We start from the raw sequence: 114980 nt of genomic DNA, 5'->3' as shown, positions 1-114980 counted from the left end.
TTATAAGGTCCGACAACGGTGCCGAATTTGTTGCTCTGAAGGTCCGCGACTGGATCGGCGCCGTCGGTGCCAAGACCGCCTACATCGAGCCTGGCTCACCTTGGGAGAACGGCTACTGCGAAAGCTTCAACGCTCGATTCCGCAACGAGCTGCTCGACGGAGAGGTTTTCTATTCGCTCCGTGAGGCCCAGATCCTCATCGAGCGGTGGCGTCGCCACTACAATACCGTCCGGCCCCACAGCGCCTTGGGCTACAGGCCTCCGGCGCCGGAGAGCATCATAGCCGTCGACCGGCGACCAGCGATGCACTAACAATCAACCTGGACCACTCGGTTGGGGCAGCTCAGATCGACGAGCGCATTGTTCTCGTCTTCATAGACAATGACGAATTCGCCATTGTTCAGCGCCGCGATATCGAAACTCCGTTCATTGTGGGCACTGTAATAATGGTTCAGCCGGGTTTCGCCGCCGATCGTGTTGCCGAACGGGTCGAAAAGCTGGCCGATGATGTCCGTGCCGGGTTCTGCGCCCTCGCCGGTGGCGTTGTCCGATGTCCAGGCGATCAACACATTCCCATCGCTGAGCTGGACGATCTGCGGTTCGTATTGCGAGTCGTCCGTGGTCGTGTTGGCGGTGAACGTGGTGAGCCACACGGCGGGAGTGCTGGGCATTGGAATGCTTCCTTGCAAATTTTCTGGTGGCATGGCGACTGTGAACAGCGCAGAGGCATGGCTGACAAAACCCAATCGTCACGCGCCATGCCGCTGATCATCACGGCCTTGCCACCGGTCCCCTGGCATCCGAATGCCGACCGGCATCAAGATCTATTGTTACAAATTTTTACCTGCACGGATCACGCGATCGCCCATCCCCCGGGTCGCTCGCCCCCTGTTCACCGCGCCGAAAATAATACCTTTGAGAAGTATGAAGCGGGCCCGGACGCCGATCAAGCTTCTTCGCCGCGCCGTCTCGCCATCACGCACCTGCCAAGGTTGCCCTGCCGCGTATTTCCGCGATCGAAGGGAAAGAAACGCGCCAATGTCCGCATTTCCCGCTTCCGTCCCGATCGGGGCCGCGTTCGATCCCCCGTCCGGCTACACGAAGAAATCGTAGTCGTAGGCCGCCATGACGCCCGCCTGGTCGAAGGCGAAATAGTCGACCGTCTCGGTGGTATGGCCGGTCTCGGTGTCCGCGCTGACCTCTTCCTCGACGGACACGTCGAAGCTCGCGTTCGTCCCGCCGGCCCCGCGCGCCCAGGCTGGGTCGGCACCGTTGAAGCTGGACAGGCTGGCAATGACCTTCGCGAGGCCTCCGTCCGTATCGATCGTCGAATTCGCGTCCGACACATCCTCCGCACTGCCCGCCAGCCAGCTGACATCTCTCGCCAGCCCGCGGCCCGCCTCGAGCGCGATCCAGCCGAGTTTTTCCTCGGCATGACCACCCCCGTTCAGCGCCTCTTCCTCCTGCATCGTCAGCTGGAAGCCGTCCGCGTCGGTCGCACGCTGCCGTGCCGTGACGAAATCGCGCCCGTTGAAGGTCTGAACGTGACTGAGCACGACCGGCGCGCTGTCAAACGCGGCATCGAAGGCGACAGTCTCGAAGCCGGCGCTGGACAGCAGGCCGCTTTCGAGCGTGCCCGCCTCCACCAGCGTTCCGTCCGGCAGGATCCACGTCCCCGCCTCCATGACCAGGTAGTTCACCGTTTCGCCGGCGTGAATATCATCCAGGTAATTCGGCTCCTGCAACTGGAGGGTCAGCTCGTTGCCGCTCACTTCGCTAATGCGAACGTTGACCGGTGCCCCCCCGTTCTCGGTCGCCACGAAAGCGACCGCGACAGGGTTGTCGTAGCTTCGTTGCAGCGTCACCGATCTTTCCGATGTCGTAAGAGACACGGTTCCTGTCTCGGCGATGTCCCGAACCGGGGCGGAAGAGATCAGCCCGGACTCGTTGAACGCGAAGTAGTCGACCGTTTCTTCGACATGGCTGGTCTCGGTATCCGCGCTGCGATCCTCCTCGACCGAGACATCGAAGCTCGTGAGCGTCCCGCCCGCACCACGCGCCCAGGCGGGATCTCCCCCATCGTAGCTGGACAAGCCGGCCAAGACGTTGGAAAGCACCGTGCCCAGGCTGACGGTTGACGTCGCATCGGTGACACCCGAGGTGCTTCCCGCCAGCCAGGTGACATCTCCCGCCAGCCCGCCGCCCGGTTCGAGCGCGATCCAGCCTAGTTTCTCCTCGGCGTGGCCGCTCCCGTTCAACGCGTCCTCTTCCTGCATCGTCAGCTTGAAGCCGTCCGCGTCGGCCGCCCTCTGCCGCGTCGTGACGAAATCGCGCCCGTTGAAGGTCTGGACGTGGCTGAGCACGACCGGTGTGCTATCGAATTCGGCATCGAAGGCGACATTTTCGAAGCCGGAGGTGGACAGCCGGTTGCTGTCCAGTGTTCCCGCCTCGACCAGCGTGCCGTCGGGCAGAAGCCACGTGCCCGCCTCCATCACCAGGAAGTTCACCGTCTCCTCGGCATGTTGCCCGTCGAGATAGTTCGGCTCTTGTAGCTGCAGCGTCAAATCGTTCCAGCTCACTTCGCTGATCCGCACGTTCACCGGGTCGCGGCCGTTCTCGGTCGCCACGAAGGCGATCGCCACGGGGTTCTCGTAACTCCGCTGAAGCGTCACCGTCTGCTGTGTCGAATCCCGCAGGGTCAGCGTACCCGTCTCCGCGATCGAAGGTCCGCCGTTCAGGGCGGGATCGTCGACAGTCTCGATCTGGATCGTCTCGCTGTCGCTCCAGGCCAGCCCGTCGAAGACGCGAAGCGAGATCGTGGTCTGACCCGGGCTGCTGTCGCCATCAATGAAGACGCGGTTGGGGTTGCCGGTCACGAAGGGCGTGTTCGGCTGGACCGGCCCGACGAACTCGACGAACCAGTTACGGTCGCCGGCCAGGTCGACCAGTTCGAACGACTCGATGGTGTCGCCATCGGCATCGAAGGCCGTCATCACATCCGTGAGCGCGATCCGCCCATCCACCCCCAAAGTCAGCGGCGGCACCGAAACCGTCGGAGCGGTGTTGACCGGCATTTCACCGTCGTTGAACCGCAGGATTTTCGCGCCGGTGACGCTCGTTTCCGCGCCGGACGCGAGATGTGTCACGACCGTCGGCGTGCCGGCCGCTCCGATCTGCGTGGTATAGTTCGCCAGATCCTCGGCGAACTGCACCACGTCGAGCCCGCCCCCCAAGTTGATCGAGGCATCGGCATAGGGCGCTACCACGGTTTCATCGTGGCCGTCCCCCGTCACCACGATCATCTCGCCCTGGCCGCCCCAGTCTTCGAACGTCCAGCGCGAAAGATCGAGCACCGTGCTCGCGCCCATTGCGATCTCGATCCGCTCGGTGGAGCCGGCCTCGTCGAACCCGGAGATCAGGCTGGATCGCGCAATCTCGTCCCCGCCGATCTGCGCGGCGAGCATCGTCAGCGTCCGGTCCAGACCCCCGCCGGTCCACGGGCCACCGAACCGCAATTCCTCGATGCTCCTGATTCGGTGCAGCGACAGATCGTGGCTTTCGCTGGAGGTTCCCCCGCTGAAGAGCAGCGTGTCGATACCCTCCTGCCCCCACAGCTCTTCCTGGTCCTCCCGGTCGAGATCGCCGGGCGCAATGAAGAACGTGTCATTGCCACCGCCACCGAAAGCACGGTCCACCCCCGTGCCGCCGGTGATCAGTTCGCCGACCGCGCTGCCGATGATCTCGTCGTCGAAAGCCGAGCCGTAGATCCGGAAGATGTCGGTCTGGTTCGGGCCGTTCCATCCCCGGTCAAACTGCCAGCCGGAGACATCGACGGGCGCGCCGGTATCGACGAAAAGCTCGATCACGGTTTCGGTCGGGGTGCCGTAGGCATTGCCGCCGCCCTCGATCACCAGATCCCGGCTCAGCAGCCCGTTGCCAACCTGCGAGCTGTTGAAACGGACAACGCGCAGCTCCGGAGCGAAGAGGCTGAAGTCGAATTCAAGTATCTCGATCGAACGGATCTCGGCCCCGCGGAAGTCATTGACGCCGCTGCCATCGAAGGTCAGGCGATCGTTGCCATCACCACCGTCGTAGACGTCGCCGCTGTCGGCCTCCTGATTGTCGAAGACAAGCCGGTCGGCGCCGCTATGGCCGAACACGGTCCGGTCCTCGGGCGCCACGTCGATGATGTCGTTGTGTACCGTCCCGGTGACGATGTCGGACGTGAAGGCATTCGGGCTGTTTTCGGCATCGCGCGGATCGAAGATCGCGGAAAAGATCTCCTGGGTATTCTGATCACCCGGCGCCCCGATGATCGCGGTCGACTGGTTCCAGGCCACGACGAAGCGGCCGTCCTCCATGGCCGAGACCCGTGGCTGGAAGCCGTCGAAGGCAAAGGCTTCGGGGTCGGTGACTTCGAATTCGGTGCCGAGCGTACTGCCATCGGACGCGAAGCGCTGTCCGACGATGCTGCCGGTGCCGGCATCGGCCCACACCACGACGAACGTGCCGTCGGACAATTCCGTGACATCGGGCGACAGCTGATCGTGAAAAGTCGTGCTATTGACCGTGAACGCGGAGGCGATGGTGAAAGGCACCGGTGTGCCATTCTCGCTGTAGATCCTCGCGCGGATATCCCGGGCATTGCCCGTCTCTTCGGACCAGACGACAACGAAGGCATCGCTCTGGCTCAGGCTGGCGACCCGCGCTTTGCCGTAGTCGCCGCCGCCGTCGATGGTGAAGGTCGCGTTGCCGGAGGTGGATCCGTTGGCGTTCAGAACCTTGCCCCAGACCTTCTGCCCGTCCGATGGCGTGTCCGCATGTCCGACGAGGGCGATCTTGCCGTTCGACAGGGTCACGCTGTCGTCGACCCAGATATCGGCATCCGCCCCTCGGCTGTCGAGCGCGCTGCCCCGCGCCGCCACGGTCAGACCGCCATCGCTTTGGGTCTGCGGGTCGTAGATCCGGTGCACGATCTCGGTATCGGGATCGCGGGACGTCTGATCGTCGTCGCGCTTGTAGGCGATCAGCAGCCTGCCGTCGTCCATGGTGGTGATCGTGGGCCCGGTGTACCAGAAATCATCGCCGCGCCCGTCCAACTCGACGGGTTCTTCGTGGACGAGGCTTCCGGCGGCGTCGAACTGCGCAAGCTCGATGTCGTACTTGAAGCTTCCGAAGCTGTTGGGGATCGCGGACTGGGTGAAGACAACCACGAAACCGCCATCGGGCAGCGCCACGATCTCCCAATCGGATTCGTTGCCGTCATTGGCGTTCTGGTTCAGCCGACGGACGCTTGTCAGGGGCTGTCCGAACGGGTCGAAGATCTGACCCGCGATGTCGCTGCCAACCGGAGAGCCGCCACCGCTATCCCCGTTGAAAAGCCACGAATAGAGAATGTTGCCATTCGCCAGAACGGTGACATCGACCTGCGTGCCTCCGGGCGGGCTGGTCCCCTCGAGCGCGCTGATCTCGTCCAGACGGCTCCAAACTTCCGGTGTAATCGGCATCTTGCCCCCCCCGCGCGGACGGCAACAGCCGACCGTGCGCGCCAATACTTCCATTCAATGGTATCCTGCGTAGCCAAGAACATCGTGGACCGCCAAGGGACCGATCCATAGGTTTGGGCCCGGAATGCGGGAATTGGTACGTGGGGATCGTGAAATGGTCGGGTCTGCCGAAGACATGCCGCGGATTTCTGGGCCGATGACCTTCTTGCAGGCCCTCAGGGTGGCGTTCCCGCCCTGGCCGATTCTGGCTGCCGTCATCGCCGCGTTGGGCTTTTCGGGTCCTTTCGGCACCTACGAAGACCTCTCGCTTCCGGCACGGCTCGTTTACTGGACACTGGCGATCTGCGGCGCGGGGGCCTTTCTGAACGGCGCCGTGCTGCTCGTGTTGCAGAACCACTGGCTGGAGCGGTGGCCCCGTCTCGCGCGGCTGACCGCGGCGTCCTTCGTCGGCGGGGTACCGGGCGCCCTGGCCGTGGCCGGGATCGAGGCGGTCTTTCGTGGCCTGTCACCGACCGCGGAGTTCCTGGGATGGCTATGGGTCTGCGTGGGCGTTTTCGGTGGCGTTGCCGTCATTGTGCAATACCGCACACCGCGGGCCTTCGAGGCGAAACTCGTCGCCGATGCCGCCGCGAGGGCGCCGTTTCTCGAACGTCTGCCGCCCGAGATCGGGAGGAATCTCGTCTCGATCTCCATGGACGATCACTACCTGGAAGTCACCACGACGGATGGAAGGGAGCGGCTGAAGATGCGGCTCTCGGATGCATTGGACGAGCTGCAGTCCTACCCCGGCGTCCACATTCACCGGTCCCACTGGATCGCCGAGTCCGCGCTCGTCAGGTTGGAGAAACGGGGCCGGAACCGCGTGGCCTGCCTGGTGGACGGGCGCGCCCTGCCCGTCGCGCGTGCGAAGGCCGACGAAATCGAGGCCCGCCTGGCCGACGACGCGCCTTGAACGCGCGCGCGGCTCCGGTCGGACGGATATCACCTGTGGCCCGCATTTCTCGGGACGACCGCTTGCCCGGGGATCACCCGGCCAGCGCAGTCGGGCACCGCATATCGGGCCGGAGCAAGCGCGGCTGTAGCGCCTCGAAGCTGAGCGCCCCGTTCTTCACGCCCCAGATCGGCCGCCCGATCTCGGCCACCGCATCGGCGCGGCTGGAGCATGGCAGGGCCACCAGGTCGGCGGGCGCCCCCTCGCGCAGCACCGGGTCGCGGCCCAATAGACGGAAGGGTTCGTCCGTCACCATGGCGAAGCAACCTGTCAGCGCCTCGCGGCTGCCCAGCTGGGCGACATTGGCGAACAGGTTCGCCATGCGCGGAAGCGAGCAGTCGCCGTAGGGCGTGAACGGGTTCAGGACGTTGTTGGTGGCGACGGTGCAGCAAAGACCGGCCTCGTGGAACCGGTGGGCCGGGGCCACGCCGCGCGGCACGCCGCAATCGTGATCGCGCCCGGTCATGAACAGGTCGGTGGCGGGCAGCACGGTCAGGGCGATACCGGCGTCCCGCATCAGGGCGATGGTGTCGGCCAGCTGCCCGTGCGGAAGCATCGAGAGCTTGGTGACGTGGCCGATCGCGACGCGGCCCTGCATGCCGTGGGCGATGGCCTCGCGCGCGACCCAGTCGAGGTGCCGCCAGCTCGTGTCGAGGTCGAAATCGAGGTGGAAGTCGAGATCGACGTCATACTCCCGCGCCATGGCGAAGAGGCGCTTGATCTGACCCTCGGGATCGGTGTCGGTGTAGGGACAGCCGCCCAGCAGATCAGCGCCCTGGTCCAGTGCCTCGCGCAGAAGCGCCTCGGTCCCCGGGTAATTCAGCAGCCCTTCCTGTGGAAACACGCAGATCTGAAGATCCACGCCCCACGCATAGTCCGCCTTGAGCCGGCGCACGGCCTCGAACCCGGCCAGCCCCACGCCCGGGTCGATCTCGACCTGCGTGCGGATGAGCGTCGTGCCCTGTCCGATGGCCTTGTCCAACACGCGCGCCCCGCGGGCGTAAACATCCGCGGCGGTGAAATCGCGCTTGGCGTTGCTGACCGCGTCAATGGCGCCCTTGAGCGTGCCCGAGGGGTTTGCGGCGCGGTCCATGAGACACGACTTGTCCAGGTGCAGGTGGCTGTCGGCGAACCCGGCGATGACCAGCCCGCCCTTCGCGTCCAGGGCCGGGGCGTCGGTGGCGACATGCGCCGCGATCGTCGCGATCCGTCCGTTCAGGATGCCGATGTCCCGGGGCGCACCGCCGTCTTCCAGGATCGCGTTGCGGATCACGAGATCCAGCGTCATGCCACGACCTCCTTCATCGGGATCTCGTCCGGCTCGGTCGTGCCGCCGCCGAGATAGGCCGCGATCAGCGCCTCGTCGCCCAGCAGCTCGTCCGCCGAGCCCTGGGCCACCACGCGCCCTTGCTCCAGCACGTAGGCGCGGTCGGCCACGGCCAGGGCCAGCGTCGCCATCTGGTCCACCAGCAGGATCGTGATGCCGTCATCGCGAAGCTCGGCCAGGATGGCGTAAAGTTCCTCGACCATGGCAGGTGCAAGGCCGAGCGACGGCTCGTCCAGTAGGAGCAGACGGGGCTTGGCCATGAGACCGCGGGCAATCGCCATCATCTGCTGCTCGCCGCCGGACAACAGCCCCGCCGGGCTGTCCATCCGCTCGCGCAGGCGGGGAAAGCGGGCCAGGATCGCCTCGAGCTCGGAGGCGTCGGGCTGGTCCTTGCGCTTGTAGGCGCCGAGCTCGATGTTCTGCGCCACGGTCAGGTCCGGAAAGACCTGGCGGCCCTCGGGCACCAGCACCAGGCCCCGCTCGACGATCTGGTGCGCGGGTCTGCCCTGGATGTTCTGGTCCTCGAGAATGATCTCGCCGGCGGTGGGCGCCATCAGGCCCGACAGCGTCTTGAGGAAGGTCGATTTACCCGCGCCATTGGCGCCGAGAAGGGCCACCAGCTCGCCCTGACCGACCCGCAGGTCGACCTCTTTCAGCACATCGGCCGACCCGTAGCCCGCGCACAGCTTGCGGGTGATGAGCCGGTCCATCGCACCTGGCACGTAGTCCAGCTCGCGCGGGGGGGCGTCGAGCGTGCCCTCGCCCAGGTAGGCGGCGATGACCTTCTCGTTCGTGCGCACGGCCTCGGGCGTGTCGAAGGCGATGGGCTGGCCCGCGTCCATGGCGAAGATCCGGTCCGAGATGCCCATGACCATCTCCATGTCGTGCTCGACCAGCACCACGGCGATCCCGCAATCGGCCAGTTTGCGCAGGATCTCGGACAGGGCGCGCTTGTCGGCCTGCATCAATCCGGCGGCGGGCTCGTCCAGCAGCAGGACGTGGGGGCGCAGGGCAAGCGCGCGGGCGACCTCGACCAGCCGGCGGTCCACGTGCGGCAGATCATCGGCCGGCGTGCCGGGATCGCCGGCGTACCCCACCAGCGCCAGAAGACCGCGCGCCAGCGCCCGGGTTTCGGTGGTCGCCAGCGCCGAGAACGGCGCCCCGGGGCGGCCACGCGGCAGGCCCGCGATCACGTTGTCCTCGGCGCTGAGCGCGCCGAACAGGCGCGTGGCCTGGTAGGTCCGCGCCACGCCCAGCCGGGCGGTGGCGTGCATCGACCAGCCGGCGACGTCCTGCCCGGCCGTCTCGATGCGGCCGGCGCCGGGCACGTAGAAGCCCGAGACCATGTTCAGCAGCGTGGTCTTGCCCGCCCCGTTGGGGCCGATGATGGCGGTGACCTCGCCCGGTTTCGCGTCGAAGGTGGCGCCGTGGACGGCCTTCAGCCCGCCGAACGTAATGCCCAGGCCCTCGACCTTCAGCCCGCCCGTGGTGTCGGGTCGGATGAAGTCGAGCACCGTGTCCCGCGGCGCGGGCGGCGTCTTGTCGGACGAGCGCGGCAGGAAGGCCGCCACCGTGCCCACCAGCCCCCGCGGCGCGATCAGCAGAACCGCCACCAGGAGCGCGCCGAAGAACAGCAGCCGGTACTCGGCAAGGCCGGACAGCATCTCGGGCAGGAAGACCACGATCGCGGCCCCCGCCAGCGGCCCCAGCACGGTGCCCGCCCCGCCCAGGATGACCGCGAAGAGGAACAGGATGGATTGCGACAGCATGAAGTTCGAAGGCGCGATGAATTGCATCAGCGTTGCGAACAGCCCGCCCGCCAGACCGGCCGCGCCGGCCGCGATGGCGAAGGCGGTGAGTTTCGTGACGAACGGGTCGAAGCCGAGCGAGCCTGCCGCGACTTCCTGGTCGCGCAGCGCGGCCATCGCCATGCCCCACCCGCTCGCGGCCAGCGCGCGATAGGCCAGGAGGGAAAGCCCGGCGAGACCGATGGCGAGGACTATCAGCTCGGTCTCGCCGAAGGTGAACCCGAAGATCCCGGGCATGTCGAAGCCCATGAGCCCGTTCTGTCCGCCGGTCAGGCTGCGCCACTCGATGGCGAGGTGCTCGACGATGAAGGCGAACGCGATGGTCACCATGGCCAGGAACGGCCCGGCCATCCGGACCGCCGGCACGGCGAGCAGCGCGCCCACGACCGCCGACAGGGCGGTCGCCAACGGCAGCGCCAGCCAGAAGCTCACCCCCGCCTGCATCAGGATCGCGTGGGCATAGGCGCCGATGGCGAAGAAGCCCACCTGCCCGAGCGACACGAGTCCCGTCAGCCCGAACAGCACGTTGAGGCCGACGCAGAGGATCGTCCAGATCGCGACGAGACCGATCACGAACTGCGTGTAGCCGCCGACCGCGCCCAGCGACAGGATCGCCGCCACCGTGAGGGCGAGGATTGTCAGGTCGAGGGTGCGGGTCCGGAGAAGCAATTTCATGGGATCAGACCTTCCGCAGGGCCGCCTGGCCGAAAAGCCCGTTGGGCTTCACGGCGAGCACCGCGATGAGCAGCGCGAAGGTCAGGATGTAGGTGTGGGACGAGCCGAGATAGGTCGTCACGAAGGCCTCGACCAGCCCGTAGATGAAGCCCGCGAGCATCACGCCCGAGGCCGACGTCATGCCGCCCAGGATCGCCACGGCGAAGGCCTTGATGCCGAACAGCGTGCCCATGTCCGAATGCACCGAGAAAAGCGGCGCGATCAGCAGGCCGGCAACCCCGGCCAGCATCGCCGACAGCGCGAAGGACCCCGAGATCATCACGGTCGTGTTGATCCCCATCAGGCGCGCGGCCTCGGGGTTCTGCACCACCGCCAGCAGCGCACGCCCCTGGCGGGTGCGGCGGAACAGAAGCTGGAGCGCCACGGCCAGCCCGATCGCCACCACCGGGATCAGCAGCTGTTGCGGATAGACCCCGGTGCCGAGAATCTGCCAGCTCGTCTCGACCAGCGGCGACGGCAGGCTGCGCGGCTCGTTGCCGAAGGTGAACAGAACCGTGTTGTCCAGAAGGATGCCGCCCGCGACCGTGGCCATCAGCCACGCCTCGGAGCCGCGCACCGCGAAGGGCCGGACGAGGCAGAATTCGACCACCATCCCCATGACCGCGCAGCCGAGCAGCGCCAGCGGATAGGCCACTATGACGGGAAGGCCCGCCCGCTCGGTCAGCACGAAGCCAAGGACGGCCCCGAGCATGACCATCGAGCCTCGCGCGAAATTCACGCGCGAACAGACGGAATAGGTGATCTGGAAGCCCAGCGCGATCAGGCCATACATCGCCCCGAGGCCGATTCCGGTCACGAGGGCGGTCACGAAAAGGGTCATCTGGCGCTCCGGGCTGTGGCCATCAGGGAAAGGGATCCCGGCGCCTAGGCCGGGAATATGTCAGCGGCGGCCCGGCGGGAAAGCCCGGGCCGCCGCGCGTGCGCTCAGTCTTCGAGCGGGACGATCTCGCCCTCGACGAAATTGGCGAAGATGTAATCCTGCGGCCCCAGGGCGTCCTGGTCGTCCGGCGTGAACGGCTTGTCGTAGGTCTTGATGACGCCCTCGACGCCCTCGATCTCGTACATGGCCTCGCGGATCGCCGGACCCTCGGTCGAGCCCGCCTTCTCGATGGCCGCGGCCAGCAGCAGCGTCGCGTCATAGGCGTTGGCGATGCCGGTGGCGGGCGTCACGTCGGCCAGGCTTTCGATCTCGGGAAACTTCTCCTGCAACTCGACGAAGAGCGGATGCTCGGGGTCGGTGAAGAGGAAGGTCTGGATGAAATGAACCTTTTCGCCCGAGGGGCCGGCCAGCTCGGTGAAGCGGCCGCCGGCGGGACCCCAGTGCGACGCGATCGGCACGTCCCAGCCCATGCGATCGAGCGACTTCACCACCTGCGCCGAGGGGGCGACGTTGGCCACGAGGAACAGGCCGTCCGCACCGTTTTCCCGCAGGCGCGTCAGTTGCGGCACCACGTCCACGTCGTTCGATTCGAACTTCTCGATGCCGGCATGTTCCATGCCGCGCTTTTCCAGCGCCTTGGTCAGCCCGGCCTCGTTGGACTCGCCCCAGGGGTTGTTGATAAGGATCATGCCCGGCTTTTCCGAGCCGTATTCCGTGACCAGGTACTCGGTGATCGCCTCGTCGACGAATTCATCCACGGCCGAGACGCGGAAGACGTAATTCTCCTCGGCGCCGTTCTTGGTGATGGGCGTGCCCGCGGCCCAGGGGCCAATGAAGGGCACCTGCGCGTCGTTCGCGAAGGGCACGATGGCCAGCGACACGGGCGTATCCAGACCGCCGATCATCGCGGCGACGCCTTCGCGCTGCACCAGTTGGCGCGCGGCGATCAGGCCCTTGCCCGGGTTGCTTTCGTCGTCGCGGCTGACCAGCTCGAGCTCGCGGCCCAGCACGCCGCCCTCGGCGTTGATCTTGTCCAGCGCCAGCGTGATGCCGCGCGTGATGGCCTCGCCCGACTTGGCGGATTGCCCCGAGAGGGCGGCGACCAGGCCGATCTTGATCGGATCCTCTTGCGCGAAGGCCGGAATGGCCGTGCTGAGCGACAGCGCGGCGGCCCCCGCGATCATCAGGCGGCGGGTGAGCGGGAAGCGGTTGGGCATCGTGTGTCTCCGTGAGCAGGACCAGGTGATGCAACCAGAGGCGCGAGACCGGGCGGCGCTGTCAAAAGAAGCGAAGCACGAAACGGGACCTTTTCCCGCGTGGCCCCCGGCTCTGCCCAAAGATCGGGCAAATTGCATGCAATTTTTGTATTTATTTATCGCATGCAGATTGCGCGGCGCCGGATTTGTGGCACGTCTCGAATCGCCGCAACGAAGGAGAAAGCCATGCCCGCCCCCCTTGTGACCGACTACGACGCCCTGCCCGACGAGGCCCGGATCGTGCACGATTACCTCGAAGCCTCGATGAAACCCGACCCCGAGCGCGCCGCGACATACATGGCCGAAGGTGTCGTCATCACCTTCACCGGTGGCCGGGTCTTTCATCATCCCTCCGGCCCCACGGGCTTCAATGCGATGCGCTATGCCTGGGTGAAGAAGGACATGCGCCAGTTCGACGTGGCGCAGGGGGCCGAGGGCACGGTGGTCTATTCCACGGGCTATCTTTACGGCGAATGGCCCGACGGAACGCCGTTCGAAGGCAACCGCTACGTGGACCGTTTCGTCGTCGAGAACGGCAAGATCGTGAAGATGGACGTCTGGAACGACAGCGCCGAACGGATCCTGACCGCCCGCGGCATCGAGGCCTAGCGCGCGGCGTCAGCCCTTTTCGCGCACCGTGCTGGCATAGGGTTCCAGCGCATCGAGATGCGAAAACCCGTTGATGTCGGCCCCGTTGAACTGCGCCCGCGCGGCGACCTGGTCGAGATGCAGCCGCGCGATGCGCTGGGCTTCGGCCACGTCGCCGGACTTCAGCGCGGCGACGATGTCGCGATGTTCCTGGATGCCGCAATGGGTCGAGTGGGGCCGGGAGAATTGCGACAGGGTGAAACCGCAGCGATAGCCGATCTCGTTCACGTAGCGGATCAGGACCGGGCTGCCGGTGAGCTCGGCCATCAGGATATGGAACTCGGTCGCGAGCCGGATCGAGATGGCCGATGGCCCGGCGCTCGCCTCGTCCTCGCGGGCGATGTGATCGTTGAGCGCGGCTTCCTGCTGGGCGGTCAGACCCTTGGCGAGCCGCGCGATGACGAGGTCCTCGACCTGGGCGCGCAGCTCGAACAGGTCCCGCGCCTCTTCCAGGCTGGGCTGGGCGACGGCCGCACCGCGATTGTGCCGCAGTTCCACCAGGCCCTCGACCGCGAGACGCTCCAGCGCCTGGCGGATGATCGTGCGGCTGGCGCCGAAACGCTCGCCCAGGGAATCCTCGGGCAGTTTCATCCCCGGCAAAAGGGCCCGCTCGAGGATCGCGGACCGCAGGGCCACGCAGATCAGGTCGGTCCGGTTCTTCTGTTTCGCGCTGGGTGACATGGGATCTCTTTCGGTCTCGGGGCACCGGATCGCGCCGGTCCCTACCGGAAAGAACGGAGGCTCGCGCCTGCCATGTCAACCGGGTATGCTCACCCGCCGCTGTCGGACGAACCGAGCCGCGCCCCGGACGTGTCGAACGCGATGGTTCGAGATGCCGTCTCTACCGCCGCGCGAAGCCAGGGCAGATTGGCAAAGTCGCGCCAGAAACGGGCGGGCCTGGGCCCGCCCGGTCCGCCTCAGAACGGGCTGTCGGGGTAGTAGAACTGCTCGGCGTTCTCCTGGGTGATCAGGACCGAGCCGATGGTGAACGTGCCCGACACCGGCGCGTTCGACGTCATGCCCACGGCCGTCATCTCGATCGCCGTGGCGATCATCGACGGCGGGTAGGTCACGTCGGCGGGGATCATATCGTCGCCCTCCATGACCCGCTGCACCATCTCCTTCATGCCGGCACCGCCGAGCACGAACTGGATGTCCTCGCGGCCCGCTGCGTCGATGGCGGCCAGCACGCCCACGGCCATGTCGTCGTCGGAGGCCCAGACCGCGTCGATCTGGTCATGCTTGGACAGGAAGTCCTGCATCACGTTGAAGCTGTCGTCGCGGTTCCAGTTGCCGTGCTCCATGTCGATGATCTCGATCCCCGACCCCTCGATCGCGGACTGGAAGCCCTCGACACGCTCGTTGTCGATGGTCGTGGGAATGCCGCGCAGCACCACGATATTCCCGCCGTCGGGCATCTGCGAGACCATGTATTCACCCGAGACGCGGCCGAAGCCGGGGTTGTCGCCGGCGACGTAAAGATCCTCGATCCCCTCGACCGACAGGCCACGGTCGACGACGGTGACCCAGGCGCCGCTTTCGGCCACGGCCTGGACCGGCGGGGTCAGCGGATCGGATTCGAAGGGCAGCACGACCAGCGCGTCGATGTTGCGCGTTGCGACCATGTCCTCGATATCGTTGACCTGCTTGCCCGGATCCGACGCGGTCGCGAGCACGAAGTCGAGGTTCGGATAGACCTCTTCCAGCCGCTCGACCGTTTCCTGCGCGTGGAAGTTCATGCCGCCGGCCCAGCCATGGGTCGCCGCCGGGATCGACACGCCGATCACCCGCGTCTCGCCGTCCTGCGCCATGGCGCCCGTGGCGAGGACGGTCAGGGCCGTGCACCCGGCCAGCATCGTCTTCATGTATGACATTTCAGTTCCTCCCTTTCTTGTTCGGCGGGGCGTCAGCCCTTCGCCTTTGCTTCCCGCTGCAAAATAACGGCGAGAATGATGATGACCCCCTGGATCGCGCCGTTCAGATACGGCGACACCAGGTCGGTCAAATTCAGTATGTTGTCGATCAGGCTGAGGATCAGGACCCCGATGACGGTGCCCCAGACGCGCCCGAACCCGCCCTTGAGGATCGTGCCGCCGATGATGACGGCGGCGATCGCCTCCAGTTCCCACAGCACGCCGGTCGAGGCCGACGCCGAGCCCAGCCGCGGCACGTACATGATCGTCGCGACCCCCACCAGAAGGCCAAGCATGGCGTAGGTCAGCAGGCGCGTGCGGTTCACGTTCACGTTCGAGTAATGCGCCACGTGCTCGTTCGACCCGGTGGCCGCGCAGTGGCGGCCGAAATGCGACCGGCTCATCACGATCTCGCCGACGATGACGGTCAGCGCGAAGACGATGATCGGCCAACTGATCCCGAGGATGCCGTCGAAATAGACCGGCCGGTAGAAGGTACGCAGCCCGAAATCCAGCGAAAGGGTACCGCCATCGGCCAGCCAGGTGACGAGGCTGCGATAGATGCCCATGGTGCCCAGCGTGACGATGAAGGCCTCGATCCCCAGCGTCGTGACCAGAAACCCGTTCAGAAGCCCCGCCAGGATACCCGCCACGATCGCCACGGCCATGCCCAGCAGGATGATCGGGATGCCGATCCCCATACTCGGCAGGGCTGCGTTCATGACGATGATCATCAGCCCCGCGATGAACGCGGCCATCGAGCCCACCGACAGGTCCAGCCCACCGGCGGTGATGACGAAGGTCATGCCGACGGCGATGATCCCGATGAAGGCCGAGCGCGCCAGCACGTTGGTGATGTTCGCGGCGCTGAGGAAGTTTGCGTTCAGCAGCGTGCCGATGACCAGCAGCACGACAAGCGCGACCACCGGGCCCAGCACGCTCATCGACGGCAGGGTGCGGCCCTTGCCCGGGTTGAGGGTCTCGGTCGTCATCATGCCACCCTTTCGGAGCTGTCCGCGCCGACGCCCATGGCGTGGCGCACGATTGTGTCTTCTGAGATCGCGTCGCCGTCCAGCGTCGCCGCAAGGCGGCCCGACCGCAGGACCAGCACGCGGTCGGCCAGGCCGATCACCTCCTGCATCTCGGACGAGATCACGATGATCCCGTGGCCGTCATCCGCCAGCTTGCGCAGGAAGGTATAGATCTGCTGCTTGGTGCCTATGTCGATGCCGCGCGTCGGCTCGTCCACGATCAGGATGCGCGGCTCGGATTGCATCACCTTGGCCAGCAGCAGTTTCTGCTGGTTGCCGCCGGACAGGTTGCCGACGCGCATGCTGCGCTGGCCGGCCCGGATATCGAAATCCGCGATGGCCTGGTCGAGCGCGCGTTCCTCGGCCCGGCGATCGATGAGATACCCGCCGAACTTGTGCAGCGCCTGCAGCGTCAGGTTTTCCCGCAATCCCTTGTCCAGCAGCAGGCCGCGCAACTTGCGATCCTCGGTCAGGTAGCACAGCCCGTGGTCGAGCGCGTCGCCCGGCTTCGAGATCGTGACGGGGTCGCCCCCGATCTCGACCCGCTCGGCGCGCGCCGGGCGCAGGCCGCACAGCCCCTCCATCGCCTCGGTCCGGCCCGATCCGATCAGCCCCGCGACGCCCAGGATCTCGCCGCGGTGCAGGTCGAACCCGATGCCCGCGGCGTGTCCGGGCACGTCGAGGCCCCGAACGCGCAGCATCACGTCGGATTGCACGTCGTCGGCGGGCTTTTCGGGATAGAGGTCCGACACGTCCCGCCCGACCATGGCCGTCGCCATCGCGTCCTCGGAAATCTCGACGGCCGGCCCGTCATGCACGACCGAGCCGTCGCGCAGCACCGTCACCCGGTCGGCGATCTCGCTGACCTCGCCCAGCTTGTGGCTGGTGAACAGGATGGCGGTCCCGCTGTTCTTCATGGCGCGCACCTGGTCGAACAGGATGCGCGTCTCGGCGCCCGTCAGCACCGCCGTGGGCTCGTCCATGATGAGAACGCGCGCGTTGCGGCTGAGCGCCTTGGCGATCTCGACCATCTGCTTGTCCGAGTTCGACAGCCTGGACACGAGAGTGTCGGGGTGAACCTTGCAGTTCACCCGGTCGAGATATTCGCGCGTCAGCCGCCGCATACGCGCCTTGTCGAGCAGCCAGCCCCGCCGCAATTCGCGGCCGAGGAAAATATTCTGCTCGACCGTCAGTTGCTCGGCCAGGTTGAACTCCTGGTGGATCATGACGATCCCGGCTTCCTCGCCCTCGTGCAGAGAGTCGAACGTGACTTCCTCGCCATCCAGCAGGATCTTGCCGGACGTCGCGGGTTGGTAGCCCGCCAGGATCTTCATCGTGGTCGACTTGCCCGCGCCGTTTTCGCCAATGAGGGCAAGGACCTCTCCCGCCCTCAGCTCCAGCGAGACGCCGTGCAGAACCTCGACCGGGCCGAAGCTCTTGGTGACGTCTCGCAAGGCCAGGACGGGAGAGCCGCTCATATCTTCGTCCAGGCGGCGTTGCCCTTCGACGATGCGACGCAGGCCCGGATGAAGGCCATACCTTCGAGCCCTGCCCTGATGCCCGGCAGCTTGCCCATCACCGCGTCGCGCGACTCGCCGCCCTGCACCGCGCGGATCGCCGCCGCGGCCTCGGTGTAGATGTTGGCGAAGCCTTCCAGGTATCCCTCGGGGTGTCCGGGCGGAATGCGGCTGACCGAGGTGGACGCCTCGGAGGCTTCGGGGCCGTTGCGGGTGATCCGGCGCGTGGACTCGCCCTGGGGGGTGAACCACAGGTAGTTCGGATCCTCCTGTCCCCATTCCAGGCCGCCCTTCTCGCCGTAGATGCGCAGGCGCAGCCCGTTCTCGCAGCCGGCCGCGACCTGGCTGCACCAAAGCATCCCGCGCGCGCCGCCTTCGAACCGCAGCATGATATGCGCGTTATCGTCCAGCACCCGACCCTTGCCGAAGCTGTGGAGGTCGGCCGCCAGTTCGGTGGCGGTCAGGCCCGTGACGAAACCGCCCAGGTTGAAGGCGTGGGTGCCGATGTCGCCGATGGCCCCGCCCGCGCCCGAGCGTTCGGGATCGGTGCGCCATTCGGCCTGCTTCACGCCGTCCTGCTCGGGCGATCCCATCATCCAGTCCTGCGGGTATTCCATCTGGACGATGCGGATCTGGCCCAGCGTCCCCGCCGCGACCATGTCGCGGGCCTGCCGGATCATCGGGTAGCCGGTGTAGTTGTGGGTCAGCACGAACAGGGCATCGCTGTCCGCCACGGCCTGTGCCATCGCGTCGGCGTGGTCGTCCGTCGCAGTCAGGGGCTTGTCGCAGATCACGTGGATGCCACGGCTCAGGAAGGCCCGTGCGGCGGGGTAATGCATGTGGTTGGGGGTGACGATGCTGACCGCCTCGATGCCATCGTCACGGGCGGCCTCGGCCTCGGCCATCTCGTCGAAGCTGCCATAGGTGCGCGCGGGATCCAGCCCTAGCGCAGCGCCGCTTTCCTTCGACCGTTCGGGGGTCGAGGACAGGGCCCCGGCCACCAGTTCGTAATGGTCGTCGATGCGGCTGGCGATGCGGTGCACCGCCCCGATGAACGCGTCGGACCCGCCACCGACCATGCCAAGTCTGATCCGGCTCATGTGTCGATCCCCAGCAGCTTGCGGTTTGTCGCGTCGTCGATATCGCCGCCTGCGAAATCGTCGAAGGCGTGGGGCGTGACGCGGATGATGTGATCCTTGACGAATTGAGCGCCCTCGCGCGCGCCGTCCTCGGGATGCTTCAGCGCGCATTCCCATTCGACCACCGCCCAGCCGTCGAAATCGTGCTGCGTCAGCTTGGAGAAGACCGCGCCGAAATCCACCTGGCCGTCGCCGGGGCTGCGGAACCGGCCCGCCCGGTCGACCCAGGGCTGGTAGCCGCCGTAGACCCCCTGCCGGCCGGTGGGCCGGAACTCGGCGTCCTTGACGTGGAACATCTTGATGCGCTCGGCATAGATGTCGATATTCTCAAGGTAATCAAGGCATTGCAGGACGTAGTGCGATGGATCGTACAGCATGTTGCAACGCGCGTGACCGTCCAGCCGCTCGAGTAACATCTCGAAGGTGATGCCGTCGTGCAGATCTTCCATCGGATGGATCTCGTAGCAGACATCGACACCGCATTCGTCGGCATGATCGAGGATGGGCCGCCAGCGGCGGGCCAGCTCGTCGAACCCCGTTTCGACCATGCCCTGGGGCCTTTGGGGGAAGGGATAGATGAAGGGCCACGAGAGCCCGCCCGAGAAGGTGACGTGCTGCGCGATACCCAGGTTCTTCGACGCCGTGAGCGCCTTCTTCACCTGCTCGATCGCCCATTCGGTGCGCGCCGCGGGCTTGCCCTGGACCTCGGGCGCGGCGAAGCCGTCGACCCAGGCGTCGTAGGCGGGATGCACCGCCACCAGCTGCCCCAGGATGTGGGTCGACAGGTCGGTCACCTCGATGCCGTTGTCACGCGCTTCGCCGACCCATTCCTCGCAGTAGCTCTGCGAGGTCGCGAGTTTATCGAGATCGACGAGACGCGCGTCCCAGACGGGAACCTGCACGCCCTTGTAGCCGCATTCGGCCGCCCACTTGGTGATGGCGCCCCATGAATTGAACGGCGCCTCGTCACCGGCGAATTGCGCCAGGAACAGCCCCGGCCCCTTGATGGTCTTCATCGCTCCCCTCCCCTCGGGTCTCAGACGTATCGATTTACGATATTTTCAAGCTTCTCCTGCTGTCCCGACCGTGGCTGCGGGTTCACGTTACCCTGCTCGACGGGCGCGGCAACGGTTTCCAGGTCGCTGGACAGCATCTTCTGCGCCGCGTCCGTTTCCCAGCCGGCGTAGCGCGCCCGGCGCGGCGCCTCGAGCGCGTCATCCTCCAGCATTTTGGCCGCCGCCTTCAGCCCGCGCGCGCAGACATCCATCGCGCCCGCATGGGCGGCGATAAGGTCGGACGGGTCCAGCGACTGGCGGCGCAGCTTGGCGTCGAAGTTCGTGCCCCCTTGCGTGAACCCGCCCGCCTTCAGCACCTCGTAGTAGGCCAGAGCCACCTCGGGCACGTTGTTGGGGAACTGGTCGGTATCCCAGCCGGACTGGTAGTCGTTGCGGTTCATGTCGATCGACCCGAGGATCCCCAGCTCGCGGGCCAGCGCCAGTTCGTGCTCGAAGCTGTGGCCGGCCAGGATCGCGTGGCCCTGCTCGATGTTCACCTTCACCTCCTTCTCGAGGCCGAAGCGCTGGAGGAAGCCGTAGACCGTCGCCACGTCGTAGTCGTACTGGTGCTTGGTGGGCTCCTGCGGCTTGGGTTCGATCAGGATCTGACCCTTGAAGCCGATCTTGTGCTTGTAATCGACCACCATCGACAGGAAGCGGCCCATGTGCTCGAGCTCCTGCCCCATATCGGTGTTCAGCAGCGTCTCGTAGCCCTCGCGCCCGCCCCACAGGACGTAGTTCTCGCCGTTCAGGCGATGGGTGGCGTCGAGGCAGTTCTTCACCGTCGCGGCCGACCACGCATAGACCTCGGGGTCCGGGTTGGTCGCGGCGCCCGACATGAAGCGGCGATGCGAGAACAGGTTGGCCGTGCCCCAGAGAAGCCGGGTCTTCGACTGCTCCATCTTCTGCTCGAAGATGTCGATGATCTCGTCGAAATTGCGCTTGCTTTCGGCGAAGGTGTCGCCCTCGGGGCGGATGTCATGGTCGTGCCAGCAGAAGAACGGCACGCCGAGAATGTCGAACATCTCGAACGCGATATCCGCCTTCAGGCGCGCGCCTTCCATGGTTTCGCCCCACCACGGGCGGTCGAAGGTCTGGCCGCCGAACGGATCGCCGCCGGGCCAGGCAAAGCTGTGCCAGTACGCGACGGCAAAGCGCAGGTGATCCTCCAACCGCTTTCCCATGACCTTCTCGTCGGGATCGTAGTGGCGAAAGGCGAGGCCGTCGGCATCGGGGTCGAAACGCAGCGGGGCCTGGCCCCGGAAAAAGTCGCTCATCTGGCGGGTCTCCTTAGGTTTTGTCTTTGCGGGCGGCCCAGACGAGGCCACGGCGCAGGATCTCGCGCGCGCTCGGGTGCGTGAGTTCGTGCGCCTGGTGTCCGAGCGCGGAATAGAAAACGCGGCCCTCGCCGAAGCTGCGGGTCCAGACCACGGGCATCACGGTCCCCGCCGTCTCGGGCGCATGTTCACCGGAAAAGGTGGTTGTCGCCAACACCTCGTTTCCGGGATCCACATGCATGAAATACTGCTCGGAGCGATAGTCGAAGCCCTCGATGCCCGCGGTGATGAAATGGTCGGGGCGCGTCACGTCGACATGGTAGTCGATGATGTCACCGGGATGCGCAACCCATTGGCCACCCACCATGAACTGGTAATCCGGCGATCCGCGGAACGCGTCGCCCATGCCGCCGTGAAAGCCGCCCAGCCCGACGCCGCCCGCCACGGCCTTGCGCAGGCGTTCGATGTCGTCCTTGTCGTCGGCCACCTGCGTGACCATGGGCACGATCAGGTCGAACTCGTCCAGCGGTTCGGTGCGCAGCGCTTCGGCGCCGGGGACCGACGTGACCTCGAACCCCTCCTCTCGCAGCATGTCGGACACGATCGCGGCGCAGGCCTCGGGCTCGTGCCCTTCCCATCCACCCCAGAAGATCAGTGCGCGGGGATTGGTCATGCGATTTCCCTTTCGATTGGGGCCGGCCGGTCGCAGCGGCTTTCGACCCGGATGCTGTTGCGCGCGGCCGCCGCGCGGTCGATGGCGTCGATGATCTCGAGAACGTGGAGCGCGAGCGCCGCGTCGGCGCGGAAGCCGCGCCCCTCGCGCAGCGCGGCGGCCATGTCGCACAGGCCCAGCCCGCGCCAGTTGTCGGCGCCGTAGGGCCGGTCCGCGGCCTCCAGCATTTCGCCGCCCAGCAGCTCGACCGCCCCGTCGAAGCGGTTGGGGTCCGGCACCCGCATCGAGCCTTCGGTGCCGTAGACCTCGATCGGGCTCTGCCAGTGGCCCTGCACGTCGAAGCTCATGGCCATCTGAACGATCGGGCCGGACTCGAACGCCAGAAGCCCGAGGATATGCGTGTCGAGCTCGACCGGAACCTTTTCGCCCGCCCGCGCGCCCGTCGCGATGGTGCGCTGGCTGCGCGGCCGCGAGGACAGGGCCGAGACCTCGGCCACCGGGCCAAGCAGGTTCACGAGGCCCGTCAGGTAGTAAGGCCCCATGTCCATCAGCGGCCCGCCACCGGGCGCGCTGTAGTAGAAATCGGGATTGGGGTGCCAACGCTCGTGTCCCGGCAGCATCAGTGTCGCCGTGCCGCCGATGGGCGTGCCGATCCGGCCCGCGTCGATCGCCGCGCGCGCCGCCTGGTGCCCGCCGCCCATGAAGGTGTCGGGCGCGCAGCCGATGCCTAGGTTGCTGTCGCGCGCGAGGTCCACCAGCGCCTGCGCCTCGCCCAGCGAGGCCGACAGCGGTTTCTCGAGGTAAAGGCTCTTGCCCGCGCCGAGGATCTGACGACCCACCGGCGCGTGCGCGGCCGGAACGGTCAGGTTCACGACGATGTCGATATCGTCGCGCGCCAGCAGCTCGTCCACCGACAGCGCGGGCACGCCGTGGTCCGTGGCGGCCTTCTCGGCCGCCTCGCGGCGCATGTCGGCCACGCCGCGCAGCGCGATCCCCGGCAGCCGGGCGATGTTCTGCAGGTAGATGCCGCTGATGACACCGCAGCCGATGATGCCGATGCCTGTCTCGCTCATGCCGTCTGTCCTTCCATGCGCCGCCCGTCCGCGTCGAAATGATGCTGCCGCGCGGGATCGGCGCGCAGCTTGAGCCTGTCGCCGTCGTTCAGCCGGATATGCCCGGGCAGCCGCACGGTCATCTCGCCGACGTCCTCCACGCGGACATGGGCGATGGTGTCGGATCCCAGCGTCTCGACCACGCGCGCCTTCGTCTCCCAGCCGTCGCCCTCGGTCACCTCGACATCCTCGGGGCGGATGCCGACGGTGGGAATGTCCGGCCGGCCGATGGCCTTGCCGGGCATCAGGTTCATCTTGGGACTGCCGATGAACCCGGCGACGAAGACCGACGCGGGCTTGTCGTAAAGGTCCATCGGCGTGCCGATCTGCTCGATCCGGCCCTTGTTCATCACGACGATCTGGTCGGCCAGCGTCATCGCCTCGACCTGGTCGTGGGTGACGTAGATCATGGTCGACGCGATGGACTGGTGCAGCTCGGCCAGTTCGACCCGCATCTGCGCGCGCAGTGCCGCGTCGAGGTTCGACAGCGGTTCGTCGAACAGGAACACCTTGGGGTTGCGCACGATGGACCGCCCGATCGCCACGCGCTGACGCTGGCCGCCCGACAGCTCGGCCGGCTTGCGGTCGAGGTAGTCCTCGAGCGCCAGGATGCGCGCGGCCTCGTTCAGCCGCCTCTCGCGCTCTTCCTTCGGCACGTTCGAGATCCGCAGGCCGAAATCGATGTTCCGCGCCACGCTCATGTGCGGATAGAGCGCGTAGGACTGGAAAACCATCGAGATCCCGCGCTTCGACGGCTCGGCCCGGGTCACGTCGTCACCGCCGATGCGGATGGCGCCGCTGGTGGGCTTTTCCAGCCCGGCGATCAGCCGCAGCAGCGTCGACTTCCCGCATCCCGATGGCCCGACCAGCACGGTGAAGGACTTGTCGGGCACCGTCAGCGACAGGTCCGGGATCACGGTCAGGTTGCCGAACGCCTTTGTCACGTTCTCGAGCCGGACTTCAGCCATCTTGACCCTCGTAGGTGAAGGAAAGGAAATCAGCCGGGCGCCCCTGCCCCGACGTGTCATGCGCGCAGATGCCGATGAAGGCGCCGGTGAAGTTGTTGCCGGGACCGTTGCCGGCCTCGTCGGAAATGGCGGACTGGTCCAGCGCCACGCCCATGTCGGTCCAGTCACCGCCCGCTTGCGCGTAGCGGAACCGCAGGACCGCGCCGTCGACATCGCAGCCGAGCTTCAGCGCCCCCTGCCCCGGCACCGGCACCTCCGCCACGGGGATGTCGATGCGCGCGTCTGGCCAGTCGGCCGCACAGCTGTAGACCGTGAGAACGCGCGCGCCGTCGTCACTGGCCGTCACGGCCAGGTAGTGGAACTTGTTGCGGCCGTACCAGGCGATCAGACCGGCGAAATGCTGGTAGTCGCCGGGCGCCATCTCGATCTCGGTCTCTGCGGCGAAGCGGTGATGCGTCTGCCGCCGGGCGACCAGCGCGTGCTCAAACTGCGACCCGGGGCTTTCCCGCCCAAACAGGCGCAGGGCGCCGGGCCGCGCTGTGAGCGAGAACAGGCGGTCGGGATGCGGCGTGCGCAGCCACTGGAACTCGGGCGGCAGCGCGCCGTCGAAAGACCGGCGTGCGGGCACCGGCGCGACCGGCGCCTTGGGCAGGTCCGGCCCGTCGATCACGGTGGCGGGCGCGCAGCCACCATGGGCGAGCCTGGGGAATTCTCCCGCGTCCCAAACCAGCCGCTGGATCGCGGTTTCGCGACCCAGGGGTGACCGGCGCACGTCGTCGGCGTGGATGCCCGCCCCCGTCACCGCCGCGCGGGTCTCGGGCAGCGGGCGCGAGCACAGGTGCACCATGAAGAGCTCACCCGCCTCGGTTTCCACGATATCCGCGTGGCCCGCGCGCTGGAGCAGATGGTCGGGATCGGTGTCCTTGGCGGTCAGCACGTGTTTCGCCGGGTCGGTCTCGTAGGGGCCGAACAGCTCGCGCGACCGTGCCATGGTCACCGCGTGGTCGTAGCCCGTCCCGCCCTCGGCCGTCAGCAGGTAGTAGAAGCCATCGCGCCGGAACAGGTGCGGCCCCTCGACCAGCTTGTGGTCGGTGCCGCGATAGATGTTGCGGACCGGGCCCACCAACCGCCGCTCGGCCACCGAGTATTCCTGGATGATGATCCCGCCGAACCGGTCGCCGCCCGTCTTGTTGTGGTTCCAGATCATGTTCAGGACCCATTTCCGCCCGTCCTCGTCGTGGAACATGGACGGGTCGAACCCCGAGGAATTCAGCCAGACCGGGTCGGACCAGGGCCCCTCGATCGCGGGCGCCGTCACCACGTAGTTGTGGCTGTCCTTCCAGGCGCCGTCGCGCCGTTTCATGTCGGTGTAGACCAGCCAGAACAGCCCGTCGGAATACGTCAGGCACGGCGCCCAGACACCGCCCGAGTCCGGGTCGCCGCGCATGTCCAGCTGCGCCGCACGGTTCAGCGGGCGCGTGACGAGCTGCCAGTTCTTCAGATCGCGCGAATGGTGGATCTGGACGCCGGGATACCACTCGAAGGTCGAGGTCGCGATGTAGAAATCCTCGCCCACCCGCACGATCGACGGGTCGGGGTTGAAGCCGGGCAGGATCGGGTTGGTGATACGCAAGGGTCAGCCTTTCACGGCACCGCCGGTCAGGCCGGCGACGATGTATTTCTGGGCGGCGAGGAAGAAGACGACGGCGGGCACCAGCGACAGGGTCACGAAGGCCAGCGTCTGGTTCCACTGGGTCACGAACTCGCCGCGGTACTGCATCATGCCCAGCGGCCAGGTGAACACCTCGCGGCTGTTCAGGACCACCAGCGGCAGAAGGAAGTTGTTCCAGCTCTGCACGAAGACGAAGACGCCCACCGTCGCCAGGATCGGCGTCGACAGCGGCAGCGTGAACATGATGAAGAACCGCACGTAGCCGCAGCCATCGATATAGGCGGCCTCGAACAGCTCTTTCGGGAGTTGGGCGAAGAAGGTGCGGAACAGCAGGATCGCCAGGCTCAGGCCGAACGCCGTCTGCGGCAGGATCACCGCCCAGTAGGTATCCAGCAGGCCGAGATCGCGCACCTTGATGAACAGCGGCAGGATCGCCGTGGCGAAGGGAAACATCAGCCCCAGCAGGAGATACGAGAACAGGAAGTTCGCGCCGAAGAACCGGATCTGGGCGAAGACGTAGGCCGCCGCCGAACCGACGATCAGGGTCAGCACGACCGCCGCCGACGAGATCAGCAGCGAGTTGCCCAGGTAGCGCCAGAAGGAGGGGTCCGAAAGGATGGCGCCGTAGAACTCGGTGTTCCAGGCATCCGGCAGGGCGAAGGCCGAGGTCCGGATCTCGGGGTTGGTCTTGAACCCGCCCATCACGGTGGCCCAGAGCGGTGCCAGGACGAAGCTGGCCACCACCAGCAGAAGCGCGATGCGCAGGACGTTGCGCCAGACATGGGGGGCGGTCATGGGTTGGCCCTCCGCATGAAGATCCTCTGGTAGAACACGGCCACCAGCACGGCGACGATGAACAGGACGACGCCCACCGCGCTGCCGAAGCCGATGCGCAGGCGCGTCAGACCGAACTCGTAGAGATAGGTCACGATGGTATGGGTCTGGTTCGACGGGCCGCCATTGGTCAGCGGGATGATGACGTCGAAGACCTGCAACGCGCCGATGATCGAGAAGAACACGCTGACCGCGATCGCCGGGCGGATATGCGGAATCTGCACGTGGCGCACGATCTGGCGGCGGCTGGCCCCCTCGATCTGCGCGGCCTCGACCTGGTCATCGGGCACGCCCTGCAAGGCAGCGATGTAGATCATCATGTGGAAGCCGAAATACTTCCACACGATCACGACCATGACGGCATAGAAGGCCAGTTCGCGGTCGGCCAGCACGAAGAACCGGTCGATGCCCAGCGAATTGGCGATCGAGGCGGTGACCCCGTAGTTCCCGTCGAAGACGAAGCTCCAGATCAGGCCCGCGGCGACCTCGGCCATGATGTAGGGCACGAAGAAGATCAGCCGGAACGCCGCATTGGTCGGTGTCTTCTTGTAGATCAGCAGCGCCAGCAGCAGAGCCAGCGGCAACTGAACCAGGAGCGAGACGATCACGATTTTGACGGTGTTCCCCGCGGCCACCGAGAAGACCGAGTGGCCGAACATCTGCTCGAAGTTGCGGAAGCCCACGAAATCCTCGGGCGCGCCGTAGCCGTTCCAGTCGTAGAAGGCATAGACCCCGGATTCGCCCAGGGGCAGCATGACGAACAGCGTGAACAGGATCAGCGCCGGCGGCAGCAGGATCAGCGTCGCGGTCAGCCGCCCGTTCTGCGCGGCACGGCGCAGCCGCTCGGACAAGCCCGGCGCGGCATTTGGCGAAGTCGAGACTTCGGACATGGGGGACTCTTTCGGGGAATGCGCAGTTGCGATGGCGGCGCGCGCCGGTCAGGGACGCGCGCCGATCCGGGTTTCGCTCAGCGGAAGTCCCAGGCTTCCTGCACGCGCGCGGCGGCCTCTTCGGGCGTCGTCGCACCGGCCACAAGATCGGCCGACACGTCGTTCACCGTCGCACCGACCGAGGCGCCCAGGTACTGGTCGAGGAACACCTGGTGGTAGTCCGACTGCGCGATGTCCTTGGCAACCTGCTGGAAGAACGGATTTTCCAGCGCTTCGCCGGCGCCCTTCACGATCGGGATGAAGATCCCGCGCTCGGCCACCTCCTGCTGGTTGTCGAAGTTCAGCAGGTAGGCCAGGAAATCAATCGCTTGATCCGACGCGCCGTTGGCGGCGGCCCAGCCGTTGATGCCGCCCAGCGTGGCATTCTCGCCGCCCGGGTTCACCGGATCGCTGAGGCTGGGGAAGCTGATGATGTCCAGCTGATCGTCCGACAGGCCTTCGCCGTCCGACGAGCGGCCGCGCATGGGCAGGTAATCCCAGTCGCCCATCAGGTGAAAGGCCCCCTCGCCGTCGGCGAACATGCCGGACGCGGTCTCGTAGGTCGTGGCGATGACGCCGGGCTGGAACGGCTCCATCTCGATGAGCTTCTGGAACTCCTCGCCCGCGGCGACGAATGCCTCGCTCTCGAAGGTGGTATCGCCCCCCTCCATGGCGTCGGTGACGATGTTGGGCCCGCCCTCACGCAGCGCCAGGTAGCTCCAGTAGAAGTGCACGGGCCACTTGTCCTGGCCGCCCGCGATGATCGGCGTGATGCCGGCGTCCTTCAGCGTCTGCACCGCGCCCAGGAAATCGTCCCACGTCTCGATGGATGCGTGATCGACACCCGCCTGCTCGGTCAGGTCGGTGTTCACCCAGAACACGACCTCGGTCGCGTAGAGCGGCAGGCCGTAAAGCTCGCCATCGACGGAGAACGCGTTCAGACCCGACTCGGGGAACGTGTCCAGGGCCTCTTGCGGGACAGCATCGCCGATGGGCCGCAGGAAGCCCGCCTCGGCCTGCTCGCGCAGGGTCTCTCCACCCCAGGAATAGAACAGGTCCGGCCGCGCGTCGGATTGCAGCAGCGTCGGCAGCTTCGACTTGTAAGCTTCGTTCGCGATGTACTCGAAAACCACGTCGACATCCGGGTTTTCGGCCTCGTAGGCTGCCTCGACATCGGCGTAGAACTGCTGCTCCTCGTCGCTGGGCTGCACGCGCAGGATGTTGACCTCGGTCTGCTGGGCATGGGCCGCACCGGCGGCCAGCACCACGGCACAGGCTGTGGTTGCGTAAAGTTTCATGTTTTCTCCTCCCTGACGCGCCCGCTTGAGCGGGTCGCTGTTTTGACGAACGTACATCATATTTCGTCACATGAAAGAGGGATTTCCCGGGCTCAACCCAGAATGGCGCCAAGTCGCCGGAATCAGGGAAGATTGTCTCTCAGGAAGATCTCGATCCCGACGCGATTCTCGTCACGGTGGAACGATTTGCCATTCGACATGGCGACCAGCGTGCGGATCGCGCTGCGGGCTTCGCGGGCCGGATCCTGCCGGATGACCGCGTCGATCTTGCCCGACAGCAGCCAACCGCGGGAATATTCGGTCAGCTCGTGCAGGACCGTCGGCGGGCTCCGCTCCAGCCGGTCGATGGCCGCGACCACGCCCCTGTTGCCCGCGCCAAGGCTGTAGATCCCGACGATGTCGTCGTGTTGCGCCAGGGTCTCGGACAACAGCCGCTCGGCCGTTTCGGCATCATCCAGCGCCTCGAGCGCGGGCAGCGCGACCAGGTGCGGGAAGTCGGCCGAAAGGACCTGCTGGAAGCCCAGGTAGCGCTCGGCGTGGTCCTGGAGAACCGTCGATCCGGCGACCACGGCGATGTGGCCCGCAGCGCGCCCGCAGAACCGCCCCAGAAGGCTCGCAGCGGTACGCCCCGCCCATATATTGTTGATTCCGACGAAATGCTCGCGCAGCTCGGACGGCAGGTCCGACACCAGCGTCACCACCGGCACGCCATGGGCGCGCAGGGATCGCACGGCGTCGCGCACGCCCGGCGTGTCGACGGCGACGAGGGCGACACCGCTGACGCTGCCGGGATCGATCTGCTTCAGCGCGGACTGAAGCGCCTCCGCATCGAAGGGCGGCAGGGTGCGGACCTCGATATCGACGCTGTCGGCCGCGAATTGCTGGCCGTAATCGCCGACCTCGGCCTCGAGCATCCGCATGAAGGTGTTCTGGCCGCCCGGCAATAGGAACAGGAACCGGAAATCGCGCTTGCGCGCCAGGTTCGCGGCGGCCGCGTTGCGCACGTAGTTCAAGGCGCGCATGGCGTCCTCGACCCGGTCGCGCGTTCCCGGCCGAACCGTTTCCCGGCCGTTCAGGACCCGGTCCACGGTGGAAAGACTTACGCCAGCGACCCGCGCCACGTCGTGAATTGTTGCCCGGCCCATCGCACGCCTCCTGACGAACCTGTGTCACCCGAACTGTCGCAAATCAAGAAAAACGCGGCAAAGAAAATGGCCGAGACAGGCCGTGTCGGCGATCTGGCGCGGCGTGTGGCCCGCCCCACCCCTGCGCGAATGGGATATATCACATGCCTCAGGGAGGCGGGACCGGAAACGCCGAATCTGCGCACTGCCCTGCCCGAAAAGATCGGATCAATTCGAATGATTTCCGGCGGCGAGACTTGCCTCCTGCGGGCAATTCTGGGCCCCGCCTGACGCGGCAACTGGCAGAAAAAAACTTGCCCTGCGGCAATCGGGCGGCAACCCTGAGTGAAAGGCCGTCGATTCGACGCGTGCCTTTTAAGTTATTCAAATCGGAGAATTTCTAGATGGCCGACGATTATTCCAACGACATTGCCACGACCGGCCAACTGACCGTGAATGAAGCGCTTACAGCTTCGGTCGACGCGACAGGCGATCAGGATTGATTTGCCGTCGAGCTTCAGGCCGGCGTGCAGTATCGTATCGACGCGACCGGGGCTTTGTCGTCCGACGGCACGGTGAACGACCCCCATCTCGGCGGGATCTTCGATGCCGCGGGATCCGAGGTCGTGGGTGCCAATTACAGCGGCGGACTGGGGCGCGAGGCACGGCTGTGGTTCACCCCTGAGACGAGCGGGACCTATTTCGTGTCGGCCGGCGTGGCAGAGGGCGTCTCACCGAGAGACGGCGAAAGCACCTACCAGATCCGTGTCGCGGACGCCGACGGCTGGGACGACGCGCCCAGCGACGCGACGAGCGCGGTGCGCCTCGACCCGACGGAGCCTGGAAGCGTTTTCCAGGGGGAAATCGACGAACGGAACGACATCGACTGGATCGGCGTGGATGCAACGCCCGGGGTCGTCTACCGCTTCACGATGGACGGCGGAGCGGGAATCCCGTCCGGGCGCCTCGATCCCCGGCTCGACGGCATTTTCGCCAGTGACGGCACAATGCTGGCCCCGGCGAGCTCGGGGACGACCGCCTCTGCCCAGGGCTACGCCTTCGTGACCAGTGCCCAGACCGTGTTTGCCGGCGCGGCCTCGGAAGGCGACGTGCGCGACGGCCTTTACACCATGAGCGTCGACACCGAGGGCTTCATCCGGCTTGGCGTCGGACGCGAAGGGTTCGGCACGATCAACCACACGGGCGATCTCGATTTCTTCCAGCTGCAACTGACCGCCGGCCAGGAATACCGCATCGACGCGGTCGGCGTGACGGCGCGTGACGCGCATATCGGTGGCATCTACGGCCCCGACGGGTCCTTGCTGCCCGGGACCGAGAACTATTCGGGCGGCCTTGGCCGCGATGCGCGTATCTGGTTCACGCCCGAGGCCGACGGGCTCTATACCGTTGCCGCCGGTGCGGCGCCCGGCGTCTCGGGCGATATCGGTGGCCGCTACCGTCTGACGGTGCGGGACGAATGGGACAGCGTGGGGACCACCCCCGGCACCGCCGGCACCGCGGAACTGGGCGCCCCCTACACCGGGTCGCTGGACGGCAGCCGCGACGTCGACTGGGTCGGCATCGCGATGAACGGCGGCAGCACCTATCGCGTCACCCTGGCCGGCGGGCAAAGCACGCGCGGCGATAACCTGGTCGATGTGCGCATCGACGGGATCTACGACGAGAACGGCACACGGCTTGCAGACACCATCAGCGGCAGCGGTGCCTCGGCCACGGCGCTGTTCGAGGCGCCCGGAACGGGCATTTACTACGTCGCCGCCGGATCGGAGGGCGAGACCCGCGATGGCCAGTTCGACCTGACCGTGTCGGAGGAGACGGTGAACCGTCTCGCGGTTGGCCAGAGCGCCGGTGGCACCATCGACGCCGCCGGCGATCAGGATCTCTTCACGCTGTCATTGACCGGCGGAACGGCCTACCGCATCGACGTGACGGGCATTTTCGACAGCCATATCGGCGGCATCTACGGGCCCGACGGCGCGCTGATCGCCGGCACGACGAACTTCTCGGGCGGCATCGGGCGCGACGCGCGGCTGTGGTTCGTGCCCGAAGAAGACGGTGAATATATCCTGTCGGTGGGCGTCGCGCCCGGCCTGGCCGCCGATGTCGGTCGCCGCTACGAGGTCAGCGTCGACGACAGTTGGGACGACAGCGCCGAGGACCCGGCCGGCGCCGCGGCGATCGAGCTGGGGTCGACCTACGACGGCGAGATCGACGATGACAACGATGTCGACTGGATCGGCGTGCTACTGGAGGCCGGAACGCTCTACGAGGCCACCGCCGAGGGCATCGACAGCACCCGGTCCGTCGGATCCCGCGTTCTGCCCCTGAATACGCAGATCGAGGGCATCTACGACGTGAACGGCGTCCGCGTGGCCGACGCGGCGTCGGGCGACGACAGCACGGCATCGCAGATCTACCTGCCGACGCAGACCGGCACCTACTATGTTGCCGTCGCGGCCGAAGGCGAGGCCGACAACGGCAACTACCGCCTGAGCGTGGCGCCCGCCGCCACGGCCACGCTCACGCTGGGCCAGCCCAATGCCACCTACATCTTCGAGCCCGGCGGTCAGCGCTGGTACGAGGCCGAGATGGAGGCCGGCACGCGGTATCGCATCGACTCGGTGGGCGGTGCCGACGCGCATATCGGCGGAATCATCGGACCCGACGGGGCGGTGGTACCGGGGACCGAGAATTTCTCGGGCGGGATCGGGCGCGACGCGCGCCTGTTCTTCACCCCCGAGACGGACGGCACATACTACGTGTCCGCGGGCGCGAACCCCAACCTCGAGAGTCTCGGGCGCAGATCCTACACGATCGAGGTCGATGACGATTACGACGATTTCGCGGACGATGCGACGACCACCGGCACACTTGCTCCCAATGGCGCCCTGCTCAACGGGGCTCTGGACGAGGCGGGCGATGTCGACTGGATCGCGGTGGACGTGACGGCAGGCGGCGCCTACCAGTTGCGGATCGCGGGTGGCAGCAGCACAGCTTCGGACGCCGACGGCAACATCCTGCCCGTGGACCCGGCCCTGGGGGGCGTCTTCGCGGGCGACGGCACGCAAGTGATGCCCGGCAGCTCGGGCGAAGGCACCATCGTCGACACCTCTTTCGTCGCGGCCGAGGACGGGACGCTTTACGTGGCGGTGCAGGGCGAAACCGGCCAGGTGTCCGGCAACTACACCGTTCAGCTCTGGCAGGACACAGTGCCCGGCGGGACCGACAGCACCGAGGACCTGGCCCCAGGCCCGACGCTGGGCCGGTTCGAGATCGCGGGTGATCAGGACTGGTATCGCATCACGCTGACCGAGGGCGAGAGCTATGGCTTCGCCGCCGAGTCCAGCGGTGACGCGCCAGCGCGAATCCTGGGCCTTTATGACGCCGACGGAACGCTCGTGCCGGGCACCGACACCGGCGGTCCCCTGCGCGGCGAGGCGCCGGCGGCGGGCGACTACTTCCTGGCTGTGGGGGCGGCCGACCCGGCCCTGACCGGCACCTACAACGTGACCAGTCTTGGCAACGACGAGTTCTCCGCGTCTCCGGCCTTGGCCGGGACCATCGATGTAAACGGGTTCGCTACTGGCAGGGTCAGTCCCGCCCGCGATCGAGACTGGTTCGCTGTGGATCTACAGGCAGGACAAAGCTACCGGGTCGATCTCGAAGGCTACAGGACGTCCGGAGGGACACTCTACGATCCTTACCTTTACGGCCTTTTCGACGACGAGGGTCTCTACCTGGGCTTTAATAACGACGACGGCGGATATAGCCTCAATAGCCGTACCTCCATGACCGTGGCAGAAGATGGAAGATACTATCTTGCTGCCGGCGGATACGGTTCCTTTCAGGGCACTTACACTCTGACCGTGACCGACCTCGCGGACGATCACGGCGACGACAATGCCACCGCGACCATCCTGGCGCCCGATGAGCCTATCTCAGGCTACATTGGCGGGGTCGGATCCGTCCGGGATCTGGACCGGTTCGCGCTGGACGTCGAAGCCGGGGAAACCTATCTGCTGATGCTGTCACCCGCGGAGGACCTCTACGGCCTGCTTTATCCTCAGTTGCGGCTCTTCACGGACGACACCCCGGGCGCCCTTGACTACGACGGACGGCTTCGAGATGCGGAGCTCGAGTTCACCGTGCAGGAGGACACCACCTATTTCGCCGAGGTCGCGGATCGTTTCAGAACCCAGGGAGATGGCGGCCACTTCACCCTGGTGCTGGAACAGCAGGTCTTTCTCACGGGGACCGAGGATGCCGATTGGCTCACCCTGCCCCAGGACGGACGGTTCATCGGTGCGGACGGGTTGGGCGGCAACGACATGATGTCCTTCGCCGGGCTTGCCACCGGAATCATGGTCGACCTAGGGGCCGGAACGGTCGCCGGCGGTGGCGCGGCGCTGCGGCCCGGGGTCCTGGCGCTGGACAACATCGAGTCCGTCACCGGCACCAGTTACGACGATATCTTCCGGGGCAGCGACGGTGCCGACCGTGTTCGGGCGTTGGGCGGTCGCGACATGATATTCGGCTCGGCCGGGCGCGACAGGATCGACGGCGGCACCTCGAACGACACCCTCACCTATATGGGGTCGGAAGAAGGCGTCTCGGTCTCGCTCTTCCGCGGGCGCGGCTACGCGGGCGACGCGGCGGGCGACCAGATCGAGAATGTCGAGAACCTGACCGGATCCTTCCAGGACGACATGATCTGGGGGGACAATGCGGTCAACAGGCTCGACGGCGGGTATGGCGACGACACGATCGTCGGCGCCGGCGGAGACGACTATATCCTGGCCGGGTTCGGCACGGACGTGATCGTCTTCTCGGGCAATCGCGACGAGTACGCCATCACCCGGGACGGGATCCGCACCGAGGTGGAGCACCTGAATGACGGTGTCGACGGCACCGACATCATCGGCCATGCCGAGGTGCTGCGCTTCGCCGACGGGGACTTCGTCCTCTAGGCGCGGGCAGCGTGAGACAGCCGATGCATCCCGGGCGGGTGCGTCGGCTTGCCGGACCGCGCCTGAACCGTGCCGTCAGGCGACGTTGATCCGTCGCTGCCGTCAGGCGAATGCGAACCCGGCCCGTCCCGGAAAGACCGGCAGCCTCTTGCGTGGCCCGCCGCCTGAACGGCGGTCCGTCCCGAAGACGGCGCCCGGCGGAGTGCACAAGCCCGGCGATCGGCGCATTCCAGAAGGGCTCCCCTGCCCTTACACGATCGTCTGCTCCCAGATATTGGCCGTGGCGTCGTCGAACTGGAAGTACTCGACGTTGGTCAGCGTGTCGGTGTAGCCGCGGCCGGTGATGGTCACGTCGGTGGCCGAGGTGCGGGTGATCGTGTACTCCGACAGCGTGCCGTCGTAGAGCGCGTAGTCCGACGCCGCGCCGCCGTCGATATAGTCGTTGCCCTCGCCGCCCTCGATGTAGTCGATCCCGCCGTAGCCGTAGAGGAAATCGTCGTCGCCCAGCCCGGCGAGCTGGTTGCGCTCGGAGTTCCCCTCGAGCCGGTCGCGATGCTGCGTGCCCACCAGGTTCTCGATCTCGAAATAGAGGTCGCGGATCGCGTCCCCGCCCGAACCGTAGCCCGTCTCCTGGCCGTTGAACTCCCCCGCGCCGTTGCGCAGCGACGCGATGACGCCGGTGGACGACTGGAAATAGGTGACCGTGTCGATCCCCTCGCCGCCGTAGTAGCGCTCGCGCCCGCCGGTGGAGCCCACGAACCAGTCGTAGCCCCCCAGCCCGCGGAAGTCGTTCTGGTTCGCGTCCCCGTAGAACACGTCCTGGTAGGACGAGCCGGTGACCCGCTCGATGCTGGTCATGTCCAGCCCGGCGGCATAGCCGGTGGCGCTGGCGGGGTTGGCAAGGTCGAGAAGGATCCCCCCGACCGCGGCCGGCGCGGGCGGCGCGCCCGCGTCCGAGAAGATGTCGAGCACCACCGGCGCGCCGCTGCCGCCCCATTCCAGGAAGGTGATCATGTCCTGGCCGTTGCCGCCGTCGATCGTGTCCTGGCCGTCCGTGGCGATGAACCAGTCGTAGTCGCCGAGGCCGCGCAGCTCGTCGTAGCCGTCAGACCCGCGCATGACGTCCGCGAAGATCGTGCCGGTGGCCCGCTCGAAATTGGTGATCTGGTCCACCTCGCCGCCGAAGATCTCGGCCGTGCCGGCGCCGAGGTCCAGGTCGAGCATGAGGGCGACGCCGCGTCCGGGATTCGCCGGCAGGTCGGAATAGGAGACCATGTCGCGCCCGGCGCCGCCATCGACGGTATCGATGCCGGTTCCCGGAACGATCCAGTCGAAGCCGTCCCCTCCCGAGATATCGTCCGCGCCATCCTTGCCGGTCATGAAATCATTGCCGGCATCCCCCTCGAGGACATCGTCGCCCGATTGACCGTCGAGCGTGTCGTTACCGTCGCCGCCGGTCAGCGAGTCGTTATCCCCGCCCCCGTCGATTTCGTCTTCGCCCGCCTGCCCGTCGAGCGTGTCGTTGCCGCCAAGGCCCAGGAGGGTGTCATCGCCGGCCGTCCCGGTGACGCTGTTCGGGGTGTCATCCGCCGCGGACACGATCTGTCCCCGGATCTCGCCGCCGGTGAACGCGGTCGTGTGGATGTTGAAGTAAAGGTCCAGCTCGGTGCCCGGCGCGGCGGTGCCGAAGGTTGGTGCAAACGGCGCGATATTCTCGTCGGCATCCCAAACCCCGCTCAGGGTCCAGGAGCCGTCCGGGTTCAGCGTGGCCGTCAGATCGTCTTCCACGAGGAAGTTGAAGACGACGGCGCCATTGGTGCCTCTCGGCGCGTTGTGGATATGCGCGACCAGGACATCATCGGCCGTGTCGGCCGTCTGTCGGGTGGGAAAGCCCGAAACCGTCGTTCCGAAGTCCAGCCCGGACACCGTCAGCCGGTAGGCCAGTTCCCCGGTGCCGGGATCGTAGACGCCAAGGCCCGTACCGGTCGCCGCGGAGCCCGTTCCCGCGCCCGCATTCGCCTGACCTCCATCCAACGCGAACCGGTACACACGTTCGACCGGGTCCGACATGGCGGCCACGTCCCCGTAGCTCATCATGCGGTCGGAGAACTGGAACATCTCGACGTCGTTATGGACGACATCGACGCCGTCGGCGGACGTGATCTGCAATCCATCGGGAACATGTACGACCGTTGCATCCGCGCTCAGCACCGAGAACTCGGCCGTGTCCGTGCCATCGCCGCCCGACATCGTGTCGTCGCCCGCACCACCCTGCAAGAAGTCCTGCCCCGCGTCGCCGGTGATCACATCGTCATCGTCGCCGCCGAGAACCGAGTCGTTCCCGGTTCCCCCCGCCAACGTATCCGTGCCCGACCCACCCGAAACGGTATCGTCGCCCGAATGGCCGTTCAGAAGATCGTCGTCCGCGCCCCCGAAAAGAAAGTCGGGCCCCGCGAACCCGTCGAGCGTGTCGTTGCCGTCTGCCCCCAGAAGACGGTCGGGCCGGTCCGCGCCGACCAGGTGGTTGTGCTCGGCATTGCCCGTCAGATTGTTCCGCCCGCCGCTGCCGATGACCGATTCAACGTTGAGCACGGTCTCTGTCACACTGGGGTCGGCATTGAAGTAGACCACGCCTGTTTCCAGGCTGAGCGTCGTGTCGCCGTTGTAAAAGGCGTATGAGACTTCATCGGTGCCGTCGCCCCCATCGAGCGTGTCGTAACCGAATCCGCCGTCCAAACTATCGTTGCCGGCACCGCCCAGAAGGATGTCGTTCCCGCCGTCACCTTTCAGACGATCGTTGCCCGCATCACCGGACAGGGCGTCATTCCCGTCCCCGCCGTGCAGCGAGTCCTGGCCGTCACCGCCCAGGGCGATGTCCCGCCCGGCACCGCCTTCGATAAGATCGTCGCCGACCCCGCCTTCCATGCGGCTTCCACCGCTGGCGCGCAGGGTATCGTTGCCCTCGTGCCCCAGCAGAAAGTTCGTGCCCGCACCGCCGTCGAGCAGATCGTCGCCCAGATCGCCCTTTATGCTGTCGTTGCCGGCGCCGCCCTCGATGGTGTCGTTGCCTTCTCGGCCACGCAACGTGTCGTTTTCGCCGCCGCCCTGGATCAGGTTCGCGCCGGAGTCCCCGAAAAGAAGATCCTTCCCCTCGGTGCCCGACAACGAGCCGTCGTCGCCCGGCGTTCGATCCTCGATCCCGCTGGTCAGTGACCGCAGGAAAGCGGCGAAATCACGGTACGCGTTCACCTCGGTCCCGTCGTCCTGGTACGTGACACCAAGACGTTCGAGAAGCTCGTACCGTGCTATGACCGACAGGGCGTCTTTCGCGGCGGCCCTTTCGGCAGAGCTGCCCAGGTTGAACGATTCAATCTCCTGGTCCATCGTATCGTCGACGAATTGAGGCAGATCCGACGCATCGACCGTGAGCATGACGTCGGCGATCGTCGCGAAATACCCGCCGCCGCCTTGCGGATTGAGGAAGGCGTAATTCGCATCCCCGTTCCCCGTTATCTGTCGAGCCTCGTAGTCCAGATTGATAACGCCACGCTCGATGGCATCCGTGAGCGCTTCGGCAGGGTCGCGCTGGTTGGTGGCCCGGAAGCCGCCTTCGCCGCTGAAGCTGGTGGTGACAATGCTGTCGAAGTAGGAATACGTGAAATCGACCTCTTCGGTGATGCCATCGAAGCCCGGTTTCAGAGTCGCGACATTGTAGAAATCGCCGGTCATCGTCGCACTGCCCTGACCTTCAGGGGGAATGCGCTGATACTCGAGCTCCACATTGACGAAGAAGAGGTCCCGGACCAGATCGGCCGTACGTTCGAAGAAGCTGGCCGCGGCATCGAGGCCGACCGTCAGCCTGTCGGCGGCAAGTTCGTCGCGCTCGAAACGCCCTGCGACCTGCATGCGGTACTCGACCGCGTAGGCCAACGCGTTGGCAGTTGAAATGATGATGTCGATGTTGGGTGTATAGCCGTCGGACTCGGTAAGGACGGTGTTGGCGATCCCTGCCAGCTGCTGCAGCAATTCGTCAGCCCGTTCCGTGAAGCCGCGGCCATAGTCGACGAGGTCTTCGGGGGCGACATAGCCGGCTTCTCCGGGTCCGGCGTTGGGATCGTAGCTCGAAAGTTGCGCCCGGTTGGAACTGATCGACGCGACAAGCTGCGACACGTCCACATTGACCAGAAGACCGGTCTGCGCATCTATCTGTTGCTTCAGGTCCTGTGCTACATCGTCGAGCTGCTCGCTCAGGGCGTTCACCGCATCCAGGATGTCGTCCAGTTTCCGGTTTATCTCCTCGTTCGCGGCATCTGTGCCGCCACCGAACACCAGGTTGAAGAAGTCTTCCGGACTGTCCACCTCGCCATTGGCAAGGGCCATGCTCAGATTATAGACGATCCCGACCCCGGTATACACGGACGATGCGATCGTCAGGACGTTACTGCTCAAGCTGAAAGCGGTCATCGGGCTCACCCTCCTTTGGCGTCTGAAAACCAATGGGGAAAGCCGACGCGATTAGGTTGTCCGTGACACTCTACAGACTAAGAAACGAAGATCGACGCTTGATCTGAAGCTTACGTTAGGTTATCGCCGCGCGATTCATTGCGGGTCGACACCCCTGAAAAAGATGCCGCCAAACCGCTCAAGATCTTTTGCACCGGGCCGATGAAAACTTCAGACATCGGTAAATCCATTCTTCAGGCAGCTTACAAATAGATCAGCAAGCAGCTCGATATTTGCGATCGCGTCAGGCGCCGGGTTGGCTCCGGATATTTGAATTTTATAGAATACCGGCTCATCTTTCTTCGTTACGCCACACCGGGTGTGCCCCCATTCGTCATCCTGCTCACATTTAAGAATTGCATCCACCCCATCGACGGTAGGTTCGCCACGAAGCCATGTGGCAGGTCGGCCACCGGCGCTGGGTGTATCAGGGTACGAGTATCGTTTCCAAAACAACCCAAACGTTTCTGGATCGACCACTAAGCCCTCACGATCAATGTATGTAGAACCATCTTCTCTCACCCTTTTCGTAGCCGAGACGGGTAGACGCGCAAGGCGCCCTAGTTGGGAGTAAAGTGGATACCGATCAGCAGCGTTTACAATTATATCAAAGTCCGGATACTTTTCGGGCTCGCCGCCAAATTCAAACATGATGTTTTGCATTGCGCCATCGGAGCGGCCCGGCGGGACACTCGACAACTTGACCCTTGGCCCCTCCGGCCATGTCACGTCTATGGTTCGCGTCGTGCCGGGCTCTCTCGTAACATGGTAAGTACTGACGATCAGCTTACCGCTTTTATATGGCGGTGAAAATTGGGGGTGCACTAGGCATTGATCGCTATTTGGCGAGCCAGAGGCGTAGGCGAAAGAGGCAAGTAGAAGTGATGGAACGAAGGCGTATCGCAACGGAAACATACGGACTCCCAGAAACTTCGTTCCAAACAAATCGGAGATCCCCAAACGCCAATTCACCGCAGGACGCTTTTCACTCATTTTCAGGATCCCTCACTCCCGGTTTGCAGGCGATAGCGAGGATGGCATCGACGGTTTGCCGCCGGATCGCCTCCTGGCCGTCATCCTCGAAGAGCGCATTGCCGAAGATCGCGGAGAAGGTCGGCCGGTTCGAGACATTGAAAAAGCTCGCCGCGCTGATCTGCCAATGCAGAGCCGCCGGGTCGAGCCCTTCGCGAAACACACCGGCGTCCTGTCCGCGCCGGCAGATCTCGGTCAGCTTGTCGATCGCGGCCTCGTTGAGATCCCGGATCACCTGGCTTTCGGCCAGGTGCCTGGCCTTGTGGATGTTCTCGATCATCACCATGCGGATGAAGTCGGGGTTGGCGCGGTGGTGGTCGAAGGTAAAGGCCACCAGGCGCGCCAGCGCCTCCTGCGGCGCGAGATGGTCGAGTTCGAGTTGTGTCTCGCCCTGCCGCACCCTGAGATACGCCGCTTCCAGCGCGCGGGTATAGAGCCCCAGCTTGTCACCAAAATAATAGTAGATCATCCGCTTCGAGGTCTGGGTCCGCGAGGCGATCGTGTCGACCCGCGCGCCCGAAAACCCGTTCTCGGCGAACTCCGCGAGCGCGACGGTCAGGATATCCTGCTGCACCGCCTCGGGGTTCTGCGTCCAACCGCGCCGCTCTGCATCCGTCGTCGATCTCATGGGCCCTTCTATAACGAGGCGGCCCGGGAAAAGGAATGAACCGCGTGGTACATTTTGGCTTGACGAATTGTACCGCGCCGAACATTTTGAAGGCGCAACCTGGTTGGGAGGCCCTGCAGAATGCAACCCGAACCCACGGCTGACCCGGCGGCGACGCCTCGACGCGCGTTCCGGATGGGCCTTGTCGGGCGCGGTATCCAGCTCTCGCGCACGCCCGCCATGCACGAGGCCGAGGCGGCGGCGCTGGGTCTCGCCTGTCGCTACGAGCTGATCGACACCGATACCGGACCTGCGCGCGACCTCCCGGAGATCCTGTCGCGCGCCGAGGCCGAAGGGTTTGCGGGTCTCAACGTGACCTTTCCCTACAAGCAGGAGGTCATGGCCCACCTCGACCACCTCTCGGACGCCGCGCGGCGTGTCGGTGCGGTCAACACGGTCGTATTTCACGAAGGTCAACGGTTCGGGCACAACACGGATTTCTGGGGCTTCAAGGAAAGCCTTCGCGTCGGCCTGCCCGATGCCCCGCTCGACGATGTTCTCCTGATCGGTGCGGGCGGCGCTGGCGGCGCGCTGGCGCATGCGCTGGCCGACGCGGGGGCGGCCCGGATCCGGATCCACGACACGCGGGACGGCGCGGCAGCATCGCTGGCGCGGGGGCTCGCCGTCGCCGAACCTGCCGGGGACTTGGCTGACGCGGCGACGCACGTGTCGGGCATCGTCAACGCGACACCGGTCGGCATGGCAAAACTGCCGGGCATGCCGATCGCGCCGCCGCTTCTGCACGCCCGTCACTGGGTCGCGGACATCATCTATTTCCCGCTCGAGACCGAGCTTCTTCGCACCGCGTCCTCTCTCGGCTGCCGCACACTTGGCGGCGAAGGCATGGCGGTGTTCCAGGCCGTCCGCGCGTTTCAGCTGTTTACCGGTCGGACCGCCGATGCCGACCGGATGCGCGCCACGTTTCGTTCGCTGGGGGCCACATGAGCGGGCTCCGGACGGGCATCGCGACGGTTTCGATCTCGGGCACGCTCGAAGAGAAGATCGAGGCCATCTCGGCCGCCGGCTTCGACGGCATCGAGATCTTCGAGCAGGATTTCATCGCCGACATTCGCAGCCCGAAAATCGTCGGCCAGCGCATCCGCGACGCCGGGCTCGACGTCATGCTGTTCCAGCCCTTCCGCGACTTCGAAGGGTTGCCCGGCCCGATGCGGGCAAAGGCATTCGACCGCGCAGAGCGCAAGTTCGACGTGATGCAGCAACTGGACTGCGATCTGATCCTGATGTGTTCGTCCTGTCATCCGGCGGCCTTGGGGGGCATCGACCGTGCCGCGGACGATTTCGCGGAGCTGGGCGAACGTGCGGCCGCGCGCGGCCTGCGCATCGGCTACGAGGCGCTGGCCTGGGGCAGGCATGTGAGCGACCACCGCGATGCCTGGGAGATCGTCCGCCGCGCCGATCATCCCAATGTCGGCCTCGTGCTCGACAGTTTTCACACGCTGGCGCGCGGGATCGACCCGGACACCATCCGCCGGATCCCGGGCGACAAGGTCTTCTTCGTGCAACTCGCCGACGCGCCCGCCATCGACATGGACCTGCTTTACTGGTCCAGGCACTTCCGCAACATGCCGGGCGAAGGCGATCTGCCCGTCTCCGCCTTCATGCAGGCCGTCATGGCGACCGGGTATGACGGGCCGGTCAGCCTCGAGATCTTCAACGACCAGTTCAGGGGCAGCTCGCCCAAGACCATCGCTCTCGACGGCTACCGCGCGATCATCGCCCTGATGGACGACGTGCGGTCCGCCGAGCCCGAGATCGCCACGCGACTGCCACAGCTTCCGCGCCGCGTCACCGTCCGCGACACGGCGTTCATCGAGTTCGCGGCCCAAGGCGAAGAGTTGGGCAAACTCGAGACGTTGCTCGACACGCTCGGTTTCCGCCGTGCCGCACGACACAAGTTCAAGGCGGTCCGGCTTTGGCAGCAGGGCGATATCCGCATTGTCGTGAACGCCGAAACCGAAGGCCATGCCGGCAGTGCGTGGAACGCCCGCGGCACCACGGTCTGCGATATCGGCCTTGGGGTCGGCTCGGCCGAGGACACGGTCACCCGGGCAACGGCGCTTGGCGCAAAGCCGTTCACCCAGCCGCGCGGTCCGGGCGAATTGCCCATTCCGGCGATCCGGGGCCTTGGCGGCAGCGTTATGCACTTCCTCGACGACGGGGACCTGGCGAATGTCTGGGAGGTCGAGTTCGAAGCCGAGGACGAGCCCGCGTCCGGGGCCGGACTGACCCGTGTCGACCATATCGCCCAGACGATGACCTACGACGAAATGCTGTCCTGGTCGCTGTTCTACACCACGCTGTTCGACATGCAGAAGGCGCCCATGGTCGACGTGATCGACCCGGACGGGCTGGTGCGCAGCCGGGCCATCTCGACGCCTGGGGGCTCGTTCCGCATCACCCTGAACGGAGCTGAAACCCATCGCACGCTGGCCGGATCCTTCCTGGCGGAGGGGTTCGGGGGCTCGGTCCAGCATATCGCACTTGCGACGGACGACATTTTCGCAACGGCCGCGACCCTTCGGGAGCGCGGGTTCGCCGCGCTCGAGATCTCTCGGAACTATTTCGAGGATCTTGCCGCCCGGTTCGATATCACGCCCGAAATGCTCGCCCGGATGCAGGCCGAGAACATTCTCTACGACGCGGACGACACCGGCGAATTCCTGCAGCTCTATTCACGTCCCTTCGCCGGTCAGCTGTTCTTCGAAATCGTGGAGCGGCGCGGCGCCTATGCCGGCTACGGCGCACCCAATGCACCGTTCCGGATCGCGGCGCAGAAAAGACTCCAACGGCCGAAGGGAATGCCGGCGTTCTGACCTGCCCGAGGCAAGGATGACGCGCCTGAGGCGGAGCCCCGTAAAAGGACCCGTTGCTCACGGAACGCTCCTGATTTCTCCGTTGGTGCCCTCCGAGGCTGACCAGGTCAGATCCGGAGACGAAGACGCACCGCTTCTGACGTATGGAAATCGTGCCTGCCCTCTTCGGATAGTGGGGCCTGGTGCGCGACCGGGGCCGCATTGGGCGAGCCCGGACAGGTCCGCACGGACCGGTTCGCAAGCGAAGCTCAGGCCAAGGACGCACGGTTCGCGCTCAACATGCAGAAGGCAAAACGGGGCTACGAGTAGCTGGCCGCGCCTATCCGATGATCATGGAGCGGCCCGAGACCTAGCTGGGAAAGTAGATATCAGGTTTCTCACCGCTAGAACGAGACAGATGCGTTCTGTGGAGGACCGGTTCGTCGGTTTATTCTGATTTTTTCCTGCGGCGCTTGATTTGAAGCATCCGTTATCCTAGTGGTAACAGAGCCTTGAACGCCGAGAAAGACCAATGCGATTATTAAAATTCGAAATAGACCCCGACAAGTAAATATGAAAAAGAAAAAAACAGAGATATGCAACCATAATTAGTCTTATCCTTTTGATCATAGGTTTCTTTAACTTTACCAAAATTGAGAGCGGGCCGATAGCCGCCCGATACCCATTCTACCACCTGGGTATCATTTTGTTTGCAGGTGGCATACTTAAAGAAATATGCGAATTGGTGATGGATTACTATGACCGATAACAATACTTTCGTTAATTTTTCCAGTGCGACACTCGGGAATTTGGGATCGCGGATCCTCTTGCGGCTAGCCTGACCATCCCGGCTGCCTCCAAAGACCGAGTAGACGCCCCGATTGTCGAGTATGGGCTGATCGACCCCGACGGTGGACCTGCGCGCGACCTGCTCTCCCGGGCCAGTCCACTCCTGGCAACGAAGCATGGGCTGCGGGTGCGCAGGTCTTGCCCGGCGCAGATCGGACCCGCCCTGTTGGCGGACACAGTTATCCGATGGGGAGCGACCACAGGCTGATCTGTTGATCGTCGAAACGCAGGTACTCCACGTCGATCAGGTGGTCCGTGCCACCGGCGTGGTCCACCGTGACCTCGTTCGCCGCGTGTCGGCTCAGGGTGTAGTCGGCCATTTCGCCATCGAACAACGCGAAATCCGAACCGTCGCCGCCGTCGATCGTGTCATTGCCATCGCCTCCCTTCAGATAGTCCACGCCGCCATGGCCGAAGATGATATCATCGCCCTCCAGCCCGTTCAGCTGGTTGCGTTCGTTCGATCCGGAAAGGCTGTCGTCGAAGGCTGTTCCGACAAGGTTCTCGATCCCGAAATAGAGGTCGAGCCGCGCATCGCCCGCGGAGCCGAAGCCCGTTTCCTCGCCATCCACCATCGCACCGTTGCTCAGGTTTGCGGCGATGCCGGACGAGGCATTGAAATAGGTCACCGTGTCGCTTCCGCGGCCCCCGAAATAGCGTTCGCGCCCGCCGGTCGAGGACACGAACCAGTCGTAACCGCCGAGGCCCCGGAAATCGTTCTCGCCGCCGTCGCCGTGAAAGACGTCCTGGTAGCTCGACCCGGTCACGCGCTCGATCGACGTCAGGGTCAGGCCGGCCGCCAGCCCGGTCCCGGCCGAGGGGGCCGCGAGGTCCAATGTAATCCCGTTCGCCACCGCGCCGGCAGGTGGCGCACCGTCGGTCGAGAAGACATCCAGCAGCGCGTCGGTGCCGCTCCCGCCCCATTCGACGAAGGACAGCATGTCGAGCCCGTTGCCACCATCCAGCGTATCCTGGCCTTCGGTGGCGATGAACCAGTCGTAGTCGCCCAGTCCGCGAAGGTCGTCGTCGACGTGCGCCCCGCGCAGGACGACCAGCGCCGTGGCGAGACCGCGCAAGGAAAGCGCCGCAGCGGCCATGCCGGCGACCCAACGTCCCGCGAGCAAGGCCGCGAAGGTGGCGGCATAGGTGGTCAGGCGGCCGATGTTCTCGAAGAGCCCGCGGATCGCGATCCCGAGCGGACCCGTGCGGCTGGCGACCGCCGCCATCGCGTTGGCGACGGCTTCCAGCGCGGGAGCAGCTGCAACGGCGAACTGGTTCGAGAGCCCGCGCCAGATCAGCCCGAGCCGGGAGATGGCGTCGTTCGTCCGCTCGATCTGGTTGGCATCCTGCTCCGAGACCACGACACCGAAAGCGCGCACATGGTGGCGGAACTGCGCGATGTTTCTGATGCGAAGGAGGAGGCGCTGCGCCGGTGGGACGGGCGCTTGATGGCGATCTTCGAGGAATACGAGACCCATCCGCGGCGCCTTCGCCCCCTGCGAACCGCCATGGAAGAACGCCTGCTTCGGGCCTTCGCGGGTCTGATCAACCAGCTTCGGCAGCAGGATTTGGGGATCGAGCGTTACATCTGGCGCTCCCGGGACGACGCGAAAGTGCGCGACAGCCACGCAGAGTACGACGATCAGGTGTTTCGTTGGGACGAGCCTCCCGCGGGCGGCCATCCGGGCCAGGCGCACAACTGTCGGTGCTATGCAGAGCCAGTCAGCCCCGATGTACCGGATAACATCACGCTTGTTTATTATGTCCCCACTGAGGGGGGCTATCCGCTCCAAGACCTCTCCGAGCACGAGGCCGCGGGCGGGAACACCATCGCATTGCATGTCGGGAAGAGCGAAGAATTCCTACTGCGAGCGGTTAGAACTGATCAGGTTCGCGGTCCATTCGTCAGTCAGTTCCGCCGGCGCCACGGCTCTTTCCCCTCCCTTCGAGCCGCGCAGAGGCTTACTAACTCCAACCTTTCGCGAAACGCAGCTGTTGTAAACGCCGTGGCGACGGGTCAGAGAAGAAGGGCATTCATAACAAGCATATTCCAAACAGAAACAGGCGTCGAAACCTATCGCATTGGACCCAGAGCGTCGGCACCCGTGATTGTAAGGCCTACACTTGGAATAGGTACAGTCATCGAATACGCACCCGACATGCCGAACGGCTTCATCATCATCACCTCTTATCCAAGGAACGACTGACGTGAAACCTCCTCAGGCCTTTTATGATTTCACGTTGCAGCTGCATCAGGATTTGGATCTTGTGTATCCCGGCTGGTCGTCGGAAGCATCAGACGCTCGTCGAGAGTTATACGAGGACTTCCGGCAGGGGTTCGGGAATAGAGCTGTGGAAGAACTCTCTGCTTATTTTGGACTGCTGCTCAATGACGAAGACGCCGACCTCCAGGCCCTCTGGACAAACGAGTCGAGGGCAGACTGGATGTTTGACGGTAAGGGGGTTCGTCGGCTTCTTGAGGACTTCAGGGCTTGGGCCTCAGCCTCCTGACATTAGACCCTCCCCTCCACCCAGTTCGCCACAATCAGCCCCGGAACGCTGTCGTGCGCCCGCTTGGCGTCCCGGTCTAGGTCGAGCCGCTTCGGCAGCTTGACCTGCGGGACCAGCAGGAAGATCGGTGCGTTCTTCGCTGCAATCGATCCACCGGATCGATTGCGGACGCTCGAACCCTGGTTGCGGCCAGTCTTCGCGCGCGATGCCACCGCCTGGCCCCGCTTGTTGATGCGGGCGCGGTCGGCGACCAGCAGGCTCGGTCCGCGGCGGCGATAGACGACGCTCGAGTTCGGCGAACGCGAAGTCTCGCCACCAAAAAGAGAAGGCGAAGATGTCAGCTAGTCCAGCTGATTGGTTGAGGCCGGCAGGGTATGTTGCGCCTGTATAATGTTCGATCTGAGTATCTTCTTGCGATCGCCACTGGCGTCGAAGTGTTTAGCCAAGAGCTCCAAGAAGGCATTTTATTTCAAAGGCTTGCAACCTATTCACCAAATCGGCGCAGTCATGAAACCCGGAGAATATCGGCCTAGAGAGACCGCTGCCGGGCCTCCTGGCACCGGTGCAAGTGCTCAGCTCTTCCCGCATAACCCTCGAAAACAACGAAAAAATCCGGCCGGAGCCGGATCGGGAGAACGCTTTCGTGAGGGCAAGTGGCGGAGCGACAGGGATTCGAACCCTGGAGACGGTTTCCCGCCTACACACTTTCCAGGCGTGCGCCTTCGACCACTCGGCCACCGCTCCGTTGGCAAGCGCCTAGCGCATCTTCCCACCCTTGCGCAAGGGCCGGTGGACGCCGCGCGGGCTCAGGCGAGGTGCAGGGTGATCCGGCGCGAGGTCGCGGATTTCTTCTCGACCTTGCCCAGCCGCAACCGGCCGATCTGGCCAGTGGTGGACACGTGGGTGCCGCCGCAGGGTTGCAAGTCGACCTGGTCTTCGCCCTGGCCGATGCGTACCAGCCGGATCCGGCCGGCACCGCGCGGGGGCTGCACCGACATCGTCTTCACCAGGCCCGGGTTCGCGTCGAGCTCGTCCTCGGTGATCCAGTCCGTGCCCACGGCCAGGTCACGGGCCACCAGGTCGTTCAGCGCCCGCTCGATCGCGTCCTTGTCCTCGGGCGGGTCCGGCATGGCGAAATCCAGACGCCCTTTCTCGACCGAGATGGCCCCGCCGGTCACCGGCAGCGGCACCACCACCGACAGCAGGTGCAGCGCGGTGTGAACGCGCATGTGCCCCCAGCGCCGATCCCAGTCGATGCGCTGCTCGACCGACTGTCCCACATCGGGCGCGGCGCCATCGGCGAGCCGCAGGATCGGCGCGCCGTCCGGACCCTTCTCGCAGATCGTGACCTTGGCCTGCCCGCCGTCCCACGTGATCTCGCCGGTGTCGCCGGGCTGGCCGCCGCCTGTGGCGTAGAACAGGCACGGATCGACCCGCACCCAGCCTTCGCCGGTCTCGACCACCTGGCCCGTGGCGGTCTTCAGGAACGGATCGTCGAGATGCAGAAGGTCGGTCATGCGGGGCTCTCCGGGGTCGAGGCGTCGGGCTGCGAATGGGGCGCGTCGGGGCTTGGTGACCCTGCCCCGCCGGACGCGACGGGGCGCAGGGTCTCGGGATTGCGCAGCCACAGGTCCTGCTGCGGGAACGGGATCTCGATCCCCTCCTCGGTGAAGCGCTTGGCGATGGCGTGGAGCAGGTCGCTTTGCACCACCACGATGAAATTCACATCGCGCAGGATGGCACGGATCTCGAAATCGAGGCTCGAGGCACCGAAAGCGCGGAACAGGATCGCCGGCGGCGGATTCAGCATCACCATCGGATGCGCCTCGGCGACCTCCTGCAGGATCTCGGCCACCCGCTCGGTATCCGAGCCGTAGGCCACGCCCACCGGCACGATCACCCGGCCCACGTTGTTGCCGCGGGTCCAGTTGATGACCGAGTTCGACACCAGATCGGCGTTGGGCACGATGACGTCGGTGCGATCGAAGGTCTCGATCCGGGTCGAGCGCACCGAGATATCGCGCACGTATCCCATCTGGTCGCCCACCTGGATCATGTCGCCCTCGGAAATCGGGCGTTCGATCAGCAGGATGATGCCCGACACGAAGTTCGACACGACGTTCTGCAGGCCGAAACCGATGCCGACCGACAGCGCACCGGCCACGACAGCCAGCGAGGTCAGGTCGATCCCCACGCCGGTGATCGCCAGAAGCGCCGCCAGGAAGATGCCGATGTAGCCGACGCCCGACACGATGGCGTTGCGGCCGCCCACGTCCAGCCGGGTCTTCGGAAGCACCGTGTTGCGCAGGGTGCCCTGCACCAGCCGCGTCAGGGCGTAGCCGATGACGAAGATCAGCAGGAAGGCCAGGAAATCCGTGGGCGAGATCCGCGTGTCGCCGAAGGCAAAGCCCGCGCGGAACCGCGACCAGACCTCGGTCAGGTCGGCGACGCGTGCGCCCCAGATCAGCGCGTAGACCGGCAGCGCGGCCAGGACCAACAGGAACCCGATCAGGAGCGGGGCGAGCGCCTCGCTTTCGCCCTCGGCCGTTCCGGTCAGCAGCGCGTAAAGATCCGAGACCAGCTTTTGCAGCAGACCCAGGACCGACGTAACGCCAAGCGTCATGGCCGCGGGGACCAGCACCGCCTGCGCCGCGTTGGAATAGCCGACGGCGGCCAGGAGAACGCCCAGAACGCCCGCGATGATGGACAGCCGTCCGATCAGCCGCAGAAGCGAACTGCCCACCCGCTGCGTTCCGCTCTCGTCCGTGTTGCCACGCCCCATCCTGATCAGGATGCGGCCGATGCTGAACAGCAGGCAGCCAAGCAGAACACGGGGTGCGAATTTCAGGACGTCCACCGGGACGTCACTGCGCCCGGTCACGTTTGCCAGCAGCGCCACGGCGAAGATCGCCGTCACCGCGTAGCCGATGAGAACGCTGTGCCACCGAAGCGACGTGAGCGGCACGTCATCGCCGCGCCAGAACGGCTGCGCCGTGGCCTCGCTGCCCAGAAGGACGTCGGCCAGCCATTTGGACACGAAGATCGGCATGGCGACCAGCGGCAGTGCGTCCAGCACCGTCATCGCCGCCCCATCGAACAGGCCCGTCAGCGCCGCGGCGCGCGCCAGGAAATAGACGCCGAGGGTCGGGAACAGGATCTGGCCCAGCGATAGCAGGAAGAAGACGACACCGCGGCCCCGGGTCGAGTGATTGACCGCCCAGCCCGAGATCAGGCGGATCCACCAGCGGCTGCGGAAGATCAGCAGAAGGGCGACCAGCGCCAGTGGCACGGCGGCGGCCAGGCTGTCGAAGGCCCGCGCCCGCTGACCGGGATTCTGCCACGCCTCGATCACCGGCGTTGCGACGGTATCCCACCCCTCGAGCAGCAGGTCCACGGCCCCGAGCCAGTAGGCCGGGTTCAGGGGGGTCGCCTCGCGCGCCAGCAATTGCTGGGCGTATTGTTCGCGGATGGTGCGGTCGATCTGGCCGATCAGACCGTTGGCGAGCGTGAAGGCTTCTTCGGCGGCGATGACCGGGGCGCGCAGCTCGGCCAGCTCCTGGTTCAATTCGGCGCGGCGTTCCGCCACGTCCTCGGCCTCGGGTTCCTCTCCCTCGGCCGGGGGCGGGCCCAGCGCCTCGATCTGGCTTTCGACGGTGGCGATGCGGTTCGCGTTGATGTCCTGGGCCGCCAGGAACGTCTCGCGGCGCTGCGCGATCTCGGCGCGCAGGTCCTCGAGCGTTGCCACGGTGGCGAAACCGTCCAGCGTCTCTTCGACCTCGGACGTGAGCGCGGACCACGCATCGTAGTTCGGCCGGGGGATATCCTGCGCCGTGACGGCCCCTGCGACGAGCAGAAGGAACGCGCACAGCCAGGCGCGCAGAAGCGGCATCACGTGTCGACGAAGACCGAGGGCATCATCCGCTCGGATCCCTTGCGCAGCCACTCGGGCACCGGCAGGCCCTTGCTGTCCAAGAACTCGGGGTTGAACACCTTGGATTGATAGCGCGTGCCATAGTCGCAAAGGATCGTCACGATGGTGTGGCCCGGCCCCAGCTCACGCGCGAGGCGCATGGCGCCCGCGACGTTCACGCCGGTGGACCCGCCCATGCAAAGCCCTTCGTGCTGGAGCAGGTCGAACACCACCGGCAGCGCCTCGGCGTCGGGGACGCGGTAGCAGAAATCGGGTTTGAGCCCCTCGAGATTGGCGGTGATGCGCCCCTGCCCGATCCCTTCCGAGATCGAGTCGCCGGGATTCTCTTCACCGGTATAGATCTTGAACAGGCCCGCCCCCTCGGGATCGGCGAGACCAATCTTGACGCCCTTCGGCTGCAGCACCTCCGCGACACCCGCGAGCGTCCCGCCCGAGCCCACGGCGCAGATGAAGCCGTCGACCTTGCCGCCGGTCTGGTCCCAGATCTCGGGGCCGGTGGTTTCCACATGGGCCTGCCGGTTGGCCACGTTGTCGAACTGGTTGGCCCAGATGGCGCCGTGCGGCTCGGTCTTGGCCAACTGCTCGGCCAGCCGGCCCGAGTATTTCACGTAGTTGTTGTCGTTCTTGTAGGGCACGGCGGGCACCTGGACCAGCGTGGCGCCGGCCAGCCGCAGCATGTCCTTCTTCTCTTCGGACTGGGTCTCGGGGATCACGATCACGGACTTGAAGCCCAGCGACGCGCCCACGAGGCTGAGCCCGATGCCGGTGTTGCCGGCGGTGCCCTCGACGATGGTGCCGCCCGGCTCGAGCAGGCCCTTCTCGACCGCGTCGCGGATGATGAACAGCGCGGCGCGGTCCTTGACCGACTGGCCCGGGTTCATGAACTCGGCCTTGCCCAGGATCTCGCATCCCGTGGCCTCGGACGGGCCGTGCAAACGGATGAGGGGCGTATTCCCGACGGCGGCGGACAGGTCGCTGTGGATCATTTGGGCGGCTCCCTCGGGTTTGGTCGGTGCTATGCGGTGCCGATGGTTGTAGGCCCCGGCCCGCCCCCTTTCAAGCAGCGACCCCCCGCCTGCGGTTCCCCGGTCTCAGGCGAAACGGCCGGCCGCCCGCGCGCGCTCGAGCCACAGGACCGTGGCGAAAAGCGGTGCGGTATCGACCTCGCCGCTTTTCATCAGCTCAAGCAACCGCGCGAACGTGATGACGTGTGTGCGGATGTCCTCGTCCTCGGCATCGGATCCCGCGATGGTCTGGACACCGTCGGGCAGGTCCGCCTCGGCCACGTAGGAATAGAGATACTCGGTCGTCGCGCCGGGGCTGGGGTAAAACCGCGCCACGAAGTGCAGCGGCCCCAGCGCAAGGCGCGCCTCTTCCTCCGCCTCGCGACGGGCCGTGCGCTCGGGCGTCTCGCCCGGGTCGATGCGGCCCGCGATGGGCTCCAGGACGTAAGGTCGAAGATCCCCCCGCGCGTAGGGGCCAAAGCGGAACTGCTCGACCAGCATGACGCGGTCGCGCACCGGGTCGTAGGGCAGCACCGTTACCGCGTCGGCCATATTGAAGGCCGCCCGGGTGACCTGCCGCGACATCCCGCCATCGTAGAGAGGATGTTTCAGGTCGCTTTCGTCGACGGCGAAGAACTTGGCGTAGGGCACCCGGCGATCATCCAGTTGCACCGCGTCACGATGCGTTCCGGCCCGCAGCGTGCAGGGGACCGGCTCGCCCTCCGCACGCAGGGCTGCATCGGCGCGCACGAAGATCGTCGATACCCGCTCGCGCAAGGTCGCGCCGTCGATCTGCCCGAAATAGCCCATGCTCTCGCGCGCGGCGCGGCGCGTGAGCGCGCCCCACCCTTCCTGCCAGGCGGCAAGATCCCAAGGGGTGTCCGAGGCGGTCACGCCGTCGCGCGGGCGATAGACGATCGCCTCGACCCGCTGGCCCTCCGCCATCACCGTCACCGGCTCGGGCGCGAAGCCGAAGCCTTCCTCGTAGAAATGCAGCCGGGCCATCTGGGTCGCGTCGGGCGTCAGCAACAGGCCCTCGACGCGGGTGCCCGGTTGCGCCACCAGCGCGGGGAAATCGGCGCCCTCGGCCCGGTGGACCGCGTGGTCATCCAGGACGGCCGGGCGCGTCGCGACCGCGCCGCCGGCGACAAGCTCGCGCAGGGGCGCATCCAGCAAGGTGCCGAAGAGGAAAAGGTCGGGCATCAGCGCCCGTAGCGCCAGGCGAATGCCTCGGACAGGACACCCACGATGATCCCGCCCACCGCGAGGGTCACGAGGCACGGCCCCGGCCAGGTGTATTGCGCGAATTCCATGGCGAGCGCGATGGACGCCTCGATCGCCTCGATCGGACCGTTGTAGCGCCGGTTGATGGACCGCATCAGCGCCTCGTAGCCGGCCCACATGATGATCGCCCAGAACAGGATCGCGGCGGCAGTGGTCAGCCCGATCCCGATGGCGTTGACGAAGCCCTGCCCGGCGCGGGCGCCCATGATCCGCCAGCCCAGGATCATGGCCAGCAGCGCGTTCACCTCGGGCATCAGGCCCTCGGACCGCCCTTCGGGCAGGTTGGGAATGATGAGCAGGCTGGCGTACCAGACCAGGGCCGCGTAGCCCAAGGCGGCGAAAAGCTTGGCGGCGGTGGGATACATGTCAGGCGGGCTTTTCCACGGTAATCTGCGTCACGTCGCAGTTACCGACGTGGAAGGTCGCCGCGCAAGAGGTGAGATAGAAATTCCACATCCGGCGGAACCGGTCGTCGAAGCCCAGGCGCGCGGCCTCGTCCCAGCGGTCGTTGAAGGTATCGAACCACCGGCGCAGGGTCTGGCTGTAGCTTTCGCCGAACTCGACCGACCGCGCGACGGTCAGGCCGGCCGCGCGCACCTGGTCGCGCAGCACCGACGGGCACGGCAGCATGCCACCGGGAAAGATGTATTTCTGGATGAAGTCCGGACCGCGCTTGTAGACCTCCCAGCGGCGGTCGGCCACGGTGATGATCTGCAAGGTGGCCGCGCGCCCGGGTTTCAGCCGCTCGCGCAGCGTGTCGAAATAGACCGGCCAGTATTTCTCGCCCACCGCCTCGAACATCTCGATGGAGGCGATGCCGTCGTACTGGCCCCGCTCGTCGCGGTAATCCTGCAGCTTGATCTCGACCCGGTCCGACAGGCCCGCCCGTTCCATGCGCGCCACGGCGTAGTCGCGCTGTTCGCGGCTGATGGTCAGGCCGGTGACCTTCAATCCCCGCTCGGCCGCCGCGTATTCGGCGAACCCGCCCCAGCCGCAGCCGATCTCCAGCACGTGATCGCCGGGCTTGGCGCCCATCTGGTCCACCAGCGAGGCGTATTTCGCGGTCTGCGCCGCCTCGAGGCTCTCCTGACCCGTGGTGAACAGGGCCGAGCTGTAGGTCATCGTGTCGTCGAGCCACAGCTTGTAGAAATCGTTGCCCAGGTCGTAGTGGTGGCTGATGTTCTTCCGGGCCTGGCGCTTGGAATTGGATTGCAGCCAGAAGCGCAGCCGCTCGTAGGCGCGCACCAGACCCTGCCCCGGAAAGCCGTCGTAGACGTCGTCGTTGTCGGCGTGGACCACGTCCATGAAGGCCTGCAGGTCCGGAGTCGACCACCAGCCGTCCAGGTAGGCTTCGCAGAACCCCAGATCGCCCTCGCGGATCAGCCGCCCGAACAGGTCGGGATGGTGAATGTCGATCTCGGCCACCGGGCCGGGCTTCGGGCCCTCGGCCCGGAACCGGCGTCCGTCCGGCAGCACGAAGTCCAGTCGGCCGTGTTCCAGCTTCGAGGCCATGGCAAAGGCCTGGGCGAAGTAGCGGGGCAGTCCCGTCTGCCCCTTGGTCGATGTCAGGTTCTCCATCGTGCTCCCCGTGATGTTCTTGAGGAAGCTAAAGGCCCACCCCCGGTCCTGCCACTGGAAATCTGCGGTTTACGTTGCGACACTCGCCGCACGGTCGTCCCGCTGCCTAGTAGATCGTCTTCAGCGGGTCGGGCATAAGGGACGGCAGCACCACGACCCGCACGCCATCGCGCACACGTTCGTAGAGGTCGATCGCGTCGTGATCGAGCATGCGAATGCAGCCCGACGACACCGCCTTGCCCAGATAGGCGGGCTCGCAGGCCCCGTGGATCCGGTAGAGCGTATCCTCGCCGTTCTGGAACAGGTAGTGCGCCCGCGCGCCCAGGGGGTTGTCGGGGCCGCCCGGCATGCCGCCATTGGCGATGGAATAGGGCTCGAACTCGGGGCGACGCTCGACCATCTCGTCGGGCGGGGTCCAGCGCGGCCACTTTCGCTTGTATTGCAGCTTGGCCTCGCCCCACCAGCCGAAGCCGGCGGCGCCCACGCTGACGCCATAGCGCAGGGCGTTGCCGTCTTCCTGCATGAGCCACAGGTAAGCCGCGTCGGGATCCACCAGGATCGAGCCTTCTTCCATGTCGGGCCGCGGCGAGGCGACCACCTGGCGGAACAGGCGCGGATCGACCACGCCGGGCTGGATGGCGGGGATCGGGAACGGCTCGTCGGTGATGGCGCCATAGGCGGCGGGCACCGGTGCCGGGGGTGTCACGGCGGGGGTCGCGGTGCGCGACACCTCGGGGGCTGGGGTGCGGGCACAGGCCTGAAGCGCGGCGGCACCGGCACTGGCCATGAGAAGACGGCGGGAGATCATCGTGTAACCTCGTGAATTTCGATCTGGGCGTTAGGGCGTTCTCGGCGATTGGGCAAGCGAAAGCTCAACCGCGCGGCGGATCCCAGACGGCCCATGCCACCCGGCGTGGCGACGATGTCGCATCCATGTGCAACCTCGGCACCGAGACTTCCGCGGGCCGCGTAAAGCCCGCGTCCGTCGCGATCGCCAGGTCGGGGCCGCAGGCCGCGCCGAGGATCGATTTGCCCTTGCAGTCGCGTTTCGCCGAAGCGACGTCCACCCCGGAAGCGCGCAGATCGCCCATCTCGGCGGACGCGGCGGACCCGCCAAGGGCCGCGCCGGCCATCGGGCTCGCGTAGGCGCCCCACGGCAAAAGCAGGGCGGTCAAGGCGGCCAGCAGGATCGTGCGGATCACGGACATGCGACGGAACATACCCATCCCGCGTATCGTGTCCACCGCGCGACGGGTCGCACACGCGGACGTGAGCCGATCAGAAATCGCGGTTCTGGTAGGTCTCCAGCGCCCGCTCGCGCCCCTCTTTGTGGCTGACCACAGGTTCGGGGTAATCGTCATCGGGCGACATGGGCCAGCGCCGCGGGATCGCCTCGAAGTATTTCAGCGCGTCGGGATGCGGGTCCGATTTCCCCTCGGCGATCCAGCGGTCGGCGTAGGCGCGGTTCTTGTCGAACTTGTCCAGCTGCGTCACCGGGTTGAAGACGCGGAAATAGGGGGTCGCGTCGGGCCCCGATCCTGCGGACCACTGCCAGCCCATGGCGTTGCTGGCCGGATCCCAGTCGACCAGGCAGTCCTCGAACCACTTCATCCCGATCTTCCAGTGGCACATCAGGTGCTTGGTCAGGTAGCTTGCAACGACCATGCGGGACCGGTTGTGCATCCGGCCGGTCACGTACATCTCACGCATGGCGGCGTCGACGAAGCGGATGCCGGTGCGGCCCTGTTTCCAGGCCTTCACCTCGGCCACGCGCTCGTCCTCGTTCCAGGGAAACTTGTCCCAGTCCTCGCGCCAGTTGCCCGACACCAGGCGCGGGGTGTGGTAGACGAGGTGATAGGCGAACTCGCGCCAGATCAGCTCTTCCACCCAGGCGGTGGCGCCCGCCTTGCCGTCGTCGATGGCGCGCATCCCGGCGTGGTAGCAGGCGCGGGCCGAGATCTCGCCGTAGGTCAGGTTCTCGCTCAGGTTCGAGGTGCCGTCCTTCGCCGGAAGGTCGCGCAGGTCGTCGTAGTCGGCGATGCCATCGCGGGCGAAGGCGGCCAGCCGTTGCTGCGCGGCCTCTTCGCCGACATTGACGAACCCCGCGACGATTTTGGCGCCACGATCCATGGCCGCGCCCATCTGCCAGTCCTCCAGGTCGTCGCTGTCGGGCCAGCTGTCCGGCGGCCGCAGCTCGGACGGCGCGCTGAGCGTGGGGGAGACCTCGCGATCCCACACCGCGCGCTTGTAGGGGGTGTAGACCTTGTAGAACCCGCCCTGCTGCGTCTCGACCGTCCAGGGCTCGAACAATATGTGGCCCGGCACGCTGCCCGCCTCGGTCCCCTGCCCCGTCAGCGCGGATTTCACGCCCTCGTCGCGGCGGATGCTGTCGGGATCGTAGGCGCGGGTCCACCACACGGTCGTGGCGCCGCTTTCGTCCACCAGCTGCTGAAGCACCTTCACCGCTTCGCCCCGCCGCAGAATCAGGCGCGAGCCGATCCCTTCCAGGCGCTCGGCGAACGACCGAACACCGAGTCCCAGCCGCCACTTGGGCGCGGCGCCATGGCCTTCCACCACCTCGTCATGCACGAAAACGGGGATCACCGGGCGGCCCGTCGCGGCGGCGCGGTCCAGCGCGGGATGGTCGCTCAGCCGCAGGTCGCGGCTAAACCACAGGATGATGGGGGAATTGTCTGCCATGGCCGTCCTCTCGCTCGCACCAGCAAGCTAGGACGCCGGGCCGTCGATCAAGGGCCGCGCCGTCGTGGCGCGGCCCCCGGTCAGCCTGCTGTCTACTCGGCCGGCTGGGCCGGATCGTAGAGCGTCGGGATGCCCTGCTGCTCGCGCTTGTAGTCGCGGTAGACGGCCTTGAAGAGCGCGACGCACATCAGCACCATCACCACCGAGAAGGGCAGCGCGCCGATCACCATGGCCGTCTGCACGGCCGACAGGCCCCCGCCGATCAACAGCGACCCGACGACGAGGCCCAGCGCCGCACCCCAGAACAGGATGTGCGGGCGCGCCTTCGGGCCCTCGTCGCCCGCGGCGTTGATCGTGTTGATGATCAGAACCGCCGAGTCCGCCGAGGTGACCAGGTAGGTCAGCAGTAGCACCACGACGATGACCGAGAAGATCCAGGCCAGCGCGGGCTGCAGCATGACGGCCAGCATCGCGAACAGCTGATCCTCCTGCCCCGCACCGACGATGGCGCCATCGGCCGTGCCGCTCAGCTCGAGGTCGATGGCCGTGCCGCCCACCAGCGCGAACCAGACGAAGCACATGAGCGACGGCACGATAAGCGCCCCCAGCACGTATTCGCGGATGGTGCGGCCCTTGGAAATGCGGGCGAGGAACAGGCCGACGAACGGCGCGAAGGCGATCCACCAGGCCCAGTAGAAGACCGACCACGCCGCCTGCCAGTCGCCAAGCTCGCCCTCGACGCCGGCGGCATCGGCATCCCAGACGGTGAACAGCATGCCCGGCAGCGCGACCAGGTAGTCCCAGATGCCGACGAACAGCGCCGACAGCCCGAAGAAGGTCGACCCGAAGATCACGAAGAAGGCCAGCAGGAAGAACGACAAGCCCATGTTGATGTTGGACAGCCACTTGATGCCCTTGCCCACGCCCGACAGCGCCGACAGGGTCGAGGCGCCCATGATGACGACCAGCGCGAAGATGATGCCTGCGGTGGTCGAGGTCGTTCCGCCATCACCGTCCGGGCGCGTCAGCCACGACCCGAAGCCGATCCGCTCGAGACCCGCGATGAACTGCTCGACGCCGAAGCCCAGCGTCTGCGCCACGCCCAGCACGGTCGCGACCACGGCGACCACGTCGACCACGTGCCCGGTCCGGCCGGCCATGCGATCACCGAACAGCGGCGTCAGCGACGAGCGGATGGTCAGCGGCAGGCCGCGGCGATAGCTGAAGAACGCAAGTCCCAGACCTGCCAGCGCATAGGCGCCCCAGGCACCCAGCCCCCAATGGAGGAACGACCATTGATAGGCCGCCCGAACGTTGTCGGCGCCGGACTCGGTGGTGATGCCCTGGATCGTCTGCGGGTTCGACTGCCAGTGATAGAGCGGCTCGGCTGTCGCGAAGGTCAGCATGCCGATCCCGATGCCGGCCCCGAACATCATCGAGAACCACGAGAAGTTGTCGAATTCGGGCTTCTCGTGATCGAGCCCGAGCTTCAGCTTCCCCGAACTCGGGACCGCCGCGAGGATGAAGCACGTCAGAAGGAACAGCGCGATCGCGTAGATGTACCAGAGGTTGAAGAACGCCAGGATGAAGCTGTTGATGTTGGACAGGAAGGCGCCGGCCTGCTCGGGAAATGCCACGGCCCAGACGATGAGCGCGCCGATGATCAGCTTTGCCGTGATTGTCACGTGGGTGGTGAAGCCATCGTAGAAGCCGCCGTCGGCGGTCTTGATGTCGATCTCGGTTATCGGTGGTTTCATTGAATATAGTCCCTCTGCCGGGGCCGCGTGCCGCGACCCGATCCACATTTTGTAGGTCTGTTTTCTGGGAGCGTTGTTTGGACTATATCTTGAGACGGCCTCATTTCAAACGCGCTATGTAAAAAAACACCCGGCCGGATTTCTCCGGCCGGGTGTCTCGTGTTTCAGGCGGCGCGCGAAACGCGCCGTCGGGTCAGTCGCCCCTGGGTTCGGACCGCAGACCTTGTAGCAGCGACCAGCACAGCACCAGCAACACGCAGGTGAAGAAGATGCCGGTGGCATTCACCATGGCCTGCAGCGCCTCGAGCCCGCCGCCGATCAGCAGCACGATCGCGACGATGCCCTCGGTCGTGGCCCAGAACACGCGCTGCGCGGTGGGCGCAGCGGTCTTGCCGCCCGCGGTGATCGTGTCGATGACCAGCGAGCCCGAGTCCGACGAGGTGATGAAGAACACCAGGACCAGCACGATCGCCAGCGTCGACAGGACATTGGTCAACGGCAGCTCGCCCAGCATGGCGAACATGGCGATGGAGGCGTCGTAGCTGCCGATCACGTTCTGGTAGACACCGCTGTCGGTCGTCTGCTCGACCACTTGGGTGATCGCGGTGCCGCCGAAGACGGCCATCCAGAACACCGACACGAGCGTCGGAATCAGGATCACGCAGGTGATGAACTCCCGCACGGTGCGGCCACGGCTGACACGGGCGATGAACAGGCCCACGAAGGGCGACCAGCTGATCCACCAGGCCCAGTAGAACGAGGTCCAGCCTTCGCGGAAGCTGTCATCCTCGCGGCCGAACGGGTTCGAGAGCGGCACGACGTCCTGTGCGTAGGTCACAAGGCCGGTGAAGAAATCGCGCACGATCTGCGCGGTCGGCCCGAAGATGAACACGAACAGCACCAGCGCTCCGGCGAAGACCATGTTGATGTTCGACAGCACCCGCACGCCGCCGTCGAGGCCGCGCACGACCGAGACCAACGCGATGGCGGTCACGACCATGATGACGATGACCTGCGTGTTGATGGTGTCGGGGACGCCGTAGACATAGCTCATGCCCGCGGTGGCCTGCTGCGCACCAAGGCCCAGCGACGTGGTCAGGCCGAACAGCGTGGCGAAGACGGCGATCAGGTCGATCAGGTGACCGGGCCAGCCCCAGACGCGTTCGCCCATCAGTGGGTAGAAGGCCGAGCGGATCGAAAGCGGCAGCTGCTTGTTGTAGGTGAACAGAGCGAGGCTCAGCGCGACCACGGCGTAGATCGACCAGGGATGAAGCGCCCAGTGGAAGATCGTGGCGGCGAGACCGTGGGCCCGCGCCTCGGCGACCTGCTCTTCGTTCAGGGTGCCGTCGGTGAACGGCCCTTCCAACCCGAGAGGTCCGGAAACCTGCATGTGGTACACGGGCTCGAGCACGCCGAAGAACATCAGGCCGATGCCCATGCCGGCTGCGAACAGCATCGCGAACCATGAGAAATAGGTGAAATCCGGCTTGGCGTCGGCGCCGCCCAGGCGCACCTTGCCGTAGGGCGAGACACACAGGAAAAGGCAGAACAGCACGAAGATGTTCGCGGCCAAAAGGAAGAACCAGTCGAACGTCGTGGTGACGAAGTCGAAGATCCAGCTGAACACCGCGCTGGCCTGGTCCTGGAAGATCAGCGTGACCAGGACGAAAGCCACGACCGTCAGCGACGAGATCATGAAGACCGGATTGTGAATGTCGAATTTCAGCGGCCCGAGGTCGCCTTCGACGTTATCCTGACCGACCGAGTAGTCCGTTTCGATGATTGTGACGTCCCCATCGGGTGTCGGGATGTCGAGATCGGGTTGTGGTGACTGTGTGGTGTCTGACATGTCGTTTACCCCTCCTTGTCTCGGTTTATTGTACATTTCGGCGCGAGCGTCCCTCATACACCATCCCGCCGTTTAACGCGGAGGGGCGCGAGATTGATCCCCCTAAATGAAAATTTATGTAAAAAGACGTGGTTTCGCCCGGCTTTTCACACCGGGCGCTCCCTGCAATCTCCGACGATCGAGCGCCTCAGCTCCTCAGGATCCGGCCACGTCGACCAGAACGCGGCCCTTCACCTGCCCCTTCAGGATCTCGGCCCCAAGCCGGGGCAGATCCTGCAATGTCGCGGGCTGGATCATGGCTTCGAGCTTGTCCATGGGCAGGTCGCTCGCGATCCGTTGCCAGGCGCGCAGGCGGTTGTCGTAGGGCTGCATCACGCTGTCGATGCCCAGCAGGTTCACACCGCGCAGCAGGAACGGGATCACCTTGGCCGGCAGGTCCGCACCGCCCGCAAGACCCACGGCCGCGACCGACCCGCCATAGCAGATCTGCCCCAGGACGCGCGCCAGCATTGGCCCGCCCACGGCGTCGATGCACCCTTGCCACTGCTCGGATTCCAGCGGGCGCTTGACCGTTTCGGCCACGTCCTCGCGCGCGACGATCTGCGTGGCGCCCAGGTCCTTCAGGTAATCGGCGTTGTCGGGGCGCCCGGTGACGCAGGCGACCTTGTAGCCCAAGTTGGCCAGGATCGCCGTGGCCACCGACCCCACCCCGCCCGAGGCGCCGGTCACCAGCACCGGCTCGGGCCGGTCGGGGTCAATCCCGTGATCCTCCAACGCCATGACGGCCAGCATCGCGGTGAACCCGGCGGTGCCCACGGCCATCGCCTGCTTGGTGCTCAGACCCTCGGGCAGCGGCACCAGCCATTCGGCCTTGGCCCGCGCCTTCTGGCCGTAGCCGCCCCAATGGGCCTCGCCCACGCGCCAGCCGGTCAGCACGACCTTGTCGCCTGGCTTGTAGCATTCGTGCTCGCTGCTCTCGACCGTGCCGGCATAGTCGATGCCGGGCACGTGGGGGTAGTTGCGGACGAGGCCACCGCCCGGCCCGATGCACAGACCGTCCTTGTAGTTCACGGTGGAATACTCGACCGCGACCGTCACGTCGCCCTCGGGCAGGCGGTCGTCGTCCAGCTCCTGCACGGATGCGTGGGTCTTGCCATCGTCGTCCTTCTCGACCAGCAGCGCCTTGAACATCTCTCTCTCCCTCAGTTCCAGAATGTCTCGCGCACATGCGCGTCGATGGGGCCGTCCGGGCCCTGGACCAGCAGGTGCGTGCCCGGGTCCCAATGGGTCATGCGCACCATGCCGATGGCCACGCCACAGTTGAAATCCGGCGACAGCGCGGCCGAGGTGACGCGGCCCACGCGCATGCCGCGGGCGTCCGTCACGTCCCAGATGCGGTCGCAGGGCGGCACCGATGTCGCGTCGAGCTCCAGCGCGCGGATCTGGCGCACGGGGCCTTCCATGCTGACCCTCAACAGGGCGTCGCGGCCCACGCAGCCGATGGCGGTCTGCGTGTCGCAGAACCGGCCCAGCCCGCATTCGTGGGGCGTGTTCTCGCGCGTCATGTCGTTGCCATAGCTCAGAAGCCCGCTCTCGATCCTTTCGATCAAGTTGGGGCAGCCCGCGTGGACGTCCAGATCGCGGCCCGCCTCCATCAGTGCGTTCCAGAGCGGCATGCCATTGTCGAAACCGTCCACGTAGATCTCGAACCCGCCCTGCTTGGAGTAGCCCGAACGCGCGACGACCATCCAGGTGCCCTCGAACTCGAACCAGCCGAAGCGGAAGAACCGCACCTTGCGCACGCCGTCGCCGAAGATCCGCGCGACGAGATCCTCGGCCTTCGGGCCCTGCACGGCCAGGGGCGCGATGTCGGGCTCGTCCACCAGCACGTCCAGCCGGTAGCCGTAGACGATACCCTTGACCCACAGCAGCAGGTCGCTGTCGGCGATCGAGATCCACCACCGGTCCTCGGCCAGCTTCAGCGCCACGGGGTCGTTCAGCATGCCCCCGGTCTCGTCCACCAGCGGCACGTAGGCGCACTGGCCAGGCAGCATCCCGCGCAGGTCGCGGGGCGTCAGCATCTGCATGAGCCGGCCCGCGTCGGGACCGCGCAGTTCGACCTGCCGTTCGCAGGCCACGTCCCAGACCTGCACCGCATGTTTCAGGTGGCGATAGTCCTCCTCGATGCTGCGGAAGACGGTGGGCAGCAGCATGTGGTTATAGACCGTGTAGCCCTTCACGCCGGCCGCTTCGTTGCCGTCGGAAAAGGGCGTGCGCCGCAACCGGCGCGAGGGCGAGATCATGGCCATCAGTCGGGCTCCAGGAAAAAGAGATCGGTGTCGCGGGTCGCCTGCCCCGTCCGTGTCAGCGCGGCATGGATCTGGCCGCGGTGGTGGGTCTGGTGATTGAAGAGATGCGTGACCACCTGCGCCATCGGGCGGCTGACCTGCCGTCCCGCGGCCTTGGAATGCCAGCTGTAATCGGTGTGCAGCCACTCCCCGGTCACACCGCCCGCCCAGTCGACAAGGGCCGCGTCGGTCTCGGCGCGCTGCCGCACCAGGGCGGACCAGTCCGTGACGTAATCGCCCGAGTCCGCGATGCGAATGCCGGGCAGATCGCCCCCGGTGAACCGCGCCAGCCACATGTGATCACCCCAGAGAATATGGCTCAGCGTGCCGTGGACCGACCCGAAGAACAGGCCCCGGTCCGCGCGCCGCTCGGCCTCGCCCAGGGCCTCGCACGCCTCGATCACCCAGCCGTTCTGCCAGGCGTTGTAGCGCGCCATCATGGCCACCCAGGCGGGCGTGATCACCGCCCCGGACCCGACCAGTCGATGGGGCAGATCTCGGCCGACTTGCCCGAGAAATCCCACACCCGGCCATAATCGCGCAGCTTGGACTTGATGCCGCGCGCGGCGATGATGTCGGGACCCATCCAGTATTTCGAGTTCGAGATCATCACCGGGTGATCGGGCGACTTGCCGGCCAGCGTCTCGATCTCGCCCTGGATCTTGCGGCCCACCATGATGCTGCGGCGGTTGCCCTCGCGGGTGATCTCGACCCGCTCGCGCTCGGCGCCGATGATCTCGCTCACCAGCATGGTGAACAGACCCGTGGTGCCGCCCGCCGCGCCCGACAGGATCTTCAGCAGCCCGTTATAGGCCTTCTGGCTGGCGCGGTCGTCCACGTAGGCCGCGACCTTCCAGTTGCCCTCGGCCATGCGGCCGGGGATGTCGACCAGCAGCCCGATATTCAGCCCGTCCAGCGACTCGCCCTCGAAATGGCCCTCGTCGATGGCGATGGCCATCCAGGCGTGGCAGTGCCCCTCGGTCGGCGGGTGCGCGCCCAGCGACACGACGCAGGGGCAGAACACCTCGCACGAGCAGTTGAGGAACAGCTCGCCCTTCATCCGCCACTCGGTCGGCTGGCTTTTCCGGCGCAGCGGGTTCGCCATCTGCTGCAGGATGCGGTCGCGCACCCGCAGACGGTCGGAGGGGGCGGGCGTGTCGGGCGTATCGGACATGGGCAACCTTTCGGAACGGATCAGAGGAACGAGGCGGCGATGATTCCGCCCCCGGCGAGACAGAGCGCGGCGCCCGCCGGCCGAAGCAGGCGGTGGCCGATCTGCGGCAATTTCTCGAGCACCATAAACAGCGTCGCGGCGCCCATCCACAACAGGCTCATGACGCCGCCGACGAAGCCCAGCGCCATGAAGCCCCAGCAGCAGCCGACGCAGAAGGCGCCCAGCGAAACGCCCATGCGCAGCCCGCCAAGCCCGCCGGGGCGCCAGTGACCGAGGAAATAGGTGGTGGGGGCGTGGCAGACGCCGTGGCAGACCTCTTTCGCGCGGGTGAACTGGAAGAGACCCACGGCGATCAGAAGGCCGCCCGAGATCAGGCCGCTCGTCGCGATACCCAGGTCGTCGATGACACCCGCGCGCAAAAGGGCCACCTGCACCGCCGCGATACCGGCGGCGAAGACCACCCAGACGGCGAAGAAGCCGGCGAGCACCCCCAGCCAGCCAGCCCGCGTGGCGCCCGCGCTGCGCGTCAGGTCGTCATAGGCGCGCAGGGTCGGGACCGTGGTCGGCAGCATCATCGCCGCCATCATCGCCGCCCACATGACGAACAGCGCCCCGAAACCGTCCATGGGCATCATGTTCATGGAAACCGGGCGGCCCAGCAGGTCGACCCCGGACATGCGCGCCATGGAGTACATCACCCACCAGGCGCAAAGGATCACCGCGAAGAAGCCAAGCCACAGCGCCGATCGCACCCATCCAGTCCAGCGGGTCACGCGCGCCTCCCTGCTTCGCGGTCCAGTCACCGGTTTGGTCGGCCATATCGGCCATGGGAGTCAAATCGTTTCGCGCGGCATCCGAACAGGATCCGCAGGGCCCATTGGTCGCGGCGCCGGAACTTTGCGCCGCGCCGGTCGCTAAAGGCGAAATCAGCGGAGAGTTTTCATGGTCGACCTTCTGAACATCGTCATCGCGCTTCTGTCCATCGGCTTCGGCGCCATCGGCTGGCTGGCGCCGCGCTACACGATGGAAAAACTCGACACCCAGGACAAGGGATCGACCATGGGCGTGTCCGAGGTGCGCGCCGCCTCGGGCGCGCTGTTCGTGGGGCTGGGTCTGGGCGCGCTGCTGATCGGCGACCCCATCGCCTATGCCATGATCGGCTTTGCCTGGGGCGGAGGGGCCGTGGGGCGCGCCACGTCCCTGCTGCTCGACGGCGTGACCCGGTCGAAGGTGATCTTCTTCGCGGTCGAGGCCGTGGTGGGCATCGTCGGCATCTGGATCAATCTGGCCTGAGCGTCGCGCTTCGGGCTTGAACCGACCGCCCGCGCCCCCTATTTCTGGGGTGTTCCGCAAGGAACTATGGACATAAACGCGCTCGTAATAAGCGGATCGGACCCGGGGGCGGTACCCGGCGGCTCCACCAAATTCCCTCGTTGGGGGCTCATGGGGCCGAAACAGGATCGACGGACGTCTAAAGGGGTTGCTTTGTCTCGGTGAGCTACCACCGATATCGGTGCAGAAAAGTACAATTGCCAACGACAATCGTGCTCCGGTCGCCGTTGCAGCCTAAGCTGTAACAGACCGAAATCTAAGTCCTTGCGCCTAGCAGCGTAAGGCGGGGTTCGCAGGCACCTGGCAACAGAAGCCTGCATTTTCATCCCCCGAATTTCATCTTTGCGCGGGTCTCCGCACGGGGCCTTTCGTCCCTTTTCATCGCTTGCGAATGTCGTATGGTCAGAGGAACCGACAAGGGCAGAGGCGATGACGCGCAAGATCGATTACGGCAACCTGATGCACGCGGCCATGCGGGGCCTGATCCGCCGCGTGCTCGAGGATGTGCGCGACCACGGCCTGCCGGGCGACCACCATTTCTTCATCACCTTCGACACGATGCACCCCGACGTCGAGATCGCCGACTGGCTGTCCGACCGTTATCCGGGCGAAATGACGGTGGTCATGCAGCACTGGTACGACGGGCTGGAGGTGACCGGCGAAGGCTTTTCCGTCACCCTGAACTTCGGTGACAGCCCCGAGCCGCTATACATCCCCTACGACGCCATCCGCACCTTCGTGGACCCTTCGGTCGAATTCGGCCTGCGCTTCGAGACGCAGGAGGACGAGGACTCGTCCGACGATGACGACGAGGATGTCGCGCCCGCCGGCATGATCGACATCGATGATGACGCCGAGGCGAAGCCCAAGCCCAAGAAGGACGCCGACGTGGTCAGCCTGGACGCCTTCCGCAAGTAGCGGGCCACGCGCGCCGTTGTCGCGGGCGCGGCGCTGCGCTAGTCCATGGGGCAAACCCAAGGACCGCATGTGAGGACCCCGCAGATGACCGGCACCCGCACCGAAACAGACAGCTTTGGCCCGCTCGACGTGCCCGCAGACAAGTACTGGGGCGCACAGACCCAGCGGTCGCTGATGAACTTCCCCATCGGGTGGGAGCGTCAGCCGGTGGCCATCGTGCGCGCGCTGGGCGTCATCAAGCAGGCCTGCGCCATGGCCAACAAGGCGCGCGGCAAGCTGGACGACGGCCGCGCCGACGCGATCATCTCGGCCGCGTCCGAGGTGGTGGCCGGCAAGCTCGACGACCACTTCCCGCTGGTCGTGTGGCAGACCGGCTCGGGCACCCAGTCGAACATGAACGCCAACGAGGTCATCGCCAACCGCGCGATCGAGATCATGGGCGGCGAGATCGGCTCGAAGGACCCGGTCCATCCCAACGACCATTGCAACATGGGCCAGTCCAGCAACGACACCTTCCCCACCGCCATGCACATTGCCTGCGCCACCACGGTGCGCGACACGCTGCTGCCGGGCCTGCGCCACCTGCACGCGGCGCTGGACGCCAAGGCGAAGGAATGGGACGCCATCATCAAGATCGGCCGGACGCACACCATGGACGCGACGCCGCTTACCCTGGGACAGGAGTTCTCGGGCTACGCGCATCAGGTCGCCATGGGGATCGAGCGGGTCGAGGCCACCCTGCCCCGCCTGCACCAACTGGCCCAGGGCGGCACCGCCGTGGGCACCGGGCTGAACACCCCCGAGGGCTGGGGCGAGGAAGTCGCGGGCCACATGGCCGACATCACCGGCCTGCCGCTGGTCACCGCGCCCAACAAGTTCGAGGCGCTGGCCGCCCACGACACGCTGGTCGAGCTCTCGGGCGCGCTGAAGACCGTGGCCGCGTCCATCTACAAGATCGCCTGCGACATCCGCATGCTGGGCTCGGGCCCCCGCTGCGGCCTGGGCGAGCTGATGCTGCCCGAGAACGAGCCCGGAAGCTCGATAATGCCCGGCAAGGTGAATCCCACCCAGGTCGAGGCGATCACCCAGGTCTGCGCCCATGTCATGGGCAACGACGCCGCCGTGGGCTTCGCCGGCAGCCAGGGCCATTTCGAGCTGAACGTGATGAAGCCGATGATGGCCTACAACGTGCTGCAATCCATGCAGCTTCTGGGCGACGCCTGCGTGGCCTTCACCGACAATTGCGTGGCAGGCATCCGCGCCGACGAGGATCGCATCGGCAAGCTCATGCGCGAGTCTCTGATGCTGGTCACCGCGCTGGCGCCCGAGATCGGCTATGACAACGCCACGACGGTCGCCAAGACCGCGCACAAGAACGGCACGACCCTGAAGGAAGAGGCCATCAACCTGGGCTTCGTCGATGCCGAGACGTTCGAGCGCGTGGTCCGTCCCGAGCAGATGATCGGCCCCAAATGAGCGATGGCCCGATCAATCTGAACAAGGCCCGCAAGGCGCGCCAGCGGTCCGACGACAAGGCGCGGGCCGACGCCAACGCCGCGAAACACGGCCGCAGCAAGGCCGAGCGGGTGGCCGAGGCCGCCCGCACCGACCGCGCCCGGGCGCTTCTCGACGGCCACAAGTTCACCGAGGACGAGTGAGCGGGCCACCGGTCAAGCGCTCGCTCACCCTGCGGGGGCATCGCACCTCCGTGTCGCTGGAAGACCCGTTCTGGCGGGAATTCCGGCGCATCGCGGCCGAGGACGGGCGCCCGCTCAACGACCTGGCCGCCGCCATCGACGCCGCGCGCGACCCCGAGACCGGGCTCGCCTCGGCGATCCGGGTTTTCGTTCTGGAACGGGTGCTTGAAAGGAACTCTTAACCAGGTTCATGGCACGCTCGTGCGATGCAAGAGCGATACGAGACCATCACGCCCGACCAGTTCCTGTTCCAGATCTTCCGAAGCAAATCGGCCATGGCCGGCGGCGTGGTGCGCCGCGCCGCGCGCGATGTGGAGCGGGTGATGGGCCGCGCTGCCTTCCGTGCCGAGCTGGAACGCCGTGGCTTCCACGCCGTCGAGAATGCCGGCCAGTTCGTCATTTTCTGCAACAACGAACCGGTGCGTGTGGTTTGCTGAGCCTGTGATGAGATCATCTGCGATGATCTCCGGGAGACTATCTTAGATCGTCTCGAACAGATGATCCCGGATCATCTGGGCGACAGGTCCAACCAAATCCCCTCCGCCGCCCGCACCGTCAGATGCGCCTGGGGCACCGGCACGCGCCCCGCAACCGGGGCCAGGCGCCAGTGCGCAAGGATCGCGGCCAGCAGGATCACCCCCTCGGCCATGGCGAAGCCCGCGCCGGTGCAGACCCGTGGCCCGGCCGAGAACGGCATGTATGCGTCGCGCTGGCTGTCGCGGGTGGCCGGGTCCTGCCAGCGGTCGGGGTCGAAGGCATCGGGATTTTTCCAAAGCCGTTCGTGCCGGTGCAGGTGCCAGGGGCTCAGCACCACCAGGTCGCCCCGGCGTGCGTCACGGTCGCGCAGCCGCTCGGCGCGGCTCGTCTCGCGCACCATCATCGGCACGGGTGGATACAGTCGCAGGGTCTCGCGGAACACGTCGCGGGTGGTTTTCAGGACCGACAGGCGCGCGAAGGTCGGGTCAGCCATGTACTCCCGCGCCTCGGCCGCCACACGGTCCTGGATCTCGGGATGGGTCGCCAGCAGGTACAGCGCCCAGCCCAGGGCCGCCGCGCTGGTCTCGTGCCCCGCCAGGAAGAAGATCGCCACCTGGTCCACCATCTCGTCCGCGTCGAAGCGCTCGTCGGTCTCGGGATCGGCGGTGGTCAGGATCTTGGTGGCCAGGTCATCTGGCGCGCGCCCCTCGGCCACCTCGGCAAGGCGTTGATCGACCAGACCCGCGATCAGGCCGCGGATGCGCCTGGCCGCCGCGCGGGTGCGGCGGCGGTGCAGGCGCGGCGCCCAGGACGGCAGACGCAGGAAGGCGCCCAGGTTCATCAGGGGCTGGGTCCGCTGGTAGGCCCGGAACTCGTCGAAGACCCGCGCCGCGACCTGATGCTCGATCGGGATCGAGAACAGCGTGCGGAAGATCACGTCGGCGGCGGCATGGCTGGCCTCGGGCTCGACATCCTGCACGCCGGTTTGCAGCCGCCCGGCCCCGGCGCGCGCGGCCTCCAGCATGGCCGGGAAGGTATCGCGCAGCCGTCCGCCCGCGAAGGCCGGGTCGATGATCCGCCGCTGGCGCGCCCATTCCGCGCCGTTCGTGACGAAGACCGAACGGCCCAGCAACGGGCGCAGCCCCTCGCCCACGCGGTCGGCCTTGGGAAAATCGGCGGGCCGGTCGCGCAGCACCAGCCGCAGGACGCCCGGGTCGTTCACCATGAAGGACCGGAAGAATGGCGTGCGGAACTCGGCCATCCAAGCGCGATAGAGCCGCGCGGGCTGCGCGGACAGGATATCGGCGCGGAACAGCTTGAAATACCGCCAGAGCGGCACCCTGTCGGGTCGCGCCGCCGGCTTGGGCGGCAATGTCATGCGGCCATGGAGGTATGGGACGAGGCGGCCACGTCGATGCGCGAGGCCGAAGGCTTGCGCCCAGCCAGCCGCGCGGCGAGGGTCTGCGGCCCGGCCGTGATCGCGAAATAATCGTAACGGCCCGGATCGTCGAGCAGCGCGTCGAAGGCGCAGAGATACTGGAAATGCAGCCGGAAGAATCGCCAGCGCAGCTTTTTCCACGTCTCGTCCCGCAACGTCTGGGTGAAGGCCGCCGACAGCACCAACGGCCAACGCTGCCCGGTCGCGGGCGCGACGCCCGAGACGGCAACCGGATCGCACAGGGCAAACGAGCAGCCATCGCCGGGCGCGGTCACGTCCACCCAGGTCAGCCGGTCGGTCGTGGACAGGAACCGCAGGTCGGCCCGCAGCCGGTCCGCGGCGGGCAGGAAGCTCATCATCGGGATGACCTGCCCCAGCGACAGGAAGGACAGAACCGGGCCGTTGGCCGGCACCTTCCCGTCGCGGATCAGGTCCGCGAGGATCGACACCGCCAAGTGCGCGCCCGAGCTGTGCCCGATGACCAGCACTTCGTCCACGTCCTCGGCCAGCGCGGCAGCGATGGCACCGCCGAACTCGGCCATCCGCGCCTCGAGCGCGGGCGGGTTGGCCCCGTTCCACCGCGCCGCGAAGGCGTAATCGTGCATCAGGTAATAGGCGTAGAGCCTGTTATCGATCCTGCGAAACCCGCGCAGGGCCGCCACCGCCACCGCAGCGCCGACGACCAGCTCGATGACCGGGCCGACCCACCCCAGGCCGATCCCGAAAGGGTGCAGTCCCACGGTCAGGCCGAAGGTGAGTGCCGATCCCACGATGCGCCCCGCCACCACCGCGAGGACGAGCTGGAGAAGCAGCATCCCCACCGGGTAGAGCGCGGCGATGACCGGCCCCTTGCGCAGCCACATGAGCCGCCGCAGCGCGCCCGAGGCGATATAGGTCCAGGCCGTGCGCGCCAGCTGCGCGTAGGTCGCCGCGATGCCGCTATCCATGGATTTGCGCACGATGTCGGACCAGACCAGCACCTCGACCGAGCTCAGCGCCGTGCGCCCCTCGATCCGGGCGCCCACGTCCCAGCCATACCGCTTGCCCTGTCGCGGCTTGATCCCGATCTCGTATCCCGAAAGGGCCGCCTGCTGCTTGCTTTCCTTTCGGTAGAGCTCGCGGTAGCGGCGCGGGTGGATCGGGTCATATCCCGGCAGGTAGAAGACCCGGCGCGTCTTGACCGGGCGGCTGGCGGCGGTTTCCATCGGCGACATCCCTCGTGCTTGGGCGAAGGATAGCAACGAAATCGGGCAACAATAAGTAGCGGAACGCCCCGATTAGCCCAGAAGGGCCAGCCCGGGAAACGTGTTGAGCAGCCAGAACGAGAACGCGGTGAAGGCCCCGGTCATCAGGGCGACCCCGACCACGACCAGCAGCGCGCCCATGGCCCGCTCGATCGCCTTCATGTGCCGCTTGATCCGGTTCATCACGCCCATCGCCCGCTGGATGAACAGGGCCGCCAGAAGGAACGGGATTCCCAGTCCGGCGGCATAGACGGCCAGCAGGGTCGTGCCGCGCGCGACGTCGGCCTCGGACGCGGCAAGGCTGAGGATCGCGCCCAGCTGCGGGCCGATGCAGGGCGTCCAGCCGAAGGCGAAGGCCAGCCCCAGGACGTATGCGCCCAGCCCGCTGCCGCCGCGATCACCGGCATCGAGCCGCGCCTCGCGGTCGAGGATGGGGATGCGGAAGACGCCCAAGAAATGCAGGCCGAAGATCGTTACCACGGCACCTGAGATCTTCGTCATTATATCCTGATATTGCAGGAAAAACGCGCCGAAGGCCGATGCCGTGAACCCGAGGATCAGGAAGACCGTCGAAAGGCCCAGCACGAAGAACAGCGCGGGCAGCATCGCGCGGCGTCGCTGGACCGTGCCCGCCTGGATCTCGGACATCGAAATCCCGCCCATGTAGGCCAGGTAGGGCGGCACGATCGGCAGCACGCAGGGGCTCAGGAACGACAGCAGCCCCGCGCTGAGCGCGATCAGCAACGCGGGCAGAAGGCTCGCATCGATGATGTCGAATCCATGCATGGGGTCTGCTTAGCCCAGCGGGCGCAGCGCGTCATCCGCACAAGCGTCACAAGCCCGTGGACAAAGTGAAACACCCCCGGCAGTGTCGCGCCCATGACATTCGACCACGATCTGGACGCGCGCGGCCTGCTTTGCCCTCTGCCCGTGCTGAAGCTGCGCAAGCGGATGCAGGCGCTGGCCCCCGGCGCCGTGATCCGCGTGCAGGCGGACGACGCGGCCGCCATCGTCGACATTCCGCATTTCTGCGCCGAAGCGGGGCACGAGTTGTTGGGGCAATGCGACGGCGACGACGCGCAGCACTACTTCGTGCGCAAGGCCGGCTGATCCACCGGCACCCGCCGCGCCCACAGCAACAGCCCCAGCCAACACAACAGGCCCGCCGCGGCATAGGCGGCAAGGATCGGCTGCATCTCGGCGTGGCGCATGCTGTCGGTGTCGGGGCTGGCGCCGGCCGCCACAAAAAGGCTGGCGGCGAACAGGGCGCGACCGGCCAGGCTTTGCACCGACAGGCAGGTGGCGCGCGTGTGGTCATCCAGCAGCGGCTGGATCCGCGCAAGGATGAAGGGCGTCGACAGCGCATCGGGCACCATCCGCAGGAACAGGATGGCGACGACCAGCGCGCTGGCGCTGGCGGCCAGCACCGCGCTCAGCCCGATCTGCATCCCGAAGGCCAGGAGCAGCAGCGCCGCCAGCCCGAACCGCCGGCGCAGCCCCGGCGCGGCCCACGAGGCGGCGACCGAAACCACCATCATGACCGCCGTGACCACCCCGCTGACGGCCGGCGTGCCCTCGGACAGGCCCAGCGGGCGCAGCGCGTCCAGGATGAAGGGCTGGCCGAAGACGAAGGGGATATGGCTGTAGCCGTACATGAGCACCGCCAGCGCGAAGAGCCATGCCAGCACGGGCCGCGAGATGGCCGCGCGCAGGCCCGGCAATGGGTTGGCGGCCTCGGCCCCCCGGTGCGGCGGTTCGGTGAACAGCCAAGCGATCAGGCAGGCCGCGGCGAAGGCCAGGCCGCCCAGGCCGAAGGTCAGCGGGAAGGACACGAGGCCCAGCGCCCCGCCCGACACCGCCGCCAGCGCCAGCGCCGAGAACGAGAACCGCCAGGCACGAAGCTCCTCGGCCTCGACCCGGTCGCCGCGGCCCTGCGCCCGCAGGGATTCGTAGAGGAACGAGCTGTCGGTCCCCGAGGCAAGCGCCGCGGCCGCCCCCAGCGCCACCTGCCCCAGCACGAAGATGGCGAACCCGCCGCCCAGCGCCAGCAGGCCGCATCCCAGCGCCCCGCATCCCGCGGCCAGGATCAGCGTCGGCCGGCGCCCCAGGCGGTCCGAGGCATAGCCCGACGGAACCTCGAGGATCAGCGTTGCGGTATCGTAGACGGCATAGAGCGCCACGGCTGCCGCGGCCGACAGGCTGGACTGGAAATAGAGAAACCAGACTGCCTGCCAGAACAGAAGCGACTGGAAGAACTTGAACCACGGGTAAAGCGCGACGTTGCGCGCGGCGGCCTCGGGGTTCATCCCGCGGGGCCTGGAACGACACGCGCCCGGCACGGGGGCCGGGCGCGTTCGGATCCTAGCTTCTCAGCGACCACCAACCGCGTTTCTTCGGCTTTTGCGACTCGTCGGACCCTTGGTCGGCATCGGCCATGGCCGGCTCGGCCTTCTCGGGCTCGGAATCCGCAGGCTCGGGGGCGGGCGCGTCGTCGGCCTTGGTCTCAGCCACGGGCGCCGGGCTTTCGGGCTCGTTTTCCGCGACCGGCGGCGCGACGGGGGCGTCCGCGCTGATCTGGTCCTTCACCTCGTCCGAGACGGGCTGATCCATGGCCGGCGCACTGTCGTCGCTGGCCGTTTCATCCACGGGTGCGGCGGCGGGGGTCTCTGCCCGCGCGGCGACCTCGGTCTGATCGTCGGTCTTGGGCGCGTCGGTCTCTGCCGCGGCTTCCGAGGCGACGGGATCGGCCGGCTTGCGCCGACGGCCGCCACGCGACCGCTTGCGCTTGGGCTTGTCACCGGACGAGTCGTCGTCGTCCTGCGCGTTCTGGTCGGCCGGCTTGGCCTCTCCATTGCTGTCGGGCGCCTTGGCGTCATCGTCCTGCCTGGACTGGTCGCCGGACTTGGCGTCGGCAGTCTGAGTCTCGGACTGGCAGTTGCCGTTGTCGCTGTCGGCCCCGTCCCCGTTGCCGCCCTTGCGGCGACGACGGCGGCGGCGGCGCTTCTTCGGCTTGTCCTCGCCCGTGTCGTCCGATCCGCCGCGCGACGGCGCGGGCTCGGACCCGTTCGCCGCCGGGGCTTCGTCTGCGATGACCTCGGTGGTCTCGTCCACCGCGTCGAGCTCGTCCATCATCGAAGCCGAAGACACGATTGCGGCGGTCTGCTCGACCTGGCGCGTCATCTGCTGCTTGAATTTCTCGAGCTTGTAGTCGGGGCTGACAAGCGTGGCGTCGGCCTCGATCCGGACGACCATGCCATAGCGCGCCTCGATCTGGATGATGTGGTCGCGCTTGTGGTTCATCAGGTAGTTGGCGATGGCCACCGGCGCGGTCACGCAGATCTCGCGCGTCTTCTTGCGCGTGCCCTCTTCCTCAAGCTGGCGCAGGATGGCGAGCGACACGTTGTCGTCCGAGCGCAGCAGGCCGGTGCCGTGGCAATGCGGGCAAGGCTGGGTCGTCGCCTCGATCATGCCGGGGCGCAGGCGCTGGCGCGACATTTCCAGCAGACCGAAACCGCTGATCTTGCCGACCTGGATGCGCGCGCGGTCGGTCTTCAGCTTTTCCTTGAAGTGCTTCTCGACATTCGCGTTGTGCTTGCGATCCTCCATGTCGATGAAGTCGATCACGATCAGGCCGGCCAGGTCGCGCAGCCGCAGCTGGCGCGCCACTTCCTCGGCGGCCTCCATGTTGGTCTTGTAGGCCGTGTCCTCGATCGAGCCTTCCTTGGTGGCCCGGCCGGAGTTCACGTCGATGGCCACAAGCGCCTCGGTCACGCCGATCACGATGTAGCCGCCCGAAGGAAGCTGGACCGTCGGGTTGAACATGCCCCCCAGGTAGCTTTCCACCTGATGACGCGCGAACAGCGGCATCTGGTCGTGGTAGTTCTTCACGTTCTTGGCGTGGGACGGCATGATCATCTTCATGAAGTCCTTGGCCACGCGGTAGCCGACCTCGCCCTCGACCAGCACTTCGTCGATCTCGCGGTTGTAGAGGTCGCGGATCGAGCGCTTGATCAGGTTGCCTTCCTCGTAGATCGGCGCGGGCGCGATGGATTGCAGCGTCAGGGCGCGGATCTGCTCCCACATGCGCTGCAGGTACTCGTAGTCGCGCTTGATCTCGGTCTTGGTGCGCTTGGCGCCCGCGGTGCGGATGATCAGCCCGGCGCCTTTCGGCACCTCGATGGAGGTGGCGATTTCCTTCAGCTTCTTGCGGTCCGCGGCGTTGGTGATCTTGCGGCTGATGCCGCCGCCACGCGCCGTGTTGGGCATGAGCACGCAGTACCGGCCGGCCAGCGACAGGTAGGTGGTCAGCGCGGCGCCCTTGTTGCCCCGCTCTTCCTTGACGACCTGCACCAGCAGGATCTGGCGGACCTTGATGACTTCCTGGATCTTGTACTTCTTCGCGCGCGGCTTGCGGCGCGGGCGCACGTCGTCCGGGGTGTCGTCGTCGGCGACGGATTCGATGTTGTCGTCCCGCTCGGACGCATCGTCGGCGGCGACGTAGGGCTTGGGCTCGTCGTCATCGTCGTCGCCGGGCGCGTTGGCACCGTCGTCGTCCTCGGTCAGATCGACCACGTCCATGCCCGGCACACCGTCGATGACGGCGGCGGTCTTGGCGTCGGCCAGTTCGTCGGCATCCGCGCCGTCGCCCTCGCCCGGCGCGCTGGTCACGGCGTCGTCGGTGTTGGTGTCGGCGGCCTTGGCGCGGCTCCGGCTACGGCTGCGACGCTTGGGCTTTTCCTCTTCCCGGGCCTCTTCCTCGGCCTCGGCCATTTCCTCGGCCAGCAGGGCTTCGCGGTCGGCGACCGGGATCTGGTAATAGTCGGGGTGGATCTCCGAGAAGGCCAGGAAGCCGTGGCGGTTGCCGCCGTAATCGACAAAGGCCGCCTGAAGCGACGGTTCGACCCGCGTTACCTTTGCGAGGTAGATGTTGCCAGCGAGCTGGCGCTTGTTCTCGGATTCAAAATCGAATTCCTCGACCTTGTTTCCGTCCACCACCACGACGCGGGTCTCTTCCGCGTGGGTGGCGTCGATGAGCATCTTTTTTGCCATAAATCCAAATTCCGCAATCCGGGCGGCGCAGCGACCTGCGGGGGTGCTGTGCATGGGGGCACGGATTGTCTGTCACAGGCGATGGCTGGGCCGCAAAGCGACCGCCGGGGGCGCCCGATGGGCCCCATGATCGGCTGGTCTGTCCTAGGCGCGCGGCGCATCGCAGTTCATCTCCGACAAGTGAAGCAGCGCTCCAATCGTCCATTCGGGATCCGGCGCGGACGCATCCTTTGCCGGAATTATCACGGGCCTCTCGGCCCAGATCTGTCTGCCGGGACACACGGTTTGTCCGGTGTCGATCTCCGCCAGCGAAATCGAGGGGGCGACACGGACATGTGTCCATCGGTCATCCGCTACCCTTCTTCATAGAGGAGATGGCGACCGATTTACAACGACAATATGCGCGATCCGCGACAACCCATGGGTGCGCACCCGCGCCCGGGCCCAACCCTTGGGGACCCGGCGCACGGCGGATTTGCTGTGTATGGGGCGTGGATCAGCCGCCGAGATAGTCCGATCGCGTCAGGCCGTACTTGGCCATTTTCTCGTTCAGGGTCCGCCGTGGCAGGCACAGCTCGTCCATCACGGCGACGATCGAGCCGCGATGGCGGCGCATCGTGTTGTCGATCAGCATCCGCTCGAACGCCTCGACATATTCCTTGAGCGGCTTGCCCTCGGTGGTCATTCCCGGCTCGGCGTCGTTCTCGTCGGCCATGAGCAGGCTCGAGATCTTGCCCGAGCCGCGCCGGTTCTGCATGACCGCGCGTTCGGCCACGTTGATCAGCTGGCGAATATTTCCCGGCCACGGGGCCTGGAGCAGCTGCGCGGCCTCCTGCGCATTCACCTCGGGCGCGTCGCAGCCGTATTCCTCGGCGGCCTGCTCGGAAAAGCGGGCGAAAAGGGTCAGGATATCCTCGCCCCGCTGGCGCAGTGGCGGCAGGGTGATCTTCATCGCGGCGAGCCGGTAGTAGAGATCCGGGCGCAGCACGTCCTCGCAGGTCTTGCCCTGTTCGCTGAGGTTCGAGATGGCGATCAGCCGCGTCTCGGCCGGCGTGCCCTGCTCGTTCATCCAGGTCAGGAGGCGCGCCTGCAACCCGCTGGGCAGCGCGTCGATATCCTCCAGCACCAGCGTGCCGCCGCGCGCCTGCTCCAGCAGCGGAATGTCTTCGCCCCCTGCCCCGAACAGGTGCGCGGAGAGCGTTTCCTCGTCCTGGCCCGCGCAGGAGAACAGGACGAACTTGCGGCCCGCCTTGGCCCCCACGGCGTGCAGGGCGTGGGCCACCAGCGTCTTGCCGGTGCCGGTCTCGCCGTCGATCAGGACGTGCCCGTCGGCCTGGCCCAGGTCGAGGATATCCTCGCGCAGACGCTCCATCACCGGGGACGAGCCGATCAGCTTCTTCATGATGCCGGTGCCGTCCGACAGCTCGCGCCGCAGGGCGCGGTTGTCCAGCGTCAGGCGCCGCTTGCCCACCGCGCGCTTGGCCAGCTCGGTCATGCGCTCGGGGTTGAAGGGTTTCTCCAGGAAATCGAAGGCACCCACGCGCATGGCCTCGACCGCCATGGGCACGTCACCGTGTCCGGTGATCATGATGACCGGCAACGCGCTGTCGACGCTCATCAGGCGCTTGAGGAACTGCATCCCGTCCATGCCCGGCATCTTGATGTCGCTGACCACGACACCGGGATAATCCTGCCCCAGCACCTTCAGCGCGTCCTCGGCCGAGCCGAAGGTCTCGGTCTCGAAGCCGGACAACGCCAGCCACTGGCTGATGGATTGGCGCATGTCCTGTTCGTCGTCGATGATCGCAATCTTCATGGACGCAGCCATACTGCACCTCCTGTCATTCCGCCGCCTCCCGGCCCCCTTCGAGACTGGGAAGCAGCATCTCGAACACCGCACCACCGCCCCGGGCGTTGCGCGCGGTCAGCCGGCCGCCCAGGTCGGCCACGATCCCGGACGAAATCGCGAGCCCCAGCCCGGTGCCGTCGCCCGGCGCCTTGGTCGTGTAGAACGGCTCGAACAGGGCGTCGAGATCGTGAATCCCGGTGCCATTATCACGCACGGTCAAAACCGCGTTGTCGCCATGGGCCAGGATCAGCTCGATCCGGGGCGCCTTGACATCCTTGGTGGCGTCGATGGCGTTGCGCAGAAGGTTCACGATCACCTGCTCGACCCGGATGCGGTCGGCCATGACGGGCACGGCCTCGGGCGGGACCGACCGGCTGATCGTCACATCGCGCGCCTTCAGCTGCGGCTCCATCATGGCGAGCGCGGCCGACAGCGACGCCCGCAGGTCGATGGGCTCGAACGCGTCTCCGCCCTTCCTGGCATAGCTTTTCAGCTGCCGGGTGATCGCGCCCATCCGCTCGATCAGGTCGTCGATCCGCCGGAACGACGCCAGCGCCTCGTCCGGACGATGGCGCTGCACCAGAAGACGCGCACCCGCCAGGTAGGTCTTCATGGCCGCCAGCGGCTGGTTCAGCTCGTGACTGACCGACGCCGACATTTCGCCCAGCACCGCCAGTTTCGAGGTCTGGGCCACCGTCTGCTCGGCCACCTCCAGGTTCTTTTCGGCCTTTTCCCGCTCGGCGATTTCCCGCTGCAAGGCACCGTTCAACGCGCGAAGTTCAGCCGACTCGCGCTGGAAGAAGATGGACCGGCTCAGCGCCTTCCGGCTCGCCAGCCACGAGCCCGCCGCGATCAGAAGGGCGAAGCCCATGATCTCGATCGCCAGAACGCCGTTCACCTGGTCGCGCACCGAGGCGTAGTTGGTAAAGCTCGTCATCCGCCAGCCCTGGAACGGGATGCGCGTGGACTGCCGCATGACCGCCTCGCCCGACAGGTAGGCGTCGGCGGGCAGCGCGGTCCAGTCGGCGGTGGCGCGGATCGCCCGCTGGATCGCGCCCGTGGCCGAGCGGCGTTCCAGCGCCACGTCCTCGGTCAGCCCGCGCCAGCGCGACTCCGTCGCCAGCACGATCTGGCCTTCGCTGTCGGTGACCATGACGGCGTCGGAGAACCCCGCCCAGCTTTCCTCGAACTGGCGCAGGTCCACGCCCACCACGATCACGCCAGTCAGGTTGCCGCCCACGCGGATCGCCCGGGAATAACTGAAGGCGAAGGCACCGCTGTCGCGCTGCGTGGTCGAAAAGACCGTGCCGTCGCCACGGATCGCGTTGATGAAATAGGGCTCCTGCCGGTGGTTCGATCCCAGCCGCGCCCGGTCGGTGGCCGCCACCGCGCGCCCGTCGCGGTCCAGCAACAACAGCGAGGCCGCGCCGATTTCCTCGAGATACGAGATCAGCCGTTGGCTGGTCGTGGTGAAATCGTTCGAAGTCAGCGCCCCGATCAGCGCCGGATCCCGGCTGAGCAGCAGCGGCACGACGCCGGCCCGCTGCAGCGCGCTCATCAGGTTGCCCGAGTAAAGGGCAAGCCGCACCTCGGCGCGATTGCGGGTGCTTTCGGTGAATCGTTCGGTCAGCAGGATGTTGGTGAACCACACGACCGACACCGCCGCGGCCAGCGCAAGCGCCGTGGCCAGCCGCCATACCCAACGGCGGCGTGGCGTCTCATCGGTCACCGGTGGCTCGCTTGCGCTCATGTCGCGAAATTACGCGTCCGCGCCCTTCCGGGCAAGCTCAGGCCTCGGCGAAGGATTGCGCAAGGCTCGTGAACAGCGCCCGCCCGTCGGTGCCGCCCAGCGCCGGGTCGGCCGCCCGCTCGGGGTGGGGCATCATGCCCAGCACACGGCCGTTCTCGCTCAGGATCCCGGCGATATCGTTGCGCGACCCGTTGGGATTGGCGGCATAGGTGAAGGCCACGCGGCCCTCGCCCGACAGTCGCGCCAACGTGTCGGCGTCGGCGGAATAGTTGCCGTCGTGATGCGCGATAGGAATGTCGATCGCCTGCCGGTCGCGATAGCCGCTGGTGAAAGGGCTGTCGGCGTTTTTCACGATCAGCGGCACGGTCCGGCAGATATACTTCAGCTCGCGGTTGCGCATCAGCGCGCCGGGCAACAGGCCGCTTTCGGTCAGGATCTGGAAACCGTTACAGATTCCAAGGACATAACCGCCCTTCTTCGCGTGATCCACCACGGCCCCGACGATCGGCGAGCGGGCCGCGATGGCGCCGCAGCGCAGGTAGTCCCCGAACGAGAATCCGCCCGGCAAACCCACGAGGTCGACGCCGCCCGGCAGGCCGGTCTCCTTGTGCCAGACCATGGTCACGTCGAACCCCGCCGCGCGCAGGGCCACGGCCAGGTCGCGGTCGCAGTTCGATCCGGGAAAGACGATGACGGCCGCCTTCATTGCGCACGCTCCTGTTCCAGCCGGTCGATGAGGTCGGGCGCGTCGGACCAGCGCATCAGCCGGTGGGCGACGTCCTGCCCGCGATTGTGCAGCGCATCGAAGCAGACGCCGATGCCGCCGAAATTCTCGAAATGGCGCGGCGAATCGTCGATCAGCACATCGGCCGCGATGATCGACTTGTCGCCGCACAGGACCAGGTTCAGCACGGGCACCATGGGGAAATGCCGCTCCATCCACGCCACCTTGTGGACGCAGGACGCGGGATACTCCATCGCGGCCGTGGCGATATAGACCTCGTGATCCTCGACCAGCCGCGCCAGCGCCTCCTGCGCGCCCTCGATGACGTCGACATTGCCGAACACGACACCGCGATGCAGCATCGTCTCGACCCGCGCGGCATCCTCGTCGCTGACGAGTTCGGTCACCTTGCGGCCCGTCATCTCGTCCTCGGTGAAGGAATAGCCCCGCTCGCGCAGGAAGGTCAGCTTGGCCGCGTTCGTGTCGGCCAGCACCTCGTCCATGTCGATGGCGATACGCACCTAGAGGATCTCGATCCGGTAGGATTCGATGACCGTGTTGGCCAGCAGCTTTTCGCACATCTCGCCGATGCGCGCCTCGGACGTGCCATCCTCGAGATCCAGCTCGATCACCTTGCCCTGACGCACGCCGCGCGCCTCGTCGAAGCCCAGCGACCCCAACGCGTGGCGCACCGCTTCGCCCTGGGGGTCGAGGACCCCGTCCTTCAGCATCACGTGTACCCGTGCCTTCATCGCGCGGTCCCCTGCTTCATCTTTCTCAAAATACCTGACGGCGCTCCGTCAGCCCTCAATTGATCAGCGTGGGCTTGGTGGCGTGGGTGACGTTCGAGGGCAGAACCCCCAGGCGCCGCGCCACCTCGGTATAGGCGTCGGTCAGGCTGCCCAGGTCGCGGCGGAACACGTCCTTGTCCAGCTTCTGGCCGGTCTCGACATCCCACAGCCGGCACGAGTCGGGGCTGATCTCGTCGGCGACGATCAGGCGCTGGAAGTCGTTTTCCCACACCCGGCCGATCTCGATCTTGAAATCCACCAGCTTGATGCCGACGGCCAGCATGACGCCCGACATGAAGTCGTTCACCCGCAGGGCCAGCGCCAGCATGTCGTCCAGGTCCTGCTGCGACGCCCAGCCGAAGGCGATGATGTGCTCTTCGCTGACCAGCGGGTCGCCCAGCTTGTCGTCCTTGAGGCAGAACTCGACGATGGGACGCGGCAGCGCGGTGCCCTCCGACAGGCCCAGCCGCGTCGACATGGAACCGGCGGCGAAGTTGCGCACGATCACTTCCAGCGGGATGATCTCGACCTGGCGGATCAGCTGCTCGCGCATGTTCAGCCGCTTGAGGAAATGGTTGGGGATGCCGATCTGCGTCAGCCCCTTCATGAAGAACTCCGACAGGCGGTTGTTCAACACGCCCTTTCCGTCGATCGTCGCCTTCTTCTCGGCGTTGAACGCGGTGGCGTCATCCTTGAAATACTGCACGAAGGTGCCCGGCTCGGGGCCCTCGTACAGGATCTTGGCCTTGCCTTCGTAGATTTTCTTGCGCCGTGCCATGGGTGCTCCTCGATCGGGGCGCGCGCGCGCCGGGCGCCCGGGTGTTGTTGCGGCGTATAGGCGATTGCCGACGTACCGGCAAGAACGGGGGCTTGGCAGCGCGCACGACGGGCCGCATAAAAGAAACGAATACCACCAGGGAGGTCCCCATGACCGACATGCACGACCGCGAGAAGGCGTTCGAGAACAAGTTCGCCCACGATGCCCAGATGCAGTTCAAGGCCGAGGCGCGGCGCAACCGCCTGCTGGGGCTCTGGGCCGCCGACCTGATGGGCAAGACCGGCGACGACGCCGCCGAGTATGCCAAGGAAGTGGTCAAGGCCGATTTCGAGGAAGCCGGCGACGAGGACGTCTACCGCAAGGTGAAGGGCGACCTGGGCGACCGGGTCGAGGAAAAGACCCTGCGCGACAAGATGACCGAGCTCTTGACCGAGGCGAAGGCGCAACTCGCCGACGAAAGCTGACGAAGACCTCTTCTCGCCTTAGCGAATTCTTGGCATCTGCCTGTCATCGTGCCCGTCGGGGCAGCTTCGACGGGTAGGGTATGTATCAGGCAGTAACGACGTATCTGGGTCCCGCCATGCGGGGCCTTTTTCCCATGCTCATCGCCGTGGCGGTCCTGGTGGCACTGCGCGACGCGTGGCCGGCGGCCGAGCTGAGCGACATCGTCGCGCGGCTGACCCGGATCGCCCCCGGGCAATGGGCCCTGTCGCTTGCGGCCACCGCCGCCTGTTTCGGCTGTTTTGCCCGGTCCGAGGCCGCGGTGCACCGCGCGCTCGGCACCCGCCGGGCCCCGCTGGCCGCCGGGCGCAGCGCGATGGCTGCGTTGGGCGTCACGCAGGTCACAGGCCTGGGGCCCTTGGTGGGGCTGCTGGTGCGCTGGCGCTGCGATCCGGCCGGGGGGCTGGGGCGCGCGGCCATGGTGACGGCCGCCAGTTCCGGCGCGTTCCTGGCTGCGCTGGCCACGCTGGCCGCATTGGGCATCGTGTCGGGCGGGCTGGGCGGCACCGCGCTGCGCATCGCGGGGTGGAGCATCCTTGCCGTGGTGGCCGCCGGGCTGCTGGCCGTGGCGCTGAACCGGCGCGCGGGGCGCTTGCCGCCGCTTCCACTGGTGCTGACCATCGCCGGCTGGGCCATGGCCGATGCCAGCTTCGCGGCCTGCGCGTTCTGGGCCTTCCTGCCCGAGATTCCCTATCTCCAGGTGCTGCCGGCCTTCCTGCTGAGCCTTGGCGCCGGCCTGGCGTCGGGTCTTCCGGGCGGGGCGGGCAGCTTCGACCTGACGCTGGCACAGTCCCTGCCCTTGGCGGCGCCGGGCGCGCTCATCTGCGCGGCGATGGCGTTCCGAATGGCCCACGTGGCCGTGCCCGGAGCACTGGCGCTCGCCGCGCTGACCCTGCGCCCCAGCCTTTTCGCAGCGCCGGACCTGCCCGCACGAACCGCCACGGGACTGGCCCCGCCGCCGGACGCCACGCGCGCCGAGGCCGGTCTGCTGCATCAGCCCGGCGCGGTGGCCCTGCTGCGCCATGGCCGGCCCGCCGCGACCTGCTGGGCCGCACCGCACACGCTGGCGCAGATCGGTCCGGACTACGATGGCTACACCCGGGCCGACACGCTGATCGCTGCGGCGTGGGAACAGGGACGCATGCCGCTCGCCTACAAGATCGAAGAACGCGATGCCGTTCGGCTCGGGGCACGGGGCTGGGCGCGGCTGCGGCTGGGCGCCGAGGCGGTGGTCGACGCAAGCACCTTCGACCCCGCGCGCCCGGCGTGCCGGCAGCTGCGCCGCAAGCTGCGCAAGGCCGAGACGGCGGGCGTGACCATCGGCACCGACCCCGCCTGCCCCGCCGACATGGCGCGGATCGACCGCGCCTGGCAGGCCACCTGCGGCCCCGCGCGCGGCGTCTCAATGGGCCGCTATGCGCCCTGCTACGTGGCGCATCAGCGCGTCTTCACCGCCCGTCTGCACGGCCGCGCCGTGGCCTTCATCACGCTGCACCAGGGCGCTCGGGAGTGGACGCTCGACCTTGTCCGCTGGGACGCGGAGGCGCCGGACGGAACCATGCACGCGCTCGTCGCGCACGCGATCTCGGCGGCGCGGACCGAGGGGGTGACTGACGTCTCTCTCGCCGCAGTAGCTGACGGGGCGCGCTGGCAGCCCCGGGGCAGCGAGGGTCTGCGCCGGTTCAAATCGTATTTCGATCCGCGCTGGCGTCCCTTGTATGCCGCGGCGCCCTCCCGGCTGGCCCTTGCGCTCGGCCTGGCGGACCTGCTGTGGTGCATCGCGCGACCGCCCGAAACGGCACCGGCGCATGAAGATGATGAAACATCTGCATTTGTCCACAGCGCGCATTCGTGACACATCAGCGGAAATCAATTCTGGGAAGCAAAGCACCATGTCCGACGCCCTGACCAAAATGCTCGCCACGCGCGACTGGATCCTGGCGGACGGCGCCACCGGAACGAACCTGTTCAACATGGGGCTTCAGTCCGGCGACGCACCCGAGCTGTGGAACGTGGACTCGCCCGAGAAAATCCGCGCGCTCTACCAGGGCCCGGTGGGCGCGGGCAGCGACCTGTTCCTGACCAATACCTTCGGCGGCAACGCCTCGCGGCTGAAACTGCACGACGCGCAGGACCGCGTGCGCGAGCTGAACCGCGCGGGCGCCGAACTGGCGCGCGAGGTGGCCGATGCCGCCGATCGCCCCGTTGTCGTGGCGGGCAGCGTCGGTCCGACCGGCGACATCTTCGCGCCCATGGGCACCCTCACCCACGAGCTGGCGGTCGAGATGTTCCACGAACAGGCCGAGGGCCTGAAGGAAGGCGGCGCCGACGTGCTGTGGGTCGAGACCATCAGCGCGCCCGAGGAGTACCGCGCCGCCGCCGAGGCCGCGCGCCTGGCCGGCATGCCCTGGTGCGGCACCATGAGCTTCGATACCGCGGGCCGCACCATGATGGGCGTGACATCCACCGACATGGTGACCCTCGTGGGCAAGCTGAACGACAACAAGCCGCTGGCCTTCGGCGCCAATTGCGGCGTGGGCGCCTCGGACCTGCTGCGCACCGTGCTGGGCATGGTGGCGGCCGATCCGGACCGGCCCGTGATCGCCAAGGGCAATGCCGGCATCCCGAAATACGTGGAGGGCCACATCCACTATGACGGCACGCCCGAGCTGATGGCCGATTACGCCGTGCTGGCCCGCGACTGTGGCGCGCGGATCATCGGCGGCTGCTGCGGCACCACGCCCGAGCACCTGGCCCACATGCGCCGCGCCCTGGAAGAGACACCGCGCGGTGACACGCCGGACCTGGCCGCGATCGAGGCGCGGCTGGGCGGTTTTTCGTCGCCGACCGATGGCACGGGCGACGATACCGCCGCGCCGCGCGAACGCCGCCGCGGGCGCCGCGCCCGCACATGATCCCGGATCACGTGCTGGAGACAATCCGGGATTGTCTCGAAAAGATCATCCCGGATGATCTTCGGCCTAGAACAGCGACGGCTGCCGCGCATCGCCCAGCGGCACCTGGAACAGATCGCACCTGAGAGGCGGGAGATGTTCGACCAGACCCAGCCGCTTGACGGCCACATCGAACCGCTTCGCGATCAGCGCCGCGTGCACCCCCTCGCCGCGCATACGGTGCCCCCACTCGGCCGAGTAGGTCTTGCCGCCATGCATTTCGCGCAGGCGCGCCAGCACCTTGTCGCGGCGGCCCGGCGCGTGGATCTCCAACCAGTCCTCGAAAAGGCCCGACACCTCGAACGGCAGGCGCAGCATGATCCACGAGGCGGCCACCGCGCCCGCGTCGCGCGCCGATTGCAGGATCGATTCGAGCTCGGGATCGGTCAGGCCCGGGATCAGCGGCGAGGCCATGACCCGCACCTCGATCCCGGCACGGGCCAGCCGCTCGATCGTTTTCAGCCGGCGCGCGGGCGACGGCACGCGCGGCTCCAGCGTCCGGGCCAGCCCGGCGTCCAGCGTCGTGACCGACACACCGACCCGCGCCAGGCCCTGCCCCGACATCTCGGACAGGATGTCCGCGTCGCGTTCGACCAGGCTGCCCTTGGTGGCGATGCTCAGCGGGTGACGAAACCGCTGCAACACCTCGAGAATGCCGCGCATGATGCGGCGATCCCGCTCGATCGGTTGGTAGGGGTCGGTGTTGGTGCCCATGGCGATGGTCGCGGGGGCGTAGCCCTTCCGCCGCAGCTCGGTCTCCAGCCGCGCGGGCGCGTCGGGGCGGGCGATGAGCCGCGTTTCGAAGTCCAGCCCCGGCGACATGCCGAGATACCCGTGGCTGGGCCGCGCGAAGCAGTAGACGCAGCCGTGTTCGCAGCCCCGATACGGGTTGATCGACCGGTCGAAGCCGATGTCGGGCGACGTGTTGCGCGTGATGACACGGCGCGGCGACTCGTCCCGCACCTCGGTCCTAAGGGTCGGCAGGTCCTCATCCTCGGAGACCGCCCAGCCGTCATCCTCGGCCACCCGCGCGTAGCGGTCGAAACGGGTTTCGGGGTTGCTGTCGGTGCCGCGCCCCGGCGTGCGCTGGCGCGGCGGAGCGGTATGGGGGCTGCGAGTCATGCGGCCAGACTAGAACGAAAAAAGAACATTCGCCAGATCGGGCGACGGAACAGTGTCTTAACGTCGCCAAATCGACAATCCATGTCGCCAATCACCAACTGGCCGCGGCCGGTTCCGCCATACGGAACTGAAACGCCGCGCCTTTAGAAGGAGTGCAAGATGTCAGACGACGAAGAGATCATCCTGAGCGAACTGGACGATGACGAACTTGTCCAGCAGATGCACGACGACCTGTATGACGGCCTGAAAGAAGAGATCGAGGAAGGCGTCAACATCCTGCTCGAGCGCGGATGGCAGCCCTACGACGTGCTGACCAAGGCGCTGGTGGGCGGCATGACCATCGTCGGCAACGACTTCCGAGACGGCATCCTTTTCGTGCCCGAGGTCCTGCTGGCCGCGGGCGCCATGAAGGGTGGCATGTCCATCCTCAAGCCGCTCTTGGCCGAGACGGGCGCCCCGCGCATGGGCAAGATGGTGATCGGCACCGTGAAGGGCGACATCCACGACATCGGCAAGAACCTCGTCGCCATGATGATGGAAGGCGCCGGGTTCGAGGTGGTCGACCTGGGCATCAACAACGCGGTCGAGAAATATCTCGAAGCGCTGGAGACCGAACAGCCCGACATCCTGGGCATGTCCGCCCTGCTGACCACGACGATGCCCTACATGAAGGTCGTCATCGACAGCATGGTCGAGAAGGGCATCCGCGACGATTATATCGTGCTGGTGGGCGGCGCGCCGCTGAACGAGGAATTCGGCAAGGCCATCGGCGCCGATGCCTATTGCCGGGATGCCGCGGTCGCCGTGGAAACGGCCAAGGCCCAGGTCGCCCGTCGCCACAACCAGGGCGTCGCCTGATCCCCTACCCCACCGGAAGCGGACGCTGCTTCCGGTGGGCGACCCGGGACGGTCGCGTCAATTCCCGAATGAGCGCAAATTGGCGCCGCTTTTTCGCCATGACGCAACGTAATTCTGAGGGCGACACAACCGGAGCCCTTTCGAATGCACCGCAAGATCAATGTTGTCCTGCTGTCCCTCGTCGCCCTTCCCACCGTGTTCTTCCTCGCCTCGCTGCGCACCGCCGTCGCCCTCTCGGCCGATGCGCTGAGCGCGCCCGGGCTGGTTGCCATGATGCCCGTCGCCCTGCTGGCCGCGCTGCTGGTGCGCGTGATTCTGAAAGGTCACGGCGCCAACGCGGCGGACTGATCTTCCGCGGCGCATCGACGGCCCCTATATCGGGGACAGGAGGTGCGCCATGCCGCTCGACAAGTTCGTCCTGATCCTCGTGATCGTGGTTTTCGCCGCCGGTCTGACCATCTGGCTGGGCAGCATGATCGTGGCCGGGCTGCATGCGCCGCTGCCGCTGACCCTGTTGATCCCCGCCGCCCTTGTTCTCTACGTCGTCTGGCGGGTGATCGCCCAGCGTCTGTCCTCGCACGAGGACGACCATTACGACCAGACCCCGCGCTGAGAGGGCCGCGCCATGCTCATCACCACCACCGAAACGGTCGCGGGCCGGCAGATCACCGAAACGCTGGGCCTTGTGCGCGGATCGACCGTGCGCGCCAAGCACGTGGGCAGCGATATCGTCGCCAGCCTGCGCAACCTCGTGGGTGGCGAGGTGCGGGAATACGCGCAGCTGCTGGCCGGCGCGCGCGAACAGGCCCATGACCGCATGGTGGCCGAGGCGCGGGCGCTGGGGACCGACGCCATCGTCGGCGCGCGGTTCGAGACGTCGCAGATCGCCGAACGCGCGTCCGAGGTCCTTGCCTACGGGACGGCCGTGCGCCTTGGCTGATCCGCTTCCGCCGGTCGACACGCTGACCCATGGCGGCACAGCGCCCAGCGGAGACGGACGGATCCTGATCCTCGCCTGCGGCGCGCTCGCACACGAAATCACCGCGCTGATCCGCCTGAACGGCTGGAGCCACATGGATCTCGCCTGCCTGCCCGCCATCCTGCACAACACGCCGGACCGCATTCCGGACGCGGTGGCCGGGGCGGTGGCGCAACACCGCGACAGCTATGACCGGATCTTCGTGGCCTATGCCGATTGCGGGACCGGCGGCGCGCTGGCCGCGACCTGCGCGCGGCTGGGCGTCGAGATGATCGCGGGTCCCCATTGCTACGCCTTCTTCGACGGGCTCGACCGCTTCGCCGCGCGCGGCGAGGACGACATGACGTGCTTCTACCTGACAGACTTCCTCGCCCGGCAGTTCGACGCTTTCGTAACCAGGCCCCTCGGGCTCGACCGGCATCCGCAGCTGCGCGATGCCTATTTCGGCCACTACACCACGCTGGTCTACCTGGCGCAGACCGACGATGCGACGCTCACGGCGCGCGCCGAGGACGCGGCGCGCAGGCTGGGCCTGGCGTTCGAGCGGCGCCGGACCGGCTACGGGGACCTCGAGACCGCGCTGGCCCGCGCCTGACAGGCGCGGCCGGGATCACTGGGGAACGGTGAAGACCTGCCCGGGATAGATCAGGTCGGGATCGCGGATCTTGTCCGAATTCGCATCGAACACCCGGACGTAGGCGAAACCGTCGCCGTAGTTCTCGTCCGCGATCCGCCAGAGCGTGAAGCCCGGCTGCACCGTCACCAGCGCCACCTCGTTGCCGTCGGCATCGCGTTCGAGCCGCGCCAGCGCGCTCTGGGTTTCGGGGCGGAACGGCGTCTCGGCGCGCGAGGTCACGCGCCCGTCGGCGTCGATCTGATCCACGCGCAGGGTATAGACGCGGGGATCCAGCCGGGGCAGGTCCGCCCGCCACTGCCCGTCGGGCGCGGTGGTGGCCAGTTCGACCGGGGCGTTGTCCACGTAGACCCGCACCTGCCCCCCGGCATCCCCGCGCCCGCCCAGCCGCACCGCGCCGCCATCGGCATAGGTGATGGTGTCGATGCTCAGATCGCTCAGCGCCTCGGGCCGGGCCGTGTCACCGTCCTGCACCACCGCGACGCCGTCGCGCCCCGCACGGATCACCCGCGGCGCGGCGGGGGGCGCGGCATCACCGGGCGCGGGCGCGGTGGCGACGGGGCCGGTCTGGACCGGCGGTGCGCTTGCCTCGGGCGCATCGGGCAACGTGTCCACGGCCACGCTGGGCGCGTCGGGGCCCGGTGCGGGCTGGGCGGCCGCCGGCACTGACGGGGGCGGCGGCGTTCCCGCCGGCCCGCCCGGTTCTGTCGCGGCAGATTCGGACGGGTCGTTCGCGAGGGCCCCGGCGTCGCCTGTCGCCAGCGGCGGCACGGCGGGTGTGGCCACATCCGGCGTCAGCCCGGCGACGACATCGGTCGTTCCCGCATCGAGGGCCGTCGCGGGATCGCCCCCGGTCGAGGACGGCGCATCTAGGATCCGGGCGTCGGCGCCCGCGGTCTCGGGCCGCGCGTCCTCGGGCGTGTCGACATTGGCATCGGCCACCGCGGGCGCGGCGGACGGCGCGCGCAGAGGCTGGATCATGAAGCTGTCGCTGCTCGCCCCCTCGCCCGACAGGCGCAGGACCTGCGGCGCGTCGCTGGCGGGCAAGGTGAAGAAGCTGACGAACCCGCCATCGTCCCCGGCCGTGGCGTCGCCCACCACCTGGCCGTCCAGAAGCAGGTCGAACCGCGCCCCGGGCCGCCCCGAGCCCGCGACGATGCCGCTGCCGTCAGGTTCCACGCGGAACAGGTCGACATCGATGGTTCCCGCCGCGTCCGAGGCCTCCGTGTCCCCCTGTTGCGCAGTCTCGGTGGATTGCGACGCGGCCGACATCGCCGTGTCCCGATCGGGCGTGGCGGCCCCGGGCGCGGGCGCCTCCGACGCCCCGGGACCGGAAGACGCGGACCCGGCTTCTTCCGGCGCATCACCGGCTTCGACGGCAGCCAGGTCGCGGGACGGATCCGTGGCGGCTTCTCCGGCGGCGGTCGCGTCCGTTCGTTCGGCGTCGGCGGGCGCCGATTCCGGCGGCGACAGGGTGTTTTCCGGGCCGAACAGCAGCACGCCGATCAGGCCCAGCGTCGCGGCCACGGCGGCCCATCGCAGCAGTCGCGCGGTCATCCTTGCGTCATCCCCTGGCAGCAGTGGCAGAGCGGGCCTTGCCCGATGCGTCTTTGAAGTCTAGCAACGCCGTGTTCTGCCGTCAAAAAACGCCAATTTGCAAGGTTTGCCATGTCCAGCCCCGACACCCCTTCGATCTGTGTCTATTGCGGCTCGCGCGAGGGGGCCGACCCGGCCTTCGCCGCGGCGGCCGATGCGCTGGGCCGGGGGCTGGCGGCTGCGGGCTGGCGGCTGGTCTACGGCGCGGGAGACGTGGGGCTGATGGGCCGGGTCGCGCGCGCGGCGCAGGCGGCGGGCGGCGCGACCATGGGCGTCATCCCGACCCACCTGCTGGACATGGAAGTCGGCAAGCGCGACCTGGACAGCTTCGTCGTCACCGAGACCATGCACGAGCGCAAGAAGGTGATGATCATGAACGCCCACGCGGTGGTCATGCTGCCCGGCGGCGCGGGATCGCTGGACGAGTTCTTCGAGGCGCTGACCTGGCGCCAGCTGGGCCTGCACGCCAAGCCCGTGGTGCTGGTCAACGTGAACGGTTTCTGGGACCCGCTGGTGGCGCTGATGGATCACGTGGTCGAACAGGGTTTCGCCGACCGTTCGCTCATGGGATTCGTTCAGGTCGTGCCGGATGCCGAAGCCGCCATGGCCGCCCTGCGCGACCGCCTGGAACTGCGCCAGAGCGACCAGGAATAAAGGCTGACCGCCAGCCAGATCAGCGGGAACGCCACCTGGTGCCAAGGGGTGAAGGCCTGGGCGAAGACGGTGACCCCGATCAGGAATTGCAACGTCGGGTTCACGTAGAAGAAGATCCCCAGCGTCGCGAAATGAAGCCGTTGGGCGGCCACGGCGAACAGCACCAGCGGCAGCGCGGTCAGCGGCCCCGTCCCGACCAGCAGCACCAGCGTCAGCAGCCCCTCGTCGAAATGGGCGCCGTCCCGCAAGGCGATAAAGGCCAGTGCGAAAGGCGCCAGCAAGGCGACCTCGACCGTCACGCTGACGGTGGCGTGGGTGGCCAGTCCGCGCTTCAGGGTCCCGTAGGTCGCAAAGCTTCCCGCCAGCAGCAGGCTGATCCAGGGCGCGACGCCCAGCCCGATCCCCAGGACCAGCACCCCGGCCGAGGCCAGCGCCACTGCCGTCCATTGCAGCCGGCTGGGCCGTTCTCCGTACGCGACGAAGCCCAGCGCGACGGCCACGAGCGGAAAGATATAGTAGCCCAGCGAGGCCTCGATCACCGAGCCGCGCTGCACCGCCAGCACGAAGACCAGCCAGTTGACCGAGATCAGGATGGCGGCCAGCGTCAGCCGCACCATCGCGCCGCGATCCGACATCACCCGGCGCAGCGCCCCCAGCCGGCCCGTGGCCGACAGGATCGCGGCGAACAGCACAGCCGACCAGACGGTGCGATGGGCGATGATGTCGATGGCCGGCACGTGGTCCAGCGCCGCGTAGTAGAGCGGCGACAGCCCCCAGATGATGCTCGCGCCAAGGCAGGCGGCCAGCCCGACAAGACCCCGCCGCGCGTCGGCGCTTGCGTCAGTCACCCGTGGGAACCAGCACCGCCGAGAGCGGCGCAAGCTCGACGCTGGAGGCGCGGTTGCCCAGCCGCCATTCCAGGATCGCGCCGGTGGTTTCCGGACGGTTGCGCCCCAGCAGGATGACCGTCTCCTGCTGGCGCGCCCGGAAGGCGGCGTTGTCGAGGAAGCGTTTCACCGCAGCAAGGTCCTGGCCCTGGTTGTCGATCTGCCGGAACACCAGCCCCGCCGGAACCTCGGCCCGCGCCGCAAGCTGCTGGGCCCGGTTCTGACCCTGGGGCAGCGTGACCAGCCCGTGGCCGCTGTCGGACAAGCCGTCGAGGATGGTCTCGACCGTGTCGGACGCCGTGCCGAGGGGGCGCGACGGATCCTCGACCACGGCCAGGCTGAAGGGCACGGCGGACAGGCTCGCGCGCAACGCCTGCGCCGTGTCTTCGGCCGAGCCACCCCCGGTCATGTCCGGCATGACCGCGACCTCGAAACCCATGGCGAAATAGGCGGCGGCGCGTTCGGCGGCATCCGGCAGGGTCGCGTCCAGCGCGATGGTCGCGTTCACGGGCACGTCGATCATCGGCCCGCCGTAATCCAGCAGGATCACCGCCATCACGGGCAGGTCGCCGGGGTTTTCGAAGGGCTGGCGGAAGTCGACCATGGGATCGCCGGTCAGCTCGGCCACCGGCGCGTCCGGGTCGATCTCGAGCGGGGTGGCGGTCACGGAGGGCGCAGCGGAGGGCGCCGGGCCGGCGCCGGGGCCCGGTGTGCCGATATCGGGTCCGATTCCCTGCATCCGACGCTCGATCAGGTTCGATGACGGCAATGTGGGTCCGGCTTCGGGGTTCTCGGCCTCGGCCAGGGCCACCCGCTCGTCGGGGCTGAGCGACGGATCATCCTCCGTCGCGGGCTCGGCCTCGGCCGTTTCACGCGGCGCGCGGCCCGCGGGGGCAGCGTCGGTGTCGTTGCCGGCGGTCGCAGTCTCGTCATCGCCCGCGGCCTCGGTGTCGCCCTGCTGACCCTCAGGCGCGGGGTCGGGTTCGGGCGCGGGCTCGATCTGGACCAGGCGATTCGTGCGGACACGACCGGGCTCGGTCGTCGACGGGGCGTCGGGGGCCGCACCGCCCCCGGTCACCGCCGAACCGCCGGATGGCGCGATATCATCGTCCCGGTCGAACTGGGGCACCCCTGCCTCGAGCTCATCGGTGCCGTCGATCCCCGTTCCTGCCATCGGGCCGTCCGGAGCGGGACCGTCATCCTCAGGCACGACGATCTGGTCCAGGTCGATCACGTCGGCGGCGCTGACGCCACGCGCCGGTTCACTCGCCGACTCCGCGGGCTGCTCGTCGGACGCGGTCGCCCGGTCGGGTTCGGTCTGCCCGGGGGCGGGATCGCCGGTGGTATCCTGCGCCAACTCGACCGGCGCATTTTCCGGGGCGGTCGCTGGTGTGGCAGTCCCGTCGGGGGCGGAGGTTTCGCCGGTCCCGTTCGTTGGCGTGTCCCCGGCCAGGTCGATCGCGGTGCCGGGCATCTCGGCCGGGTCGCCATCCAGCGCGCCGTCGGCCGGGGCCGCGTCTGCCATGTCGGCGGGGCTGTCGTCCGCATCGCTCGCGATGTCCACCGGATTGCCGGTCCCCTCGTCCAGCGGGGCCTCCTCCGGCGCGTCGGCCGGCGTGGTCCCTGCCCTGTCGACCGGCGCGGTGCCCTCGTCTTCGCTTGTGGCGTCCGCAACGGAGTCCCCCGGGGTCTGCGTGCGGGACGCGACAGGACTGTCGGCAGGATCGGCGACCTGTTCCGGTTCCTCATCGGCGGGGGGCGCCGGCGGCGGCCCCAGGGCGGTCGGCGCCTCGGCCAGCCGCATGGTCTCATCGGCGCCGGGGGCAGCCGGGGCGCCGGCGTCGATCCCGGCATCCGTGGATGGCGCGGCGGGCGCGGTCGGGCCCTCCTGGATGGACGGCGCGGCGAGGGTCACGTTCGGGTCGACGATCACCGTGGGTCCCGGCGCGGCGGGCACGGCGTCGGGAGTTGGATCAGCCTCGGGGGCGTTCGCCAGGCGGCTCTCGGGCGCGCCGGCGGGCGGCGCGTCGGGCGTCGGGCTGCGATCGACCGGCGCGGCCTGCGCGTCGGGATCGGGCGCGCCCATTTGCAGGTCCGCGGCCTGGTCACCCTGCGCATCGGGAACGGCGGGCGCGGCGCCGGGGTCGGCGGCCGCAAGATCGGTGTCGACCGATCCCGGCGGCGTGGGGCTGGTTGGATCGATATCCCGCTCTGCCGTCCCGGGACCGGGCTCGTCCGCCGGGCGCGGCACCCGCACCGCCGTGGGCTCATCGGTGTCCGGACCGGCGCCGGGCAGCGTCCCGCTGTCGTCCAGCGCCGTCGCGGCCTCGGGCGGTGTCGTGCTCAGGGTCTGCAGGTTCAGCATCTGCGACGCCACGACCACGATGCTCAGCGACACGACCCCGCCGGTGGCAACGCCTTTCAACAACGCCATGCTCAACTCGGACTCTCCGTAACCTGCCTCGGGACGCGCGCGGGGCGCCGTCGCCCGGCCCCACCCTGTAACCTTTAAAGGGCCGACCGGGCAGCGCTTGACGCGGCGCCGTCGTCGGCCCAGCTTGACGCTTCGACGCGCCTTTGCGCATGTATATCGCGACAGATCAACGGGATCACCCCCCGTTTCCACTCGAAAGGCCCGGCGGCTTGCTCCTGCTTATCGACAACTACGACAGCTTCACCTGGAACCTCGTGCATTACCTCGGCGAACTCGGCGCCCAGGTCGAGGTCGTGCGCAACGACACGCTGAGCGCGGCGCAGGCCATGTCCAAGCGACCCGCCGGCATCGTGCTGTCGCCCGGCCCCTGCGACCCCGACCAGGCCGGTATCTGCCTCGAGATGGTGCAGGCGGCCGCCGACAGCGGCACCCCGCTGCTGGGTGTCTGCCTGGGCCACCAGGCCATCGGGCAGGCCATGGGCGGGCGGGTGATCCGCCACAGCGCCATCGTGCACGGCAAGGTGGACGAGATGCGCCACGCGAGGGCATCCGTCTTCAAGGGGCTGCCCAGCCCGCTGCGCGCGACCCGCTACCATTCGCTGGTGGTCGAACGCGACGGGCTGCCCGACAGCCTGCAGGTGACGGCCGAGCTGGCCGACGGCACAATCATGGGGTTGGCGCATCGGTCGCTGCCCGTCCATGGCGTGCAATTCCACCCCGAATCGATTCGGTCCGAGCATGGTCACGCCATGCTGCGCAACTTCCTGGACCTCTGCGCGGTCCCGGCATGAGCGATGACCTGAAGCCGCTGATCGCCGCCGCCGTCGACCGCCCCCTGACCGGCCCAGAGGCCGAGACCGCCTTCGGGATGCTGTTCGACGGCGAAGCGACGCCCAGCCAGATCGGCGGGTTCCTGATGACCCTGCGCACGCGCGGAGAATCGGTCGCCGAATACGCCGCCGCCGCGGCCGCGATGCGCGCGCGGTGCCGCGCCGTGCGCGCGCCCGAGGGCGCCATGGACATCGTTGGCACCGGCGGCGACGGCAAGGGCACGCTGAACATCTCCACCGCCACGGCCTTCGTGGTCGCCGGCGCGGGCGTTCCGGTGGCCAAGCACGGCAACCGCAACCTCAGCTCGAAATCCGGCGCCGCGGATGCGATCACGCAGATGGGGATCGACGTGATGGTCGGCCCCGAAACCGTCGAGCGCGCGCTGAACGAGGTCGGCATCGGCTTCATGATGGCGCCCATGCATCACCCTGCCGTGGCCCACGTGATGCCCACCCGGTCCGAGCTGGGCACCCGCACGATCTTCAACATCCTCGGGCCGCTGACGAACCCCGCGGGCGTGAAATACCAGCTGACCGGCGCGTTCTCACGCGAGGTCCTGCGCCCCATGGCCGAGACGCTGGGCGCGCTGGGCAGCACGCGCGCCTGGCTGGTCCATGGCGGCGACGGCACCGACGAGATCTCGATCGCGGCCCCCAGCACGGTTCTGAAGCTCGAGGACGGCGCGGTGACCGAGCACGAGATCGCGCCCGAGGACGCGGGCCTGCCCGTGCATAAGTTCGAGGCCATCGTGGGCGGCACCCCGGACGAGAACGGCCGCGCCTTCCGCGCGCTGCTGGAGGGCGCGACCGGCGCCTATCGCGACGCCGTGCTGCTGAACGCGGCGGCGGCGCTGGTGGTGGCCGGACGCGCGGACGACCTGACAGCGGGCGTCGAGATGGCGCGCGAAAGCATCGATTCGGGCGCGGCGCTTGAGAAGGTCCACGGCCTGGCCCGGGTGTCGCCGTTGAAGGACTGACGCGCGGCACCCCGGGCGCGGTCGGCTTGCCGTTCTATAAGAGCGGGGGACGCGCAGGGGGCTGGCGTCACGTCGTCAGTGCTTCCGGAGCGGCAACGCCGGGACATGCGCCACGGCGCTGTGGTGCGCCGATCCTGGCTGCCCCTTCAAGCACCGAGCCCGGCCAGCACCTTCGGTAATTCGTCCGGCAGATCCTCGGCGATGAGACCGGGGCCGAAGGTGCGTGCGGATTCGGCGTGCAGCCAGGCGGCCAGCTCGGTCACGGCGCGCGTGTCACGGCCCGGCGCGGCGCAAAGCCCGGTGATGAACCCGGCCAGCACGTCCCCTGCCCCTGCCGTCGCCAGCTGCGGCACCCTGCGGTCGTAAAGCGCGGCGTGCACGCCGACCGTTCCCTCCGGGTCGGCGATGACCGTCGCCGCCCCCTTCAGAAGGACCACCGCGCCGCAGCGTGCGGCGGCCTGCCGGGCCGCGTCGACCTTGGACAGGCTGCGCCCCCGTTCGGCGAGGTCGGGAAAGAGCCGGGCAAATTCGCCCTCGTGCGGGGTCAGCACGCAATCGCCGTTCAGCATCTCGAATAGCGTGTCCGGCGCCTCGCGGAAACTGGTCAAAGCGTCGGCATCCAGCACCACGCGCCGACCGCTGTCCAGCGCGGACCCGACCAGCTCACGGGTGCGCGCGCTCACCCCCAGACCCGGACCAAGGCAAACGACCGAGAGGCGCCCGTCCTCCAGAAGGCGGTCCAGGTCGTCGGGCGTGTCCATCGCAGACAGCATGATCGCGTTCAGCTGCGCCGCGTTCTCGGGCAGAGCGTCACGGGGCACGGCGACGGTGACCAACCCGGCGCCCGCCCGCAGCGCCGCCCGGGCCGCCATGCGCGCGGCGCCGCCCTTTCCCGGCCCGCCGCCCAGGACCAGCGCATGGCCCCGGTCGTACTTATGGAGGTGCTCCTCGCCGCCCGTGACACGGCGGTACCACGCGCGTTGCTCGGCGGCGTCACCGGACAGCACGCGGGTGGCGGCGGCGGTCGCGGCGGCGTCCTCGGCCAACCCGATAGCTACGACCCGCGGCGCGCGGCGGGCGGCTTCTTCGAGGAACAAGCCCTGCTTCGCCGCGTGAAAGGTGACGCACAGGTCCGGAAGCAGCCGCCATGCGGCGGGATCATTCCCCTCGGGCTCGGGCAGGAAGTAGCCGCCGCGATCCACGTCGAAGCCCGACGGGCAGTCCAACGCGACGGTGCGCCCCGGCGGCCCTGAGGGCGCGTCCGATGCGGCAAGCGCGTGCCAGGCCTGCATGCAAAGGTCGGGGATCGGACGCGACACGCCGATGCCGAACATGGCGTCGATCAGCAGGTTGGGCGGCGTTGCGCCGGCTGCCTGCTCCATTGGCTGAAGCGGATGCCGGGCCGTCCAGGCTTCGAGGTTCGCGCGCGCATCGCCGGCGACGCGATCGGGGTCACCGTAAAGATAGACCTCGACCGTCCAGCCGCGGTCCGCCAGCAGGCGCGCCACCACGAACCCGTCGCCCCCGTTGTTTCCGGGGCCGCACAGGACGGCGGCTCGGTGCGGCCCGTCCGCCAGGTCCGGCCACTCCGACAGGATGGCGGCCACGGCCCCTTCGCCCGCCCGCTCCATCAAGTGGCGCCCCGAGGTTTCGCCGCTTTCCATGGCAGCTTTCTCGGTTTCGCGCATTTCTGCGGCAGTCAGCAAACGCTCCATCGACACCCCTTCACAAACTGCACAGCCGTAAGCCACATTGCATATAATTTCAGCACGCCCTAGGAATGACCCCCAGCGACCGCCCTTGCCCCCAGCCTATCCAATTGAGGCCCGGCGCGGGAAGTGGTCTGACCCCAAGTGACGCGGAACCGGAGGAATCGGCCCATGAAAAAGATCGAGGCGATCATCAAGCCCTTCAAGCTCGACGAGGTGAAGGAGGCGCTGCAGGAAGTGGGCGTCCAGGGCCTCAGCGTGCTGGAAGTGAAGGGTTTTGGCCGCCAGAAGGGCCATACCGAGCTCTATCGCGGGGCCGAATATGTCGTCGATTTCCTGCCCAAGGTGAAAATCGAGGTCGTGCTCGAGGAAGGCCAGGTCGACAGCGCCGTCGAGGCGATCATCTCGGCCGCCAAGACCGACAAGATCGGCGACGGCAAGATCTTCGTGAGCCCGGTTGAGCAGGCCATCCGGATCCGCACAGGTGAAACCGGGCACGACGCGCTGTAATCGGCCGCGCGCCCGACAAGACCAGTCCAATCAGGGAAAGAGGGTATTCCATGAACAACAAGGAACTCGTCCAGAAGATCAAGGACGAAGAGATCGAATATGTCGACATCCGCTTCACCGACCCGCGCGGCAAGCTGCAGCACGTGACGGTGATGTCGCACGAGGTCGACGAGGACTTCCTCGAAGACGGCTTCATGTTCGACGGCTCGTCCATCGCCGGCTGGAAATCCATCGACCAGTCCGACATGAAACTGATGCCCGACGCGGGATCGGCCTACATGGACCCGTTCTACGCGGAAAAGACCATCTGCGTGCACTGCACCGTGGTCGAGCCCGACACCGGCGAACGCTATGACCGCGACCCCCGCGGCACCGCGCGCAACGCCGAGGAATACCTGCGCTCGTCCGGCATCGGCGACACCGCCTTTTTTGGCCCCGAGGCCGAGTTCTTCCTGTTCGACAACGTCAAGTACTCGGTGGCCATGAACAAGGTCAGCTACGAGGTCGACGCGCAGGACGGCGCGTGGAACAGCGACGCGGACTTCGAGATGGGCAACATGGGCCACCGCCCCGGCATCAAGGGCGGCTACTTCCCGGTGAACCCCGTCGACGACGCGCAGGACCTGCGCTCGGAGATGCTGTCGACCATGAAGCGCATCGGCATGAAGGTGGACAAGCACCACCACGAGGTCGCTTCGTGCCAGCACGAGCTGGGGCTGATCTTCGGCACCATGGTCGAGCAGGCCGACAACCTGCAGAAGTACAAGTACGTCATCCACAACGTGGCCGACGCCTACGGCAAGTCGGCGACCTTCATGCCCAAGCCCATCTCGGGCGACAACGGCACCGGCATGCACGTGAACATGTCGATCTGGAAGGACGGCAAGCCGCTCTTCGCCGGTGACAAGTACGCCGACCTGAGCGACGAGGCGCTGTATTTCATCGGCGGCATCCTGAAGCACGCCAAGGCGCTGAACGCCTTCACCAACCCGTCGACCAACAGCTACAAGCGCCTGATCCCCGGCTTCGAAGCCCCCGTGCTGCGCGCCTACTCGGCCCGCAACCGCTCGGGCTGCGTCCGGATCCCGTGGGCCGAAAGCCCCAAGGCCAAGCGCGTCGAGGCCCGTTTCCCCGATCCGTCGGCGAACCCCTACCTGTGCTTCGCCGCGCTGCTGATGGCCGGCATCGACGGGATCAAGAACAAGATCCACCCGGGCGAAGCCATGGACAAGGATCTCTACGACCTGCCCCCCGAGGAGCTGGCCGAGATCCCGACCGTCTGTTCGTCACTGCGCGAAGCGCTGGACGAGCTGGAGAAGGACATGGACTTCCTCACCGCGGGCGACGTCTTCACCAAGGATCAGATCCAGGGCTACATGGATCTGAAGTGGGAAGAGATCTATGCCTACGAGCATTGCCCGCACCCGATGGAATTCAAGATGTACTACAGCTGCTGATCCACAACTCAGCCGCGAACGCGATGGGGGCGCTGCACGTCAGCGCCCCTTTTTCTATGGGAATTTCCGGCTTAGCAGTGGCAACCGGGCGATAATTCGATAGTATGTATTAATCCCGGTCGATCTGGGCGGCCCCGCTGCACAGGAACGCCGGCTCGGGGAAGCCGTGAGGAGCCATCTTGTTTTTTGACGGTATTTACCTTTCGTCTGCCCTTTTCGCGCCCTGATCGGCCAACAATGTTTCTCCATCGGCATTTGAACCACGAGTGAGGAAACAATGACACGCGAGGCCAAGGTCATTACGGCCAAAGTCCGGTTCGGCCCCGGCAAGGCACCCGATTTCTACGCGATTTCGGGCCCGGTCTGCTGGTGCTTGCGCCAGGCCGACGTGCATATCCTGTCCCAGGATCTGGGCTTCGACGGCGACAGCATGCGGATCGAGACCGATCACGGCATCATCGAGATGCAGTCCTCCCCGTTCGGCAAAGGCTCCGAGGTGGCGATCGCCGTCCGGGCCGCGGACACCGTCGAGGGTTTGGTGGCCAGGCAGCTGTGCTACGAACTGGCGAAGCGGATCAGCATGCGCCTGTCAGCGGCGTCGATCCTGTGGAAGCCGACCAGCCAGGTGCTGCGTCCCACCCAGTTCACCTGGGCGGTCCTGCAGGAAATGCCCCGCCGCCTGCCCGTATCGGGCCGGATCAGCCCCGAACCCATGCGCGGCGCGCTCCTGCACTGACAGCTGCCTTTGCGGCCCCGCTAGCCCCCGGCTGCGGCGACCAGGTAGGTGTGGATCGAAAAGCCCACCAGTCCCGTTTCGGGCAGCCGCAGGATCACCTGCCGCTCGACCCGCTTGAACCGCGAGTCGCCCGGCCCGCGCGGGGTTTGCGAGAATTCCAGCCGCGGATTGAACAGCGCGTCGCTGTCGTGATGCAGGAGATTGTGCCGGACCAGCGGCCGGTCTGGCCGTACCCCGTCGAACAACCGCTGAACGCGCCGCGCGACATCGCCTTGATAGTCCGGCACGGGGCCGTGCAAGGCGTCCAGCGTGCGGCCCATCTTCTGCGCCAACGTCCAGGCCGACGGAAAACACAGGACCGCCCCGACGAGGCGGTGACCCTCGGGCGATGGCGCAAGAATGCACAGATCCTCCTGCACCAACCGGCCGATGGTGCCCAGCGGATTGTCGTCGTTCAGCGAAACGCGCCTGCCGTCGGGCCGTCGGACCGTGTCCTGCGTGACCTCGAAATCCGACCGCCGCGACAGGTGGTCCACGACCAGCGCCAAGGCCTCCCGCGCCGCCGCGCGGCCCTCTGGCAGCACGTCGCGAACGCGATGTGGCCGGTCATCCAGAAGGGCATCGCGCAATGCCATCTGCGCGGGATAGGCCCCATCCACGCGTAACCAGTCGTCGGGGTCGAGCGGCCGCGTCCCCGGCAGCGGGTGGGCCACCGCTTCGTCGGGCAGGCGTGGCAGCAGCACGCCGCCGCTCATGTGCGGGGGAAGACGAAGCAGCGGTCGCGGCGGATCATAAGCCACAGCGGCGTGCCGGGCTTGGGCAGGAAGACCGAGGGCACCGTGGCGATCATCTTGCCGCCCGTGGCGTCCAGCCGGAATTCCACGAGGCTTTCGTTTCCGATGAAGCGCGACCGCACGACCACCGCTCGGGCGGGCGTACCGTCCTGCGGCGTGGGATTCGGCCCGCGGCCGTCCCGATCGAAGTCGATGCGCACGTGCTGGGGGCGAATGGCGATGTCGACCCGGGTGCCGTCGGGCTGGCCCGGGGCCAGGAACTGGCCGAAGGGCGTGTCGGTCAGCGCGCCGTTAACTTCGCCCTCGATCACGTTGATATCGCTGAAGAAGGCGGCGGCAGCACGGTCCGCCGGCGCGTTGTAGACGTTGTAGGGCGCACCGCGCTGCACGATTCGCCCGTCGCGCATCAGCGCGATCTCGTCGGCCATGCGCATCGCCTCTTCCGGCTCGTGCGTGACCAGCAGGACGGCGGTGCCTTCCTCCTTCAACAGGGCCAGCGTCTCGTCCCGGATGCCGTCGCGCAGCCGGTTGTCGAGCCCCGAGAACGGCTCGTCCATCAGCATCACGCGCGGCTTCGGCGCGATGGCGCGGGCAAGGGCCACGCGCTGCTGTTCGCCGCCCGACAGCTCGTGCGGATAACTGTCGAGATAGCGCTCGAGATGGACGCGCTCCAGCAGGGCATGGGCCCGGGCGCGCTTGTCCTTCTTCCGGCCTTTCAGCCCGAAGGCCACGTTGTCGGCAACCGACAGGTGCGGGAACAGGGCGAAATCCTGGAAGATCAAGCCGACGCCGCGATGCTCGGGCGGCACGCTGCCCTCGGGGCCGAAGACCGGGGCGCCGTCGATGCGGATGGTCCCGCTGTCGGGGATCTCGACCCCGGCGATGGCCCGCAGGGTCGTGGACTTGCCGCAGCCGGACGGGCCCAGCAGGCACATGACCTGGCCTTCGGCGACCGACAGGGTGACATCGCTCACCACCTGCCGGCCATCGAAGGAGCAGCACAGGTCGTCGACCTGAAGGCGGGGAGTCGTAAGCGGCATCGCGATGTCCGACAAGTTTCGTCAGGTGCAGCTAGCAGCCCGGCCCCGCGCCATCAAGACGATCACATGGACAGGTTGGTCGCGCCGCCGTCCAGCAGCACGTTCTGCCCGACGATGAACCCGGCATGGACCGAGCACAGGAAGGCGCAGGCCTGGCCGAACTCCTCGGGCGTGCCATAGCGACCGGCGGGGATCGTCGCCTGCCGGTTGGCGCGCGCCTCGTCGAAGCTGATGCCCTCCTTCTCGACCACGCCCTTGTCCAGCGCGTCGGCGCGGTCGGTGGCATGGATGCCGGGCAACAGGTTGTTGATCGTTACGCCCTTGCCCGCCACCTGCCGCGAAGTGCCCGCGACATAGCCCGTCAGGCCGGCGCGCGCGCTGTTCGACAGGCCCAGCACCGGCACGGGCGCCTTGACCGAGACCGAGGTGATGTTGACGACGCGGCCCCAGCCCCGCTCCATCATCGCGGGCACGCAGGCCTTCATCAGCGCGATGGGCGTCAGCATGTTGGCGTCCAGCGCCGAGATGAAGTCGTCGCGGTCCCAGTCGGTCCACATGCCCGGGGGCGGGCCGCCGGCGTTGGTGACCAAAATGTCGGGCTGCCCCGCGGCACCCAGGACCTGCTTCTGCCCTTCGGCCGTGGTGACATCGCAGGCCACGGTGGTGACCTCGACGCCCCAGCGCTCGCGGATGCGTGCCGCCGCGGCCTCGAGCGCCTCGGCCCCGCGCGCGTTCATCACGAGGTTGCAGCCCGCTTCGGCCAGCGCCTCGGCGCAGCCCAGACCAAGCCCCTTGGACGACGCCGTGACCAGCGCGCGCTTGCCCGAAATTCCCAGATCCATGCCGTGTCTCCTTCCCGATTGTGTCGGGCCGTGACTTAGCACCGCGCCCGCGTGCCGCCCACTGCAAAAGACCCGGGCGGGCGTATCCGGTATCGAAACAGTCTGCGCGCAAACGCTCCCTCGTTTACCAGGCCGAACCGGTCGCGCGTCCAAATGACCCCGCCGACCCGTAGCGATTGTCGCACGGGCCGAAATCGGGTAGTCTTAGCAGGTTCCGAACTCCCGTCGCCGCAGGGCTGCGCGGCGGGCCACGGGGCCTTGAGAGTACGAGTTTCCACATGACCCTTCTTTCCGCGATCGAACAGGATCCGGCGCAAAGCCTAGTCATCTATCCCGCCCAGTCGTTCATCGCGGTGGACGGCGCCAACCTGGGCGACCCGCTTTCGGTGGCCGACGACCTGATCCTGGGCGACACCTATGCCCTGATGCGCGGGGCCGAGCCGGTGCGCCTGTCGGTCTCGCACCGTCCGGGCCAGATGGTCGTGGCACCGGGCACCGAGGCGGGGCTGGTCGGGGCGGACCTGCACCTGGACTGCCTGGCCACGTTCATGTCCACCGACGGCACCGCGGTCGAAACGCTGGTCATCGTCGAGCTGAACCGCGACCGCTGCACCATCGCGCAGGTCTACCTGTTCCCGCTGGCCCCACTGGCGTCGCGCCGCGACTACACGCTGGTCACCGTCGACCGCGACGCGGCCGCCGCCCGCTTTGCCGAGGCCGCGTGCGTGTCCTTCACCCGCGGCACCCACATCACCATGGCCAACGGACGCCAGGTTCCCATTGAGGAGCTGCGCGTGGGCGACCCGGTCCTGACCCGCGACCACGGCGTGCAGCAGGTGCGCTGGGTCGGCACACGCACCGTGCGGGCGATCGGCGCCTTCGCCCCGATCCGCATCGCCAAGGGCGTTCTGCACAACGAGAACGACCTGATCGTCAGCCCCAACCACCGCCTATTCGTCTACCAGCGCCAGGACCGCGCGGGCGTCGGCCGGGCCGAGGTGCTGGTGAAGGCGAAATACCTGGTCAATGGCGATACGGTGACCCGCACCGATGGCGGGTTCGTCGAGTATTACCAGCTGCTCTTCGACCGGCACGAGATCATCTATGCCGAGGGCATCGCCGCCGAGACGCTGCTGGTCGACACCCGCACCCGCAACGCCCTGCCCGAGGCGGTGGCCTCCCACGCCGGCGAAGGTCTGCCCCCCGCGGCCGAACTGGACGAGCACGGCACCCGCACCCCGATTTCCGTCGATACCCTGCGGCGCGCCTCGGCGTGCTGATCCGCGCCCTTGCACTGGCGCTCGTGGCCGCCGGACCGGTTGCCGCGCAATCCCTGCCGAGCTTGGAGGCGCCGCCCGCGATCCGCGCCGACCTGGCAGAGGGCAGGACCCTGGACACCGTGAAGGCGTGGGCGTGGGACTTCGACCAGGACGGGGCGAGCGATTACCTGGTGCAGGCGGCGTATCCCTTTCCCGGCGGCAACGCGGTGAGCCTAAGCTACTACGCCTATGTCGCCCGCGACGACGGCTTCGTGCGCGCGGCCGAATTCGACCTGACCGGCGGCATCGCGTCGGTCACCCCCTCGCCCGAGGGGCTGTTGCTGGAAATGTACGTAATGCAGGACGGCGACCCGCGCTGCTGCCCGTCCGGGCGTCGCACGATGACGCTGCGCTTCTGATCAGCCGGGCCTGTCGTAGAAGAACTCTTCCCGCGTGATCTTGCCGTCCGCGACCGTGTAGACGGCGACTTCGCGCATCTGGAAGCGCTGGTCGTTCGACCGGTCGGTGGCGTCCACCTGGTAGATCAACGCGAACTTGTCGCGGCCGTGGGGAAACGGCCCCTCGACCTCCATCGCGTGGGTCTCCATGTGCTCGTCCCACCAGGCGTGCTTGCCGCGCAGCGCGTCCAGCCCGCGCGTTTCCCGGTCCTGCCCCTCCGGGCTCCAGGCCTCGATCGAGCGCGCATCCTCGTCGTAGATCTCGTCCAGCAGCCGGGTGCCGTCGCCATCGCGCACCCGCTCGACCAGCTGTTTCGCAACTGCCATCAGTTCCATGAGTCCACCTCCCCGTCAGGTGGGTTCAGCATACCACGAAACGCGCCCGATTGCGTGCCAATCCCGCGCGGCCTATATCGCAGCCCATGTTGGATCGTTCGCACAATGCCGCCCCCCTGCCGCCCGAGATCGCGCGGCGCAGGACCTTTGCCATCATCAGCCACCCGGACGCGGGCAAGACCACGCTGACCGAGAAGTTCCTGCTGTATGGCGGCGCCATCCAGATGGCCGGACAGGTCCGCGCCAAGGGCGAGGCGCGGCGCACGCGCTCGGACTTCATGCAGATGGAAAAGGACCGGGGCATCTCGGTCTCGGCCTCGGCCATGTCCTTCGATTTCGGCACCTACCGCTTCAACCTGGTGGACACGCCCGGCCACAGCGACTTCTCGGAAGACACCTATCGCACGCTCACCGCGGTGGACGCGGCGGTGATGGTGATCGACGGCGCCAAGGGCGTGGAGAGCCAGACCCAGAAGCTGTTCGAGGTCTGCCGCCTGCGCGACCTGCCAATCCTGACCTTCTGCAACAAGATGGACCGCGAGGCGCGCGACACGTTCGAGATCATCGACGAGATCCAGGAAAACCTGGCCATCGACGTGACGCCGGCCAGCTGGCCCATCGGCCAGGGCCGCGATTTCCTGGGCTGCTACGACATCCTGAACGACCGGCTGGAACTCATGGACCGGGCCGACCGCAACAAGGTGGCCGAGACCATCCGGCTCCAGGGCCTCGACGACCCGAAGATGGCCGATCACGTGCCCCCCGCCCTGCTGGAGCAGCTGCGCGAAGAGGTCGAGATGGCGCGCGAGCTGCTTCCGGCCTTCGACCAGCAGGCGCTTCTGGACGGGACGCTCACGCCGATCTGGTTCGGCAGCGCCATCAACAGCTTCGGCGTGAAGGAGTTGATGACCGGGATCGGCGATTTCGGCCCCCAGCCCCAGCCGCAGAAGGCCGAGCCGCGCCAGATCAGCCCCGACGAGGACAAGGTCACCGGCTTCGTCTTCAAGGTGCAGGCCAACATGGACCCCAAGCACCGCGATCGCGTGGCCTTCGTCCGCATGGCGTCGGGACATTTCAAGCGCGGCATGAAGCTGACCCATGTGCGGTCGAAGAAGCCCATGGCGATCTCGAACCCCGTGCTGTTCCTGGCCTCCGACCGTGAGCTGGCCGAAGAGGCCTGGGCCGGCGACATCATGGGCATCCCGAACCACGGGCAGCTGCGCATCGGCGACACGCTGACCGAAGGCGAGGCGCTGCGCGTCAGCGGCATCCCCTCGTTCGCGCCCGAGCTTCTGCAAAACTGCCGCGCGGGCGACCCGATGAAGGCCAAGCACCTGGACAAGGCCCTGAGCCAGTTCGCCGAGGAAGGCGCCGCCAAGGTGTTCAAGCCGATGATGGGCGCGGGGTTCATCGTGGGCGTGGTCGGCGCGCTGCAGTTTGAGGTCCTGGCCAGCCGGATCGAGCTGGAATACGGCCTGCCCGTCCGCTTCGAGGGCTCGCAGTTCACCTCGGCCCGCTGGGTGTCGGGCACGGACGCGGCGGTGGACAAGTTCGTGCAGGCCAACAAGCAGCACATCGCCCACGACAATGACGGCGACCTCGTCTACCTAACGCGCCTGCAATGGGACATCGACCGCGTGGCGCGGGACTATCCCGACATCAACCTGACCGCGACAAAAGAGATGATGGTCTAGGCAATCGGAACGCGCCGGGGCGCCTGCGCGTTTTTGCCACATGACCGAATCCGAGCCGGGCGAAAACCACCGCGTGCAGTCCCTGCTCGCCCGGCTGGGCGAGTTGTCGGACGGCGACGGCGGCGTGCGGTTCGACGTGCTTCTCGAAACCCTGCAGGCGCGGGGATTCGGCCCGCTCCTCCTGACGATCAGCGCATTCCTGCTTCTGCCGGTGGGAATGGTGCCGGGCGTTCCGGCCCTGGTGGGCGCGACGCTGGTGATCCTCGGCGTGCAGCTTCTGCGCGGCCGGCGTGGCTTGCGCGTGCCGGATCTGCTGGGACGGCGCGAGATCCCGAAATCCGCCCTGTCGCGCGCGGTGAACAAGGCGTCCCCCGTGGCCAACTGGATCGACGACACCCTGTCCGGCCGGCTGCGGGGGCTGGCCCGGGCACGGGTCGTCCTGGCGGCCGTCGGCACGGCCACGGCGTTGGGTGGCGTGATCATGGTGCTGGCGGGCTTCGTGCCGGGGCTGCCCGCCATGCTGGCGGTGCCCTGCTTCCTGTTCGGGCTGGGCCTGACCATGGGCAACGGCGCGATCCTGCTTCTGGGCTTCGCGACGCTCGCCCCGGTGGGCTGGGCGATGGTGGCGGCGCTCTGACGGCCGGGCGCGGGAAACCACCCGCCGATTGACGACGGGCCGTCAAGCCAGTAGTCAGGCGCCGGGCGGCGATGCGCGTGCGCCTATTCGACGGGACGGCCGTTTTTCATCGTCCCAACATGCAAAGGCGGCACGGGCCGCCTCGACGTTCGGACACACATGACGAAATTCAGCGACCTGAAGCTGGGCCCCAAGGTCCAGAAAGCCATCGAAGAAGCCGGCTACACCACGCCGACCCCCATCCAGGCCGGGGCGATTCCCGCCGCGCTGGAGGGACGCGACGTGCTGGGCATCGCCCAGACCGGCACCGGCAAGACCGCGTCCTTCACCCTGCCGATGATCACCCAGCTCGCCCGCGGCCGCGCCAAGGCGCGCATGCCGCGCAGCCTGGTGCTGGCACCGACCCGCGAACTGGCCGCCCAGGTGGCCGAGAACTTCGACACCTACGCCAAGCACGTGCGCCTGACCAAGGCGCTGCTGATCGGCGGTGTCTCGTTCAAGGAACAGGACGTGCTGATCGACAAGGGCGTCGATGTGCTCATCGCGACGCCGGGCCGCCTGCTCGACCATTTCGAGCGGGGCAAGCTCCTGCTCACCGACGTCAAGATCATGGTGGTGGACGAGGCCGACCGGATGCTCGACATGGGGTTCATCCCCGATATCGAGCGGATCTTCAGCCTGGTCCCCTTCACCCGGCAGACCTTGTTCTTCTCGGCCACCATGGCGCCCGAGATCGAGCGGATCACCAACACCTTCCTGTCTAATCCCGAACGCGTCGAGGTCGCCCGCCAGGCCACCGCGTCCGAGACGATCGAACAGGGCGTGGTGATGTTCAAGGGCTCGCGCAAGGATCGCCAGCCCAGCGAGAAGCGCAAGCTGCTGCGCGCGCTGATCGACAAGGAAGGCGACGCCTGCTCGAACGCGATCATCTTCTGCAACCGCAAGATGGACGTGGACGTGGTGGCCAAGAGCCTCAAGAAATACGGCTATGACGCGGCGCCCATCCATGGCGACCTGGACCAGTCGCAGCGCACCCGCACGCTCGATGGCTTCCGCGCGGGCGACCTGCGCTTCCTCGTCGCCTCGGACGTGGCCGCCCGGGGCCTCGACGTGCCCGCCGTGAGCCACGTGTTCAACTTCGACGTGCCCAGCCACGCCGAGGATTACGTCCACCGCATCGGCCGGACCGGCCGCGCGGGGCGAGAGGGCAAGGCGATCATGATCTGCGTGCCCCAGGACGAAAAGAACCTCGACGATGTCGAGCGGCTGATCGAGAAACAGATCCCGCGCCTCGACAGCCCGCTGGGCAACGACGCGCCGGAAGAGCCTGCGACGGCCGAGGCCGCGACCGACGAGAAGCCCAAGCGCAGCCGCTCGCGCCGCCGCAAGTCCGACGCAGACACCGCGCCGGCGAAAGCGGACACCGCCCCGGCGAAAGAAACCGCGTCCGAGGCACCCGCCGACGAGACTCCTTCGAAAGCCGAGACGCCGAAGGACGACGCCCCCAAGGCCGAAGCGCCCAAGGACGAGACGCCCAAGACCGAGGCCGAAAGCGGATCCCGCCGCGGTGGTCGCGGCCGGGGACGCGGCAAGGGCGCGTCGGGCGACGATGCGGTCAAGGGCATGGGCGATCATCTGCCGACATTCATCGAGAAGTCTTTCGAAGAGCGTCTAGCGGGCTAGCTCACGGCCCATGGGCCGTTTTACCTGCTTCCTCTTCGCCTCCGTCGTCTGTGCCACCCCTGCCCTGGCCGAGGATCTCTGCCGGGCCGAGGTCAACTCAACGACCCTCACCATCGACCGTGACGCGCTCGACGCGCCGCGCCCAGGCCTGCGCGAACGCGCGGCGGGCTGGGCCGCCCTGGGCCTCGACCGGGTGCGGGGCCGTCCTCCCGCCTGCGACAGCGAAACGCTGATCGCGTTCCTCGCTCGCGAGGTTCCCGAAGATGATCTGAGCGGGTATTGCCTGCTGCCCGATGACCTGCTGGGCTTCCTGCTGGTGCCGGGCGAACGCACGTACCGTGGCCGCTGCGCCCGCACCGCCTGCGAACGGGTCAACACCGCGCGCGACACGGCGGTTGGCATCGCCGGAACCGCCACCGATATCGCCACCGGCCGCGCCGAAGGGCAGAGTCGCACCAATGCCGTCCTGCACGCCTCGGGCGCGGCGATCCTGTCGGGCAGCGCCGCGTCGATCGCCTCCAGCGTCGGCACCGGTGCCAGCGGCGCGGTGTCCGCCGCGCTGGCCGCCCCCGCGCTGGCCGGCGCCGCGGCCGTCAGCCTGGTCGCCGTCGGGGGCGCCGTCTATCTCTGCTCGGCTGACGACGCCGAGGCCGGGGCCGAGGGCACGGCGACGCCAGACGCGGCCCGGCAACCGGTCGACTGAAGAGCCAGGTGGGCGCGGCCCGCCCTGGCTTCATCTTTCGACAAATACCTCCGGGGGAGTCCGCGAAGCGGACGGGGGCGGCGCCCCCTGCCCGGCCTCAGCTCAGGCGAGAGATCACCACGGTGACCTCGGGCTTGCGCCCCAGCTCGTCATTGGCGGTATTTCGGGCAACGCGGCGCAGCTGTTCATCCAGCTTGTCGTCATCCATCAGCGTGCGGTCGTCGGCGCGTTGCATGAACTGGCCCAGGTCCTGCTCCATGATCTCGGCCACGGAACTCCCCGAGCGGCCCGTCTCGGGCAGCCCCACCAGCTCGACCCAGGGATCGCCCAGTGGCGTGTCGTCCTCGTCGATGATCAGGGTCACCACCACGTGGCCGTTCAGCGCCATGCGGATCCGGTCCCGCACGATGCCGTCCAGCGCGCCGACCTGAACCGCGCCGTCCAGGTAGACGCGGCCGGTTTCCACGTACTCGACCACCTCGGGCTTGTTGCCCGACAGCGACACGCAGGTGCCGTTGGGCGCCAGCACGCCGGCACGGCCGTTGTCCTTGGCCAGCTTCACGTGCTCGCGCAGGTGACGGTGTTCACCGTGCATGGGCACCACCATCTGCGGGCGCACAAGCTCGTGCATGGCCAGGATGTCGGGCCTGTTGGCGTGGCCCGACACGTGGTAGCGGCCGCCATCGTCGTCGACCACGTCGACGCCCTGCTCGGAAAACTGGTTCATGATCGAGATCACGCCCCGCTCGTTGCCGGGGATGGTCTTGGAGCTGAAGAGGAACGTGTCGCCCTCGGCCATGGTCAGCCCCATGTACTTCCCGCGCGCCAGCTGGGCCGAGGCCGCGCGGCGTTCGCCCTGGCTGCCGGTGACGATCAGCATGAGGTTGCCGCGCGGCACCTCGCGCGCGTCCTCGGGTGGGATGGTCGACGGGAAATCGGACAGTACGCCGGTCTCGACCGAGGCCTCGATCATGCGGCGCATGGCCCGGCCCAGCAGGCAGACCGAGCGTCCTGCGGCAATGCCGGCCTCGGCCAGCGTCTTCACCCGCGCCACGTTCGACGCGAACGTCGTGGCCACCACCATGCCGGGCTGTTCGGCCACCAGGCGCGTGATCTCGGGCGCCAGCGAGGATTCGCTCCGCCCCTCGTGGCCCGAAAAGACATTGGTCGAATCGCAGACCAGCGCCTTCACGCCGGGCTTCGACGCCTCGGCCCACAGGTCGCGGTCGAACGCCTCGCCCACGCCGGGGTCGTAGTCGATCTTGAAGTCGCCGGTATGGATGACCCGCCCGTCCGGCGTCTCGATCACCATGGCCGAGCTTTCGGGGATCGAGTGGCTGACCGGCAGGAAGCCGATGTTGAAATCGCCGATCTGGCGCATCTCGGGCCAAGGGCCCATCACCTGCACCTTGTCGGGGTTGTGGCCCTGCTCTTCCATCTTGCGGCGCGCGTGATGCGCGGTGAAGGCCCGGGCATAAACCGGTGCGTCCAGCTTGCCCCACAGGTGCCCGACGGCGCCCACGTGGTCCTCGTGGGCGTGGGTGATAAAGATGCCGTCGATGCGGTCCTTGCGCTCTTCCAGCCAGCTCACGTCCGGAAAGATCAGGTCGACCCCCGGGGTGGTGTCCATGTCGGGGAAGGTCACGCCCAGGTCGACCACGATCAGCCGCTCCTTGCCGGGCGTGCCGTAGCCGTAGACGTAACAGTTCATGCCGATCTCGCCCGCCCCTCCGAGGGGCAGGTAAATCAGTCGGTTTTCGCTCATGGTTAGTTACCCATTTCCTTGTTGTGACGATGGATCACGACCAATCCGTGCATCGTCAGATTGTCTTCGAACACGTCGAACAACGCGTCGCCTTGCTGGAATAACGGTGCCAGCCCACCCGTTCCGATGACCTTCATGGGGCGGGCGCGCTCGTCCTTGATGCGCTCGACCACCCCGTTGATGAGGCCCACATAGCCCCAGAAAATTCCGGACTGCATGCAGTCGACGGTGTTCTTGCCCACGACCTGCGCGGGCTTGGTCACGTCGACCAGAGGCAATGCAGCTGCAGCGTCATGTAGGGCCTGCAGCGACAGATTAACACCCGGCGAAATGACACCGCCCACATAGGCGCCGTCGCGACCCACCACGTCGAAGGTGGTGGCGGTGCCGAAATCCACCACGATCAGGTCCGGTCCGTGCAGATCGAAGCCGCCCACCGTGTTGACCAGCCGGTCCGGCCCCACCTGCGTGCCGCTGTCCACCCGCACGTCCACCGGCAGCAGGCAGTCGGGCTTGCCCACCACGTAAGGCCGGCAGTCGAAATAGCGGTTGCACAGGACCCGCAAGTTGAACACCACGCGCGGCACGGTCGAACTGACGATCACCTCGTCAATCGCGACGTCGATCTTGTTCAGGCTCATCAGCGTGCGCAGCCAGACGTAATACTGGTCCGCCGTGCGCTGCCATTCGGTCGAGGTGCGCCAGGTCGCGATGAAGTTCTCGCCGTCGAAGATCGAGAAAACGGTGTTCGTGTTGCCGCAATCGATGGCCAGAAGCATGCGCGAGGTCCCCTAGAAGTAGATATCGGCAGCCGCGATCCGCCGGTCGCCCTCGGGCGTGTCCAGCACAAGGTGACCGCCCTCATCCACGTCGCGAAACACGCCGGTCAATTCCTCGGTGCCGGTGCGCGCGGTGATGACTTCGCCCAGGCGCGCGGCGTGGCGCAGCCATTTCTCGCGGATCGGGGCGAAGCCCAGCCGCTCGATGATGCCTTCCTCGGTGGCGTAGAACCCTGCGAGCGACGTGAGCAGATCCCCGGCCGCGATGTCGAGATCCAGCTTAACCGGCGGAAAGACCGCGTCGCGGATCCCTTCGGGCACATGCGCGACGTTCACGCCGATCCCGATGGCCAGCCAGTCCACCGCGCCGTCCCGCGTCGTCGTTTCCAGAAGGATGCCCGCCACCTTGCCGCCGTCCAGCAGCACGTCGTTGGGCCATTTCAGCGACAGCCGCGTGCGGTCCACGTGCAGGGCAAGCGTCTCGAACAGGGCATTGGCGGCAAGAAAGCTGCGCAGCGCGGCCCATCCGGCAGTGCCCGTGGGCCGCATCATCAGCGTGGCCGAGAAATTGCCCCGCGGCGTGGCCCAGCCCCGGCCGCGCCGTCCGCGACCGCCGGTCTGTTCATGCCCGAGGATCCAGGTGGGGCGCTCCAGCGTGGGTGCCAGGCGAAGACCCTCGGCATTGGTGCTGTCGATGCTGTCCCGAACCAGCCGTGCGTAGCCCTCGGGCCAGGACGGCTCAGTTGACAAGGGTTTGCGCCGCCAGGGCCGCCGCGCCCTCGACACCGAAGAGGTTCACGACGCCCAGCACCATCGCGGCGGCCGACGCCATGAGGAACCCCCAGAGCACCGGCGACCGTCCGCCGTTCAGCGCATCCGACGGCTCGCCGAAATACATGTAGTAGACGATCCGCAGGTAGTAATACGCCGCGATGGCCGAGGCGATCACGCCCAGCACCGCCAGCCACGCCATGTCGGCCTGCACCGCCGCGCTGAGCACGTAGAACTTGCCGAAGAAGCCCACCAGCGGCGGCACGCCCGCCATCGAGAACATGAGCACCAGCACCGCCAGCGCCTTGGTCGGCTCGCGCGAGGCATAGGAGTTCAGCGCGTCGATCCGCACCACCGGCACGCCGTCCTTTTCCATGGTCAGGATGAAGGCGAAGGTGCCCACGTTCATGGTGACGTAGATGGCCATGTAGACCAGCATGGCCTGTACGCCAAAGGCCGTCCCGCTGGCCAGGCCCATCAGCGCGAAGCCCATGTGGTTGATCGAGGAATAGGCCATCAGCCGCTTGATGTCGGTCTGCCCGATGGCGGCAACGGCGCCCAGGAACATGGACGCGACCGACAGCAGCGCAACGATCTGGGTCCAATCCGACACCACGCCACCGAACGCATCGTGCACCACGCGGGCGAACAGC

The 114980-nt window shown here is 67.0% G+C and carries 99 protein-coding genes, 1 tRNA gene, 1 other RNA gene and 3 pseudogenes (1 of these 104 running past the window's edge); 35 read left to right on the top strand and 69 right to left on the bottom strand.

Annotated elements, in window-relative coordinates:
• On the top strand, positions 1-311 hold a 311-nt coding region (locus tag BUB76_RS11685), incomplete at its 5' end, for an integrase core domain-containing protein (RefSeq protein ID WP_139250858.1).
• Here BUB76_RS11685 and BUB76_RS11680 read toward each other — a convergent pair.
• Positions 308-670 carry a hypothetical protein gene (locus BUB76_RS11680; protein ID WP_073128964.1) on the bottom strand — a complete coding sequence of 121 codons (363 nt, stop codon included), beginning with the start codon at positions 668-670 and terminating at the stop codon, positions 308-310. The two genes, BUB76_RS11685 and BUB76_RS11680, sit on opposite strands and share 4 nt — an antisense overlap.
• 423 nt (positions 671-1093) lie before the next feature.
• Entirely contained in the window at positions 1094-5506 is a 4413-nt protein-coding gene (locus BUB76_RS11675; protein WP_139250857.1) for a hypothetical protein, read from the bottom strand.
• 196 nt (positions 5507-5702) lie between these two features.
• On the opposite strand from BUB76_RS11675, the gene BUB76_RS11670 reads away from it, so the two are divergent.
• The gene (locus BUB76_RS11670; RefSeq protein ID WP_073128962.1) at positions 5703-6458 is read left to right on the top strand and encodes a LytTR family DNA-binding domain-containing protein; all 756 of its coding nucleotides are present in this window, start codon (positions 5703-5705) and stop codon (positions 6456-6458) included.
• Positions 6459-6531: 73 nt separating this feature from the next.
• On the opposite strand, the gene BUB76_RS11665 is transcribed toward BUB76_RS11670, so the two are convergent.
• The 4 genes from BUB76_RS11665 to BUB76_RS11650 all read right to left on the bottom strand — a co-directional run bounded on the left by BUB76_RS11665 (position 6532) and on the right by BUB76_RS11650 (position 12464).
• Positions 6532-7785 carry an amidohydrolase family protein gene (locus BUB76_RS11665; protein ID WP_073128961.1) on the bottom strand — a complete coding sequence of 418 codons (1254 nt, stop codon included), beginning with the start codon at positions 7783-7785 and terminating at the stop codon, positions 6532-6534.
• The gene (locus tag BUB76_RS11660; protein ID WP_073128960.1) at positions 7782-10307 is read right to left on the bottom strand and encodes a branched-chain amino acid ABC transporter ATP-binding protein/permease; all 2526 of its coding nucleotides are present in this window, start codon (positions 10305-10307) and stop codon (positions 7782-7784) included. Before BUB76_RS11660 ends, BUB76_RS11665 begins: the two co-directional genes overlap by 4 nt.
• A 4-nt stretch (positions 10308-10311) precedes the next feature.
• Entirely contained in the window at positions 10312-11187 is an 876-nt protein-coding gene (locus tag BUB76_RS11655; RefSeq protein WP_073128959.1) for a branched-chain amino acid ABC transporter permease, read from the bottom strand.
• A gap of 104 nt (positions 11188-11291) precedes the next feature.
• Positions 11292-12464 (bottom strand): ABC transporter substrate-binding protein, encoded by a 1173-nt coding sequence (locus BUB76_RS11650; protein ID WP_073128958.1) that lies wholly within the window; start codon positions 12462-12464, stop codon positions 11292-11294.
• Between the two features lie 225 nt (positions 12465-12689).
• Between BUB76_RS11650 and BUB76_RS11645 the strand changes: the two genes are divergently transcribed.
• Complete coding sequence (locus tag BUB76_RS11645; protein WP_073128957.1) at positions 12690-13112, top strand: nuclear transport factor 2 family protein; 423 nt, start codon at positions 12690-12692, stop codon at positions 13110-13112.
• A 9-nt stretch (positions 13113-13121) separates the two neighbouring features.
• Here the strand turns inward: BUB76_RS11645 and BUB76_RS11640 are convergent, their stop codons facing one another.
• The 16 genes and pseudogenes from BUB76_RS11640 to BUB76_RS11570 form a co-directional block, all read right to left on the bottom strand.
• Positions 13122-13832, bottom strand: a complete 711-nt coding sequence (locus BUB76_RS11640) for a GntR family transcriptional regulator (RefSeq protein WP_073128956.1) — start codon at positions 13830-13832, stop codon at positions 13122-13124.
• 236 nt (positions 13833-14068) lie between these two features.
• Positions 14069-15016 (bottom strand): ABC transporter substrate-binding protein, encoded by a 948-nt coding sequence (locus BUB76_RS11635; RefSeq protein WP_073128974.1) that lies wholly within the window; start codon positions 15014-15016, stop codon positions 14069-14071.
• Between the two features lie 41 nt (positions 15017-15057).
• Positions 15058-16056, bottom strand: a complete 999-nt coding sequence (locus BUB76_RS11630; protein WP_073128955.1) for an ABC transporter permease — start codon at positions 16054-16056, stop codon at positions 15058-15060.
• Positions 16056-17573: a sugar ABC transporter ATP-binding protein gene (locus BUB76_RS11625; RefSeq protein ID WP_073128954.1), complete on the bottom strand. Its 1518-nt coding sequence runs from the start codon at positions 17571-17573 to the stop codon at positions 16056-16058. Before BUB76_RS11625 ends, BUB76_RS11630 begins: the two co-directional genes overlap by 1 nt.
• Positions 17570-18712: a Gfo/Idh/MocA family protein gene (locus BUB76_RS11620; RefSeq protein ID WP_073128953.1), complete on the bottom strand. Its 1143-nt coding sequence runs from the start codon at positions 18710-18712 to the stop codon at positions 17570-17572. Before BUB76_RS11620 ends, BUB76_RS11625 begins: the two co-directional genes overlap by 4 nt.
• Positions 18709-19767, bottom strand: a complete 1059-nt coding sequence (locus BUB76_RS11615) for a sugar phosphate isomerase/epimerase family protein (RefSeq protein WP_073128952.1) — start codon at positions 19765-19767, stop codon at positions 18709-18711. The genes BUB76_RS11620 and BUB76_RS11615 overlap by 4 nt, the downstream gene beginning before the upstream one ends.
• Before the next feature lie 20 nt (positions 19768-19787).
• A complete protein-coding gene (xylA, locus tag BUB76_RS11610; protein ID WP_073128951.1) occupies positions 19788-21083 on the bottom strand; it encodes a xylose isomerase in 1296 nt (431 codons plus the stop codon).
• A 13-nt stretch (positions 21084-21096) separates the two neighbouring features.
• Positions 21097-21756, bottom strand: a complete 660-nt coding sequence (locus BUB76_RS11605; RefSeq protein WP_073128950.1) for a ThuA domain-containing protein — start codon at positions 21754-21756, stop codon at positions 21097-21099.
• Positions 21753-22829, bottom strand: coding sequence for a Gfo/Idh/MocA family protein (locus BUB76_RS11600; protein WP_073128949.1), 1077 nt, complete (start codon positions 22827-22829; stop codon positions 21753-21755). Before BUB76_RS11600 ends, BUB76_RS11605 begins: the two co-directional genes overlap by 4 nt.
• A complete protein-coding gene (locus BUB76_RS18360) occupies positions 22826-23113 on the bottom strand; it encodes a TOBE domain-containing protein (protein WP_373280053.1) in 288 nt (95 codons plus the stop codon). The genes BUB76_RS11600 and BUB76_RS18360 overlap by 4 nt, the downstream gene beginning before the upstream one ends.
• Before the next feature lie 300 nt (positions 23114-23413).
• Positions 23414-23743 (bottom strand): annotated as a pseudogene (locus tag BUB76_RS18355) (ABC transporter ATP-binding protein); the annotation flags it as partial.
• Between the two features lie 85 nt (positions 23744-23828).
• Complete coding sequence (locus tag BUB76_RS11590) at positions 23829-25469, bottom strand: glycoside hydrolase family 43 protein (RefSeq protein ID WP_073128947.1); 1641 nt, start codon at positions 25467-25469, stop codon at positions 23829-23831.
• Between the two features lie 3 nt (positions 25470-25472).
• Complete coding sequence (locus BUB76_RS11585) at positions 25473-26303, bottom strand: carbohydrate ABC transporter permease (RefSeq protein WP_073128946.1); 831 nt, start codon at positions 26301-26303, stop codon at positions 25473-25475.
• Complete coding sequence (locus tag BUB76_RS11580) at positions 26300-27232, bottom strand: carbohydrate ABC transporter permease (RefSeq protein WP_073128945.1); 933 nt, start codon at positions 27230-27232, stop codon at positions 26300-26302. Before BUB76_RS11580 ends, BUB76_RS11585 begins: the two co-directional genes overlap by 4 nt.
• Before the next feature lie 77 nt (positions 27233-27309).
• A complete protein-coding gene (locus BUB76_RS11575; RefSeq protein ID WP_073128944.1) occupies positions 27310-28569 on the bottom strand; it encodes an ABC transporter substrate-binding protein in 1260 nt (419 codons plus the stop codon).
• A 122-nt stretch (positions 28570-28691) separates the two neighbouring features.
• Complete coding sequence (locus BUB76_RS11570; protein WP_073128943.1) at positions 28692-29714, bottom strand: LacI family DNA-binding transcriptional regulator; 1023 nt, start codon at positions 29712-29714, stop codon at positions 28692-28694.
• Positions 29715-30220: 506 nt separating this feature from the next.
• Here BUB76_RS11570 and BUB76_RS11565 point away from each other — a divergent pair.
• Entirely contained in the window at positions 30221-34681 is a 4461-nt protein-coding gene (locus tag BUB76_RS11565; protein WP_073128942.1) for a calcium-binding protein, read from the top strand.
• Between the two features lie 249 nt (positions 34682-34930).
• On the opposite strand, the gene BUB76_RS18270 is transcribed toward BUB76_RS11565, so the two are convergent.
• The 3 genes from BUB76_RS18270 to BUB76_RS11555 all read right to left on the bottom strand — a co-directional run bounded on the left by BUB76_RS18270 (position 34931) and on the right by BUB76_RS11555 (position 40790).
• Positions 34931-39130, bottom strand: coding sequence for a CHRD domain-containing protein (locus tag BUB76_RS18270; RefSeq protein ID WP_175550306.1), 4200 nt, complete (start codon positions 39128-39130; stop codon positions 34931-34933).
• Between the two features lie 225 nt (positions 39131-39355).
• Positions 39356-39847 carry a hypothetical protein gene (locus BUB76_RS17670; protein ID WP_139250856.1) on the bottom strand — a complete coding sequence of 164 codons (492 nt, stop codon included), beginning with the start codon at positions 39845-39847 and terminating at the stop codon, positions 39356-39358.
• 322 nt (positions 39848-40169) lie between these two features.
• On the bottom strand, positions 40170-40790 hold the full coding sequence (locus BUB76_RS11555) for a TetR/AcrR family transcriptional regulator (RefSeq protein WP_236737907.1): 621 nt from the start codon (positions 40788-40790) through the stop codon (positions 40170-40172).
• A gap of 174 nt (positions 40791-40964) precedes the next feature.
• Between BUB76_RS11555 and BUB76_RS11550 the strand changes: the two genes are divergently transcribed.
• Both BUB76_RS11550 and BUB76_RS11545 read left to right on the top strand, forming a co-directional pair.
• A complete protein-coding gene (locus BUB76_RS11550; protein ID WP_073128939.1) occupies positions 40965-41828 on the top strand; it encodes a shikimate dehydrogenase in 864 nt (287 codons plus the stop codon).
• Positions 41825-43717 carry a bifunctional sugar phosphate isomerase/epimerase/4-hydroxyphenylpyruvate dioxygenase family protein gene (locus BUB76_RS11545; RefSeq protein ID WP_073128938.1) on the top strand — a complete coding sequence of 631 codons (1893 nt, stop codon included), beginning with the start codon at positions 41825-41827 and terminating at the stop codon, positions 43715-43717. The genes BUB76_RS11550 and BUB76_RS11545 overlap by 4 nt, the downstream gene beginning before the upstream one ends.
• 1007 nt (positions 43718-44724) lie before the next feature.
• On the opposite strand, the gene BUB76_RS18165 is transcribed toward BUB76_RS11545, so the two are convergent.
• Positions 44725-45120, bottom strand: a complete 396-nt coding sequence (locus BUB76_RS18165; RefSeq protein ID WP_236737908.1) for a calcium-binding protein — start codon at positions 45118-45120, stop codon at positions 44725-44727.
• 459 nt (positions 45121-45579) lie between these two features.
• Positions 45580-45924 (bottom strand): annotated as a pseudogene (locus tag BUB76_RS18160) (phage tail tape measure protein); the annotation flags it as partial.
• Here BUB76_RS18160 and BUB76_RS18350 point away from each other — a divergent pair.
• Positions 45925-46752, top strand: coding sequence for a phage minor head protein (locus BUB76_RS18350; protein ID WP_073128937.1), 828 nt, complete (start codon positions 45925-45927; stop codon positions 46750-46752). It abuts the pseudogene before it with no gap.
• 306 nt (positions 46753-47058) lie between these two features.
• Here the strand turns inward: BUB76_RS18350 and BUB76_RS18155 are convergent.
• The 18 genes and pseudogenes from BUB76_RS18155 to BUB76_RS11440 form a co-directional block, all read right to left on the bottom strand.
• Positions 47059-47367: pseudogene (locus BUB76_RS18155) on the bottom strand (DUF6441 family protein); the annotation flags it as partial.
• Between the two features lie 343 nt (positions 47368-47710).
• A tRNA-Ser gene (locus tag BUB76_RS11520) sits at positions 47711-47800 on the bottom strand.
• 62 nt (positions 47801-47862) lie between these two features.
• Positions 47863-48573: an alanyl-tRNA editing protein gene (locus BUB76_RS11515; RefSeq protein WP_073128934.1), complete on the bottom strand. Its 711-nt coding sequence runs from the start codon at positions 48571-48573 to the stop codon at positions 47863-47865.
• Entirely contained in the window at positions 48570-50945 is a 2376-nt protein-coding gene (locus BUB76_RS11510; protein WP_073128933.1) for a DUF3772 domain-containing protein, read from the bottom strand. The genes BUB76_RS11515 and BUB76_RS11510 overlap by 4 nt, the downstream gene beginning before the upstream one ends.
• Entirely contained in the window at positions 50945-51973 is a 1029-nt protein-coding gene (locus tag BUB76_RS11505; RefSeq protein ID WP_073128932.1) for a cysteine synthase A, read from the bottom strand. The genes BUB76_RS11510 and BUB76_RS11505 overlap by 1 nt, the downstream gene beginning before the upstream one ends.
• A gap of 105 nt (positions 51974-52078) precedes the next feature.
• The gene (locus BUB76_RS11500) at positions 52079-53194 is read right to left on the bottom strand and encodes a gamma-glutamylcyclotransferase (protein WP_073128931.1); all 1116 of its coding nucleotides are present in this window, start codon (positions 53192-53194) and stop codon (positions 52079-52081) included.
• Positions 53194-53640: a TrgA family protein gene (locus BUB76_RS11495; RefSeq protein WP_073128930.1), complete on the bottom strand. Its 447-nt coding sequence runs from the start codon at positions 53638-53640 to the stop codon at positions 53194-53196. Before BUB76_RS11495 ends, BUB76_RS11500 begins: the two co-directional genes overlap by 1 nt.
• A 1-nt stretch (position 53641) precedes the next feature.
• The gene (locus BUB76_RS11490) at positions 53642-54853 is read right to left on the bottom strand and encodes an SAM-dependent methyltransferase (RefSeq protein ID WP_073128929.1); all 1212 of its coding nucleotides are present in this window, start codon (positions 54851-54853) and stop codon (positions 53642-53644) included.
• Between the two features lie 106 nt (positions 54854-54959).
• On the bottom strand, positions 54960-55661 hold the full coding sequence (locus BUB76_RS11485; RefSeq protein ID WP_073128928.1) for a L,D-transpeptidase: 702 nt from the start codon (positions 55659-55661) through the stop codon (positions 54960-54962).
• Positions 55662-55725: 64 nt separating this feature from the next.
• Positions 55726-56061 (bottom strand): hypothetical protein, encoded by a 336-nt coding sequence (locus BUB76_RS11480; RefSeq protein WP_175550303.1) that lies wholly within the window; start codon positions 56059-56061, stop codon positions 55726-55728.
• Between the two features lie 70 nt (positions 56062-56131).
• A complete protein-coding gene (locus tag BUB76_RS11475; RefSeq protein ID WP_073128926.1) occupies positions 56132-57553 on the bottom strand; it encodes a cryptochrome/photolyase family protein in 1422 nt (473 codons plus the stop codon).
• A gap of 92 nt (positions 57554-57645) precedes the next feature.
• The gene (locus tag BUB76_RS11470; RefSeq protein ID WP_073128925.1) at positions 57646-59310 is read right to left on the bottom strand and encodes a BCCT family transporter; all 1665 of its coding nucleotides are present in this window, start codon (positions 59308-59310) and stop codon (positions 57646-57648) included.
• A 193-nt stretch (positions 59311-59503) separates the two neighbouring features.
• The gene (locus tag BUB76_RS11465) at positions 59504-61159 is read right to left on the bottom strand and encodes a BCCT family transporter (protein ID WP_084140634.1); all 1656 of its coding nucleotides are present in this window, start codon (positions 61157-61159) and stop codon (positions 59504-59506) included.
• 195 nt (positions 61160-61354) lie between these two features.
• Complete coding sequence (gene acuI / locus BUB76_RS11460) at positions 61355-62350, bottom strand: acryloyl-CoA reductase (protein ID WP_073128924.1); 996 nt, start codon at positions 62348-62350, stop codon at positions 61355-61357.
• Positions 62351-62361: 11 nt separating this feature from the next.
• Positions 62362-63468: a dimethylsulfoniopropionate demethylase gene (locus BUB76_RS11455; RefSeq protein WP_073128923.1), complete on the bottom strand. Its 1107-nt coding sequence runs from the start codon at positions 63466-63468 to the stop codon at positions 62362-62364.
• On the bottom strand, positions 63468-63971 hold the full coding sequence (locus tag BUB76_RS11450) for a DinB family protein (RefSeq protein ID WP_214607536.1): 504 nt from the start codon (positions 63969-63971) through the stop codon (positions 63468-63470). The genes BUB76_RS11455 and BUB76_RS11450 overlap by 1 nt, the downstream gene beginning before the upstream one ends.
• The gene (locus BUB76_RS11445; protein ID WP_073128922.1) at positions 63968-64681 is read right to left on the bottom strand and encodes a DUF1326 domain-containing protein; all 714 of its coding nucleotides are present in this window, start codon (positions 64679-64681) and stop codon (positions 63968-63970) included. Before BUB76_RS11445 ends, BUB76_RS11450 begins: the two co-directional genes overlap by 4 nt.
• 20 nt (positions 64682-64701) lie before the next feature.
• Positions 64702-65454, bottom strand: coding sequence for a DUF2182 domain-containing protein (locus BUB76_RS11440; RefSeq protein WP_073128921.1), 753 nt, complete (start codon positions 65452-65454; stop codon positions 64702-64704).
• Positions 65455-65623: 169 nt separating this feature from the next.
• On the opposite strand from BUB76_RS11440, the gene BUB76_RS11435 reads away from it, so the two are divergent.
• From BUB76_RS11435 to BUB76_RS11405, 7 genes are all read left to right on the top strand, one after another.
• Positions 65624-65974: a DUF4345 family protein gene (locus BUB76_RS11435; protein WP_073128920.1), complete on the top strand. Its 351-nt coding sequence runs from the start codon at positions 65624-65626 to the stop codon at positions 65972-65974.
• Positions 65975-65986: 12 nt separating this feature from the next.
• Positions 65987-66334: a transfer-messenger RNA gene (gene ssrA / locus BUB76_RS11430) on the top strand.
• Between the two features lie 108 nt (positions 66335-66442).
• Positions 66443-66931, top strand: a complete 489-nt coding sequence (locus BUB76_RS11425) for an SspB family protein (protein WP_073128919.1) — start codon at positions 66443-66445, stop codon at positions 66929-66931.
• 84 nt (positions 66932-67015) lie between these two features.
• A complete protein-coding gene (gene fumC, locus BUB76_RS11420) occupies positions 67016-68407 on the top strand; it encodes a class II fumarate hydratase (RefSeq protein WP_073128918.1) in 1392 nt (463 codons plus the stop codon).
• A complete protein-coding gene (locus tag BUB76_RS11415) occupies positions 68404-68589 on the top strand; it encodes a DUF4169 family protein (RefSeq protein ID WP_073128917.1) in 186 nt (61 codons plus the stop codon). Before fumC ends, BUB76_RS11415 begins: the two co-directional genes overlap by 4 nt.
• Entirely contained in the window at positions 68586-68810 is a 225-nt protein-coding gene (locus BUB76_RS11410; RefSeq protein WP_073128916.1) for a ribbon-helix-helix domain-containing protein, read from the top strand. Before BUB76_RS11415 ends, BUB76_RS11410 begins: the two co-directional genes overlap by 4 nt.
• A gap of 24 nt (positions 68811-68834) precedes the next feature.
• On the top strand, positions 68835-69065 hold the full coding sequence (locus tag BUB76_RS11405; RefSeq protein WP_073128915.1) for an N-(5'-phosphoribosyl)anthranilate isomerase: 231 nt from the start codon (positions 68835-68837) through the stop codon (positions 69063-69065).
• A 71-nt stretch (positions 69066-69136) separates the two neighbouring features.
• Here the strand turns inward: BUB76_RS11405 and BUB76_RS11400 are convergent, their stop codons facing one another.
• The 3 genes from BUB76_RS11400 to BUB76_RS11390 form a co-directional block, all read right to left on the bottom strand.
• On the bottom strand, positions 69137-70483 hold the full coding sequence (locus BUB76_RS11400) for a cytochrome P450 (RefSeq protein WP_073128914.1): 1347 nt from the start codon (positions 70481-70483) through the stop codon (positions 69137-69139).
• Positions 70480-71748, bottom strand: coding sequence for a hypothetical protein (locus BUB76_RS11395; RefSeq protein WP_073128913.1), 1269 nt, complete (start codon positions 71746-71748; stop codon positions 70480-70482). The genes BUB76_RS11400 and BUB76_RS11395 overlap by 4 nt, the downstream gene beginning before the upstream one ends.
• 72 nt (positions 71749-71820) lie before the next feature.
• Complete coding sequence (locus tag BUB76_RS11390) at positions 71821-72573, bottom strand: cytochrome c biogenesis CcdA family protein (RefSeq protein WP_073128912.1); 753 nt, start codon at positions 72571-72573, stop codon at positions 71821-71823.
• A gap of 93 nt (positions 72574-72666) precedes the next feature.
• Here BUB76_RS11390 and BUB76_RS11385 point away from each other — a divergent pair, with 93 nt between their 5' ends.
• Positions 72667-72897 (top strand): sulfurtransferase TusA family protein, encoded by a 231-nt coding sequence (locus tag BUB76_RS11385; protein ID WP_073128911.1) that lies wholly within the window; start codon positions 72667-72669, stop codon positions 72895-72897.
• Here BUB76_RS11385 and BUB76_RS11380 read toward each other — a convergent pair.
• The 8 genes from BUB76_RS11380 to purC all read right to left on the bottom strand — a co-directional run bounded on the left by BUB76_RS11380 (position 72873) and on the right by purC (position 82728).
• Complete coding sequence (locus BUB76_RS11380; RefSeq protein WP_073128910.1) at positions 72873-74093, bottom strand: MFS transporter; 1221 nt, start codon at positions 74091-74093, stop codon at positions 72873-72875. The two genes, BUB76_RS11385 and BUB76_RS11380, sit on opposite strands and share 25 nt — an antisense overlap.
• A 55-nt stretch (positions 74094-74148) precedes the next feature.
• A complete protein-coding gene (locus BUB76_RS11375; RefSeq protein WP_073128909.1) occupies positions 74149-76836 on the bottom strand; it encodes a ribonuclease E/G in 2688 nt (895 codons plus the stop codon).
• Positions 76837-77332: 496 nt separating this feature from the next.
• Positions 77333-78664 (bottom strand): sigma-54-dependent transcriptional regulator, encoded by a 1332-nt coding sequence (locus BUB76_RS11370; RefSeq protein ID WP_073128908.1) that lies wholly within the window; start codon positions 78662-78664, stop codon positions 77333-77335.
• A gap of 13 nt (positions 78665-78677) precedes the next feature.
• A complete protein-coding gene (locus tag BUB76_RS11365) occupies positions 78678-80435 on the bottom strand; it encodes a sensor histidine kinase (RefSeq protein WP_073128907.1) in 1758 nt (585 codons plus the stop codon).
• A gap of 37 nt (positions 80436-80472) precedes the next feature.
• Complete coding sequence (purQ, locus tag BUB76_RS11360) at positions 80473-81141, bottom strand: phosphoribosylformylglycinamidine synthase subunit PurQ (protein WP_073128906.1); 669 nt, start codon at positions 81139-81141, stop codon at positions 80473-80475.
• Positions 81138-81680: a 5' nucleotidase, NT5C type gene (locus BUB76_RS11355; RefSeq protein ID WP_214607535.1), complete on the bottom strand. Its 543-nt coding sequence runs from the start codon at positions 81678-81680 to the stop codon at positions 81138-81140. Before BUB76_RS11355 ends, purQ begins: the two co-directional genes overlap by 4 nt.
• A complete protein-coding gene (gene purS / locus BUB76_RS11350) occupies positions 81681-81911 on the bottom strand; it encodes a phosphoribosylformylglycinamidine synthase subunit PurS (RefSeq protein ID WP_073128905.1) in 231 nt (76 codons plus the stop codon).
• A gap of 55 nt (positions 81912-81966) precedes the next feature.
• A complete protein-coding gene (purC, locus tag BUB76_RS11345; protein WP_073128904.1) occupies positions 81967-82728 on the bottom strand; it encodes a phosphoribosylaminoimidazolesuccinocarboxamide synthase in 762 nt (253 codons plus the stop codon).
• Positions 82729-82877: 149 nt separating this feature from the next.
• Here purC and BUB76_RS11340 point away from each other — a divergent pair, with 149 nt between their 5' ends.
• The 3 genes from BUB76_RS11340 (at position 82878) to bmt (ending at position 86144) form a co-directional block, all read left to right on the top strand.
• Positions 82878-83192, top strand: coding sequence for a DUF1476 domain-containing protein (locus BUB76_RS11340; RefSeq protein ID WP_073128903.1), 315 nt, complete (start codon positions 82878-82880; stop codon positions 83190-83192).
• A 134-nt stretch (positions 83193-83326) separates the two neighbouring features.
• Positions 83327-85084 (top strand): phosphatidylglycerol lysyltransferase domain-containing protein, encoded by a 1758-nt coding sequence (locus BUB76_RS11335; RefSeq protein WP_175550301.1) that lies wholly within the window; start codon positions 83327-83329, stop codon positions 85082-85084.
• A 37-nt stretch (positions 85085-85121) separates the two neighbouring features.
• Positions 85122-86144: a betaine--homocysteine S-methyltransferase gene (gene bmt, locus BUB76_RS11330; protein ID WP_073128901.1), complete on the top strand. Its 1023-nt coding sequence runs from the start codon at positions 85122-85124 to the stop codon at positions 86142-86144.
• A gap of 66 nt (positions 86145-86210) precedes the next feature.
• Here the strand turns inward: bmt and BUB76_RS11325 are convergent, their stop codons facing one another.
• Positions 86211-87305 carry a PA0069 family radical SAM protein gene (locus BUB76_RS11325; RefSeq protein WP_073128900.1) on the bottom strand — a complete coding sequence of 365 codons (1095 nt, stop codon included), beginning with the start codon at positions 87303-87305 and terminating at the stop codon, positions 86211-86213.
• 159 nt (positions 87306-87464) lie between these two features.
• On the opposite strand from BUB76_RS11325, the gene BUB76_RS11320 reads away from it, so the two are divergent.
• The 5 genes from BUB76_RS11320 (at position 87465) to BUB76_RS11300 (ending at position 89737) form a co-directional block, all read left to right on the top strand.
• Positions 87465-88163 carry a cobalamin B12-binding domain-containing protein gene (locus BUB76_RS11320; protein WP_073128899.1) on the top strand — a complete coding sequence of 233 codons (699 nt, stop codon included), beginning with the start codon at positions 87465-87467 and terminating at the stop codon, positions 88161-88163.
• Positions 88164-88307: 144 nt separating this feature from the next.
• Positions 88308-88511, top strand: a complete 204-nt coding sequence (locus tag BUB76_RS11315; RefSeq protein WP_073128898.1) for a hypothetical protein — start codon at positions 88308-88310, stop codon at positions 88509-88511.
• Between the two features lie 49 nt (positions 88512-88560).
• Positions 88561-88776, top strand: coding sequence for a hypothetical protein (locus BUB76_RS11310; RefSeq protein WP_073128897.1), 216 nt, complete (start codon positions 88561-88563; stop codon positions 88774-88776).
• Between the two features lie 12 nt (positions 88777-88788).
• Positions 88789-89103 carry a YbjQ family protein gene (locus BUB76_RS11305; protein WP_073128896.1) on the top strand — a complete coding sequence of 105 codons (315 nt, stop codon included), beginning with the start codon at positions 88789-88791 and terminating at the stop codon, positions 89101-89103.
• The gene (locus BUB76_RS11300; RefSeq protein ID WP_236737906.1) at positions 89096-89737 is read left to right on the top strand and encodes a DUF1638 domain-containing protein; all 642 of its coding nucleotides are present in this window, start codon (positions 89096-89098) and stop codon (positions 89735-89737) included. The genes BUB76_RS11305 and BUB76_RS11300 overlap by 8 nt, the downstream gene beginning before the upstream one ends.
• Before the next feature lie 15 nt (positions 89738-89752).
• On the opposite strand, the gene BUB76_RS11295 is transcribed toward BUB76_RS11300, so the two are convergent.
• Positions 89753-91333, bottom strand: a complete 1581-nt coding sequence (locus tag BUB76_RS11295; RefSeq protein ID WP_073128895.1) for a LysM peptidoglycan-binding domain-containing protein — start codon at positions 91331-91333, stop codon at positions 89753-89755.
• A gap of 111 nt (positions 91334-91444) precedes the next feature.
• On the opposite strand from BUB76_RS11295, the gene BUB76_RS11290 reads away from it, so the two are divergent.
• Positions 91445-92026: an LOG family protein gene (locus BUB76_RS11290; RefSeq protein ID WP_073128894.1), complete on the top strand. Its 582-nt coding sequence runs from the start codon at positions 91445-91447 to the stop codon at positions 92024-92026.
• Here the strand turns inward: BUB76_RS11290 and rarD are convergent.
• A complete protein-coding gene (gene rarD, locus BUB76_RS11285) occupies positions 91948-92874 on the bottom strand; it encodes an EamA family transporter RarD (RefSeq protein WP_084140633.1) in 927 nt (308 codons plus the stop codon). The two genes, BUB76_RS11290 and rarD, sit on opposite strands and share 79 nt — an antisense overlap.
• Positions 92867-95347 carry a divergent polysaccharide deacetylase family protein gene (locus BUB76_RS11280; RefSeq protein WP_139250854.1) on the bottom strand — a complete coding sequence of 827 codons (2481 nt, stop codon included), beginning with the start codon at positions 95345-95347 and terminating at the stop codon, positions 92867-92869. The genes rarD and BUB76_RS11280 overlap by 8 nt, the downstream gene beginning before the upstream one ends.
• Positions 95348-95556: 209 nt before the next feature.
• On the opposite strand from BUB76_RS11280, the gene BUB76_RS11275 reads away from it, so the two are divergent.
• Positions 95557-96138, top strand: a complete 582-nt coding sequence (locus BUB76_RS11275; RefSeq protein WP_073128892.1) for an anthranilate synthase component II — start codon at positions 95557-95559, stop codon at positions 96136-96138.
• Complete coding sequence (gene trpD, locus BUB76_RS11270) at positions 96135-97154, top strand: anthranilate phosphoribosyltransferase (RefSeq protein ID WP_073128891.1); 1020 nt, start codon at positions 96135-96137, stop codon at positions 97152-97154. The genes BUB76_RS11275 and trpD overlap by 4 nt, the downstream gene beginning before the upstream one ends.
• A gap of 146 nt (positions 97155-97300) precedes the next feature.
• Here trpD and BUB76_RS11265 read toward each other — a convergent pair whose 3' ends face one another.
• Positions 97301-98869, bottom strand: coding sequence for an NAD(P)H-hydrate dehydratase (locus tag BUB76_RS11265; protein ID WP_073128890.1), 1569 nt, complete (start codon positions 98867-98869; stop codon positions 97301-97303).
• Between the two features lie 165 nt (positions 98870-99034).
• On the opposite strand from BUB76_RS11265, the gene BUB76_RS11260 reads away from it, so the two are divergent.
• The 3 genes from BUB76_RS11260 to BUB76_RS11250 all read left to right on the top strand — a co-directional run bounded on the left by BUB76_RS11260 (position 99035) and on the right by BUB76_RS11250 (position 101566).
• Complete coding sequence (locus BUB76_RS11260) at positions 99035-99373, top strand: P-II family nitrogen regulator (RefSeq protein WP_073128889.1); 339 nt, start codon at positions 99035-99037, stop codon at positions 99371-99373.
• Between the two features lie 50 nt (positions 99374-99423).
• A complete protein-coding gene (gene glnA / locus BUB76_RS11255; RefSeq protein ID WP_073128888.1) occupies positions 99424-100830 on the top strand; it encodes a type I glutamate--ammonia ligase in 1407 nt (468 codons plus the stop codon).
• A gap of 277 nt (positions 100831-101107) precedes the next feature.
• Positions 101108-101566 (top strand): hypothetical protein, encoded by a 459-nt coding sequence (locus BUB76_RS11250; RefSeq protein ID WP_073128887.1) that lies wholly within the window; start codon positions 101108-101110, stop codon positions 101564-101566.
• 20 nt (positions 101567-101586) lie between these two features.
• On the opposite strand, the gene BUB76_RS11245 is transcribed toward BUB76_RS11250, so the two are convergent.
• The 3 genes from BUB76_RS11245 to BUB76_RS11235 form a co-directional block, all read right to left on the bottom strand.
• Positions 101587-102309 (bottom strand): heme-dependent oxidative N-demethylase family protein, encoded by a 723-nt coding sequence (locus tag BUB76_RS11245; RefSeq protein ID WP_236737905.1) that lies wholly within the window; start codon positions 102307-102309, stop codon positions 101587-101589.
• An 8-nt stretch (positions 102310-102317) separates the two neighbouring features.
• Positions 102318-103400, bottom strand: a complete 1083-nt coding sequence (locus BUB76_RS11240; protein WP_073128968.1) for an ABC transporter ATP-binding protein — start codon at positions 103398-103400, stop codon at positions 102318-102320.
• Positions 103401-103462: 62 nt separating this feature from the next.
• On the bottom strand, positions 103463-104242 hold the full coding sequence (locus BUB76_RS11235) for an SDR family oxidoreductase (protein WP_073128885.1): 780 nt from the start codon (positions 104240-104242) through the stop codon (positions 103463-103465).
• 278 nt (positions 104243-104520) lie between these two features.
• Here BUB76_RS11235 and BUB76_RS11230 point away from each other — a divergent pair, with 278 nt between their 5' ends.
• Together BUB76_RS11230 and BUB76_RS11225 are read left to right on the top strand one after the other, a co-directional pair.
• A complete protein-coding gene (locus tag BUB76_RS11230) occupies positions 104521-105522 on the top strand; it encodes a Hint domain-containing protein (protein ID WP_073128884.1) in 1002 nt (333 codons plus the stop codon).
• Positions 105516-105920, top strand: coding sequence for a hypothetical protein (locus BUB76_RS11225; RefSeq protein WP_073128883.1), 405 nt, complete (start codon positions 105516-105518; stop codon positions 105918-105920). The genes BUB76_RS11230 and BUB76_RS11225 overlap by 7 nt, the downstream gene beginning before the upstream one ends.
• Here BUB76_RS11225 and BUB76_RS11220 read toward each other — a convergent pair whose 3' ends face one another.
• Positions 105921-106295, bottom strand: coding sequence for a nuclear transport factor 2 family protein (locus BUB76_RS11220; protein WP_073128882.1), 375 nt, complete (start codon positions 106293-106295; stop codon positions 105921-105923).
• 86 nt (positions 106296-106381) lie between these two features.
• On the opposite strand from BUB76_RS11220, the gene BUB76_RS11215 reads away from it, so the two are divergent.
• The 4 genes from BUB76_RS11215 to BUB76_RS11200 all read left to right on the top strand — a co-directional run bounded on the left by BUB76_RS11215 (position 106382) and on the right by BUB76_RS11200 (position 111012).
• Complete coding sequence (locus BUB76_RS11215; RefSeq protein ID WP_073128881.1) at positions 106382-107989, top strand: peptide chain release factor 3; 1608 nt, start codon at positions 106382-106384, stop codon at positions 107987-107989.
• A gap of 40 nt (positions 107990-108029) precedes the next feature.
• Entirely contained in the window at positions 108030-108626 is a 597-nt protein-coding gene (locus BUB76_RS11210; RefSeq protein WP_073128880.1) for an exopolysaccharide biosynthesis protein, read from the top strand.
• Between the two features lie 159 nt (positions 108627-108785).
• Positions 108786-110309 (top strand): DEAD/DEAH box helicase, encoded by a 1524-nt coding sequence (locus BUB76_RS11205; protein ID WP_073128879.1) that lies wholly within the window; start codon positions 108786-108788, stop codon positions 110307-110309.
• Between the two features lie 10 nt (positions 110310-110319).
• Positions 110320-111012, top strand: a complete 693-nt coding sequence (locus BUB76_RS11200) for a hypothetical protein (protein ID WP_073128878.1) — start codon at positions 110320-110322, stop codon at positions 111010-111012.
• A 97-nt stretch (positions 111013-111109) separates the two neighbouring features.
• Here BUB76_RS11200 and BUB76_RS11195 read toward each other — a convergent pair whose 3' ends face one another.
• The 4 genes in view from BUB76_RS11195 to nuoN are tightly spaced (at most 12 nt apart) and all read right to left on the bottom strand, a layout consistent with a single transcriptional unit that may run on beyond the window.
• Positions 111110-112777 (bottom strand): ribonuclease J, encoded by a 1668-nt coding sequence (locus BUB76_RS11195; protein WP_073128877.1) that lies wholly within the window; start codon positions 112775-112777, stop codon positions 111110-111112.
• 2 nt (positions 112778-112779) lie between these two features.
• Positions 112780-113556 (bottom strand): type III pantothenate kinase, encoded by a 777-nt coding sequence (locus BUB76_RS11190; protein WP_073128876.1) that lies wholly within the window; start codon positions 113554-113556, stop codon positions 112780-112782.
• A gap of 12 nt (positions 113557-113568) precedes the next feature.
• Positions 113569-114306 (bottom strand): biotin--[acetyl-CoA-carboxylase] ligase, encoded by a 738-nt coding sequence (locus BUB76_RS11185; protein WP_073128875.1) that lies wholly within the window; start codon positions 114304-114306, stop codon positions 113569-113571.
• Positions 114296-114980: the 3' portion of an NADH-quinone oxidoreductase subunit NuoN gene (gene nuoN / locus BUB76_RS11180; protein ID WP_073128874.1), read on the bottom strand. It continues 755 nt past the right edge of the window; only the last 685 of its 1440 coding nucleotides appear in the window; the start codon falls outside the window, past its right edge — the gene reads right to left on this strand; it ends in the stop codon at positions 114296-114298. The genes BUB76_RS11185 and nuoN overlap by 11 nt, the downstream gene beginning before the upstream one ends.

It is taken from the genome of Palleronia salina, assembly GCF_900141995.1.
Taxonomy (GTDB): domain Bacteria; phylum Pseudomonadota; class Alphaproteobacteria; order Rhodobacterales; family Rhodobacteraceae; genus Palleronia; species Palleronia salina.
Note: the sequence above shows the minus strand (reverse complement) of the source record. Positions and strands in the feature narration are given on the sequence as shown.

Bases quoted from the DNA above. Each gene is read 5' to 3' on its own strand.
- BUB76_RS11260 (WP_073128889.1), top strand. From the start codon at position 99,035: ATGAAAAAGATCGAGGCGATCATCAAGCCCTTCAAGCTCGACGAGGTG.
- BUB76_RS11575 (WP_073128944.1), bottom strand. From the start codon at position 28,569: ATGAAACTTTACGCAACCACAGCCTGTGCCGTGGTGCTGGCCGCCGGT.
- BUB76_RS11390 (WP_073128912.1), bottom strand. From the start codon at position 72,573: ATGCATGGATTCGACATCATCGATGCGAGCCTTCTGCCCGCGTTGCTG.
- BUB76_RS11585 (WP_073128946.1), bottom strand. From the start codon at position 26,303: ATGACCGCCCCCCATGTCTGGCGCAACGTCCTGCGCATCGCGCTTCTG.
- BUB76_RS11335 (WP_175550301.1), top strand. From the start codon at position 83,327: ATGCTCATCGCCGTGGCGGTCCTGGTGGCACTGCGCGACGCGTGGCCG.
- BUB76_RS11290 (WP_073128894.1), top strand. From the start codon at position 91,445: ATGTCCAGCCCCGACACCCCTTCGATCTGTGTCTATTGCGGCTCGCGC.
- BUB76_RS11280 (WP_139250854.1), bottom strand. From the start codon at position 95,347: ATGGCGTTGTTGAAAGGCGTTGCCACCGGCGGGGTCGTGTCGCTGAGC.
- BUB76_RS11265 (WP_073128890.1), bottom strand. From the start codon at position 98,869: ATGGAGCGTTTGCTGACTGCCGCAGAAATGCGCGAAACCGAGAAAGCT.
- BUB76_RS11470 (WP_073128925.1), bottom strand. From the start codon at position 59,310: ATGAAACCACCGATAACCGAGATCGACATCAAGACCGCCGACGGCGGC.
- BUB76_RS11655 (WP_073128959.1), bottom strand. From the start codon at position 11,187: ATGACCCTTTTCGTGACCGCCCTCGTGACCGGAATCGGCCTCGGGGCG.
- BUB76_RS11445 (WP_073128922.1), bottom strand. From the start codon at position 64,681: ATGTCCGATACGCCCGACACGCCCGCCCCCTCCGACCGTCTGCGGGTG.
- BUB76_RS11630 (WP_073128955.1), bottom strand. From the start codon at position 16,056: ATGACGACCGAGACCCTCAACCCGGGCAAGGGCCGCACCCTGCCGTCG.
- BUB76_RS11325 (WP_073128900.1), bottom strand. From the start codon at position 87,305: ATGACTCGCAGCCCCCATACCGCTCCGCCGCGCCAGCGCACGCCGGGG.
- BUB76_RS11220 (WP_073128882.1), bottom strand. From the start codon at position 106,295: ATGGAACTGATGGCAGTTGCGAAACAGCTGGTCGAGCGGGTGCGCGAT.
- BUB76_RS11340 (WP_073128903.1), top strand. From the start codon at position 82,878: ATGACCGACATGCACGACCGCGAGAAGGCGTTCGAGAACAAGTTCGCC.
- BUB76_RS11605 (WP_073128950.1), bottom strand. From the start codon at position 21,756: ATGACCAATCCCCGCGCACTGATCTTCTGGGGTGGATGGGAAGGGCAC.
- purC (WP_073128904.1), bottom strand. From the start codon at position 82,728: ATGGCACGGCGCAAGAAAATCTACGAAGGCAAGGCCAAGATCCTGTAC.
- BUB76_RS11215 (WP_073128881.1), top strand. From the start codon at position 106,382: ATGTTGGATCGTTCGCACAATGCCGCCCCCCTGCCGCCCGAGATCGCG.
- BUB76_RS11570 (WP_073128943.1), bottom strand. From the start codon at position 29,714: ATGGGCCGGGCAACAATTCACGACGTGGCGCGGGTCGCTGGCGTAAGT.
- BUB76_RS11670 (WP_073128962.1), top strand. From the start codon at position 5,703: ATGACCTTCTTGCAGGCCCTCAGGGTGGCGTTCCCGCCCTGGCCGATT.
- BUB76_RS11615 (WP_073128952.1), bottom strand. From the start codon at position 19,767: ATGAAGACCATCAAGGGGCCGGGGCTGTTCCTGGCGCAATTCGCCGGT.
- acuI (WP_073128924.1), bottom strand. From the start codon at position 62,350: ATGTTCAAGGCGCTGCTGGTCGAGAAGGACGACGATGGCAAGACCCAC.
- BUB76_RS11190 (WP_073128876.1), bottom strand. From the start codon at position 113,556: ATGCTTCTGGCCATCGATTGCGGCAACACGAACACCGTTTTCTCGATC.
- BUB76_RS11295 (WP_073128895.1), bottom strand. From the start codon at position 91,333: ATGACCGCGCGACTGCTGCGATGGGCCGCCGTGGCCGCGACGCTGGGC.
- BUB76_RS11200 (WP_073128878.1), top strand. From the start codon at position 110,320: ATGGGCCGTTTTACCTGCTTCCTCTTCGCCTCCGTCGTCTGTGCCACC.
- BUB76_RS11415 (WP_073128917.1), top strand. From the start codon at position 68,404: ATGAGCGATGGCCCGATCAATCTGAACAAGGCCCGCAAGGCGCGCCAG.
- BUB76_RS11505 (WP_073128932.1), bottom strand. From the start codon at position 51,973: ATGATCCACAGCGACCTGTCCGCCGCCGTCGGGAATACGCCCCTCATC.
- BUB76_RS11515 (WP_073128934.1), bottom strand. From the start codon at position 48,573: ATGACCGACCTTCTGCATCTCGACGATCCGTTCCTGAAGACCGCCACG.
- BUB76_RS18350 (WP_073128937.1), top strand. From the start codon at position 45,925: ATGGTGGCGGAACTGCGCGATGTTTCTGATGCGAAGGAGGAGGCGCTG.
- BUB76_RS11435 (WP_073128920.1), top strand. From the start codon at position 65,624: ATGGTCGACCTTCTGAACATCGTCATCGCGCTTCTGTCCATCGGCTTC.
- BUB76_RS11640 (WP_073128956.1), bottom strand. From the start codon at position 13,832: ATGTCACCCAGCGCGAAACAGAAGAACCGGACCGACCTGATCTGCGTG.
- BUB76_RS11305 (WP_073128896.1), top strand. From the start codon at position 88,789: ATGCTCATCACCACCACCGAAACGGTCGCGGGCCGGCAGATCACCGAA.
- BUB76_RS11205 (WP_073128879.1), top strand. From the start codon at position 108,786: ATGACGAAATTCAGCGACCTGAAGCTGGGCCCCAAGGTCCAGAAAGCC.
- BUB76_RS11485 (WP_073128928.1), bottom strand. From the start codon at position 55,661: ATGATCTCCCGCCGTCTTCTCATGGCCAGTGCCGGTGCCGCCGCGCTT.
- BUB76_RS11455 (WP_073128923.1), bottom strand. From the start codon at position 63,468: ATGGCCATGATCTCGCCCTCGCGCCGGTTGCGGCGCACGCCCTTTTCC.
- xylA (WP_073128951.1), bottom strand. From the start codon at position 21,083: ATGAGCGACTTTTTCCGGGGCCAGGCCCCGCTGCGTTTCGACCCCGAT.
- BUB76_RS18360 (WP_373280053.1), bottom strand. From the start codon at position 23,113: ATGCCCGGCAAGGCCATCGGCCGGCCGGACATTCCCACCGTCGGCATC.
- BUB76_RS11370 (WP_073128908.1), bottom strand. From the start codon at position 78,664: ATGGCTGCGTCCATGAAGATTGCGATCATCGACGACGAACAGGACATG.
- BUB76_RS11645 (WP_073128957.1), top strand. From the start codon at position 12,690: ATGCCCGCCCCCCTTGTGACCGACTACGACGCCCTGCCCGACGAGGCC.
- BUB76_RS11495 (WP_073128930.1), bottom strand. From the start codon at position 53,640: ATGTATCCCACCGCCGCCAAGCTTTTCGCCGCCTTGGGCTACGCGGCC.
- BUB76_RS11580 (WP_073128945.1), bottom strand. From the start codon at position 27,232: ATGTCCGAAGTCTCGACTTCGCCAAATGCCGCGCCGGGCTTGTCCGAG.
- BUB76_RS11250 (WP_073128887.1), top strand. From the start codon at position 101,108: ATGACACGCGAGGCCAAGGTCATTACGGCCAAAGTCCGGTTCGGCCCC.
- BUB76_RS11510 (WP_073128933.1), bottom strand. From the start codon at position 50,945: ATGCCGCTTCTGCGCGCCTGGCTGTGCGCGTTCCTTCTGCTCGTCGCA.
- BUB76_RS11465 (WP_084140634.1), bottom strand. From the start codon at position 61,159: ATGTCAGACACCACACAGTCACCACAACCCGATCTCGACATCCCGACA.
- fumC (WP_073128918.1), top strand. From the start codon at position 67,016: ATGACCGGCACCCGCACCGAAACAGACAGCTTTGGCCCGCTCGACGTG.
- BUB76_RS11405 (WP_073128915.1), top strand. From the start codon at position 68,835: ATGCAAGAGCGATACGAGACCATCACGCCCGACCAGTTCCTGTTCCAG.
- BUB76_RS11365 (WP_073128907.1), bottom strand. From the start codon at position 80,435: ATGAGCGCAAGCGAGCCACCGGTGACCGATGAGACGCCACGCCGCCGT.
- BUB76_RS11385 (WP_073128911.1), top strand. From the start codon at position 72,667: ATGACATTCGACCACGATCTGGACGCGCGCGGCCTGCTTTGCCCTCTG.
- BUB76_RS11425 (WP_073128919.1), top strand. From the start codon at position 66,443: ATGACGCGCAAGATCGATTACGGCAACCTGATGCACGCGGCCATGCGG.
- BUB76_RS11625 (WP_073128954.1), bottom strand. From the start codon at position 17,573: ATGAGCGGCTCTCCCGTCCTGGCCTTGCGAGACGTCACCAAGAGCTTC.
- BUB76_RS11650 (WP_073128958.1), bottom strand. From the start codon at position 12,464: ATGCCCAACCGCTTCCCGCTCACCCGCCGCCTGATGATCGCGGGGGCC.
- BUB76_RS11240 (WP_073128968.1), bottom strand. From the start codon at position 103,400: ATGCCGCTTACGACTCCCCGCCTTCAGGTCGACGACCTGTGCTGCTCC.
- BUB76_RS11600 (WP_073128949.1), bottom strand. From the start codon at position 22,829: ATGAGCGAGACAGGCATCGGCATCATCGGCTGCGGTGTCATCAGCGGC.
- BUB76_RS11310 (WP_073128897.1), top strand. From the start codon at position 88,561: ATGCCGCTCGACAAGTTCGTCCTGATCCTCGTGATCGTGGTTTTCGCC.
- BUB76_RS11680 (WP_073128964.1), bottom strand. From the start codon at position 670: ATGCCCAGCACTCCCGCCGTGTGGCTCACCACGTTCACCGCCAACACG.
- purQ (WP_073128906.1), bottom strand. From the start codon at position 81,141: ATGAAGGCGGCCGTCATCGTCTTTCCCGGATCGAACTGCGACCGCGAC.
- BUB76_RS11230 (WP_073128884.1), top strand. From the start codon at position 104,521: ATGACCCTTCTTTCCGCGATCGAACAGGATCCGGCGCAAAGCCTAGTC.
- BUB76_RS11660 (WP_073128960.1), bottom strand. From the start codon at position 10,307: ATGAAATTGCTTCTCCGGACCCGCACCCTCGACCTGACAATCCTCGCC.
- BUB76_RS11210 (WP_073128880.1), top strand. From the start codon at position 108,030: ATGACCGAATCCGAGCCGGGCGAAAACCACCGCGTGCAGTCCCTGCTC.
- trpD (WP_073128891.1), top strand. From the start codon at position 96,135: ATGAGCGATGACCTGAAGCCGCTGATCGCCGCCGCCGTCGACCGCCCC.
- BUB76_RS11500 (WP_073128931.1), bottom strand. From the start codon at position 53,194: ATGCCCGACCTTTTCCTCTTCGGCACCTTGCTGGATGCGCCCCTGCGC.
- BUB76_RS11490 (WP_073128929.1), bottom strand. From the start codon at position 54,853: ATGGAGAACCTGACATCGACCAAGGGGCAGACGGGACTGCCCCGCTAC.
- BUB76_RS11635 (WP_073128974.1), bottom strand. From the start codon at position 15,016: ATGAAGACGATGCTGGCCGGGTGCACGGCCCTGACCGTCCTCGCCACG.
- BUB76_RS17670 (WP_139250856.1), bottom strand. From the start codon at position 39,847: ATGCAAAACATCATGTTTGAATTTGGCGGCGAGCCCGAAAAGTATCCG.
- BUB76_RS11395 (WP_073128913.1), bottom strand. From the start codon at position 71,748: ATGGAAACCGCCGCCAGCCGCCCGGTCAAGACGCGCCGGGTCTTCTAC.
- BUB76_RS11195 (WP_073128877.1), bottom strand. From the start codon at position 112,777: ATGAGCGAAAACCGACTGATTTACCTGCCCCTCGGAGGGGCGGGCGAG.
- BUB76_RS11480 (WP_175550303.1), bottom strand. From the start codon at position 56,061: ATGTCCGTGATCCGCACGATCCTGCTGGCCGCCTTGACCGCCCTGCTT.
- BUB76_RS11675 (WP_139250857.1), bottom strand. From the start codon at position 5,506: ATGCCGATTACACCGGAAGTTTGGAGCCGTCTGGACGAGATCAGCGCG.
- glnA (WP_073128888.1), top strand. From the start codon at position 99,424: ATGAACAACAAGGAACTCGTCCAGAAGATCAAGGACGAAGAGATCGAA.
- BUB76_RS11235 (WP_073128885.1), bottom strand. From the start codon at position 104,242: ATGGATCTGGGAATTTCGGGCAAGCGCGCGCTGGTCACGGCGTCGTCC.
- BUB76_RS11475 (WP_073128926.1), bottom strand. From the start codon at position 57,553: ATGGCAGACAATTCCCCCATCATCCTGTGGTTTAGCCGCGACCTGCGG.
- BUB76_RS11380 (WP_073128910.1), bottom strand. From the start codon at position 74,093: ATGAACCCCGAGGCCGCCGCGCGCAACGTCGCGCTTTACCCGTGGTTC.
- BUB76_RS11315 (WP_073128898.1), top strand. From the start codon at position 88,308: ATGCACCGCAAGATCAATGTTGTCCTGCTGTCCCTCGTCGCCCTTCCC.
- BUB76_RS11550 (WP_073128939.1), top strand. From the start codon at position 40,965: ATGCAACCCGAACCCACGGCTGACCCGGCGGCGACGCCTCGACGCGCG.
- BUB76_RS11665 (WP_073128961.1), bottom strand. From the start codon at position 7,785: ATGACGCTGGATCTCGTGATCCGCAACGCGATCCTGGAAGACGGCGGT.
- BUB76_RS18165 (WP_236737908.1), bottom strand. From the start codon at position 45,120: ATGGTGGATGGCGAGGAAACGGGCTTCGGCTCCGCGGGCGATGCGCGG.
- BUB76_RS11620 (WP_073128953.1), bottom strand. From the start codon at position 18,712: ATGAGCCGGATCAGACTTGGCATGGTCGGTGGCGGGTCCGACGCGTTC.
- BUB76_RS11320 (WP_073128899.1), top strand. From the start codon at position 87,465: ATGTCAGACGACGAAGAGATCATCCTGAGCGAACTGGACGATGACGAA.
- BUB76_RS11375 (WP_073128909.1), bottom strand. From the start codon at position 76,836: ATGGCAAAAAAGATGCTCATCGACGCCACCCACGCGGAAGAGACCCGC.
- BUB76_RS11400 (WP_073128914.1), bottom strand. From the start codon at position 70,483: ATGACATTGCCGCCCAAGCCGGCGGCGCGACCCGACAGGGTGCCGCTC.
- BUB76_RS11545 (WP_073128938.1), top strand. From the start codon at position 41,825: ATGAGCGGGCTCCGGACGGGCATCGCGACGGTTTCGATCTCGGGCACG.
- purS (WP_073128905.1), bottom strand. From the start codon at position 81,911: ATGAAGGCACGGGTACACGTGATGCTGAAGGACGGGGTCCTCGACCCC.
- bmt (WP_073128901.1), top strand. From the start codon at position 85,122: ATGTCCGACGCCCTGACCAAAATGCTCGCCACGCGCGACTGGATCCTG.